Source organism: Vibrio sp. 10N.222.55.C7, from assembly GCF_041473335.1.
Lineage (GTDB): Bacteria > Pseudomonadota > Gammaproteobacteria > Enterobacterales > Vibrionaceae > Vibrio > Vibrio crassostreae_C.
Genome location: NZ_JBFRSC010000044.1, coordinates 1 through 115,343 on the forward strand (window position 1 = coordinate 1; position 115,343 = coordinate 115,343).

The following is a 115,343-nucleotide window of genomic DNA, read 5'->3' on the forward strand; positions in this document are numbered from 1 at the left end:
GCGAAATCTTTAGCAACACCGCCGTATACTTTTGCAAGAGTAGTACAGATAGCAGCAGTTAGAGTTGTTTTACCGTGGTCAACGTGGCCGATAGTACCAACGTTTACGTGCGGTTTCGTACGTTCAAATTTTTCTTTAGACACAATCGTGTTCCTTCCTAGTTATGATTCGCCACGTTCATTATTGAGCGAGACGCGCCAGAAATTGCTATTTTATGCGCCAACTCTCGTTAGCGCAATATTTGGACGCATTGTTCTTTCAAAAAATGAAAAAAAATGCCTTCCTTTTGTTTAACCACGCTCTGCAATGATTGCTTTTGCAACATTGTTAGGCACTTCAGCGTACTCACTAAACTCCATAGAGTAAGAAGCACGACCTTGTGTCGCAGAACGTAAATCAGTTGCGTAACCGAACATGACAGACAACGGAACTTGTGCACGAATTATCTTCAGGCCAGCTGTCCCCTCGTCCATACCTTCGATGATGCCGCGACGACGGTTAATATCGCCAACAACGTCACCCATCCAGTCTTCTGGAGTAGTTACTTCAACTTTCATCATAGGCTCAAGCAGAACCGGTTGCGCTTCAAGTGCACCCGTTCTGAAAGCCATAGAGGCAGCGATTGTAAACGCCATCTCACTTGAATCTGTTTCATGGTAAGAACCATCATATAGTGTAGCTTTGATATCCAAAACTGGATAGCCAGCAAGCACACCATTGTTCATCTGCTCTTCAACGCCTTTAGCAACTGAAGCGATAAACTCTTTCGGTACGATACCATTGGCAATTTCATCCACAAAGACAAAGCCTTCGCCAGCTTCTGATGGTTCTAGTTTCAGCCATACGTGACCGTACTGACCTTTACCACCATGTTCACGGATAAATTTACCTTCCGCTTTCGCTGTACCACGAATAGTCTCACGGTAAGCCACTTGCGGGTTACCAACGTTGCAGTTCACGCTAAATTCGCGCTTCATACGGTCAACGATGATATCTAAGTGTAGTTCACCCATACCAGAAATCAGAGTCTGGCCAGTTTCCGCATCCATATCAACGCGGAACGATGGGTCTTCCGCTGCTAGTTTACCTAGAGCGATAGTCATTTTATCTTGATCAGCTTGAGAGCTTGGCTCTACAACGATCTGAATAACTGGGTCTGGGAACTCCATGCGCTCAAGAACAATCTTATGGTTCTGGTCACAAAGGGTTTCACCAGTAGTCACATCTTTCAGGCCAATGATGGCTGCGATGTCACCTGCTCGTACTTCTTTTACTTCTTCTCGCTTGTTTGAGTGCATTTGAACAATGCGACCTAAGCGTTCACGTTGTTTCTTCACAGAGTTATAAGCTGTTTTACCGCTTTCAACAACACCAGAGTAAACACGGATGAAAGTTAAAGTACCAACGAATGGGTCTGTTGCAATCTTAAATGCTAGCGCTGAGAACGGTTCTTTGTCGTCTGCGTGACGCTCTGCTTCGTTCTCATCTTCATCGATACCTTTAATTGCAGGTACATCGACTGGAGAAGGAAGGAAATCAACAACTGCATCTAGAACAGCTTGTACACCTTTGTTTTTGAATGCACTACCACAAGTAGCAAGTACGATTTCATTATTAAGGGTACGAGTACGAAGACCTTGTTTGATTTCAGCTTCTGTTAGTTCACCTTCTTCAAGGTACTTATCCATCAGCTCTTCATTTGCTTCTGCAGCAGCTTCAACAAGTTCTGTACGATATTCTTCAGCCATTTCTTGCATGTCTGCAGGAATATCTTCGTACGTGAAAGTCATGCCTTGGTCAGCTTCATTCCAGTTAATTGCCTTCATCTTGATAAGATCGACAACGCCTTGGAAGTTTTCTTCAGCACCAATGTTCAGTTGAATTGGAACAGGAGTTGCGCCTAAGCGGTCCTTGATCTGTTCAACTACGCGCAAGAAGTCAGCGCCGGTACGGTCCATTTTATTAACGAAAACCATACGTGGAACTTGGTACTTATCAGCTTGACGCCATACTGTCTCTGACTGAGGTTCAACACCAGATGAGCCACAGAACACAACAACTGCACCATCAAGCACACGCAGAGAACGTTCTACTTCGATTGTGAAGTCAACGTGTCCAGGAGTGTCGATGATGTTAATACGGTGGTCCGAGAACTGAGCTTCCATACCACGCCAAAACGTAGTGGTTGCTGCTGAAGTGATCGTAATACCGCGCTCTTGCTCTTGCTCCATCCAGTCCATGGTTGCTGCACCATCGTGAACTTCGCCGATTTTGTGAGAAAGACCGGTATAGAACAGAATACGTTCACTTGTGGTTGTTTTACCTGCATCTACGTGAGCAACGATACCGATATTACGGTATTGCTCTATAGGAGTTTTACGAGCCACGGTTGAATCCTCTTATTAGAGACTTAGGGACTATTGCTATGTCTAGATTAGGCGTTAAAAGCGATGCTTCGCTAAAAATTGCTTGCCCTAGAAATAGCAATAGTTCCTAGCATAAGCATAGGAACTAAAGAAGTGCTGCAAGGAACCTTGCAGCACTAAAAAGGTATTACCAACGGTAATGTGCGAACGCTTTGTTTGCGTCAGCCATGCGGTGAACGTCTTCACGTTTCTTAACCGCAGTACCTTTGTTCTCAGACGCGTCTAGCATTTCAGCAGCTAGGCGTTGAGCCATAGATTTTTCACCACGCTTACGCGCAGCTTCAACTACCCAACGCATAGCAAGAGCGTTACGGCGAACCGGACGAACTTCTACAGGTACTTGGTAAGTTGAACCACCTACACGGCGAGATTTAACTTCTACCGCTGGGCGAACATTTTCAAGAGCTTCTTCAAATACAGCTAAGTGGTCTTTACCAGACTTCTCAGCCATTGAATCTAGTGCAGTGTAAACGATTTTTTCTGCAGTAGATTTCTTTCCGTCAACCATAAGGATGTTAACGAATTTTGCCAGCAATTCAGATTTGAACTTAGGATCTGGAAGGATCTTACGCTGACCTATTACGCGACGACGTGGCATGGATATTCTCCGTTGTCTTCTTCAGGTTTTTTCCAAAACTTTTCAGAATAATAAATAAAATAGTGTTTGGCCTTACTTAACGATTTCTTTTTAAAAAAGAGAATCAATTAAGACTTAGGACGTTTCACACCGTACTTAGAACGACCTTGTTTACGGTCGTTAACGCCAGCACAGTCAAGTGCGCCGCGAACAGTGTGGTAACGAACACCCGGAAGGTCTTTTACACGACCGCCACGGATTAGTACAACACTGTGCTCTTGTAGGTTGTGGCCTTCACCGCCGATGTACGAAGTTACTTCGAAACCGTTAGTTAGACGTACACGACATACTTTACGTAGTGCCGAGTTAGGTTTTTTAGGTGTAGTAGTGTAAACACGAGTACATACACCACGTTTTTGTGGGCACGCTTCTAGTGCAGGCACGTTGCTTTTAACAACTTGCTTTACACGAGGTTTGCGAACCAACTGGTTAATAGTTGCCATTAACTAGCTCCTGAAATTTACTTGAAAGTAAGCTTTGTGAAAAATCTATCCCTAATCACAAGTCGTAATTAGGGACGCAAAATTCTATTCAGCAGTGGGAGGTGTGTCAAGAAATATACAGATCTTTTTTAGCCGTCTAGAGCTCAGGATGGTCTACTTTTAACCAAACTGATAAAACACAGCTACCAAGTGACTGATTTGTCGTTCAAAACCGTCAGTTTAACGAAGCCATCGAAGTCAACTTGATCAATGGTACTTGAGACAAGTAGTTGTAAACCTCGGCTATCGAGATCTGGTTTTAACACCGACACCTGCTCTACTGCGCAGATTTGAGTGAATAACTCATGATTGGGAAGGCAAACATACACCGCATCTTCCACCAAAAGATACTGATCTTGTGGCTGAGAATAGGTCAATGCGAGTTTAAGTTTGTCGACTGATTTTACAATATGAAGCATAGCGTCCCCTAGAAAGTCAGTATCTGTTGGCACTGAGCTAACTTCTGCGTTAACTCGTCGGCTTCAACGGTGGTCACATCGATCAGCAGGTTGTCTGCTGAAAGACCAAACTGACTCAGACTACGCTGACACACATACACCTGTTCGATGTCGTACAGGTCCATAAGTTTGAATGCAGAGATGTAGTCACGCGATAGTGTTTCGTCGGGCTGCTGCGCTTTGAGAAGCTGTGTCACGCCATCGCCAACAAAGAACACGGCAATGTCTTCACTATATGCGGACGCAGCAAGCAGGGCGTCTAACCCTTCTCTACCCGCAGCGGTCGTATGAGGGAAACTGTTAAATATAAAGGCTAACTTTCTCAAAACTGCACAACCCTATCTTGCGTTAGTAGCGCTTCCGATAAGCTTCCTAATCCGGCTTGAGTAAATCCAGTGGCTAGGTTAGAGGCACTTAGTTGATGTTGCTCTGCTTCTTCAGAGCTAATCACTCCGCGTCTTAGCGCAGCTGCCACACAGGTTTCAAGGCTAACATCGTGTTCATCAGCCAGCTTTTGCCAAGCAGAAGCTAAATCAAATTCATCGTTAGCCGGTACGGTAAGGTCTGAGCCGTTACTGATGCCATCTTGATAGAAGAACACACTGTGAAGTTTGTGGCCCTGTTTAATCAGAGCCACGGCAAACTGGTAGGCACTTCTTGCTGACTGTGAGCCATAAACTGGCCCATTCACTAGGAGTGTATAGCTTAGCAACCCTCTTCATCCTCTGTTTTACGTTGGCGGATGTATAGGTACACGGTGTGCTTAGAGATGTTCAGTCGCTCAGCAACGCGGTTGATCGCGTCTTTAATATCGAAAATACCTTTGTCGTACAGCTCCATCACGATCTGACGGTTCTTAGTATTGTTCGATACCGATTTGTCAGCGTTAATTTCTTCAATGGTGCGTTCAACCGTTTGGTCGACAAGTTCTTCAACGTCACTAGCGAAGTTAACCGATGATGCGGCTTCGTCTGCGTCTTGTGTAGGCATGAACGATTGCAGCACTTGTGAGAATGGCGCGTCTAGATTCACGTTAATACACAGTAGGCCAATCACTCGGTCTTCACCGTTGCGGATAGCAACCGTGATCGACTTCATCAACACTCCGCCTTTAGCGCGAGTGAAGTATGAACGTGAGAAGTTACGCTTAGAACCTTCAATATCTTTTAGCATCTTCAATGCAAGATCGGTGATCGGAGAGCCAACCTGACGACCTGTATTTTCGCCGTTGGCAATTTTAATCGCAGAAGTATTGAGGTCTTCTAAAGAGTGCAAAACGATTTCACAAAACGGACCAATAAGGCTCGCAATACCGTCAACAACGGCCTCATAAGATCTTAGAATGATTTTATCGTGTTCACTGAATGGCATAACGTGGACTGATTCCATTTCAAGTAACACATCTGCATTGACTGTTTCTGTAGTAGTCACTTATTCCTTACCTTCGTGTGAAAAATCAACAAATTTATGTAAGTTTATCAGAAAATTTTAATTGCACACCTAGCTAACATTGCAACTAGTGATTTAGAACAAGTTTAAAAATCAAATACTCATCTTCAAATCATAAAAAAAGCCTAACTCAAAGTTAGGCTTTTTATTCAATCAACGTATTTTAGTACGAGGCTTTTAACCGATATTACTGTGCAGGAGCTGCTTCAGCGTTATCGATGTTTAGTAGTTCTACTTCGAATACTAGCGTTGAGTTAGCTGGGATAGTCGGTGTGTCTTGCTCACCGTATGCTAGCTCTGGCGGGATAACGAACTTGTACTTAGAACCAACTTGCATCAGTTGTACGCCTTCAGTCCAGCCTGGGATTACGCGGTTTAGTGGGAATGTTGCTGGTTCGCCACGATCGTAAGAGCTGTCGAACTGAGTACCGTCTGTTAGCGTACCTTTGTAGTGTACTTGAACGGTATCAGTGTCTTTTGGAGAAGCGCCTTCACCAGCAGTCATTACTTGGTAAAGTAGACCAGATTCAGTTTGCTTAACGCCTTCAGTTTTAGCGAACTCAGCGCGGAAGTCATCACCGGCTTTCTTCACTTCTGCAGATTTTTCTGCCGCTTGTGCTTGCATCGTTTCAGCAACACGCTTGTCTAGAGCTTCAAGAGCTGCGCGAGTTTCTTCTTCGTTAAGTGCTGTTTTCTCTGCGAATACGTCTTCGATACCTTGAAGAACCATATCTTTGTCTAGGTTGATACCTAGCTCGCTTGGCTTATCAATGCTTGTGCTTAGGTAGTTAGCGAAAGATACACCGATTGCGTAAGCCGCTTTGTCATCTTCTGTTTTAAAGTTTACTGCTTCAACTTTAACTTCTTCTACCTGTGGAGCTTCTGCCTTTGGTTCTTCTTTCTGACAACCAACTGCTAGCATAACCGTTGCGGCAAGCAGTGATACTTTTAAAACTGATTTCATTGAATTCTCCAATTAATGGCCAAGCCATTGGTTATTGTGCACAAATCTAATGATTAGATTGGTGTGAATACGTTAGTTATAACAATATACTAGTCATATGTCTTTCGACACAAACCGGATTATTAGATGTGATGCGAATATTTTTCCACTCATTGCTATGTACAATTGTCATCACCTTGTTAAATGGTTGCTTTTTCTTCCAAGATGATGAGCAGCGTTGGGAAATTGAGCCCAATGGTGCCACCAGCTTTGCACTCAGCAGAGATGGACGCTTCGCCCTGCTCTACTCTCAGCAAAAGCAACTGCTCCTTTGGGACCTCGCCGAAGACCAAGAGTTGGCTCAGCTTGGTCCACAAGACCAGTTAGAAAACCAAGTATCGCGTATCCGTATCTCGGACAATGGCCGTTTTGCCATTACCGCTAGCCAGATGAACTTCGCCGTTTGGGACTTATCTTGGACTCAAGCACAAGGGCTCTGGTCTATCTCCGACGGCTTGATTCGCGATGTCGATATCTCTAGCAATGGTGAAAAAGTACTGCTTGGCCTTTCTAATGGAAAAGCCATCTATGTGGACTTAGTCACCGGACGCCGTCTGGAGTTCCTTGCTCACCGAGAAAAAGTGAATTCAGTCTCCCTCTCTTCTAATGGCCGCTACGCATTATCAGGCGGCAACGACTACAAAGCTTACCTTTGGGATACCGAGTCGGGCTTGGTGTTGCGCACCTTTGAGCATGAACAAAGAGTAGTACGAGTCGCGCTACAACGCGATGGTGAACTGGCTTTTACCTCTGATGGCGGCAATCAAGCGATGATTTGGGATCTTGAAACGGGCGAACCTCAAGCGCAATTGCAAAGCTGGTCTCGACAGTTGATTTTTTCGAGTGCTCGTTTTTCTGATGACGGCAGCATGTTGGTGACGGGCACGCCATCCAGCCAAGTGAGTGTGTGGAATACTCAGGATGGCAAACGAATTTCTCGCCACGATGCTGAGCCATTAAAAGATGCTCGCCCTCCTCGTGCGGTAGTGTATGATGCAGCCTTTGATGATAAGAACCGTGTGATATCGGGCACCTCTGCGGGCATTGCCCAAGCTTGGAATGTGGATTAAGAACGATGACAGAAAAGCGAGTTGAACAACTAGAAAGCCGCGTAAATGACCTAGAGTGTCAGCTAGCTTTCCAAGAACAGACCATTGAAGAACTCAATGAAGCGCTTAGCCAACAACAAATGTTAATCACGAGAATGCAAGATCAGATGAAGTTCGTGGTTGGCAAAGTAAAAAATATGGATGGCTCTAATCTAGCTGACGCATCAGAAGAGACGCCACCTCCACACTATTAAGTGCGGTTCAAAATAACCAATTAAATCTAACGACGCATATCGTTAGTTTCTCGTCCTCAATGTGTAAACACATTTCAGGACGGGACATAGAAAACTAAAAGGGCGACAGATACTTATCTGTCGCCCTTTTGTTTATTTCATCTCAGTGAATAAGCTAAAGCCAATTAAGCCGATACCAACTTAGTCGTCGGCATAAATCTTCACTTCAACACGACCTTGAGTATCAACGCTTGCACGATACATTCCTGAGCTGTTCATACCAAAATGTATATCGCCTTGGCCATCGATAGCGATCAAGCCACCTTCTCCACCCATGGTTTTCAATTCACCTTGAATGATCGTTTCACAAGCGGTGTGCACATCTTCTTTCAGATAACGCATTCGTGCTGCGACATCACTGGCGACCATTTTACGTAGGAAGAACTCACCCATCCCGGTTGTTGAGACGGCAACATTGCCATTTTCAGCGATGGTTCCTGCACCAATGATCGGAGAGTCACCCACACGACCGTATTTCTTATTGGTCACGCCACCGGTACTGGTTGCTGCCGCTAAGTTACCCGCTTGGTCTAATGCGACCGCACCAACCGTGCCGTACTTTTTATCGTCAGGGTATTTCTCAGCTTGCTGCTGATCATATTTCGCTTCAGACAGAGCAAAGATGCCTTTCTCTTTCATCGACTGAAGTTGGTCATAGCGGCGCTCAGTAAAGAAGTAGTCTTGCTCGGTAAAGGTGTAGTCATGCTCAAACGCAAACTTCTCGGCACCTTCACCAATCAGCAACACATGGTCGCTTTTCCGCATCACATCACGTGCAAGCTCAATTGGGTTTTTGATATGGCGAACGCCTGCAATAGCACCTGCATCCATTTCGCGGCCATGCATCACAGAAGCGTCCATCTCAACAAATTCATCATGCGTTAAAACAGAGCCCCTACCGGCATTAAAGTGCGGGCTGTCTTCCATCACCTTAACCGATGCCACTACCGCATCCAGAGCATCACCACCCGATTGCAATATTTGATAACCAGCCAAAACCGATTTTTCCAAAGCCTCGGTAATACCCGCTTTTAATTCATAGCTCATTTGCTCGCGCAAGATGGTTCCTGCACCACCATGAATGGCAATTGAAAAAGGCTGTGACATACAAACTCTCCACTGACGTCGTCTTATAATGTTGTGCTATCAATACCACATCCATGGTTCGATGTCTGATAACGAAAACCAAACTTTTACGAATGCTTAGATTTGCGGACACTTAGTTTGGTAGAGAAAAGCGAGGTCAAAAAGCGAGACTCCTAAACGCAAAAAGCCTCCACAAGGGAGGCTTTCAAGATTCTTAAACTAAACCGTTAATTCGGTATTAGTGAGAACCACAGCTACCGCCGCCGCAGCAGCCGTCTTTTTTCTCTTCACCGTGGTCATGGCCTTCGCCACCACAGCAACCGCCTTCGTGGTCATGATCGTGGTCGTGACCGCCACAGCCGCCTTCTTGGTGTACGTGACCGTGTTGAACTTCTTCTTCAGTCGCTTCACGAACCGCTACAACTTCAACGTCAAACGTTAGAGTTTGGCCAGCTAGCATGTGGTTACCATCAACAACAACTTCGTCGCCATCTACTTCAGTAACTTCAACTGGGATTGGACCTTGGTCAGTATCCGCTAGGAAACGCATGCCAACTTCGATTTGCTCAACACCTTGGAATACGTCAGCAGGAACACGTTGAACTAGTGCGTCGTTGTGTTCGCCGTATGCGTCTTCTGGAGTAACAGTTGCAGAGAACTTGTCGCCAGCTACTTTGCCTTCAAGCTCTTTTTCAAGACCTGTAATTAGGTTGTTGTGACCGTGAAGGTAATCTAGTGGAGCTTCTGCAGTTGATTGGTCAACTACTACGCCATCTTCAAGTTTCACTTGATATGCAACACTAACTACTACGTTCTTTTCAATTTTCATGAGAGCTCCAAGGAGGTTTGGACTAAGCTCGAACAGTTGAGCTTAGGAAAAATTCTGTACCGAGATATTATGGGGATCAATTAACGAAACTCAATCATTCTGGCTTAAAAATACCGATCATTTCTTGATTCGCGTGTTCAGATTTCTCTACAGTTTTCGGTTTACGCTGTTCTGTGAAGTCACAATCGACACATTCCACCAGCTCGATATTATTTTCAATCCACCAACGGAGTGTGTCTTGAGTGTTGCAACTTGGGCAGCTTGCCCCTGCGATAAAGCGTTTTTTCTGTTTCACGTTCATATCCTTTACTACTCTGGATTCGCGGTTCTTCCCACTCACTTTATTGATAAGTTAAGCAGAGACCGCGTTTATTATTAGGTTAGTTCTATAGTCTGTTATTTCTATGCCCAAGCTCTATTTCTAAGCTCAAGCATGAGTTATCACTTCAAGCTACTGCCAATAGTTTCGAGATTGGTGATCGTTTTCCATCTCGTGTCCAAAGATCTCTTCAAGTTCTTTACGAGCCTCTTTCGCTCTTTGGGCTAACTCGTCATCTTCGTTATGCTGAGGCAGCAACTCTTTCAGCATACCATTATCCAACTTTCTAAAGTGTGCTTCTGCTCGCTTCGCTTTATATGGATGCATGCCAAGTTCAGTCAATGTTTGACGACCTAAATCCAATGCTCCAAGGAAGGTTTCACGCGAATAGTTACTCACACCGTGGTTAAGTAGTTGATACGCTTCAACACGGCTTCGTGCACGCGCCAAGATCTTTAAGCGTGGGAAGTGCTGCTTACATAAATCGACGGTTTTCATGATTTCATCGGGAGAGTCAGTACACAGCACAATCGCCTCTGCTTTGTCAGCACCAGCTGCGCGTAACAGCTCGAGGTGAGTCGAGTCTCCGTAAAATACTTTGTAACCAAACTTTCTAAGGATATGGATTTGGCTGGCATCACTCTCAAGAACGGTAATACGAATCTTATTGGCATACATCAAACGACCAATGATCTGACCAAAACGACCAAAGCCTGCAATGATCACTCGAGGACTGCGATCGACAACATCCGAAGACATTGCGTTTTCGCTGATTTGGTTAAGTTGACGAGCAAAGAATCGGTCTTGCAGCTTGAGCATCAATGGCGTGGTCACCATCGACAAACTCACAACCACCAGTAAGAACGACACTTGTTCACCACTTAAGATACCTTGAGCACTCGCCGCGGTAAAAATAACGAAAGCGAACTCACCACCTTGGCTGAGAATCATCGCCATGCGACTACGGGCTTTGGCTTGAGTACCGAAAACACGAGCTAGCCCATACAGCACTAAGCCTTTCAAAACCACGAGAGCTAATACAGCAATCAGTATCGCGAATGGGCTTTCAGCAAGTAAGCCTAAATTCACCGCCATACCCACAGAGATGAAGAACAGACCAAGCAACAACCCTTTGAATGGGTCAATCGCAATTTCAAGCTCATGTCGATATTCACTTTCAGCTAGAAGCACGCCCGCTAGGAAAGTACCCAATGCCATCGACAAGCCAATCTGTTGCATGATCACGGCAATACCAATCACAAGTAACAGCGCTGCAACAGTAAATAGCTCACGCACACCACTCATAACGACGTAGCGGAACAAAGGCCTCAATAAGAAGTGGCCACCGACCAGCAGACCAATCACACCACCCAGCATCCAAAGCATGTCCGCCCAGCTGCCGCCTGTATTACCTGCTAGCAAAGGTAGCATTGCTAGCATAGGGATTACTGCAATATCTTGGAAAAGTAACACTGCAAAGCCAGACTGCCCCGCTTCTTTACCACCGAGTTCACGCTCTTCAATAACCCGCAACGCGATTGCGGTCGAAGACAAAGCTAAACCCATACCTATGACCAAGCTAGTTTGCCACGTTAAACCGAACATACAGGCGATGGCGGTAATAATCAGGGTGGTGATAAGCACTTGCGCGCCACCCAGCCCGAGAATGGGGGCTCGCATCTGCCACAACTTTTTCGGGTTAAGCTCTAGGCCAATCAGGAAGAGCAGCAGTACGACCCCGAATTCGGAGAAGTGCAGAATCGCCTCTACGTCACTGATTAAGCCAAGTCCCCAAGGCCCAATCGCGACACCAGCCAATAAATAACCGAGTACTGAACCCAAGCCAGCTCGCTGCGCGATAGGAACCGCAACCACAGCAGCCGCTAAGAATATAACGCTACTTTGTAGAAAATCATTAGTCAGAGCCATCATCTGCTCCTATATCTTGTAGCGGGTCTCGCAACCAATTTCGATACGCTTCTGCGTGTTGGTAACGCGTCATATCGGTAACATTTCGTGCCCAGTGTAAAACCAAAGGGGATATCCAATTCATCTGACACAAAGCAGCGGTTAGCTCGAATGGTTGCAAAATCTCTTGTAATGGATATTTATTATAGCCTGCGGCACCAAACGCCTCTTCTTTACCACCGGTTGTGATAACGCTACGCCAGTGTTTGCCCTTAAGTGCGCTTTGCTCACCAAAGGCAAAACCCTTACCTAACACGCGATCAAACCACTCTTTCAACAACGAAGGACATGAATACATAAACAAAGGGTGTTGGAACACAATCACATCATATTCAAGCAGCAACTCATGCTCGGAAGGCACATCAATAAAGAAGTCCGGATAGATGGCGTAGAGATCGTGGATTTTGACATTCCCAAGTGACTCTATCTTTTTAACCATGATCTGGTTAGCGATAGAGGTTTGCGGCTCAGGGTGCGCATAGATGACCAGCACCTTTGGCACGGGTTTGTCTGTCGAGGGAGTATTACTCATTCCTTTGAAACATTCCTTTGAAGGCTAAACGGTGGCAAGGCCACAAGAATTTAAGCAAAAGTTATTAATATGTTATTGGCATCATAACGCAAATTGCATTGTGATCGACTTTTATCTGGTTTCAGCCTACTATGCAGGCGTCTGTTCACCTCTAATTTCTATGCTATTTCAATTATGATTACTTTCTCTGATATTCAATTGCTACGCGGCGGTAAGCCACTCCTCGACCAAGCATCTGCGACTTTTCACCCTGGCGACAAGATCGGTTTGGTTGGTAAAAACGGCTGTGGTAAATCTACGCTATTCGCCTTAATTAAGGACGAACTGTCTATTGATGCAGGCTCATTCAGCAAACCTGCCCATTGGGAAATGGCTTGGGTTGCTCAAGAAACACCAGCATTAGAAAGAACAGCAATTGAATACGTGATTGATGGTGACCGTGAATACCGCGGCCTTGAAGATCAACTAGAGAAAGCTGAACAAGCCGACAACGGCACCTTGGTCGCAGAGATCCACGGCAAGATTGAAACCATTGGTGGCTACAGCATCAAGGCTCGCGCTGCCGAGCTGTTAGACGGCCTAGGCTTTAGCCAAGAACAAATGGCGTGGAACCTGACTCAATTCTCAGGTGGTTGGCGTATGCGTTTAAACCTAGCGCAAGCCCTACTGTGTCGCAGTGACCTACTGCTACTCGATGAACCTACCAACCACTTGGATTTAGACGCAGTAATGTGGCTAGAGCGTTGGTTACAAAGCTACCCTGGTACGCTAGTGCTTATCTCGCACGATAGAGACTTCTTAGACCCTATCGTCAACCGCATCGTGCATGTTGAAAATCAACAGCTCAATGAGTACACGGGTAACTACTCATCGTTCGAAACCCAACGAGCGCAAAAACTGATTCTGCAACAAGCGATGTACCAAAAGCAGCAGAAACAGATGTCTCACATGCAGAGCTACATTGACCGTTTCCGTTACAAAGCTTCAAAGGCTCGCCAAGCGCAAAGCCGTATTAAAGCGCTAGAGAAAATGGAACAAGTATTACCTGCTCAGTTTGATAACCCATTCAGCTTTGAGTTTAGAGAGCCAGACGCACTACCAAACCCAATCATGATGATGGATGAGGTATCTGCGGGCTACGACGACAACCTAATTCTAGAAAAGATTCGCCTAAACCTGGTTCCGGGCAGTCGTATTGGTCTACTTGGTCGAAATGGTGCTGGTAAATCAACATTGATTAAACTGCTTTCTGGCGAACTGAAACAACAAGGCGGTGAACTGAGCTATTCGCAAGGCGTTAAGATTGGTTACTTTGCACAACACCAATTAGAAACTCTGCACCCTGAAGAAACACCGCTGCAACACATGATGCAGATTGCCCCTAAGCACACCGAGCAACAACTGCGTGATTACCTAGGTAGCTTCGGTTTCCAAGGTGAAAAAGCGCTCGATAAAGTAGCACCTTTCTCCGGTGGTGAAAAAGCGCGTTTAGTTTTAGCGCTATTGGTATGGCAAAAACCAAACCTGTTGCTACTCGATGAACCAACCAACCACTTGGATCTCGACATGCGTCAAGCGCTGACTTTTGCCCTGCAGACGTTTGAAGGCGCAATGGTTATCGTATCGCACGACCGTTACCTATTGCGTGCAACTACCGATGATTTATACCTTGTACACGACCGCCAAGTAGCACCGTTTGATGGTGACTTAAGCGATTACTACAAGTGGCTAACCGAACAGCAGAAAGTTGAGCGCAAAGAAGCACAAGCATTGGCACCAGCAAAAGACGGTGCCAACAGTGCAGCAGCGAAAAAAGAGCAGAAACGTAAAGAAGCCGAGTTCCGTAAACTGACGGCACCACTGCGTAAAAAGCTGACTCAATTTGAAAAACAGATGGATAAATTAACTCAGGCTCTTGAAGAAGCCGAGCAAGAATTATCCGACACTTCACTGTATGAAGCTGAAAATAAGGCTAAACTGAATAAAGTACTCGCTCTCCAAGCGAGCAGTAAGTCACAGCTAGAAGAAGTTGAAATGGATTGGATGTCCACTCAAGAAGAGCTTGAGCAGATGGAACAGGATATGGATAGCTTATGAGCCCAGAGCACGCCCCAATATCACTAACACTGGAACGACTATGGCAATTTAGCCTTCAGTACTACAGTGTGCGCGGTGTAAAGGATGCGTGCCTAGCTTTGCAAAACCAGTTCCACGGCAACGTCAATTTACTGTTGCTTCTCAAATGGCTTGATGAGCAGCAATTATCTTTTGCTGAAGAAGAGTGGCACAAAGTACAACAATGCTTGAGCCGCTCTGAAACCCTGCTTCATAGTTATCGAGAGCTACGTAAACACCTCAAAACACACGTTGTCGACTCACTATACCGTGAAGCCTTACAGTTTGAGTTACAGCTTGAAAAGCAACAACAGTCCGATCTCGTCGACTGTATAAACTCCCTACAGCTTTACGCTAACCAGCAATCACCGCTCGCGTTTCAGTACTGTCGTTTATTAGGAGCAGAAAACCTCTACGACGCTTTTTCTGAACCAGCACCTCAGCCCTAGCTCATTCTCTTTCCTTTTTCTTCAATCAAGATCCAAGCTTAACTGCGCCCTGTCTCTCTTCATTTGCATGCACTGACTAATACGCACAATTAAGTGTTTAACGCACCTAACATTGATATTATTCAACTGGTTACCCATAGCCTGTTTTTGTGTCTCGTATAAGTGAAAGCCTTGCGCTTATGCCGAGAATCAACCAAGCTCAAATAAAAACGTGGGCGTTTCACTGCAAGCTCAACACGTTATCAAAGCCCATCAAAGAAGCATGGATCGTTTTTATAACAATATTTACCGCAGCCGCTGGTCTCTCTAATCCGCACTTACAAACCTTAGTGCCACGGTTTATTAGAAAACAGGCGCTGTTTCATCCTCACTGGCAAACCTTAGAAACTCCCGATGGTGACTTTCTTGATCTTGCTTGGAGCGAATCACCCGACCGTGACAACCCAAGCAATGATGATCGAAGTAACAAGCCGATATTCGTTCTATTCCATGGTTTAGAAGGTAGCTTTGAGAGCCCTTACGCCAACGGATTGATGAATGCATTTGCTAAAGATGGTTGGTTATCGGTAATGATGCACTTCAGAGGCTGCAGCGGAAAACCCAATCGCCTAGCTCGCGCTTACCATTCAGGTGAGGTCGAAGATGCGCGCTTTTTCCTAAGACACCTACACGCCCAGTTTCCGAATAACCCGAAGGTTGCGGTTGGCATATCTTTAGGTGGGAACATGCTGGCGAACTATTTAGCTGAGTACGCAGACGACCCATTGCTGTCGGCGGCGACAATCGTATCTGCTCCATTTGACTTAGCGTGTTGCTCGAGTCGTATTGAGCGCGGTTTCTCCAAGCTTTATAAGAAGTACCTGCTCAACTCTCTAAAATCGAATGCGTTAAAAAAAGTTAACCTGCTACAGGAAAAACTTGGCATCACAGCTGAAGCCATCAAGAACATCACCAAACTGTATGAGTTTGATGAACGAATCACTGCACCGCTGCACGGCTTCAAAAATGCCCAAGATTATTATGCGCAATGTTCTGCGCTGCCTAAGCTCAACAAGATTAAACTGCCGACGCAGATCATTCATGCCAAAGACGACCCTTTCATGACCGATGATGTGATCCCAAAATTCGTTCTGCCCGATAACATCGATTATCGACTGTTCCAAAAAGGCGGCCATGTTGGGTTTATTACTGGCAGCACACTCAAGCCAAGATTTTGGTTAGAAGAAGCCTTGCCTGCCTACTATGAAAGTATCCAAGATTCGGCATAATGACCGAGCCTTAGTAAATAGAAGCAAAACATTACTAAGCACTCGCATTTCTGCATCAATAAACATATCTATGAACATAAAAGAGAGAAGTATTTATGATCATCCCATGGCAAGACATTGCACCAGAGACACTGGAAAACCTCATCAAAGAGTTCGTGCTGCGTGAAGGCACAGACTACGGCGACGTAGAGGTTTCGCTGCAAAACAAGATTGACCAAGTGAAACATCAATTAGCTTCAGGAGAAGTCAGCATCGTGTTTTCTGAACTCCATGAAACCGTTGATATTCAAGTCACAAAACGCTTCTAAGCTGCGCTCACAAAGGAGCCGTGTTATAGTGGTAAACGATTGCTAACAAGTAAGTTACTCAAAAGACAAGGGTTGTCATGTCCGCTAAACATCCAATTATTGCGGTGACGGGTTCATCTGGAGCCGGCACCACCACTACCTCAGAAGCCTTCCGTAAAATGTTCAATATGATGGACGTGAAGGCAGCTTGGGTTGAAGGGGATAGTTTCCATCGCTTCACACGTCCAGAGATGGATGTCGAGATCCGTAAAGCGCGCGAGCAAGGTAAGCACATCAGCTACTTTGGTCCTCAAGCCAACGACTTTGGTGCGCTAGAAGAGTTCTTCCGTAAATACGGTAACGAAGGTACAGGTAAAGTAAGAAGCTACCTGCACACCTTTGATGAAGCCGTGCCTTACAATCAAATGCCGGGCACCTTCACGCCATGGCAAGAGATCCCAGAAAATTCCGATGTGATGTTTTACGAAGGCTTGCACGGCGGTGTGGTTGATGGCGACATTAACGTTTCTCAACACGTCGATTTGCTGATCGGCATGGTGCCCATCGTAAACCTAGAGTGGATTCAAAAATTCGTTCGTGACACTCGCGATCGTGGTCACTCACGCGAAGCGGTAATGGACTCCATTGTTCGTTCAATGGATGATTACCTCAACTACATTACCCCGCAATTTTCGCGCACTCACATAAACTTTCAGCGTGTTCCAACCGTAGATACATCGAACCCACTCAACGCCAAAGGGATTCCAAGTTTAGACGAAAGCTTCGTAGTTATACGTTTGCGTGGCATCAAAAACGTCGATTTCCCCTACCTTCTGGCTATGATTGATGGCTCTTTTATGTCTCGCCATAACACGCTAGTGGTGCCAGGCGGCAAGATGAGTTTTGCTATGGAGCTCATTGTGAGGCCAATCCTGCAACAACTTATCGAAACCGGAAAAATAGGTTAACAAAACGACATTCTGGTTGATTACTTTTCATACCGTGATCATGTGCACAATTTTGCGTAAAAAATCGTAGCTTGGTCACGATTAAAATCAAGAAATAGTACCTGAAAAAGGATACTATTCTTAAACGAAACACAAGATAGCTTGCAGCGCTCAACGAGTGCTCTTATCCTACAAGTCAATCCAGGCTTAGCTAAAATACGGAAAGCGGCAAGCATACCCTGCAGAGGAAGTGAGATATTATGGTTCTAGGTAAACCTCAAACCGATCCAACATTAGAGTGGTTCCTTTCACACTGTCATATTCATAAGTACCCTTCAAAAAGTACTTTGATTCATGCTGGTGAAAAGGCAGAAACCTTGTACTACATCGTTAAAGGTTCTGTGGCAGTTCTTATCAAAGACGAAGAAGGTAAGGAAATGATTCTTTCTTACCTAAACCAAGGCGACTTCATCGGTGAGCTTGGCTTGTTCGAAGAAGACCAAGAACGTACTGCTTGGGTTCGTGCTAAATCTCCTTGTGAAGTAGCTGAGATTTCTTTCAAGAAATTCCGTCAACTTATCCAAGTGAACCCAGATATCCTAATGCGCCTTTCAGCGCAAATGGCAAACCGTCTACAAGTAACTAGCCAAAAGGTTGGTGACTTAGCGTTCCTTGACGTAACAGGTCGTATCGCTCAAACGCTACTAAACCTAGCGAAACAGCCAGATGCAATGACTCACCCTGACGGCATGCAAATCAAGATCACTCGTCAAGAGATTGGCCAGATCGTTGGTTGTTCTCGTGAGACAGTTGGTCGTATCTTGAAGATGCTAGAAGAGCAGAACCTAATTTCTGCACATGGTAAAACTATCGTGGTATACGGCACTCGTTAATCTCGATTAACTGAGCCAAAAATTTGAAAGCCACCAAATGCAAATTTGGTGGCTTTTTTGTTTTCTAAAGATCTATAGAACAGATACGAGAAGAACTCACAGAATCCTATTTGTAAACTTCCTCGAAGCGAAGCGTACTCGCATATCTAGGATAAGTCCGTTCTCGTACCTTTTATTAACCGTTGGTGCTCTCAAAGATCTTATCCGCCGATGCGGCAACAAAACCTGTGTAAAGCTCACCATTGACCATCGCATAACGCTTAGCGAACTCATAGAAGCCGCCAGGAATCATCTCATTGCCTTCAACAAATGAAACTGGGACTTTGTCTGCCATTGTTGATGATTGCTCTAATAAGACCTCTGGAGAGCCTTTAACTTCACCGCCAGATGCATTGATAGTGAAGCCAGACTCGCTCAGGTAGTCATTCACCGCCTGTACTTCATCGAAGTTATTCAACTGGTTCACACTTACCGTAAAGTGGTTTGCACCATATCCATGAGCCGCTAGCCAAGATGCGTATTCGCTCTCTTTTGCTAGTACTTGGAAATCAGCAAAGCTCAAATCCCATTGGCGACCACCAAACAAGAACTCATGACCTTGAAGCTTGCTTGCATCAACCTGCTCAACTAACTTAGCAACGATCTGTTGTAATTCACTAGAACACTCTTCGACCTTCAATTCACTAATGAACACTTTTGGCTGCTTCGGGTCTGGGTGCTCGTAGTGTTTAGCCACTAGCTTCTTGCTCTCAAACAGGTAGTCGCCACACGCCTTGTAACCCAGTTCAAGGAAAGGTTTAGCTAGTGTTTCAATACCGAGAGGGGCAACATTAAAAGTACGCAGTGCAATATGGTCGTTGATCAGCGCTTCATCTTCTTTCAGCAAGTGATGCACTTTCTCAGCCGATGGACACAGCCTGTGAATGTAATCGTCCCATAGTGATTTAAAGAGTAGATCGGGCGTCATGGTGACTCCTTGTCAGAGGTTCTAGCAAGCTAGTAATTTGGATTAGAAAGGGAGAGGCTGAGACACAGAGTCAGCAGCCATCAGCCTGTGACATACTTGTTCTATTATTATCTACCGCCCAATCTAGGTGTCGGACGTGATGGAAAAGGGAAGCGATAACACCACTTCCCTATTTCAAGCTTAACCAATGAGCCTAAGACTCATTAGCCTAAATTAAAGCTCAATACCTGGGCTAAACGATGCTGGTAGTTGAGTTTCGCTACCTTCCATTGAAGCCATAGGGTAAGCACAGTAGTCAGCTGCGTAGTAAGCACTTGGGCGTAGGTTGCCTGAAGCACCCGGACCACCAAACGGTGCATCACCACTTGCGCCTGTTAGCTGACGGTTACGGTTAACAATACCCGCACGGATATGGTCAACGAAGTATTCCCATTCAGAATCGTCTGTTGATACAAGGCCTGCAGACAAACCAAAGCGTGTGTCGTTAGCTAACTCGACCGCTTGCTCTAGCGATTGGTAACGAACCACTTGCAGCAATGGACCGAAGTACTCTTCATCTGGCAGGTCAGCAATATTGGTTGCATCGATAATGCCCGGAGAAACAAACGCCGCTTGACCCGCTTTTGCTTCTACTAGGCTGACACCACCTAACGATTGCAGATTAGCTTGCGCGTCTAGAATAAATTTAGCTGCAGCTTCAGAGATCTGAGGGCCCATGAAAGGTGCAGGTTCAGCGAATGGCTGATCGACACGAATCTTTTGCGTAGCTGCGACCAGTTTATCTAGAAGCAGATCGCCCTTCTCGCCAACAGGTACATACAAACGACGAGCACATGTACAACGTTGGCCAGCACTGATGAACGCCGATTGGATGATAGTGTATACCGTTGCGTCTGCATCACCGTATTGGTCGCTGATCACCATAGGGTTGTTGCCGCCCATTTCTAGTGCCAGCATCTTGCCCGGTTGGCCCGCGAATTGACGATGCAGGATATGACCAGTATTCGCACTACCCGTAAATAGCACGCCATCAAGACCTTTAGCATCAGCCAGTGCGATACCTGTCTCTTTAGCGCCTTGCACTAGGTTGATTACGCCAGCAGGAAGACCCGCTTCTTGCCATAGCTTCATTGCGAATTCACCCGTCCAAGGTGTCTGCTCTGAAGGCTTGAATACTACGGTGTTGCCCGATAGCAGAGCTGGAACAATATGACCGTTAGGTAGGTGACCTGGGAAGTTGTAAGGGCCAAATACAGCCATAACACCTAATGGACGATGACGCAGTACGATTTGGTTACCTGCCGCTTCACGCGAAGCTTCACCAGTACGCTCGTGGTATGCACGAATAGAGATAGCGATCTTGCCCGCCATCGCGCCCGCTTCAGTGCGAGTTTCCCAAATCGGTTTACCCGTCTCTTTTGCAATAATCTGTGCAATCTCTTCGCTGTTCTCTTTTACCTTCTCAGCAAAGTTCAACACGATCGCTTCACGCTCTGCAAAGCTCAATTTTTTCCAAACCAAGAAGGCTTCACGAGCTGCTGCTACTGCAGATTCAACCTGCGCTGGTGTTGCGCTATCACCCTGCCACACTACTTCATTGTTGTATGGGCTTACTGATGTCATGGCGTCACCTTGACCTGCCACCCACTGTCCTGCTATCCACTGAGTCATACTTCTATCCTTAAAATCTTCGACAGATAATCGCCGCTCTTACTGAGCCAACATGCGAACAAATTCGCCTTCTTTTACTTCAAGAGCGCTCGCTACTTCAGATGATAAAATCACTGTGTCGCTTGCTTGGTCATACGCACCTTTCGCGGCTACTGCGCGGAAGTTCTCAAACGAGGTATTACCAATTAGGAAGTCTTTAGAGCTAGAGTGCTCTGCAATTTGAACCTGTGCTCTAATTGAGTGACGCACCGATTCGATGTTTCTTAGATCACACTCAACCGTTGGGCCTGCATCAAAGATATCGACATAGCCACGGTTAGTGAAACCTTCACGTTCCAACAACTTAAGTGCAGGGCGCGTATTGTCATGAACCTCTCCAATCACCGCCTGAGCTTCTTTGCTCAATAGGTTCACGTAGATAGGTAGCTTTGGCATTAGGTCAGCAATGAAACCTTTCTTACCTATACCGGTTAGGTAATCCGCAAGCGTGAAATCAATCGAGAAGAAATGCTCTTGCAGCCATTGCCAGAAAGGAGAATTACCTTCTGCATCCGATACACCACGCATCTCAGCAAAAATCGTTTTCGAAAAACGCTCTGGGTGCTCAGACATGATCAGGAAGCGACACTTCGACATCAAACGACCATTCAATCCACCACGGAAAGCTGGGCGCAAGAACAATGTGCAGATCTCACTGCATCCTGTGTAGTTATTACCGAAAGTCAGTAGCTTCACGACGTTATTCACGCCAAGCTTTTGCGATGAGTGAACCACTTTGCTGATGTGGTACGAATAAAACGGGACATCCCAGCCAATTGAGGCTTCAATGCCAGTCGTACCCGCAACTTCACCGGTTTCTGTGTCGAAGCCAACCATCAGGTAGCCTTCGTCACCGGGCTCAGTCACGTTTTGCTTGGCAAAGCTGTATTCAGAGTGAGTAATACGGTTAGTTAACAGTTCTTCGTTAACCGGAAGAGATGTGAATCCGTGACCAGATTCAACCGCGCAGGTATGCAGCGCATCGTAATCAGATAATTTTATTGGGCGAACAACTAGCATCAATATTCCCTCCAGATGCAAAATAGGCCCAAAACCAGAAGCTTGGGCCTTTAGCAGAACGTCATGGGATCGCTCTATTGGCGATCATTCCTATGACGCCGCTCAGGCTAAACTAGCGTAGCGATTGCTTTGTCTAGTTTTGATAAGCCTTCTTCAATTTCTTGTGTAGTAATAACCAGTGATGGCGTGAAACGAACCACGTTTGCACCCGCAACCAGTACCATCAAGCCTTGTTCGCCTGCTGCTACCAATACGTCACGTGCACGGCCTTGCCACTCTTCGTTAAGTGCAGCACCTAGTAGTAGGCCTTTACCACGAACTTCACTGAAGATTTGGTACTTGTCGTTAATCTTAGCTAGACCATCGCGGAACAGAGCTTCACGCTCTTTCACGCCAGCTAATGTTTCAGGTTGGCTAACCACATCAACAACCGCCTCAGCAACAGCACAGGCCAGTGGGTTACCACCGTAAGTAGAACCGTGCGTACCAACTTTTAGATGTGTCGCGAGTTCAGTGGTCGTAAGCATTGCACCGATAGGGAAACCACCACCTAGAGATTTAGCCGTGCTTAAAATATCTGGTGTCACACCTAGGCCTTGGTAAGCGTAAAAGTTACCGGTACGACCATTACCCGTTTGCACTTCATCAAAGATAAGCAGTGCATTGTGTTTATCACACAGTTCACGAACCGTGTTCACGAATTCAGACGTTGGAGAGATGATACCGCCCTCGCCTTGCAGAGGTTCCATCATGATTGCACAAGTACGATCAGAGATGTGCGCTTCTAGCGCTGCAATATCGTTGTAAGGCAGGTGAGTCACATCGCCCGGTTTAGGACCGAAACCATCAGAGTAAGCTTCTTGACCACCAACCGTTACGGTAAAGAAAGTACGACCGTGGAAACCTTGTTTGAATGCAATGATTTCAGATTTCTCAGGACCGTGAACATCCGCCGCCCAACGACGAGCTAGCTTCAATGCTGCTTCATTCGCTTCTGCGCCAGAGTTGGCAAAGAATACTTTTTCTGCAAAACATACGTCGGTTAGCTTTTTCGCTAGACGCAGCGCAGGTTCGTTGGTCATCACGTTACTTAGGTGCCAAATCTTGTTTGCTTGCTCAGTAACTGCGTTAACCATTGCCGGGTGACAGTGACCCAAACAGCTCACAGCGATACCACCAGCAAAGTCGATATACTCTCGGCCTTGTTGGTCCCAAACGCGTGCGCCTTCCCCTTTTACTGGGATCATTTCCATTGGGTTATAACAAGGCACCATCACCTCATTAAACAGACTACGTTCTACTTTATTTTCCACTGTCATCGTACATTCCTTCTCGATACCGCAAGCTTCGCAAATAAGCGTAATGGTTCATAAGTGAGACAAAGATATTTTGTCTCGCCATAATCCCGCTGCAGCATTATATTTACATTTAATTAACCTTTTCAATAGTAGATTATTCTTTAGCCATCCCTCACAACCAGCTAAACGTCACTACCTATGACTATTTATGCATCAATTAATCTGTTTTATGAAGCTTTTTTTACCTAAACGTATGACTAGTAATAGCAAAGCCTTACTGGCACAGCGGTATATAGGGTTCGAGAGGAAATAACGCGAATAATTTTGCATAGGCTAAAAACTTAGCGAAGCGAGAGAGAAATGTTATAAAAAGTGATCGGCGTCAGAGGGAGAGAGACGCGTAAAGCCCGAATTTAAACGCTTAACGAATGGGCTGACAGGTTTAACTGGCTTATTTAGGCGGAGAAAGGGTCAAATTTAAACACTTAGCGTGCTAGGAAGTTAGCGAGAAGTTGGTGTCCTTGCTCTGTTTTAATCGATTCAGGGTGAAATTGCACCGCATCAATCGGCAAGGTTTTGTGTTGATAACCCATGATCTCATCCATGCTGCCATCTTCAAACTCCGTCCAAGACGTCAGTTCAAAGCAATCTGGTAGCGTGCCATTTTTCACCACTAGTGAGTGGTAACGTGTCACGGTCAATGGGTTGTTCAATCCCTGAAAAACACTCTTGCCATTGTGGCGTATCGGAGAGGTTTTACCGTGCATCACTTGTCTGGCTCTCACCACTTCACCACCAAACACTTGGGCAATGGCTTGATGACCAAGACACACTCCTAAGAGCGGCAGTTTACCAACGAAGTGTTCGATGACTTGTAGAGAAATGCCCGCATCATCCGGTGTACAAGGACCCGGCGAGATAACAAGATGACTAGGATTTAGCGCTTCGATGCCCGCAATATCAATCTCATCGTTGCGAACAACTTTTACAGTTACCCCTAACTCACAGAAATACTGATACAAGTTATAGGTAAAGGAGTCGTAGTTATCGATGATAAGTAACATGGGTCGAAATCGTTTGCTAAATACTAAAGGATTGGGAGATATAGGGGCGGTATTGTGCAATACCCATAGCGAAAGGCAAGTGGAAACTGCATTTCGCCAATAATTAAGGCCAACCTAAGTTGACCTTAATTGTTTACAGATAGCCTTAAGTTACCTGAATTGGCTTGCTTGTATGGCTTGCCAATCTACTTACGATTTAGCTACTTGCGACGACGCCACATTGCTAGACCAAACAATGACATCAATGCACCCAAGCCGAATGAACCGCCGACTCTGAGCTCAAGAACCGCAGGATCATGATCCGATGAACGGAAGTGATCTTGGTACTTAGGCAGATCGCCTTTATACTCTTCGTTGTAGTCAAACAACGTCGATTCGCCACCGTTAATGTGCCAGTCAGTTGCATCCACAACCATGTCTTTCAGGCTGTCGCTGATCAACAGGTGATCCAGTGCGCCCACTTCGTCATTGTATGAGTAGCTCCAGCTGTCTGGGTGCTTTTGAGCCACAGCATTAATGTAACCGTAGTTCTTAGTAATCACCGCGCCGTTATCACCAAACTGTTCAACACCATCAATGTAAGTGTTACGAGCCGCTTTGATTTGCTTACCGTATTTCTCTTCAGAGTAATCCGTTAGCACCAGCATTGGATCTTCCATGCCGTACGAGTTCATATCACCCAGGATCACTTTGTGACCTTTGATACCATCGAGCGCTTCACCCAGTGCCACCGCCGCAGCTACGCGGAAGTTCTCACATGAGCCTTGCTTGTCGGCATCAACACCACCTTGACCACCCTGTTCAACCGGTGCTGCATCTTCCCAACACTTAGAGCCTTTAGATTTAAAGTGGTTAATCGCTACGGTCAGTTTCTCTTTGGTACCTTTGACCTTGAAGGTTGGCGCTAATGAGTCACGCTGGTAGTTCTTACCGTCCTCAATCACCTTACCTGAATCGTCTAACACCTCTGGTGCTTGTTGGCTTGGCATCGCGATAACGCGGCTGTCTTTTAGCTTAACTACCTTCTTACGGTAAATAACACCCGTTGTGATTACGTCAGTACCAATCGAGTCCATCTCGTCGGTTACGCCATCTTCATTTGAATCAACAGCGACAAACGTATAACGGTCTTTCTTACGCTCAATGCGATCATTCAGCTGGTTAACAAGCTGTTGAATCGCTGAACCTTCACCAAAGCCGTTGTTCTCAATTTCCATCAAACCAATGATGTCAGCGTCTAGACGAAGAATCGCGTTCACAATCTTCTCTTGCTGCATTTCAAACTCAGTGATGGTGTTCGCGCCACGGTTGTTGCCGTGCTGGTTCGCGTCACCGCCAAATGGAGAGTTGAAGTAGTTCAATACATTGAAGGTCGCAATACGCAGGTCACCTTCATCCATGTCTGGTTTGTCAGTACGTGGGTCGTTACGAACGAAGTTTTCAGCCGAGATCTGGTTAGTCGCAATTAAACGGTATTCACCGTAGCTGTAAGTCAACACACCTTCTAGGCCGACAATGGTGTCATCGATACGGATGTAGTCTTCGGTCGAACCATCTTGGTCGATGTCGGTACGGCCAAAATCTGGGTAGAAAGGAACTTGTCCGTCACCCGCTTTTTGATCCGTTTCAACGAAAAGGCGACGATCAGCGTTGTCTTCTGTTTGTTGTTTCGCTTCATCAGAACCGGCAGCAAAAAGCTGGTTCGGCTGCATGTTGATACGCTCATGGGCTAATACCATGTTGTTACGACGACCTGCGTAGTCATAACCGAAGGTACGCGTCACTCGCATATCAAGCGCTTCGGTTGTTTTCAGCAACATGCCTTCGTAGCGTTCAAGCGTTGCAGCGAAGTTCTCATCACTGTCTAGCGCTTCAATCGCCGTCGCTTCAGGGGATTGCTGTTCGCCCTGCTTTAGCCATTGGTTGTTTTCAACTTTAAGCTGAGTGTGGCTGTAGTATTCTTGAACCTTACCTTTCGCACACACCACATCACCCGCAACTAAATCTGAGCTTGACTGGTTAGTGTGAATAAATAGACCTTCAGAGGTACTTGAATTGAAGTCATCCTCAATCGCTTGCAGATAGAAGCCTTTGGTTAGGCCAGTAGTCACTGCGCTAACTACACCTTTTACGAAGTATTCATCGTCGGTGATGTACGGGTAGCCATCGATGAACGGTGATGTTGCACCCTCGCCTTGGATCTCTTGAATGGTGGTAAATACCGGGTCTGAGCCATCTTCTGTACAAGTAAAGGCTTCTGGCAGCTCAACACTGTCTAGTGAACCTAGCCCTTCAATACTGTCTTTTGGTAGCGATACCCATTGTGAAGCATCAAACGTCGCAGAAGGTGTTTGTGTCGCACGAACCAAAGTAACATCTTTGCCCCAGTCCACATCGCCCATCAAACCAACAACATCATGCACCGAACCATCTGCATTCAAGATAGCTAGCGGGTCGTCACCATTATGATTAGCCAATGAAGCATTTAGAATGTCAGCGACCGCCTTAATCTCATCACTAGCACTGGTATGAGCAACAACAAGCACCTCACCGGGCGCTAAAACGTGGCCATCTAAAGGTAAAGTGGCGCCCCATGATCCGTTGCCATTGGCAGACTTCGCCAGTGAGTAACCATCTAAGTTAATGCTGCTATCGCCGTTATTGGCGATCTCAACCGCTTTGTTGTAGCTGCCGCCTTCCACATATTGTGAAATAAACAAATCAGCGTGTGCGCTTGTGGTTAACAAGCTACCAATTGCCACTGCTAGCAATGAAGGTTTGTGTAAAAGAGCCATCCGTTTCACCTGAGTTCATTGATTTATAGTCACTGCCATCTATGGGCAGTCATGTATTTTGTGGTAACTATCAGGTTTATTTATGAAAGGAATAAGTCAGTTGGCAAGAAAATGAGGAACTTATCACTTTGGAATCATCAATTGTTTGGCACGTTATATATTTCCAACATATATAGAAATGAGTATGAATTTATAAAGTTCAGAAGTGCTGAATAAGATCATCTGCACAGCATTAATATGATGGATATGCTAGTCAGATACTGCGTAAATTATCAATTCAAACAAGGGGTTTTCGAGGAAGGTAAATGGAATGGGCATTAAAAAGCCCAAAGTAAACAAAAGCTACTTTGGGCTCAAATTTTCAAGCGAGTCGTGTTAGTTCACCCTATGGGCGAGTAACAAAACCTACTGCTTCGTATGCTTTTTTCAGTGTTACTGCAGCACGCTCAGACGCTTTTTCAGCACCCGCTTTCATTACTGCGTCCATGTAAGCACGATCAGCACGGATACGGTGGTATTCAGCTTGAATCGGCTCAAGCATCTCAACTAATGCTGCGCCTACATCTTTCTTGAATGGACCGTACATCTCAACACCTTGGTATTGCGCTTCGATCTCTTCAAACGTTTTACCTGTCGCTGCTGAGTAAAGACCCATTAGGTTAGAGATACCCGCTTTGTTTTCCCAATCGTGAGCAATACGTGGCGGTGTTTCTGCATCAGTTTGCGCTTTGTTGATCTTCTTGATGATCGACTTAGGCTCTTCTAACAGAGTAATCACGTTCTTACGGTTATCATCCGACTTAGACATCTTCTTAGTCGCATCTTGCAGGCTCATTACACGTGCATTCACTGTTGGAATGTAAGGTTCTGGCACTTGGAAGATTGGCGTTTCAGGACCGTAGATGTTGTTGAAACGAGTTGCGATATCACGCGCTAGCTCTAGGTGTTGTTTCTGGTCACTACCTACTGGCACTTGGTGAGCACCGTAAAGCAGGATGTCTGCAGCCATCAACACTGGGTAGTCGTATAGGCCTACGTTTACGTCGTTTGAGTGACGTGCAGACTTATCTTTAAACTGAGTCATACGGCTCAGTTCACCCATTTGCGTGTAACAGTTAAGAAGCCAACCAAGTTGAGCATGCTCTGGTACGTGTGACTGAACAAATAGCGTGCTCTTCTTTGGATCAACACCGACAGCAAGACAGATTGCGAGTGCGTCTAGAGTCGCTTCATGCAGTGCTTTCGGGTCTTGGCGAACCGTAATTGCGTGAAGGTCTACAACACAGTATTGGCAATCGTAATCATCTTGCATCTGTTGCCATTGACGTAGAGCACCCAAGTAGTTACCGATACTTAGTTCACCAGATGGTTGAACACCACTCAATACGATGGGCTTGCTCATGGTTTTAATTCCTTTGCTTATTCGCTAAGTTTATTGAACGCTTAGCTTCTTAACTTAAATATAGAAAAGCCGCACAGCTCTTTCTGCGCGGCTCATCCAGTGTACTCATTGATAAGTATTTTGCTAGTGGGTTAGCTAACTTTTGTCCGCTTTATGCTGAAACTAGAACGACATCTAGTAATTGAGCAACGTTATCCGCCACATAGTCAGGGTTTGATGCTGAAATTGGCTCACCGTGATTGTAGCCATAAGTCAGACCAAACGAGTGGCAACCCGCATTCTTAGCCGCTTTGATGTCGTTGCTTGAATCACCAACCATCAACATCTCTTCCGCTTTAACGTTGTGCTTTTCTAGCAACCAGTTCAGCGCTACTGGATTCGGTTTTTTCTCTGGGAAAGAGTCGCCGCCTAAAACATCAACAAAGTACTTATCGATACCGTGTTGCGCCAGAACGTCGGGTACAAACTTCGATGGTTTGTTGGTCACAAGCGCCATAGTGAAACCCGCATTATGCAGCTCTGCCAGCGTCTCTTTTACTGATGGGTAAAGGTGGCTCAGCTTGTGGCCGCCCTGCTCGTAGAAATCATCAAACAAGATGCGTGCTTTCTTCAGCAGCTCAGGATCTAGGCTTGGATCAACAGTTAGGTTACGGCTGAGTGAACGCCCGATAAGCACGTCAGCACCATTGCCAACATAGTCGCGAACTTGTTCTTCACTCACTGAAGGGAAACCCAGCTCCTGACAAGCTTGGTCAGCGGCGACAGCTAAATCAGGCACGCTGTCTAACAAGGTTCCATCCAAATCAAAGGCGATCAGTTTTATTGAGCTTAATGACATCTTACTTTCCTATTAATTATATTCGTCTTATGTGTTGAGCGATAAGACGTAAAAAAGGGGCCAATGAGCCCCTTAATATTCAATCTATCTGTAGTTTTACGATTATGCGTTTACTTTTGCAAGCTCTGCACGCATCTCATCAATCACTTCTTTGTAATCCGGTTGGTTGAAGATAGCAGAACCCGCAACGAACATATCTGCACCCGCTTCTGCGATTTCACGGATGTTATCCACCTTCACACCGCCATCAATCTCAAGGCGAATGTCGCGGCCTGACTCATCAATCAGCTTACGAACAGCACGTAGTTTATCTAGCGTGTGAGGAATGAAAGATTGACCGCCGAAGCCAGGGTTCACAGACATTAGTAGAATCATGTCTACTTTGTCCATGATGTAATCTAGGCAAGAAAGCGGTGTTGCAGGGTTAAGAACCACACCCGCTTTACAACCGTGCTCTTTGATGAGCTGTAGAGTGCGATCGATGTGCTCTGAAGCTTCAACGTGGAAGGTAATCATTGATGCGCCCGCTTTTGCAAACTCAGGAACAATACTATCCACAGGCTTAACCATAAGGTGAACATCGATAGGAGCAGTAATACCGTAGTCGCGCAGCGCTTTACAAATAGGCGCGCCAAAAGTCAGGTTAGGTACGTAGTGGTTGTCCATCACATCGAAGTGCACAACATCAGCACCAGCTGCGAGTACTTTTTCTACGTCTTCACCAAGACGAGCAAAATCTGCAGACAAAATCGATGGAGCGATTAGAAAATCTTTCATACCAAACCTCTTAAGAGTGAGTAAATTACGAATGTCACCGTCTTAGTGATATCTCATACACAAATACAAGACTCAAGCCCAAGACTATTTGGTGTGCAATTCTACCTAAGCACCTAAGCAGATCCTAGCAGTTCGAAAGATTAGTTTAAGAAAGTATCCGTTGGTCACTCAATTTAATGAGTTTAGCGGCTGTTCTGACCAGAACTATTCCGCTGATGTGTGTTGCTGGTTTTTCTCTTTATGGAAAAGCGCCAGCAGCTCATCAACTTTATTACGCCCAGCGCCATTACGGCTGATGGTGCGTTTCACCTTGACCACGTTTAACTCAGCACCATGATATAAGCGACGCGTTAGTGTCGTATCGTGGTTTGAAATCAAAACAGGAATACCACGCTCCATTGCTGCTTTTTCAGCAACATCCGCCAATGCAGCTTGGTCATCTAAGCTAAAGCCATTACCTGCGTATGAGGTAAAGTTAGCCGTGTTCGACAACGGTGCGTATGGAGGATCGCAGTAAACCACACAGCCTTTGCGCGCGCGGCTAAAGGTTTCATGGTATCCCTCACAGACGAAGGTGGCCTTTTTCGCTTTCTCGGCAAAAAACTCCAGCTCGGCTTCTGGGAAGTAAGGTTTTTTGTAAGAACCAAATGGGACGTTAAAACCGCCCTTCTTGTTGTAACGACATAGGCCATTAAAGCCAAATCGATTCATATACAAGAAAGCCAACGAACGATACATGACGTTATCTGTACCATTGAACTCAGCGCGAATATCTAAGAAGGCTTCTTTGCGGTTGTTCTCAGGACAGAACCAGCGCTTCGCTTCCGTGATATAAGTTTCAGGATCGGTTTTAAGTAGGTTGTACAGGTTGATAAGATCGGGGTTGATATCTGCAAGCAGGTACTGTTCAAAGTCAGTATTCAGAAATACTGAGCCGGCACCGACAAACGGTTCTACCAATTTACGAGCAGGTGGCAGGTGACGTTGGATGTCTTCAACTAGGCCATATTTACCACCAGCCCATTTTAGAAAGGCACGCTGCTTTTTCATTTACTGCTCTATCTATCAACTCAAAAATAAGGCTGCGGAATGTAACATATTTTGAGGCTAAGCTCAGGGTTATTTCGCACGTTCTATCTCTCGATGCACTTGATTCATCGATTTTGCCCAAGGTTCCAACTGTTGAAGGGGTTTTGATAACGCACTTACCGCGTCTCGCGCCACTTGAATCGTTGGGTAATCTTGATAAGTGATGATAAACCACTTGGTGTCGTTACGAAGTGTTGGGTAAATACGAACCTTGTTCTCAAGGTCATATTCTTCAATGAAGGATTGCACATCCTCCAATGAGGTCATCGCACTCAACTGCAAGGTATACGCGCGCGGCGAGATAGCTTGTAACTCTTCACGAGCAAATGAGAAGGTAATCTTTTTAGTCGGCGGTGTTGAATCAGTTAGATCTGATTCTTCATCAACTGTTGGTTGTGGTTCGGCTTGTGCTGCATCAGGTTGCGCGCTAGCCGCTGCCTCTGTATTTTCCTCAACAGCCGCATCAATCGCGCTGGTATCGGCACTTTCAGGCTTATCATCAAGCAGAGCATCAACCACGTCAGAGGTGATCACAACGCGTTGCTGATCTTGTTCCACTTCCCCAACACTCGCGGTATCTTCAACGACAGTTGGCGGCAAAGATGAGCTATCGTCGTCAGCGCCTTGGTAACTCATGTCAGCTTCGGTTTCAGAATCTACCATTCCGTCGATACCAGCTTGCTCGGTACCACTTTCCACTTCAAAAGTTGGGATAGCTGTCTGTTCAATCGGTGCGATAAGCGACTGCGCTTTATCGTCTGGTGTTGGCTGACTGAACATCCACCAATAGCCGCCACCAATTAAAACCAACAACAAGGCCACCACAATCGCGATATTGATCGGTGAGCCAATAATTGAGCGAATAATAATCCTTTTTTCCACTTTCAATTCTCCTAAAGCCATTAACTCACCGGGCAGAGGTTGCGCTTTACTAAACGCACGTCGCACGCGAGTTTCAGACTCATCATCAACATATCGAATCACCAGTGATTCAAAGAAATGTTCAGCTTCTGGTTGCGAAAGGTCATCGATCTCGAGATCGATAGGCTTGTGTTGTTGACCGTAACTCAAACGCGTTAATAACGTATCTAAGTGGCCAGGTTCCGAGAAGAGAACGATATTGATCGTCCATTGAGGGTTTGATTGAGCTTCTAGTACCAACATCCATAATTCGGATACCAATAGCTCAGAAAGTCGTTGGGCATCATCAACGACGATAACCACATTACACGGCTCTCCATCCAGTAACCTAGTCAGGCTATCTGATAAAGAATCATGTTGATTAAACAGGGGATCAGAAACAATTTGGCTAAGAATAAGCGCGCGGCGTTGTTGATCGTCTTGGCTTGGATGACAAAGCAGTAAACACTGATTTTTTTCAGTCGACCACGCTTCCAGATAACGCTGAGCTAACCAAGAACGGCCCGAGCCAGTTTTACCAGCAACCGTGACTAGGTTTGAACCAAAGTTAGTCAAAAGCTGTAAGCGCTCTAGCAGCTCAACTTGAGATTCTAACTCTAATACTCTTAATTCATGAGCCAAACTCATTGGGGATCCCTACTGATAAGATCGATCAGTAAAACGCTTCAGTTGCCTAGAGTTTAGCTAGGCAACCTCACAACCAAATTTAAAGAGTACGGCAGAAATCGATCGCTTGTTTAATGATGTCTTGAGGCACATCAGCAACCACTTCAGCAGTACCAATACTTGTTGGTAATACCAAACGCAACTGACCAGACAGCACTTTTTTATCGCGCATCATGTGCTTCATAAAGTCTTCAAAAGACATGCTTTCTGGCGTATGGATTGGTAATTTCGCATTCTTGAGTATAGAAATAATTCGCTCAAGTTGCTGCTGAGAGATCAGCCCCTGTAATTGAGCAGTTTTCGCTGCCATTACAGTGCCTGACGACACAGCTTCACCATGTAGCCAATTACCATAGCCTAGTTCTGCTTCAATCGCATGACCAAATGTATGACCTAGGTTCAATAACGCTCTGATTCCTGACTCTTTTTCATCTAAAGCCACCACTTCAGCCTTAATTGCACAACAACGAGCAATCGCGGTGATCAGTGCCTCTTCATCAAGTTGATAAAGTTTCTCTAGATTCTGCTCCAACCAATCAAAGAAGGCTTCATCGTAAATGATGCCGTATTTGATCACCTCAGCAATGCCAGCTGCAAACTCACGCTCTGGAAGCGTTGATAAACAGTTAGTATCGATGATCACAGATTTCGGTTGGTAAAAAGCGCCGATCATATTCTTACCAAGAGGATGGTTTACTGCGGTTTTACCACCAACAGAAGAGTCCACTTGAGAAAGAAGGGTCGTCGGGATTTGAATGAAATCTATACCGCGCTGGTAACAAGAGGCAGCAAAACCGACCAAGTCACCGATTACACCACCACCTAAAGCAATCACCACCACATCGCGGCTGTAATTTCCTTCAAGCATGTAGCTCATCACTGAATTGAACGTTTCAAGGGTTTTGTACTGTTCACCGTCTGGCAGCTCGAGAAGAGATGTCTGACAGCCTACTTGATCCAATAGCGATAAAATTTTATCTGCATAAAGAGGCGCTACTGTCACATTACTGATAACAACAACTTTCTGTTTGCCTGATAAAAAAGAAAGGTACGCCGGGTCTTCAAATAACCCGGCGCCAATAGAGATAGGGTAGCTACGCTCAGCTAGATTGACCGTAATCCGTTCCATGGGTTTGCTCTCCGAAAAAATGAACTTAACGTTCTTCTAGCATTTTTACGATCTGGTTGGCTACCACTTTTGCACTTTGGTCGTCAGTACGAACTGTGTAGTCCGCCACTTCTTCGTATAGTGCGTTGCGAGATACAGCTAGATCTTCTAGCACATCACGCGGGTTGTCTGTTTGAAGTAGAGGGCGTTTCTTGTCGCGGTTAGTGCGAGCAAGTTGCTTTTCAATTGTTGTCTCTAGGTATACAACAATGCCTCGTGCAGATAGACGGTTACGGTTTTCTTTGCTCAACACTGAACCACCACCTGTCGCAAGAACAATACCTTGTTCTTCTGTCAGATCATTGATTACAGATTCTTCGCGCTTACGGAAACCTTCTTCGCCCTCAACATCAAAAACCCATGCGATGTCTGCGCCAGTGCGCTCTTCAATCACAGTGTCAGAGTCTAGAAACTCCATATGAAGTTGGGAAGCTAGGTGTCTACCAATTGTACTTTTGCCGGCGCCCATTGGGCCAACAAGAAAAATATTGCGTTTCTCAGCCATGTTTTTAGCAGTAATTTACAACGTTAATTCAATGACATCGCCACAAGGTAGGTCAGTACAAGTACTGAAATTAAAAGGCCCGTGGCACCGATTCCTCACAGATAATTCGTGATAAGACCCGAAATTATCAAGGTTAGGTGCCACTAATGCAACTTTATTTTTAATCTAATTGTTCATTACTGAATCACAACTTTGGGTGTGACAAAAATAAGTAGTTCACTTTTACCCACATTTTCATAGCTGCGACGGAACAATGCACCCAAAACTGGCAGGTCTCCCAACAGAGGAACTTTATCCACCGTGCTGCTTACGCTGTGTTGAAATATCCCGCCAAGAACGACAGTTTCACCATTATTAACAAGCACTTGCGTACCTATTCTTTGCGTGTCAATTGCTACCGCTTCCCCTGTTCCGGTCTTGACCACTTGCCCAGGTCTATCTTGAGTCACGCTCAAATCCAATACCAAACGATTGTCGGGTGTGATCTGCGGCGTCACCTTGAGGCTCAATACCGCTTTCTTAAATGCGACCGACGTTGCACCACTTGAAGAAGACTCTAAGTAAGGGATTTCAGTACCTTGCTCAATATAAGCGGGCTTTTTATTGGTGGTGATTAAGCGTGGGCTAGAAATAATCTCAGCTTTCGACTCTTGTTGAAGTGCCGACAGTTCAAGGTCGAGCAAAGTATCCGACCCAAGCTTGGCGACTTGAAAAGCAATGCTCGATGCATTCGGCGATGTCGCCCCCAAGTTAACGTTGAGGTAGTCATCAATCGCACTGTTGCCACCATCATCGTCATACGGTGTGATTTGTGATGGATGATTACCTTCTATTGAACCACCAACGGTGAAGCTTCCGTTGGTCGAGGAAACACCCCAGCGCACGCCAAGCTCATCAAGATTACCCTCAGTGACGGTCACGATACGCGCCTCTATCTGCACCTGTTTCACAGGAATATCTAAGGATTCAATGATGCCTCGTATCACGGCAATGTTCTCCTCCAACTCACGAATCAATAAAGAGTTAGTGCGCTCATCAATGGTAATCGAACCGCGATCAGACAACATGCTGACCGCACCTTCACCGCCAATCATGTCGGCAATATCGGTGGCCTTAGCAAAGTTAATCTTGATGATTTCCGACTTAAGCTCCCCAAGCTCCTCTTCTAAACGCGATTTTTCTAACGCTTGTTGCTCTCGAAGATCGAGCTCCGCTTTAGGTGCCACCAAGATAACATTACCATCAACTCGCTTATCCAAGCCTTTAACTTGCAAGATAATGTCGAGAACTTGCTGCCAAGGTACGCCATCTAAACGTAAAGTGAGGTTTCCGGCGACCGAATCAGATACGACTAAGTTAAAATCGTTATAGTCGGCAATCAGCTGCAGGACATTTCGTACTGGGATGTCTTGGAAGTTAATCGATATCAGCTTGCCCTCTTTCTCTAGAACGCTTTTTTCTTTGGTCACTTGATCGATAACTGGTTTGCTGATCACCACCTCAATAAAACGTCCCTTTAGATTGTATTCATACTGATAGTCATTGCTAATCGTCGCTAGAAGCCGAGTGCTTGGTGTCTCTTTATAGACTTCAATACCTTCAACCAAGGTAGCGAAGTCTTTTACATCTAGTAGGTAAAGCTTGTCATCATCAACCTGAGTATTGATCAACTCGATACTTAACCCTTCCTGAGCACGTTGAACATCCACCACAGCGGTGCTGGTCGCCAGCTCAATGATAATGACGGCGTCTTTATCCTTATTAACCCTAAAATCAATATTCTCTAATTTATTTGGTAAGCTCTCTGCGTAACTGAATACGCTAAAAACCAACATCACAGACACCATCAAGCCTTTCAGCCCTTTGTTCATTGACTCACTTATTCCTTTAATCATATTTACATCTCATATCCACATCATGTGACATTGGTTTACTTCAGAGCCAGCCTAACGTTGCGCTTATGCCAACAACCTAAGCCATCTGGAAGAGTTTCATTAATCTGAACGTACTGGCTGGTCACCTTAGTAACTCGGCCATTGTTTAGGCCAATAAACTGGCCTCTTTTCACATTGACGACATTTCCCTTGGGGGTTTGTACAAGCCCAAACACACTCGTTCCACTGCCCATCACACCTTTCAAGCGCAATTTACTCAGTGGGTATTTCTCTAACTTGCCACTGCGAGCACGAGCGCTAGGTTGCCAGCAATCTTTCTTCACCAAAGGCTGGTTTTGCACGATCGCTTCTTTGGGTAGTTCAAAGGGAGGGCGAAAAGCACGTCGTTGATAGGTAGCGGCTGAGAACTCAGTCGCAGGAACAAGCTGCTCAACTTCTTTTCTCGCTTTGAGCTCAACCTGCACCACGAAGTCTTCTAGTGAATCTTGATTGGCTTTGCAGCCCGACAACATCAGCAGTAACAACGTTGAATAGAGCGCGCTATTGGGCCTCATCGTTGACCTCCGATTTAAACTGGTAGGTATAAGCTCGAACCCTAAAGTGAAGTGTGCTGCTTTCTTGGCTCACTCTCTGCCAACTCACATCATCAAAGCTGATGATTCGCGGGAGCTTAGCGATAGCTGCAGAGAAATCACCAATCTCGTGGTAATCACCTGTCAGTTCGATGTTAAGAGGTAAGCGGTATAGGAAAGCTTTGTTCTGTTTTTCGCCCCAGTCGATTCGGGTAAAGGTTAGTGAGTTGTCTAAGCCAAGCTCATTGACTGATGCCAACATGCTCGCCAACTCCTTTTGCACAGGCAGCTGTTCTAACAGGTAATCATAGCGACTGGTTAGTTCATCCAGCTGACTCTGCAATTTAGGCAAGGCTGCAACCTTATTGGCCTTAATTCGCAAGGTCGTCTTTAAGGTTTGTTCTTGTTGCTTCATCTGTTGCAGTTCATCGTCGAGTGGCAACACATAAAGCCAAGTGCCTACACCTTGGATTAACACTATCAACACCAGAATCACGAGAAGCTGAGGCAGCAATGGCCACTCGGTGATCTCATCAACATCGAGATCTTGCAAGCTCATTCTATTTTGAAGGTTAGCCATGATGCGTCTCCTTCTCTTTTCTGCTCGCGGTTGTGTTTTCTAAAGAGACAGGGCTAAACACAAAAGAGACCTTGAAGGTCTGAAATTCTTTATTGAAGCGTTTCCGGTTATGAACGATAGAGTGCATCTCGACCCCTTCCAGGGAATCTGAGCGCTCTAAGTTGTCCAACATAGTCGCAAGACGAGCGGTACTGTCACTGATGCCCGACATCTCAATCTCCTGACCATTCATCTTTATCTTGTCGACATACACGCCCTCAGGAATCAGCTCTGGCATCAGGTTCATGAAGTCGGTGGTTTTATTGCGGCCAAGCTGCAAAGACTCCACCACATCAAGTCGAGTGAGAATGGCTTTGTGCTCTTGTTCGGCGACTTTTAATGACTGAATTTGTCGGTCGAGCTCAGCGATGTATTGATTAAGATAATTGAGGCGCGCTTGCTGCCTGGCTTGTTGGTCATAAAAGTAGTTACCGACCGCCCATTGCCCACCAAGCGCAATGATGACGCCAAGAATAACCAAATGAACAAAACGCTTCTTATGCTGAGCACGAATCTCATCACGCCACGGCAGCAGGTTAATTTGATGCAACATGCTTTTCTCCCTGCCACTTGAGTCCGCTCATCGCCATACCCGCGGCAATACCAAAGTGTTGCCAGTCCATTGGCAGTCGACGTCTCTTGGCGACCTTGTTCTCAAACAGAGACAAAGGATTCAATGACTCACAGCTCAGCTGAAAATGGCGCTCTAACTCTTCGGTTACCATAGGAATACTCGCACCCTCACCCATCAGCCAGATCCCAGAGATAGGTTGCTGCGCATTTCCAGATGAATAGAGCTGTAATTGGCGCTTGAGCTTCTCAATCAAATGAACAATGAATTGATGGGTATCTTCAGCCGTGCCGAACACACCTTCTATATCACTTGGGTTATCCGAGCTGCGAAGATCTTGAGTACCAAAAGCGATGTCTTTATAGAAAGGCGCTGAATTCTGCGGGATAACTCCTAACGACGTTTGGTCGATTCCAACATCCACCAGCAACCAGTTATTCTTATCGGGATACAAGCGCGAAGCCAATTGCCAGATGTTTAGCAGCCCATGGGCCTGTGTATCTACCACCACAGGTTTAAAACCAGCCTTAGTTAATGCATCCGCTCGGCTATCGACGACTTCCTTACGAGTGGCGTACACCTGATAACTGCTTGTCGAACCTTTACCAAATCGTTTGTCTTCCAGCTTTACAAAATCTAAACTCAGCTCCTCGATAGGAAAGGGAGATTGATGGGCGAAGGTTTGATAGATAGAAAACTCTTTTTCTCTGTCTTCTAACTCACTCTCTATTTGTAGTACTTTGCTGATCACAGTGTTATCAGGTACCGAAATGGCGACGTTGCGACAACCAAAAGGCAGTCCTTTCCTAAGTTCTTTAAGTTTCTTAACAGTTTTCTGATACTCCAAAGTATGGTTAGCTGTAAAAATGTCGTCCGAAATCGGCAGCTCTTTGTATCCCACTAGGGCATACAACTCCCCCACGGGTTTTAGTACCACGGCTTTGATGCTGTGATGATTTATATCTATACCTGTAATTAATGATGAACCCATGTGACCTAGCTCCTGAAGTGCCAAGCATTTCGTTGATTATCTAGGGGTTGTGATTATTAGTTAAATAAGCGTTAATAAACGAAAGCTAAGTTTTTAGCCTAGAGTACAAGGGTTTGCTGCTTATCAGCCTTAACTAATCAGGGATTATCCGGTGAAGTTCATAAAGCGATTATTCATATTTACATTGATTTGCATGATTCTTGGAGTCAGTACAATTTTCGGGTTTTATTATTACGTAAAACCAGAGTTGCCTGATGTTGCCACTTTGCGCGACGTAGAACTCCAAACGCCGATGCAAGTCTTCAGTCAAGACGGTAAGTTGATCTCTCAATTTGGCGAAAAGCGTCGTAATCCGGTGACTTATGACGAGATTCCTCGCCACTTAGTTGAGGCTCTGATTGCCACCGAAGATAGCCGTTTCTATGAGCACCCTGGTATTGACCCAATCGGTATCACACGTGCAGCACTCGTGGTTGCAATGTCGGGTTCAGCAAAACAAGGGGCGAGTACCATTACTCAGCAGCTTGCGCGTAACTTCTTCTTATCTAATGAGAAAAAGATTATGCGTAAGATCAAAGAGATCTTCATTGCGATCCACATTGAGCAACTGCTTAGTAAAGAAGAGATCATGGAGCTTTACGTAAACAAGATCTTCCTTGGTCACCGTTCGTATGGTTTTGGCGCTGCAGCACGTGTTTACTTCGGTAAGGATCTTCCTGATCTAACACTGAGTGAAATTGCGACACTTGCGGGTATGCCCAAAGCACCTTCGACAATGAATCCTATTTACTCTGTTGAGCGCGCGACTAACCGTCGTAACGTCGTATTGCGTCGTATGTTAGACGAGCAATACATCACTCAAGCAGAGTTCGATGACGCTCGTAGCGAAGAACTTATCTCGAAATACCACGGTGCAGAGATCGAACTGAGCGCGCCGTATGTTGCAGAAGTTGCACGTGCTTGGATGGTGGAACGCTACGGTGAAGAAGCTTATACATCAGGCATGAAGGTCTACACGACTGTTGATTCGAAACTGCAAAAAGCAGCGAACCAAGCCGCAATTAAGAACCTACTTGGCTACGATGAGCGTCATGGCTACCGTGGCGCTGAAAAAGTATTGTGGCAGACTGCGCAATCAGCGTGGGATCAAGAACAAATCGTTAAACACCTTAAGTCTCAACCAACCTATGGTGACCTAGTCCCTGCTGTTGTTACCGCAGTTAATTCGAAAAGTGCGCAAATTTGGGTTAAGAACCAAGGTAAAGGCACTATCGAATGGCAAGGTATGAACTGGGCACGCAAATTCCTAACGGATAACCGCCAAGGACCAGCGCCTTCTCAAGCAAAAGAGATTCTAGCTGTTGGTGAACAAATCTGGGTTCGCCATGAAGCCGTTACAGGCGATGAAGTCTCTGAAGAGCCGACAGAAGAGTCAGCGACTGCAGAATCAGAAACACCAGTTGTATGGCGACTTAGCCAAGTACCTAATGCGAACACCGCATTTGTTGCAATGAATCCGAACAACGGCGCTGTGTTGTCGATGGTGGGTGGCTTTAACTTCGTACACAACAAGTTCAACCGTGCAACGCAATCTATTCGTCAGGTGGGTTCTGGTATCAAACCATTTATCTACTCAGCAGCGATTGAGAAAGGCTTAACGCTAGCCTCACTGATCAATGATGCCCCGATTAACCAATGGGATAAGAGCCAAGGCACAGCATGGCGACCAAAGAACTCGCCACCGACTTATGTGGGTCCAACTCGTCTACGTATTGGCTTAGCTCAGTCTAAAAACGTAATGGCGGTACGTGTACTACGCGAAGTAGGCCTGGATGATACTCGTAACTACCTTACTCGATTTGGTTTTGATATTGACGAAGTACCGCGCTCTGAAACTATTGCGCTAGGTGCTGGTAGCTTAACGCCAATGAAAGTAGCGCAAGGTTACTCGGTATTCGCTAACGGTGGTTACTACGTTGAACCTTTCTACATCAGCCGCGTTGAGACTCCATTTGGCGAGACTGAGTTTGAAGCGACACCAAAAGTCGTCTGTAAAGAAGATTGCAAACAGACCATCACAGCCGATCCAATGGCGGATGAGTTTGCAGAGCAAGACGTGGATGCGAAAGTTCAATACGCACCTCAAGTTATCTCTGAGCAGAACGCATTCCTAGTTCGTGAAATGATGTACAGCAACATCTGGGGCGGCGGTGATTGGAGTGCGGGTACAGGTTGGAACGGTACAGGTTGGCGTGCACAACCACTGAAACGTCGTGATATTGGCGGCAAAACCGGTACGACTAACGACTCGAAAGATACTTGGTACAGCGGCTACGGCCCTGGCATGGTTGCAACGGTATGGGTTGGTTTTGATAACCACAACCGCAACCTAGGCAGAACCAAAGCGAACTCAAACCTTGGTAAGAACCAAATTACGGGTGCAGAAGCTGGCGCGAAAACAGCAGAACCTGCATGGGTTGATTTCATGGGTACTGCGTTAGCGGGTGTTCCTGCTGAACGTAAAGAGATTCCGGAGAACATCGTTCGTGTTCGTATCGACCGTGAAACTGGCTTATTGACTAATAGGTTCGATAGCTCATCAATGTTCGAGTACTTCGAAAAAGGCACTGAGCCAACCGAGTACATCACAGAACGTTTCAATGACGACATCTACTCAACCTCATCAGGTGAAGCAGTAGAAGAACTGTTCTAGCTAGGGTTTGTTGAACCTAGTAAGTTGAACCAACAAAAAGGGTTGATATGAATTCATATCAACCCTTTTTTTATATCTATACCTTACCAGCTTGGGCTCTGAGATCGAGTGTTAAGCTGTTTTCTCCAGTTGAGTTCGGATAGTCTCAGCCAATTGCTCGAAACGTCCCTTCAATGGAGAACCCGGACGGTAAGCCACGACAATTCTACGTGAAGGCGTTGGATTCACCGCAGGTACGTAACACACACCGTCTTTCTGCTTCTCTTTCGGCACAGATAGCTGAGGAAGCAAGGTAATACCCGCCCCCGCCGCAACCATGTTACGCAGCGTTTCTAAGCTAGTCGCCTTAAAGCGCTCATCATCTTTGGCGCCCGCCGCAAAACAGAAGCCCAAGGCTTGGTCTCTTAAACAGTGACCGTCACCTAGCGCCAGTACGGTCTGTCCATTTAGCTGCAGCATATCGATAGTGTCTTGCTGAGCCCACTCGTGGTCACATGGAACGGCAACACTTAAGGGCTCGTCATACACATCAATCTCTTTGAACACCGCGGTTTCATCAACTGCAGCCAGTACCAAGCAATCAAGCTTGCCATCTTCAAGTTGACTCACTAGCTGATGGGTCTGAGCTTCATGCAAGTAAAGCTCAAGATCTGGGAAGCTCTCTTTAAGATGAGGAACAATCTTAGGCAAGATGTAAGGACCCACGGTTGGAATAAAACCAATGTGCATTGGCCCCGTCATCGCTTCACCGTGGCCACTCGCCATATCTTTAAAAGTTTTCACTTCATTGAGAATACGCTTGGCTTGTTCAACAAGTTGTAACCCTGATTCTGTAAATATCACCTTCCTTGGACTACGCTCGGTTAACTGAAGTCCGATTTCATCTTCTAGTTTGCGTATTTGACCGCTTAGTGTTGGCTGACTGACAAAGCACGCTTCTGCCGCTTTTCGGAAGTGTTTATGCTCTGCGAGCGCTACCAAGTATTCAAAGTCACGAATGTTCATGATCAGTCTCTTACCTCAGGTTTTAATAAGAACAAGGGTTCTAACAAAAACATTTAAAAGAAAAATGCCATTGATAGAATTTACCTATCAAAACCATAACATCAAACGATTAGAGCTATCAAAGGATTTATCTAATAATGGGCTCAACGAAACGAAACAGAGCGAAGAAAAACGTTAAGCTCTGATAGAACAAAATTAAAAATACTATTTAAGGAAATCAATATGTTTGCATCTAAAGAAGGTCAATCAATCCCTCAAGTAACATTCCCAACTCGCCAAGGTGATGCATGGGTTAACGTAACTACTGAAGAGCTATTCAAAGACAAGACAGTTATCGTATTCAGCCTACCAGGTGCGTTTACGCCAACATGTTCGTCAAGCCACCTACCTCGTTACAACGAGCTACACTCTGTATTCAAAGAAAACGGTGTTGATGACATTCTGTGTGTTTCAGTAAACGACACATTCGTAATGAACGCTTGGAAAGCAGACCAAGAAGCGGAAAACATCACATTCATCCCAGATGGTAACGGTGATTTCACAGACGGCATGGGTATGCTAGTTGAGAAAAACGACATCGGCTTCGGCAAACGTTCATGGCGTTACAGCATGCTGGTTAAAAACGGCGTGGTAGAAAAAATGTTCATCGAAGAAGACGTACCAGGCGACCCGTTCAAGGTTTCTGATGCAGATACTATGCTTAACTACCTTGCTCCTGAGCACAAAGAGCAAGAGTCAATCACAGTATTCACTAAGCCAGGCTGTCCTTTCTGTATGAAAGCAAAACAGAACCTAATCGACAAAGGTCTGAACTACGAAGAAGTGGTTCTAGGTAAAGATGCAACAACAGTAAGCCTACGTGCAATCTCTGGTCGCACTACCGTTCCTCAAGTATTCATCGGTGGCAAACACATCGGTGGTAGTGAAGAACTAGAAACTTTCCTAGGCTAATCGCTTCATCGCCGATATAGGCTTAGAAGTATCAGCTAACCCACCCTCTTGTGGGTTAGCTATTCCAAACACTCTTATCTGAGTTTTGGGAAAAAGAATATAGCTGGTGACTCGCCTGTCTTTTACTAACCTATAGTTAGCAATAAAAGCAGAGTCACAAGCTAAACCTAATAAAACAGAATCACAAAACTGACCCGCAATCCTGACTCTCAAAAAATCATCAGAGTTGGAGGGGTTCGTTCAAACCAAATTTAGCCATTGCGAGAAAATTATTATGAAACAAGTCAATGTAGATGTAGCAGTTATCGGGGGCGGTACGGCAGGTTTAGGTTCTTACCGCGCTGCAAAAGCACACACTGACAGTGTCGTGATGATTGAAGGTGGCCCTTACGGTACAACCTGTGCTCGTGTTGGTTGTATGCCATCTAAACTGCTTATTGCAGCTGCGGAAAGCGTACACCAAATCGAGAAAGCTCCGGCTTTTGGCGTTCACCCACAAGGTGATATCGTGATTAACGGCCGTGAAGTGATGGACCGAGTGAAGTTTGAGCGTGACCGTTTTGTTGGTTTTGTTTTAGAAGGCGTTGATGAAATCCCAGAGCAAGACAAGATCTCTGGCTACGCAAAGTTCTTAGATGACAACACACTACAAATTGATGACCACACGGTTGTCACCGCTAAGCGTATTGTTATCGCGACCGGTTCTCGCCCTGCATACCCTGCCGTTTGGAATGAGCTTGGCGATCGCCTGATCATTAACGACGACGTGTTCAGCTGGGATGATTTACCAGAATCGGTTGCGGTATTTGGCCCTGGTGTTATTGGTCTTGAGCTTGGTCAGTCACTGCACCGCTTAGGTGTGAAGACCAAACTGTTCGGTTTGGGTGGTCAAGTTGGCCCAGTAACTGATCCAGAGATCATGGCTTATGCAGATAAAGCTTTCAATGAAGAGTTCTATCTCGATGCCGACGTGAAAATCGAAAGCATGAAGCGCATTACCACTGAATCGGGTGAGCCACGTGTCGAAATCCAGTTCATCAATAAACAAGGTGAATTAGAAACTAACGTCGTTGAATACGTACTAGCAGCAACAGGTCGTCGCCCTAACACTGACAAGCTTGGCTTAGAGAATACCTCTCTAGAGCTTGATGAACGTGGTGTGCCAATCGCAGACCACTACACGCTACAAACATCACTACCATCAATATTTATCGCTGGTGATGCGAGTAACCAACTGCCTCTACTGCATGAAGCAGCAGGCCAAGCTCGTATTGCGGGTGACAATGCAGGTCGCTTCCCAGAGATTCGTGCAGGCCTACGCCGCTCTAAAATCTCGGCAGTATTCTCTGACCCGCAAATCGCGATGGTTGGTGAAACCTACAAAGAGATCACCACACGCTTGGGCACATGTGGCTGTTTCGCAACGGGTGAAGTGTCTTTCGAAAACCAAGGTCGTTCTCGAGTGATGCTGCGCAACAAAGGTATTCTGCACGTATACGGCGAGCAAGGTACAGGCCGCTTCCTTGGTGCTGAGATGATGGGACCAAACGCAGAACACTTGGCTCACTTGTTAGCATGGGCACACCAGAACAAGATGACGGTTTCTGAGATGCTAGACATGCCGTTCTACCACCCAGTAATCGAAGAGGGTGTACGAACTGCCCTACGTGACCTGAATGCGAAACTGCACCTAGGCCCAGAGATGGTGAAACACTGCCTAGATTGTGGCCCGGGCTGTTAATCTCAGACTAGCGCCAGTCAATTAGCAGTTAACAAACGTTAGATACTAAAAAGGAAAGCCATTGGCTTTCCTTTTTGTTTTTGGCAACGAGTAAACTATAGATTCCCGATTACGCTCCTTCGTCGCTCTCGGGAATGACAGCAATTTTCATACACGTCTAGGCGAAGCTAACCAGAATAACGGTGCTTTTCAAAACGCGTCTAAACTGAAGCAAATCAAAGTGACGCATCAGCTAAACCAAAACTAAACTCGTCATTCCAGAACCGAGGGACGAGGTATCTGGAATCTCTTGAAGCCATTGCGTCACTAAAAGCTTTAAGCAATTACTTCTCAGCAGCAATCACAGAGATCTCAACAAGTAGCGCTTCGCGAGCCATGTCGCCAGTCACACATGCGCGAGCTGGAGCGTGACCTTCTGGTACCCATGCATCCCACACTGCATTCATTTCTTGGAAGTCTTTCATGTCTTTCAAGTAAATCGTTGCTGACAGCATGTGCTCTTTGTCGCTGCCTGCTTGCTCAAGTAGCGCTTCTACTTTATCTAACATGGTTTGAGTTTGTTCAGTGATGTCTTTAGTTGCATCAGCACAAACTTGGCCACATAGGTAGATAGTACCGTTGTGTTTAACAATACGGCTCATACGTTGCTTGGTTTCTTGGCGCTCAATCATCGACTTTCTCTCTCTGTGTCACCGTGATCCAATATCTTGTGACGTGTTATTATCAGGGCAACAAGCATAACGCGAATCAAACCCAAGATGACATGCATTCATTGCAATAAAAGTGAAAAAATCCGTAACAAACTCGGTCGCTGCCAGCGTTGCATGAATCAGCTGATGGTGTTGTCGATTTTGAGTTGGGGAGTATGGTGGCTGTTTTTCAGAGAAGACCCAAAAACCATCAATGCCATCGCGTTGATGATGGCCGCTTTCGCGTTCAGTGGCTTGCTGTCGTTGCATTGGATAATGAAGTTTGTGGTGCTGCCTTTAAGGAACAAAAAGCGTTAACAGAGAGACGTTGCTCGATAAGCGATAAAGGCTAGGTGCCCAATTAAATGACCCGACCTAGCAAGCCATCATCATTTCCCGAACAGCAGATAGAAAAAAGCCCCAGAACCAATCGATTCTAGGGCTTTCTTAGAAAATTCTAAGAAAAAGCAGTGGTACTTTAATAGACCGGGCTTTTCTTAGTTTGTTCCCAAAAAAGATCAGATTTTTGATCTTTTTTTTAGGAGCTATAAAATCAATGCCTTATGCAACATTAACCTTAGCAATTATCTGCTCTACCAAGTTCACTTCCAATGCCACTTCATCACACGCATGTTGACGAGGACACTGGTCACAATCTTTCAGTACCTTCTCAGGCAGCAGAGATTTCGATGTTGGTAAGAAATCATGCTTCATAAAGAACTCTGGAGTACGAGTCAGCACAAACACCTTCTTGATGGCCATTTGTCGCGCTTTCTCAACCAAGTGCTGCACAATTGCGGTACCCTGCCCTTGACCTTGCCAGCCAGCTTCGACACCCAGTGAACGGATTTCCGCTAGGCCAGAGTCATACACATAGAGTGATGCACAACCTGTCACCTCACCATGATGCTCTGCGACCGCAAACGAGCCAATATCACGCACCAGTTCATTACGAGAACGAGGTAGGTTTTCACCCATGTTCGCCCAGTAAGCGACCATACCTTCCAACGCTTCAATATCGGTCAGACGAGCAGGACGAACCTTGACGATGGACGTATCACGCTGTGATAAACGTTTCTCAGCTTGGTCAACCGCGTAAGCCACTTGCTGTGGAGATACACCGCCTAGCGCGCTACGTTTTTCAAGACACGATTCAATGGTCAGGATGTCATACACATCTTCCTCAATCACCTCAGAGAACTCTTTCATCTCTGCGATGGTTAATTCTTCTAATGCACAGCCTTTAGCAATCGCCGCCACTACCGTCACACCAACAATATGGTGAGCTTCACGGAAAGGAATCCCTTTCGCTACTAGGTAATCAGCCAATTCAGTTGAGTTCGCGTAGCCTTGTTTCGCGGCTTCAAGTGTACGTTCGCCGTTCACTTTAATGCCGTCAAAACAGAGTGCTGCCATTTCCATACAATCATTCCAAGTATCTAAAGCGTCGAACAGACCTTCTTTATCTTCTTGCATGTCTTTGTTGTACGCCAAAGGCAGAGCTTTTACTGTCATCATCATTGCCGCTAATGAACCGTAAACACGGCCAGTTTTGCCACGGATAAGCTCTAGCGCATCTGGGTTTTTCTTTTGTGGCATCAGAGATGAACCTGACGTCACGGTATCCGCTAACTCGATGAAGTTTGATTCACCTGAGTTGTAGAAAATCATATCTTCTGCAAGACGCGAAAGGTGAAGCATAGAGATAGAAGCAATCGACATTAGCTCCATCACATGGTCGCGGTCAGAAACTGAATCTAGAGAGTTGCGCGTTGCACGACGGAAACCTAAGTTGTGAGCTAACTCTTCACGGTCCATCGGGTAAGCTGTTCCAGCAAGGGCACCAGAACCCAGCGGACATGTGTCTAGACGCTTAATCGCATCATTCAAACGTGAATAATCACGCTCAAGCATTTCAACGTAAGCCAAGCACCAGTGAGCAAAAGTTACCGGCTGAGCACGTTGTAAGTGAGTGTAGCCAGGAAGCACGGTTTCTTGATGCTGAGAAGCAACGTTCACCATTTGGCTTTGTAGGCGATCCAATGCCAGTAGCAGTTGGTTACCTTGCTGACGACACCATAGTTTCAGGTCTGTCGCCACTTGGTCGTTACGAGAACGGCCAGTGTGAAGTTTTTTGCCCAAGTCACCGACTTTGCCGATAAGTTGCTGCTCAACCCAGCTGTGAATATCTTCTGCATCAGAACGTAGAATCTGTTCAGGATCTTCCATCACCTCAAGTTTTAGCTCATTTAGCGCTAACTCAAGCTTCTGTTGCTCTTCTTCTGTTAATACGTTGACCGACAGTAGAGCTTTAGACCAGGCAATTGAGCCCACAATGTCTTGCTCAGCCAATCGGTAATCAAAACGAAGAGAATCGTTAAAATCTTTGAACCGGGTGTCTGCTGCTTGGGTAAATCTACCGCCCCATAATGCCATTGTGTATCTCCTAATTGCACAGTGCTCACTGTTTTTGCAAATGATAATTCTGATTAAGATTCAGTATTTTTCTGATGGTTTAAACTTACGGCAATTCAAAATGAAAATAAAGTATTAATTCATTATTTTCACATATTTATTCACCAACAGTTCAATCCATTGATTATTTTTAGCGTGGAGCGCGAATTATATGCCATCCGATAGGAAAAACCGAAGCTGATTTATTAGGCAAATAGAAAGTAAAAAGCCCACTCACTAATCAATAGTGAATGGGCTTTGCATAATAATGTCTGTTTACTAACCTTCAATCTTTCATCAAAGGCTAGCTCACTAACTCATTGTTAGGATTACTTTTGGCTATTCAAAGCACGGATACGGCTTGATAGCGAGTAAAGGCGGATGAAGCCTTCAGCATGGCTTTGGTCGTAAACTTCATCTTCACCAAAGGTTGCAAACTCTTCTGAGTACAGGCTGTTGTCAGAACGCTTCTGAGTCACCGTTGCATGGCCTTTGTAAAGCTTGATAACCACTTCACCATTCACGTCTTGTGCTAGCTCTTCTGTCGCGGCAAGGATTGACTTACATAGTGGAGTGAACCAACGACCATCGTATACAAGGTGAGAAGCCTTAACACCGAGCTCTTCACGGAATTCGAATGCCGCTTTATCAAGAACCAGTTGCTCTACTGCACGCAGTGCTTCCATCATGATTGTGCCACCCGGAGTTTCGTAACAACCACGAGACTTCATGCCAACAAGACGGTTCTCTACGATATCGATACGACCAACACCGTGCTTAGCACCTTTCTCGTTTAGGTAAACCAGTGCGTTGTATGGCGTCATTGTTTCGCCATCAACCGCAACCACTTCGCCTTTTTCAACTTTAAGCGTCACTGTTTCAGATTCGTTTGGCGCTTGCTCAGGGTCTACAGTCCAAGCCCAGCAATCTTCGTTAGGTGCATTCCATGTGTTTTCTAGAACGCCGCCTTCTGTTGAGATGTGCCATGCGTTTGCATCACGCGAGTAAATCTTAGTAAGAGAAGCCGTACAAGGGATGTTACGCTCAGCCAGGTAATCTAGACACTCTTCACGACTCACTAGATCCCATTCACGCCATGGTGCAATTACGTGTAGATCAGGTGCTAGTGCAGCAAATGCGCCTTCAAAACGAACTTGGTCATTACCTTTACCAGTACAGCCGTGACACAGTGCGTCTGCACCTACTTTACGTGCGACTTCAACCTGTGCTTTCGCGATGATTGGACGCGCCATCGACGTACCTAGTAGGTATTTACCTTCGTAGTAAGCGCCCGTTTTCAGCGTTGGGTAGATGTAGTCAGCAACCATCTCTTCTTTAAGGTCTGCGATGTAACACTCAGATGCACCAGAAGCTTTTGCTTTCTCTTCGATACCAATCAACTCTTCGTCGCCTTGACCAACATCCGCAACAAACGCAACCACTTCACAGTCATAGTTCTCTTTCAACCATGGAATGATTACTGATGTGTCTAGACCGCCAGAGTAGGCTACTACAACTTTCTTTACGTTAACTTTGCTCATTTTCTTTCTCCTAGTTTCCATACTGCACATGGCGGTCAGCGTTGGAAATGACTTCATAATTATATGTTTATTTAATTTGTCTAAATTCTTTAAGTAGTGACTCGTTGTGAGACCTACTGAGGTAAAAACTGTGTTCCTATGCTTTTACCTGAAAACAGTTGTGTTAGCTTTTCTGGGTATCGCCAAGTGGCAACTTCGATTGGTCGTCCAAGGTCGTTAGCGGCTTCTAGTGCAGCTTGAACCTTAACGATCATGCCGTCGGTAATCACTTTGCCGGCAATAAGGTCATCGGCTTGCTGTTGATTAAGACTTGGAATGAGGTGGCCTTTGCCATCCAACACACCACTTACATCAGAAAGCAGTACCAGTTCAGCATCAAGTGCGCCCGCAACGGCAACCGCAGCTTGGTCGGCATTGACGTTCATCAGTTGACCTTGCTCAGTAAGACCAATTGAGCTAATGATTGGCAGTGCGCCCGCATTAAGAATCGCTTGCAGAACGGTTGAGTCGCCCGGCTCCGCTTTTCCTACCGCGCCCAGTTCAGGGTTCAGTTCGCTCACTTTGCATAAACCACCGTCTGCTAGGCTTAAACCAACGGCATTGATACCGTCTTTAATTGCCTGACCTTGAAGTAGTTTGTTGGCCGTGCCCGCTAGTGCACCAGCGATCACAGGGATCTGATCATAAGGAGTAACACGTAGCCCTTCTTTCTTAACGGTTTCTAGATTCAACTTATTCATCAAATCATCAACAAGGTAACCGCCACCGTGAACAATCACGATTGGTCGTTGTGCCTGTTGTTGGTAAGCAGAGATAGCACCAAATAACTTGCTAAGTGTTTCACCACAAGATAGCGCAGCGCCACCTAACTTTATGATTAATGGTTGATTATTAAGGCTCATATCTAGATTTCCTTACACTAACGCAGTTAATGGCGCAAAACCATAACGTAAATTTAAACACTGCATCGCTTGGCTAGATGCACCCTTTAATAAGTTATCAATCGCTGAAACAACGATGATGTGTTGACCTTGAACCTTCCAACCTAAGTCGCAGAAAGGTGTCTGTTCTACATCTTGAATTCTTGGCAGTGTCTCTTCGAGTAGTCTCACTGCTGGTTTACCTTGGTAAGCTTGTTCAAAGGCATCTTGTATCTGTTGTTCTGTCACGCCTTCAGCCAGTTTCATGGTGATGGTCGCTAAAATACCGCGCTTAAAGTTGCCGAGTTGTGGAGTGAAAATCACATCACATCCTAAATGTGCAGCCATTTCAGGTTGATGACGGTGATTGAAGACGCCATAAGCTTGCAGGCTTACTTCGCAGAAGCTGTTAACCATCGTCGCCTTGCGGCCTGCACCAGTCACACCGCTAGTCGCGTTAATCACTGGCCATTGGTTTTCATCCAGTAACTTGGCCTCAACCAAAGGTTTAATCGCCAGTTGTGATGCCGTTGGGTAACAACCCGCGACAGCGACAAGCTGAGCTTCTTTAATTTCTTGTTCGTTCCATTCCGCTAAACCGTAAGCCGCTTTGTCTAGCCATTGTTCGTGTTGATGTTCAAAACCGTAAAACTCTTGATAGAAGTTTTCGCCTTTAACTCTGAATGCTCCCGATAGGTCGAAGACTTGGCAATCGTTCTCTAGAAAGATTGGCGCTAGGTCGTGACTAACCTCGTGTGCCGTTGCTAAGAAAATCACATCAGATTGTTTAGCTACTTCTTCCGGATTTGTTAAAGGTTGTACTGGCATATCAATCAAACCAGCTAACTTACCGTGCAGTGCCGCAATAGGTTTACCTGCGTCTACACTATTGGCTGAGACATATAAACCTGATAGCGTGAGCTCAGGGTGTCTGTTTATCATTAGAGCCAGTTCTGCTCCTGTGTAGCCGCTTGCGCCAATGATCGTGGTTTTCAACATCTCAACACATCCATTTTTGAGGTAAGTTACATTTCAAATTTGACTATTCATACTTAATTTTTAGCTTTATTTGATTTCTTATGCATTAAATATGATTTAATATGTGTTTTACCGACTTATGGTTTTCCTGTCAATAGTAGAAGTGAAGTTATTATGCAATTACCGAGTTTTCTTGAGGTCTACAAAGGCCTAATTTCCACAGACTCTATTAGCTCGACCGATCCAAGCTGGGATCATGGCAACGAGAAAGTGATCGAAAAAATGGCTCAATGGTTTAAAGACGTAGGCTTTAGCGTTGAAGTCGTGGAAGTCGAACCCGGCAAGCATAATATGGTCGCTAAGATGGGATCGGGCGAAGGTGGCTTGCTACTCGCAGGACACAGCGACACAGTGCCATTTGATGAAGGACGTTGGAACTTCGACCCTCACGCACTAACAGAACACAACAATCGCTTCTATGGATTAGGCACAGCCGATATGAAAGGCTTTTTCGCTTTCGTTTATGAAGCGGCAAAGAAGATGGATTGGAGCAAACAGACCAAGCCGCTATATGTATTGGCAACCTGTGACGAAGAGACCACCATGCTGGGTGCGCGTCATTTCACTGAAAATGCACCGTTTAAACCGGATTACTGCATTATTGGTGAGCCAACCAGCCTTGTGCCGATTCGTGGCCATAAAGGCCATGTTGCTAACGCTGTGCGAGTAACGGGTAAATCAGGTCACTCTTCTGATCCTGCATTAGGTGTCAACGCCATCGAGATCATGCATGAAGTGTTGTTCGCTTTAATGCAACTGCGTGACAAGCTAGTCAAAGAGTATCACCACCCGGGTTTCGCAATTCCAAGCCCCACTCTAAACCTTGGCCATATTCACGGTGGCGACAGCGCGAACCGTATCTGTGGTTGCTGTGAGCTGCACTACGATGTACGTCCTTTACCGGGTATCAGCTTAGATGGTTTGGATAACATGCTGCGCAGCGCACTCAAAGAAGTAGAAGCAAAATGGCCGGGCAGAATTGAGATTACGCCACTGCACGAACCTATCCCAGGTTACGAGTGCCAACATGACCATCCATTTATCGGTGGCATGGAATCAGTTTGCGAAACTGAATCACAAACCGTGAACTACTGTACAGAAGCACCTTTCCTTCAAGAACTTTGCCCAACCTTAGTGCTGGGTCCAGGCTCAATCGACCAAGCTCACCAACCAGATGAGTTCCTAAGCTTCGATTTTATCGATCCAACGATTGATGTTCTGAGTAAGTCGATCCGCAAATATTGTTTCTAGTTATTACTTTTCTTCCAATATTTTCGTATAAAAGCTACCCGAAAAGGTGGCTTTTATTCTGTTATCCCAGACACAGCCTGATCTTGTAATTAAATTTCACTTTAATTCCGAACTATTGGGAAATTTACTTCTCTCGCATTTCGAAAACTAATAATTGCAAACTTAGAATGCTTTATTTGACTAGATACAGCACTTTTCGCTAGATTGTGTACTTAACAAGGAACAATGGATGTAATTTTTTTACGAGGCAGGATGACAATGAACGAGAAATACGCCGCTCTCAAGAGTAACGTAAGCATGCTGGGACGCTTGCTAGGTAACACAATCCAAGATGCACATGGTGACGTTATCTTAGAGAAAGTGGAGACTATCCGTAAACTTTCCAAATCCGCCCGCGCAGGCAACAAAGCTGACCGTGACAGCCTAGTTGAAGAAATCAAAAACCTGCCGAACGAACAACTCACTCCTGTTGCTCGTGCATTTAACCAATTTCTCAACCTCACCAACATGGCAGAGCAGTACCACACCATCTCTCGCCACTGTGAGGAGCATGTTTGTGAACCAGACGTGCTGCAATCTCTATTTTCCAAATTAAACCAGAATGACATCAGCAAGCTAGACGCGGCTCAAGCCGTTCGCGACCTGAACATTGAACTCGTTCTGACTGCACACCCAACAGAAATCACTCGTCGCACCATGATCAACAAGCTAGTTAAGATCAACGAGTGTCTGTCTAAATTAGAATTAAGCGACCTATCACACAAAGAGCGCGTGAAAACCGAACGCCGCCTAGAGCAACTGATCGCTCAAGGTTGGCACTCAGATGTGATTCGTCAGCAACGCCCTACGCCACTTGATGAAGCGAAATGGGGCTTTGCGGTTGTTGAAAACTCACTTTGGGAAGCGGTACCAGATTTCCTACGTGAAATGGACGGCCGACTAAAAGGCTACCTTGGTGAAGGTCTACCAATTGATGCGCGCCCGGTACACTTCTCATCTTGGATGGGCGGTGATCGCGATGGTAACCCATTCGTAACGCACACCATCACCAAAGAAGTACTGCGCCTATCTCGCTGGAAAGCCGCTGACCTTTACCTAGGTGACGTAAACGAGCTGATTACCGAACTATCGATGACTAAGTGTAATGATGCCGTTCGTGAACTAGCGGGTGATGAGCATGAAGCTTACCGAGCAATCCTAAAGAGCCTACGTACTCTGCTGAACAACACGTTAGAAGTGCTCGATGCAAAACTGCATGATGCTGAAGTACCGAAGAAAGAAACACTACAGAACATCGACCAACTTTGGACACCGCTTTACGCATGTTACCAATCGCTGCACGAATGTGGCATGGGCGTAATCGCAGACGGTTCTCTGCTTGATACTCTGCGCCGCCTAAAAGCGTTCGGTGTACACCTAGTTCGTCTCGATGTTCGTCAAGAAAGTACTCGTCACTCAGATGTACTGTCTGAACTGACTCGCTACCTAGGCATTGGCGACTACGACCAATGGAACGAGCAAGACAAGATTGCTTTCTTAACCAATGAATTAAGCTCTAAGCGTCCGCTTCTTCCTCGCGATTGGGAGCCATCTGAACAGGTTAAAGAGGTTTTAGACACCTGCAAGGTTATTGCTGCTCAACCTCGTGAAGCCTTCGGTGCTTACGTAATTTCTATGGCTCGTACTGCATCAGATGTACTGGCTGTTCACTTACTACTGCAAGAATGTGGCTGCCCATACCGCATGGACGTATGTCCGCTGTTCGAAACGCTAGACGACTTGAACAACTCAGAAGCAGTAATGAAACAGCTAATGAGCATCGACTTGTACCGTGGCTTTATCCAGAACCACCAAATGGTGATGATCGGATACTCTGACTCAGCGAAAGATGCGGGCGTAATGTCTGCAGGTTGGGCTCAATATGATGCAATGGACAAACTGGTTAAGGTTTGTGATGAAGAAGGCATTGAACTGACTCTATTCCACGGTCGTGGCGGTACGGTTGGTCGTGGTGGTGCTCCGGCGCACGCTGCTCTTCTTTCTCAGCCACCTAAGAGCTTGAAAGGCGGTTTACGTGTAACAGAGCAAGGCGAAATGATCCGCTTTAAACTTGGCTTACCAGACGTTGCTGTAAACAGCTTCAACCTTTACGCAAGCGCGATTCTAGAGGCGAACCTTCTGCCGCCACCTGAGCCAAAACAAGAGTGGCGCGACCTAATGGAAGTGCTATCTCAAGTATCTTGTGAGGCTTACCGCAACGTGGTTCGTGGCGAAGAGAAATTCGTACCTTACTTCCGTCAAGCGACACCTGAACTGGAGCTAGGTAAACTGCCTCTTGGTTCTCGCCCTGCGAAGCGTAACCCGAATGGCGGCGTAGAAAGCCTACGTGCAATTCCATGGATCTTCTCTTGGAGCCAAAACCGTTTGGTACTGCCTGCATGGTTAGGCGCTGGTGAAGCGATTCAGTACTCTGTAGATCAAGGCCATCAAGCCCTGCTCGAAGAGATGTGTCGCGAGTGGCCGTTCTTCTCTACCCGTCTCGGTATGTTGGAAATGGTATACTCGAAGTGCAACATGGAAATCGCTAAGTACTACGACCAACGCCTTGTTGACGAAGAGCTATTACCACTAGGTGAGTTACTGCGTGAACAGCTGCAAAAAGACATCAAAGCCGTGCTAAATGTTGAGAACAACGAGAACCTAATGCAGAGCGACCCTTGGGGACTTGAGTCAATCCGCCTACGTAACATCTACGTTGAGCCACTAAACATGCTTCAAGCTGAACTGCTTTACCGTACTCGTAAGTGTGAAACACCACCAGCAGAGCTTGAAGAAGCGCTAATGGTGACGATTGCAGGCATTGCAGCAGGCATGCGAAACACTGGTTAATTAGTGATTCCTACCATTCAACAGACAAAAGGTCGCCTAGTGCGACCTTTTTATTTCACAAAATAAGCAATACTGAGTTTTTTGTCAGTTTTTTGGGTTATTTTGTCCATGTATTCTACTTTATGCTTATTATTTAGATATACTACTGCTCCGCTGCGGAAACACTCCAAAAAATAATCTGCAGCATCTTGACCAATAAACTGGTCAACCTAGGTGATAAACGGCTTTGTAAGGTGACATAACCAACCGATGAGTTGGTGCTACTTAGACATAACCAATATAACGTGCCATTAGAAGCACACTTGTTGTTTAAGTATTTGTTTACTGTTTACCATTTGGATTTCAGACATGTCATTACCACACGTAATTCTAACCGTTTTAAGTACACGCGATGCTACTGGTTACGATATCACAAAAGAATTCTCCGCAAGCATTGGTTACTTCTGGAAAGCTAGCCATCAACAAGTTTACCGCGAGCTAAATAAAATGGCTCAGAACGACCAGGTAACTTGCGTGCTTGAGCCTCAAGAAGGCAAACCTGATCGTAAAGTTTACTCTATCACTGATGCTGGCCGTGGCGCGCTAGGTGAATGGTTTGAACAACCAACTGCACACCCAACCGTTCGTGACGAGTTCTCAGCTAAGCTAATGGCTTGTGCTGTACAACCTTCTGACGCTTACCGTGTACAACTTGCTGAGCTAGTAGAAGAGTCTCGCAAACTGGTTTCTCACTACCGTGAAATCGAAGCAGCTTACTACGCAACGCCATCGACACTAGACAAGCAAGCACGCCTTGAGCGTCTAACACTTCGTCGTAACCTACTTATCCGTGAAGCATGGATTGTATGGGCTGAAGAAGTACTGCTTGAACTTGGCGCTCTAGCTTAAGTTAAGCTAGAAAAGCAAAAGGCTTGAACTCTATGAGTCCAAGCCTTTTTTGTATCTATAGGATTTGAAATGTTACTGCCAGAGGCTTTTTACAAGTGCTTAGGCTTTACTTCTTAGACTTTTCTTACAGCGCAGCGACTTGCGGACGAACACCTAGCGTATGGCAAAGTGCATAAGTCATTTCTGCACGGTTTAGCGTGTAGAAGTGGAAATCTTTCACACCTTCACGGCTCAGTGTACGAACCATATCAATTGCTTGGCTAGCACCAACAAGCTGACGAGTCGTTGGATCATCATCCAAACCTTCAAACTGCTTCGCCATCCAGCCCGGTACTTTTACGTTGTTCATCGCAGCAAAGCGAGATGCTTGCTTGAAGTTAGAAACCGGCAGAATGCCCGGTACAATCTCAACATCAACGCCAGCCGCTACACAGCGGTCACGAAAGCGTAGGTAGCTCTCTACATCAAAGAAGAACTGAGTGATGGCACGGTTGGCACCCGCATCCACTTTACGCTTTAGGTTAATAAGATCAGATTGAGCGCTTTTTGCTTCAGGGTGAACCTCAGGGAATGCCGCTACTGAGATATCAAAATCGTGGCGAGATTTAAGTAGCTCGACTAGGTCAGATGCGTACATCTCTGGCGCGCCGCCGCCTGCTGGAATATCACCACGTAGCGCAACAATACTCTCGATACCATTTGCCCAGTAATCGTCGGCAATTTGAATCAGCTCTTCACGGCTTGCATCAATACACGTTAGGTGCGGTGCAGCCACTAGGCCGGTTTGGTTTTTAATTTCTTTAATGATTGAGTGGGTACGGTCACGTTCACCCGAGTTTGCACCGTAAGTTACCGATACAAATTTTGGTTGAAGTGTTTTAAGGCGGTGAACAGAGTTCCACAGGGTCTCTTCCATCTTCTCACTGCTCGGTGGAAAAAACTCAAATGACACATTGATGTTGTCAGAAAGCTCAGCGATATTCTGATTTAAAGCGTCGATATGACTAGCGTGTGTGTATCCCATCTTACTCTCCCTGTGGCAAAAGCAACCACTAAAAACTCAAATCCTTAAACGACGTTTAGACGTCTATATGTCTGTAGAATGTATTGAATACGATTTAATGTCAACAGATCCATTATGAATTTTTCTCAAGTAGATCGTGAGTAAAACTCAAGTCGTTAGATGGGTCGCAAAGCAGAAATAATGTAGAAAAAAGGCTGAAAAACACATCGTGCTTTCAGCCTTATTTATCTTAGTGAATAGTATGCCATTTACGTACTAAAACAATTGATCTGAGTTTCAAACCAACCGATCTGAGTATCAGAACAGGCTAGACATTCTGTTTAAATCAGATTGAATTGCACCTGCCGTTACTTCACGACCGGCACCTGGGCCACGAATAACCAATGGATTATCTTTGTACCATTTGCTCTCAATCGCAAAGATGTTGTCGCAAGGCAACAAGTTCGCCAGAGCATGTTCTTTAGACAGTGCTTCAACGCCTACGGTTGCCTTACCGTTCTTCTCCAAACGCGCTACGTAACGCAGAACTTTCTGTTGAGAGTGCGCTTTCTCTAAACGCTCAGCCAGCTCTTCGCTCAGTACAGAAGCTTTGTCGAAGAAGTCATCCACAGATAGATCTTGCAGCTCTGCAGGTACGAGCGATTCCACTTTTACGTTTTCAGGTTCGATATCCAAACCAGATTCACGCGCCAGAATCACCAGCTTACGCATCACGTCTGAGCCATCTAGGTCAGCACGAGGGTCAGGTTCCGTAAGGCCTTGTTGCCATGCTAAGTCAACCAACTCGCTGAACGGCACGGTGCCATCAAACTGTTGGAACAACCAAGATAAAGTGCCCGAGAAAATGCCAGACAACGCAATGATGTCATCGCCACTTTCACGTAGGTCACGTACCGTGTGGTTAATCGGCAATCCAGCACCCACTGTCGCGTTGTACAACCAATGACGGCTGATCTTAGCGAAAGCATCTTGTACTTGATGGTAATACTCGCTCGATGCAGAACCTGCCACCTTGTTCGCCGAGATTAGGTGAATACCTTGTTGTGCGATTTGCAGATACTTTGCTGCAAGCACTGGGCTCGCAGTCACATCCAGAACCACTGCTTCGTCATAACCTTGAATAGAGCCCAAACGCTCTAACCAGTCGTTACCATTGTTAGCAATAGCTTCGTCGTCAAAGCGCTTACCTACCGAAGTCGCATCAATGCCTTGATCGTCGAACCAATAGGTTTGGCTATCAACCACGGCAACCAATTCAAAGTTCATTCCACGGCGCTTTTCAAGTTCCGCTTTTTGCTCAGCAAACAGGCTTAACCAGCTTGAACCAATATTGCCCTTACCACACAAGGCAATCGCAACACGCTTCTGCGCTTGGAACAGTTGAGAGTGAATGCCTTTCACTAGACTTGATGTTTCACTCTTACGAATCACAGCCACCAAGCTTAAGCCTGAGTTCGCTTCTGAGATGAACTCAACCGGCGAGCTCTTAAGCTGCTGGTAGAAACCGTAGCAATGGTTAGGGTTCTTAGTCACACCCGCACCCACTGCAGCAATCAGAGAGAAACCTTCTTTTAGCTTAATCTCAGCTTCAATCGCATGGTCTTGGAGATATTCTAATGCACCACCAGCGATCTCTTCTGTGTAGGCAAGACGCAAACAGTGTTGATCCGGTTCAAGCTCATAAGCAAGCGGCTCAAGTTGAGCACGCTTAAGCCCTTCAAGCACTTCACTCTCTAGACGGTCGAAATCATGGCCGTGACCAAAGGTCAGTTGCACGATAAGCACTTCATCCAAAGAGGTAATGATTTTTGCGCCACGACCCGATGCCAGTACACGCTCGATCTGTGTAGAGCCCGCCTCCGGCTGATAGCTGCAGCGTAAGCTGAGATCCATAGCACTTTGAGCCACAGGCTGTAGCGTTCGGCTGTGAAGCACTGGAGCGGCAAGACGAGCCAATTCGCTGGCTTCATCAAGGCGAAGTAGAGGCAATAGACACGCATCTGAAACCAGACGAGGGTCAGCGCTGTAAACGCCTGCCACATCACTCCAAATCGTCACGCGTTCAACTTCAGCCAAAGCACCAATCACGGTTGCTGAGTAATCCGAACCGTTACGGCCAAGCAATACCGTTTCACCCTCGCAGTTCTGAGCCATAAAGCCCGTAATCACCACGCGGCAATGTGCATGCTGCGCCAAGGCTTCTTTGATCAGAGGGTAAGAACGTGCGCGGTCGACTTCAGGCTGAGCGCCCACTTCTGCACGTAAAAAAGCACGCGCATCTTGAGCAACGGCTTGTAAATCATGCTGGCACAACAAAGCCGCGAGTAGACGTGAAGACCAAACCTCACCGTGTCCAAGCACTTTTGCTTTTTGTGCTTCGCTCAAGGGAGCCGTTAGCTCACCCAAAGCGGTAAATTCTTGTTGAATGGTTGAAGTAAGTTGTGCGGCTGATTCACCCTCAAGCAGTGCTTCAATCAGATCGAGTTGGAACTGACGAAGTGCTTGTAGGCATTCATGGGCAATACGACCATCTTTGTCGAGCGCTTCAACAAATTCAATCAAACGGTTGGTTGTTTTGCCTGCTGCCGATACCACCACCAAATCAGATGCTGATGAGTATTCTCTAAGAATGTTGACCACGCGTTGGTAACATTCAGGATTCGCTAAACTGCTGCCACCAAATTTATGTAGCTGGCGAAAGGTTGCCATTATTAACCCTCCCCTTCAGCGATAAAGCGCTGTGTTCTTTCAAACGCTTGCTTGAGGTCATCGATTAGGTCTTCTACATCTTCAAGGCCAACAGATAGACGCAGTAGTTGCTGAGAAACACCCGCTTCTGCTAAGGCTTCTTCACCCATCGCGCGGTGAGTCATCGACGCAGGGTGACAAATCAGGCTTTCAACACCGCCCAATGATTCTGCCAAAGAAAACAGCTCTAACTTATCAACAAAGTATTTAAGCGCCTCGAATGAGCCCGCAAACTCAAAACTGAGCATGGAACCAAAGCCCGATTGCTGTTTCTTCGCGATATCATGACCCGGATGTTCAGGAAGGCTTGGGTGGTAAATAGTGCCAACAAGATCTTGTTGCTGCAGAGACGCTAGAATTTCACGTGAGCTTTCTTCGTGAACTCGCATACGCGCACCTAGCGTACGAATACCACGTAAAGTCATGTAGCTATCAAATGGTGTGCCGGTCGCACCAATACAGTTGCCCCACCATGCTAACTCTTCAGCGTGTTCTTCTGTCTTAGTGACCACAACGCCACCAATAACATCTGAGTGTCCATTGATGTACTTAGTGGTTGAGTGGATAACAAAATCAGCACCCAGCTCTAAAGGCTTTTGGAACACAGGTGTCAAAAACGTGTTGTCGACAGCAACCAGAGCACCAACCTCTTTCGCTTTACGGCAAGTTTCTGCAATATCAACCACGCGAACCAGTGGATTCGATGGGGTTTCAATTAAGATCAACTTTGGCTTAAGCGCGAGCGCCGCATCCAGCGCTGCTTGATCCGATTGATCAACGAACAGAACTTTGAAGTCACCTTTTAGCGAGCGAGTGTTAAACAGACGGTAAGTACCGCCGTAGCAATCGTGCGGTGCAATAATAAGATCATCGCCGCCTAAGAAAGCCGAAACCCATAAGTTAAGCGCCGAAGTACCACAGTTAGTCACAACCGCGCCTTTGCCTGATTCAAGCTCAAACAGTGCCGTCTCTAATAAACCGCGGTTTGGGTTACCAGAACGGGTGTAATCGTACTTTGGCACTTCACCAAAAGCGGGAAACCCATAGTTAGTCGAAAGATAAATGGGTGGGACAACGGCATGGTGTTGCGTGTCTGACTCGATACCAGTACGTACTGCGATTGTTGCTGGCTTCCGGCTGCTCATAGGTGCTTCCTTACAAGTTTTGCGTCTGAGAATCACAGCGGCTTGTCGGCATTTTGCGGCTGTGTTAGATATATGTTATTCACTTTACTTTCATAAACGTGAGACGTCAACACTTCTAGACGTCTATATGTCTTTGCTTATGGCAGTAAATCCCGCTAAAATCACCACTATTAATTTATTCTAACAACTAAAGTGATGAAGGTACGCAATGGCCGACTGGAATGGTGAATACATAAGCCCATATGCTGAGCATGGAAAGAAAAGCGAACAAGTAAAGAAAATTACAGTTTCTATCCCTCTAAAAGTGTTAAAGGTTCTTACTGACGAGCGTACTCGCCGCCAGATTAATAACCTACGCCATGCAACAAACAGTGAGCTACTGTGCGAAGCCTTTCTACATGCGTACACAGGCCAACCACTACCAACGGATGAAGACCTTCGTAAAGACCGCCCAGACGATATTCCTGCTGAAGTGAAAAAGCTGATGACAGAGATGGGTATCGAGTTCGAAGCGTTTGACGAAGAATAAAAACAACTCAGTCACTGCCTTCATTATTGATTCGCTCTAGCTGAACCTTATTTATCACATCGCGCATAGCTTTTTATGATTGCGCTGTGAATGATAGACATAAAAAAACCGACTCCAGATGAGTCGGTTTTTTATTATTCTTTTTGGCTCAATAGAGCAACAGCTATTAAGCCATATAGTTAGCAGGCATCTCGATACGAGCTACGCCAGATTCAACAGCCGCTTCCGCAACTGCTCGTGCTACGCGAGGAAGTAGACGTGGGTCCATTGGCTTAGGAATGATGTAACCCTTACCGAACTCCAGTGCAGTCTCGCCCGCAGCTGCTAGTACTTCAGCTGGAACTTCTTCTTTCGCCAGTTCACGAATCGCTTTAACCGCCGCTAGCTTCATTTCGTCATTAATTTCGCTCGCACGCACGTCTAGTGCACCACGGAAAATGAATGGGAAACAAAGTACGTTGTTTACTTGGTTAGGGTAATCACTGCGGCCTGTACCCATGATTAGGTCAGAACGAACTTCGTGTGCAAGCTCAGGCTTGATCTCTGGATCTGGGTTTGAACATGCAAACACAACAGGCTTATCAGCCATCAGCGTTAGTGCTTCAGCAGGCAGTAGATTCGGCCCCGATACACCCAAGAACAGGTCAGCGCCTTCGATAACATCTTCAAGCGTACGCTTATCAGTGTTATTTGCGAACAGCTCTTTGTATTCGTTTAGGTCATCACGACGAGTATGGATCACACCTTTACGGTCAAGCATGTAGATTTTTTCACGCTGAGCGCCACACTTAATCAGTAGTTCCATACAAGCAACCGCCGCTGCGCCAGCACCTAAACAAACGATCTTACACTCTTCAAGTTTCTTACCTTGAAGCTCGATCGCATTCAGCATACCCGCTGCCGTTACAATCGCTGTACCGTGTTGGTCATCGTGGAATACCGGAACATCACAACGTTCAATCAGGCGACGTTCAATCTCAAAACAGTCTGGTGCTTTGATGTCTTCCAGGTTAATACCGCCGAATGTATCTGCGATATTCGCAACTGTATCAACGAACTCATCGATTGTGCGGTGTTTTACTTCAATATCGATAGAATCTAAACCAGCAAAACGCTTAAACAGTAGCGCTTTACCTTCCATAACAGGTTTAGAAGCAATAGGGCCAAGGTTACCTAGGCCAAGAATCGCTGTACCGTTAGAGATAACTGCAACCATGTTGCCTTTACCTGTGTACTTATAAACGTTATCAACGTTCTGTGCGATCTCGCGAACAGGCTCAGCCACGCCTGGGCTGTATGCAAGTGCTAGGTCTTCTGCAGAGTTTGCAGGCTTCGTCAGTTCTACGGCAATTTTGCCTGGAATTGGGAACTCATGGTAATCAAGAGCTTGCTGACGGAATTGTTCTTGAGGCGATAACGCTTGAGAGGATTGATCTTGGCGGCTGTCTTCAGACATAGGTGTAGGTTCCTAGGATATTATTATTTGGGGGATCTTGTTCATGTTAATAGATGTACTTCAAAGTTCCTAGGTGGTTAAAGCCTCTGTCTCATTAAAAAACGAGATTTCACTACTAATAAGACCAGTGAGCAGTTGAAATTACTGTCGCTTGCTGAACTTTCGAGCGGATTTCAAGAATGGAGTGTGGGGTGTAAGTTATGAAACAAAATTCAAGCGGGTTGTCTGTCGTTTTCGAGAAGTTGATGGCTGAATAAGATTCAGCGTTTTCTTAAATTTCAGGCAACAAAAAAGGACACCGAAGTGTCCTTTTTATGTCTAAATAGCGAGAATTACTTCTTGCTAGAAAGAGCACCGAAACGCTTGTTGAAGCGATCAACACGGCCGCCAGTATCTACGATACGTTGCTTACCAGTGTAGAATGGGTGACATTTGTCACATACGTCTAGGTGGATAGATTCTTTTGCAAGCGTTGAGTTGAACTCAAATGTGTTGCCGCAAGAACAAGTTGCAGAAACTGCTTTGTATTCTGGGTGGATACCAGTTTTCATGGGATAACCTCAAGTAGGCCGTGTCGCTATACGATTCTAAGCCGTACACCACACGTAGTTAAAAAATAAAATAAAGACACCGCTGCATCACTAAACTGCGATAAAGCCATACCTTTAAGGCGCAGTATAGTAATGAATCTATAAGGCAGGATCAACTGATTTGATACATTTTTCACCAATAGCCTCTTTTATTTCCTTTGTCGGCCTGAGATTTCGGGCTATCGTTATCTTCCCGCGTTAACTCGATACTCTCATCCAAACTGCTCCTCGAATTTAACGCCCTTATCCATTAGACTGTTCGCTCTCGTCAACTCAGATAAAGCTGTCCCTTTATGCGTCCAATGATTGCCCGCGTGGCACTGCCTGTTCCACTAGACAAGCAGTTCGATTACAAGATTCCTAACCACCTATTCCCGATTATTGGTGGACGAGTCTCTGTGCCTTTTGGACGACAAACCTTAACAGGTATTGTTACAGCTCTGGTTAACGAATCTGAATTCGAGCTAGACAAGCTCAAGCCCATTAAAGCCTTATTAGACAACCAACCCGTTTGGCCGGAATCGGTCTACTCACTCTTGGTATGGTGTAGCCAGTTCTATCAGTATCCACTGGGTGAAACCTTGGCTAATGCTCTACCAAGCGCTTTACGAAAAGGCAAAGCCGCCGACTTCGCGACGCTGGTTGAGTGGCAGTTAACACCATCAGGCAAAGACCAACTGATGCAAGGTTTTGGTCGCGCGGTCAAACAAGCCAAAGTGATGCACATGCTTGAGCACGGTCCGGTTCCTCATCAAGAGTTCATTGATGAAGAAGTTGGCAGTGCCGTACTCAAAACGCTAGAAGAGAAAGGCTGGATTGAATCAATAGAGAAAAAGCCAAAACGTCAGCCATGGCCAGTTGAACTTGAGAATGACCAAGACAAACCTAAGCTCAATGCCGAACAAGCCATCGCGATTGCGACCGTAAATAGCCAAACCGACTTTGGTTGTTTCCTGTTAGAGGGCGTTACTGGCTCAGGTAAGACCGAGGTTTACCTGAATATGATTAAGCCGATTCTCGATCAAGGTAAACAAGCGTTAGTGCTCGTGCCCGAGATTGGTCTCACTCCTCAAACGATTAACCGCTTTAAGCGACGCTTTAATGTGCCTGTTGAGGTTATCCACTCAGGTTTAAACGATTCAGAACGCCTGAATGCGTGGTTATCGGCGCGCGATAAAATAGCAGGCATCGTGATTGGTACCCGTTCAGCTCTGTTCACGCCATTTGCTGACCTAGGTATTATCATTGTCGATGAAGAACACGACGCGTCTTATAAACAGCAAGATAGCCTGCGCTACCACGCTCGAGATGTGGCGATCATGCGTGCTCATAAAGCGCAGATCCCGGTTGTGTTAGGCTCGGCGACTCCAGCCTTTGAGACGCTGCACAACGCTCAGATCGGCAAATACAGTTATCTCACCCTGACTTCACGTGCGGGTGTCGCACTGCCGACCACCAATAAGGTGTTGGATGTTAAAGGTGAATATCTAGAAAGTGGTTTGTCTGCGTCGTTAATTGCAGAGATGCAAAGACACCTCAAAGCTGGCAACCAAGTGATGCTGTTCCTCAATCGTCGAGGGTTTTCTCCGGCATTAATGTGTCACGATTGTGGTTGGACGGCCGAGTGTAAACGTTGCGATGCTTACTACACCTATCACCAATACAGCAATGAGATGCGCTGCCACCACTGTGGTTCTCAGCAGCATATCGTGCACAATTGCCAAGGCTGTGGATCTGCAAACTTAGTGACAGTGGGTGTCGGGACCGAGCAGTTAGAAGCTCAACTTGGTCAACTATTCCCGGAATACAAAACCATTCGTATTGACCGCGACAGCACCCGCCGTAAAGGCAGCTTAGAAAGCGCGCTCGAGTCGATTCGTAAGGGTGAATTCCAAATTCTTATCGGCACGCAGATGCTTGCTAAGGGTCACCATTTCCCTGACGTGACACTTGTGGCGTTATTGGATGTGGATGGCTCTTTATATAGTAGTGACTTCCGTGCCTCTGAACGTCTTGCGCAGCTATTCATCCAAGTAGCGGGACGCGCAGGACGAGCAAGCAAACCCGGTGAAGTGATCTTACAGACTCACCACCCAGAACATGGGTTGTTGCAAGCCTTGCTACACAAAGACTATAACCACTTTGCTCAGACGGCGCTAGCAGAACGTAAGCAGGCAATGTTACCGCCCTATACCTTTATGACGCTGTTTAGAGCAGAAGCCAATGACACTCGCTTGGTGGAAGAGTTCTTGCGTCAGGTTCGTCACACATTGGAATCGCACCCGCTGTTTGACCAATATTGCATGGTGTTAGGGCCAACCCCGGCTCCGTTAGCAAAACGAGCGGGCAAATCGCGCTGGCAGTTAATCTTACAAACTCAGACGCGCTCGTTAATGCAGAAGCTATTGATGAGTGCCAAGCCGGCCATCAATATGTTACCTGCTGCGAAAAAAGTTCGCTGGTCACTCGATATTGAGCCGCAAGATTTGAGTTAAACCCACTTGGGTTAAAACTAATGATAAGTTTGTTCACAAATATTTCATATTTCTCGTGAGCAACTTCACACTAGTCATGTGATTTTTGTTAATCTAGCCGTAACTTTACACGGATTAAACGAATAAAATATTGCAATAAAAAAAGTGTTAGCAACACTTTCATAATATCTATTCGATTACATTTATTATTCACGCCTTAGATGCTTAGGCGACAAAGGAACTTAAAAGAGGGTTTAATTTATGGCGACAATGAAGGATGTTGCCCAGCTAGCAGGCGTCTCAACAGCCACGGTATCACGTGCATTGATGAACCCTGAGAAAGTCTCAGTTTCGACTCGCAAACGAGTGGAAACAGCAGTACTTGAAGCTGGATACTCACCCAATACATTAGCTAGAAACTTACGTCGCAACGAATCAAAAACCATCATCACTATTGTTCCTGATATCTGTGACCCTTATTTCGCCGAGATCATTCGTGGTATCGAAGATGCCGCAGTAGAAAATGATTACCTTGTTCTACTGGGTGATAGCGGCCAGCAAAAGAAGCGCGAGTCTTCGTTTGTTAACTTAGTTTTCACCAAACAAGCCGACGGCATGTTGCTGCTGGGTACTGACCATCCGTTTGATGTCAGCAAACCTGAACAAAAGAATTTACCGCCGATGGTAATGGCGTGTGAGTTTGCCCCTGAGCTTGAACTGCCTACGGTACACATCGATAACCTGACCTCTGCCTTTGAAGCGGTGAACTACCTAGCTCAGTTAGGTCATAAGCGTATTGCTCAAATTTCAGGACCAGTATCGGCAACACTGTGTAAGTTCCGCCAACAAGGCTACCAGCAAGCGCTGCGTCGCGCCGGAGTCTCAATGAATCCAGCCTATAGCACGGTCGGTGACTTCACCTTTGAAGCGGGCGCTCAAGCGGTTCGTCAATTACTGGCACTTCCTGAACAACCTACAGCTATCTTCTGTCACAACGATGCGATGGCGATTGGTGCGATTCAAGAAACGAAGAAGCTGGGCTTGCGCGTTCCTCAAGACCTATCGATTGTCGGCTTCGATGACATCCAATTCGCTCAATACTGCGATCCACCGCTAACCACCATTTCTCAGCCTCGTTATGAGATTGGACGCCAAGCGATGTTGATGATGCTTGATCTATTAAAAGGCAACGATGTGCAAGCAGGTTCGCGTCTGCTTGAAGCTAAATTAGTGGTTCGAGGCAGTACAGCGCCACCTCGAATATAACCCTTAGAAATACCCTTATAAATCTGCGGCACATTTTGATGTGCCGCTTCCATTTCTGCACTATTATCCTCGCGCAATCTGGATTACCATGAGGGCAGAATCAGCAACTATTGAATTGTCTTGTGGCTAATAGAGATTATGTAAAGCGCGGTCGTGGCACGAAAAAACCGACCAAAAAACAAGCCCCTCGCCGTAAACCTTGGCGCAGTGGTCTTTTGGCGATCCTCCTTGCCGGTGGTTTTGGTTACGGACTTTACCTATTGAGTAATGATCCTGAGCCGCCTGCACCAACGCCTGTGGCAACCAAACCAAAACCTAAGCCAAAACCAGCGAAAGTGATTCCGCCGCCTCCTGAAGAGAAGTGGGACTACGTTGAAACGCTGCCAAGCCGCGAGATTGAAGTAAAAGCCAAAGAGCAACAGATCTCTAAGATCCCTTACATCATGCAGTGTGGCGCTTACAAAACCTCGTCGCAGGCAGAAGCACGTAAGTTGGATATTGCCTTCCAAGGTATCTCAAGTGAGATCCGCAAGAAAGATGGCAGTAGCTGGTACCGTGTGGTTTTAGGGCCATACAAGTTGAAGCGTGACGCAGAACGCGATCGCCATAAGCTGCAACGAGCGAAAATTGAACCTTGCGCTATTTGGAAAGACGGGTCTTAATCAACTCAATATATAATAGGGGGAAGAGGATTCCCCCTATTGCTGTTTGAAAGCGTTCAATAGTTCATCGCACAAGCAATACCAGTATGTTAATCAAAAGAGTGCGTTTTAACGAAACTGAGGTACTTGTTCGTAGTACTCAAGCCCAAAGTCAGTCAGGTAGACCTGCTCCTTATTTATCTCGATGTAACCAAAAAAATCCAAGTGCGCTAAAACGTTAGGAAATGGACGTTTAAGAAAAACGTTGACCGAGTTTTTTAGATGTTCTGTTGAACACTCGCCCGCCTCCTGATACATCAGATGATGCAGTATAGACAGCTCATCCAGATCCATATCTCTATTAAAAAAACTGATATTGTCACTATTCATCACACTACTCCTTATGTAGTGAATACCACTGATTAGTGAACATCATTCCTTATAAATCAAACAAAAAGTGTTAACCATTTCACGTTAGAAATTTGTTTTATCTTTTTTTATATTTATCACAAACTATTAACCCACCAACCCTTGCCACACATAGGCTCAACAGGTAATGGATGTTTGAAACAACTGGTAACATTTAGTTTTTTTGATATGACATACCATTAAAAGTAGCACTTGAATTCATGATAGTGGAGCCACATATAAGTAGTAACCATAAATAATAATCAAAAGAGGTCGACTCGTGACTACCATTGTATCTGTACGTCGTAATAATAAAGTCGTCATCGCGGGTGATGGACAAGTATCTCTGGGCAATACAGTAATGAAGGGCAACGCCCGTAAAGTACGTCGCCTATACAACAACAAAGTACTGGCCGGTTTTGCTGGCGGTACGGCTGATGCTTTCACGCTATTCGAAAAATTTGAAAGCAAGCTGCAAATGCACCAAGGCCATCTCACCAAAGCGGCAGTTGAGCTAGCGAAGGATTGGCGTAGCGACCGTGCTCTACGTAAGTTAGAAGCACTGTTAGCAGTAGCGGATGAGACCGCTTCACTGATCATCACAGGTAACGGTGACGTAGTTCAACCTGAGAACGACCTGATTGCGATCGGTTCGGGCGGAAACTTCGCTCAAGCAGCCGCTACTGCACTATTAGAAAATACTGATTTAGATGCGCGTGAAATCGCAGAAAAGTCGCTGAACATTGCAGGCGACATCTGTGTCTTCACCAACCATCACCACACTATTGAAGAACTAGAAAGCACCGTTGAGCTGCCAAAGCCAGAGTAACGACCGCTTCCATCAATAACGTTGTATTCAACAGTGATTAAAGAATTAAGGAAAAACCATGTCTGAGATGACTCCTCGCGAAATTGTTCACGAACTCAATCGCCACATTATCGGCCAAGACAACGCTAAGCGCTCAGTGGCTATCGCTCTTCGTAACCGCTGGCGCCGTATGCAGCTTGAAGAAAGCCTACGTGTTGAAGTATCGCCAAAAAACATCCTGATGATTGGCCCAACGGGTGTAGGTAAAACTGAAATCGCTCGCCGCCTAGCGAAATTAGCAAACGCGCCTTTCATCAAGGTAGAAGCGACTAAGTTCACCGAAGTGGGTTACGTTGGTAAAGAAGTTGAAACCATCATCCGTGATCTAACGGACGTTGCGATCAAGATGACGCACCAACAAGCGATGGAAAAAGTACAATACCGCGCTGAAGAACAAGCTGAAGAACGCATTCTTGATGCCCTTCTACCACCAGCGCGTGATGCTTGGGGTCAGAACGAGCAATCAACTGAAGAGACAACCTCTTCAAACACTCGTCAGATTTTCCGCAAGAAACTGCGTGAAGGTAAGCTAGATGACAAAGAGATTGAAGTTGATGTAGCCGCACCGCAAATGGGCGTTGAAATCATGTCACCTCCAGGCATGGAAGAGATGACAAACCAGCTGCAAGGCATGTTCCAAAACCTAGCGGGCGACACCAAGAAAAAGCGTAAGATGAAAATCAAAGACGCATTCAAAGCACTGACGGAAGAAGAAGCTGCGAAGCTTGTGAACCAAGAAGAGCTGAAAGAGAACGCGATCTTCAACGCTGAAAACAACGGCATCGTATTCATCGATGAGATCGACAAAATCTGTAAGCGTGGCGACAGTTCAGGCCCAGATGTATCTCGCGAAGGTGTTCAGCGTGACCTACTGCCTCTTATCGAAGGCAGCACAGTATCAACCAAGCACGGTATGGTTAAAACTGACCACATCTTGTTTATCACATCAGGCGCATTCCAAGTGGCTAAGCCATCTGACCTGATCCCTGAGCTACAAGGTCGTCTACCAATCCGCGTAGAACTTGAAGCACTATCAGCACATGACTTCAAACGCATCCTAACTGAGCCAAAAGCATCTCTAACAGAGCAATACATTGCCCTAATGAAAACAGAAGATGTCAACATTGAGTTCACTGAAGATGGCATCAACCAGATTGCGGACGCAGCATGGCGCGTAAACGAAACCACTGAGAACATCGGTGCGCGTCGTCTACACACAGTGATGGAGCGTCTAATGGATGAGATTTCATTCGAAGCAACAGACAAAGCTGGCAGCAAGCTAGTGATTGATGAAGCTTACGTAACATCGAAACTTGGCGAATTCGTTGAAGACGAAGACCTAAGCCGCTTCATCCTGTAGCACACCAAACTCTAACTTATTGCTCTATCTCAAAGAAATAGCAGCTAATAAGCGAATTCAAGGCCCACTTTCGAGTGGGCTTTTTATTACCCGAAAAATGGGCGTATACTCAAATCACAGTATGAAACGAAGACTTACAAAGAATTAGACCTACGATGAAACAATCTCTACTGATCTGGCTTGATGCCGCACGACCAAAAACTCTGCCTCTCGCACTTGTCTCTATTCTTACAGGAAGTAGTTTAGCGTTCGCCGGTGGTCAGTTTTCTTTATCGATAGCCCTACTGGCATTTTTAACCGCCACCCTATTACAGATTTTATCGAACCTAGCCAATGACTATGGCGACGCCGTAAAAGGCACAGACAACGAAAATCGTCTGGGGCCAACACGTGCCATGCAATCTGGCGCGGTAACAGCGAAAACCATGAAGCAAGCGATCATCCTCAACATCGTGTTTACTATGGTCGCTGGGCTGATTCTTATTTTTCATGCCTTAACCTCGATTGAAAGTATCTTATCTTTCATTGCGTTAGGCATATTAGCCATTGTTGCTGCCATCGCTTATACCGTCGGTAATAAGCCTTATGGCTATATTGGCCTTGGCGACTTATCGGTATTTATCTTCTTCGGTTTATTAGGTGTTTCAGGGACTTACTTCTTGCACACTGGCCATGTTGAACCAAGCCTATTCCTTCCGGCATTGGGCTGTGGCTTGATGGCGGTTGCGGTACTCAATATCAACAACATGCGTGATATCGAAAACGACAGCGAATGTGGTAAGCGCACCATGGCGGTTCGCCTAGGACAACGCAAAGCCAAACACTATCATTTTGCTCTGCTTGGCCTCGCCCTTGCGTCTTTCGCTATCTACCTGCTTATTCAAGAAAAGCCGGTCTGGATCAGCCTGCCGTTTTTGCTGAGCATTATTATTGTTTACAAGCATGGCAAAGCCGTTTGGGAAACCGAAAAGCCAGCGCAAATTGCACCAATGATGCCCGTGATTGTGAAATGCTCACTGGTCACTAACCTATTGTTTGCAGGGGTTGTCGTAGCTCAAACTCTATTGAGTTAAATGAGACTAATCATTGCAAAGGGATCAAGCGCCGATATACTCAAAGTAAGCTCATTGTTCAAAAGGTATACTAATGGAATACAACACTTCAGCACTGTGCGACATATATTTGGATCAAGTTGATGTCGTGGAGCCAATGTTCAGCAACTTCGGTGGACGTGCATCCTTCGCAGGACAGATCACGACATTAAAGTGTTTTGAAGACAACGCTTTGATTCGCTCTGTACTAGAGCAAGACGGTCTGGGGCGTGTGTTGTTAATCGATGGGGGCGGCTCACTACGTAAAGCGCTGATCGATGCTGAGATAGCCCTACTTGCCGAAGACAATGAGTGGGAAGGGATTGTGGTTTACGGGTGCGTTCGTGAAGTCGATGAGCTTGAAGACATGAACCTAGGTATCCAAGCCTTGGCTTCTATCCCTGTTGGTGCGAGCCAAGAAGGTGTCGGTGAATTAGACGTTCCAGTGAACTTTGGCAGCGTGACCTTCTTACCTGAAGATTACCTCTACGCAGACAACACTGGCATCATTCTTTCTGCCGAACCTCTAGATGTAGAACTCGATTTGGATGTCGAGGAAGAAGAGGTCGAGTAACTCTCACTCAGCTTCAAATAATAAAACAAATCATAAGAACACAAACAAAAACGCCCGCTACTGAGTAGCGGGCGTTTTTTTAAATCTGAAGAGTCGATTACTCTACTTCATCCATTTTACCAAGAAGGTTACGGATGCGATCTTGCCATGCTGAATGCTCTTCCTGCATTTGCTGAGTTTTTTGCTCTAGCTCGTGACGGCTTGCTTTAAGCTCACCAGCTTCTGTTGCTAGTGCTTGTTTCTCTTCTTTAAGCTCTTCCACTTCCATTTGAAGAAGTGCAATTGTATCTACTGCTGTTTGAATTTTTGCTTCTAGCTGCTCTAGTACTTCAAAAGACATTCTGGCCTACCTTTAAGTTATCCGTTTGATGGTGAAGGTTCACTCCACTTATTTCCCCATTCTACTCAGCAGAGCAAGGATAAACACTCAATATATTCGATATTTTGCGCCATTCGATGAAAAAAACAGCGCTTTTTACCGAATATTGACGTGAACGATTACCGCCACAACGGCAAACCGATTATTTTGATGAATAATAACTGTTTTCCACTGCGAATTGATCGAGAGCAATCTCCAAAAAACAAAAAGGCAAACGTTTCCTTTTGGATATGGTAAAATTCGCCGCGAAATTTCTATTCCCCCTTTGAAAATTTTGGAGTCCGCATGAAACGCGATTTAGCAATGTCATTCTCTCGTGTCACAGAAGGTGCAGCACTAGCTGGTTACAAGTGGCTTGGCCGTGGCGATAAAAACGCTGCAGATGGCGCTGCTGTAGAAGTAATGCGTAGCCTATTAAACAAAACCGAAATTAGCGGTGAGATTGTTATCGGCGAAGGTGAAATCGATGATGCACCTATGCTATACATCGGCGAAAACGTAGGTGTGGGCGGCGACGCTGTCGACATCGCAGTTGACCCAATTGAAGGGACACGCATGACAGCAATGGGCCAATCAAATGCATTGGCTGTATTGGCTGCGGGCGAAAAAGGCAGCTTCCTTAAAGCGCCTGATATGTACATGGAAAAGTTGGTTGTTGGCCCTGGCGCTAAAGGCGTGATTGACCTAGAACTGCCACTAACAGAAAACCTAGAAAACATCGCTAAAGCACTAGGTAAAACACTTGATACTCTAGTCGTAACCACGCTTGCTAAGCCTCGTCATGATCAAGTCATCGCCGACATGCAAGCAATGGGCGTTCGTGTATTTGCTGTGCCAGACGGTGATGTTGCGGCTTCTATCTTAACCTGTATGCCAGACAGTGAAGTAGACGTCATGTACTGCATCGGCGGCGCACCTGAAGGTGTGGTCTCGGCGGCGGTAATTCGCGCACTCGACGGCGACATGCACGGTCGTCTTCTACCTCGCCACGAAGTGAAAGGCGACACAGAAGAGAACCGCAAGCACGGTGAACTTGAACTTGAGCGCTGCGCAGAAATGGGCGTAACGGCGGGTATCGTATTGAAGATGGAAGACATGGCACGCAGCGACAACGTTGTATTCTCAGCAACAGGCATCACTAAGGGTGACTTGCTAGAAGGTATTTCTCGTCAAGGTAATATCGCAACCACAGAAACCCTGCTTATCCGTGGCCGCTGCCGTACAATTCGCCGCATCAAATCTATCCACTACCTAGAGCGTAAAGATCCAGAAGTAGTAGGTCATATCCTGTAAGCCTAAATTCGGTGAAACAGAACATTCCAAGGCTGATACCTAGTATCAGCCTTTTGTTTTATTAGCGCACCAGAATCTGACCATGGCAGCCAATAGAGTAAAACGCTATCTATAGAGTAAATTATCATCAATATAGTAAATGGTTTGCTTTATAAACACCTTGCCTCATAATAGTAAGGTTCATTAGGTAGGGATAGTATGAAAACAAGCGACAGAATCTTACAGACCATTAAGCGTCAAGGCGCGGTAACCGCGAAACAACTGTCAGAAGAATTTGGCATGACGACAATGGGGGCAAGGCAACATCTGCAAAGCCTGGAAGATGACGGTATTCTTGCGTTTCATGATGTGAAAGTGAAAGTGGGTCGCCCGACTCGCCACTGGTCCCTGACTCAACAAGGTCATAACCAATTTTCAGACCGACATGGTGAACTCACCATTCAAGTGATTGATGCTGTCGAGAATCTATTTGGTAAAGAAGGGCTGGCTAAGGTTGCTGCCGAGCGTGAACAACACACTCTTAAGCAGTATCAAACTGCGCTGTCTGGCTGTGATTCACTCATCAGCAAGCTTAAAAAACTCACCCAGCTTCGTGAAGACGAAGGCTACATGGCTGAGCTTCAAGAACATGATGATCACTACATCTTGATTGAGAACCACTGCCCTATCTGTAAGGCTGCAACTCGCTGCCCTAGCCTGTGCCAATCTGAGCTCAACGTGTTTACTGAGTTACTAAAAGATGAGTGTCACGTGAGCCGTACAGAGCACATCATTGCTGGCGAACGACGCTGCACTTACACCTTAACACCCGCCCTTTGATTGCAAAGGTAATCGGCTAATACCGTCTCAATATTGAGAAAATACAAATAGATTAAAATTTGTACAGATTTCTTTCTTAAGCTTAGAGCATATGAAACACGCTTAATGCTAAGGAAGGAATGATGGCGCATCCACAACCCGCTCAAAAACTGCCACCCTTTGATGAACTTGTCCAACTCGCGAAAAGCGACCCGAAAGCATTCAATCAATTCAAACACGAGATGTGCGAACAGATGATTTGTTCGGCTTCAGACGTGATGCAAGACCGACTTCGTGCGCAGCAAAGTCACATCGACTTAGTGGTTAGCCGTTGTAAAAACCCACACCACGCCAATGTCGTACTCATGCAAGAGCTGCGCTGTCAGGTCTGTAAGTTCCAAGATGCACTCGAAGGGCGCTGCGGCTTTGAAGAATCTCTGCCTGAAAATGTCGTGCCTTTTAAGCCGAATACCGAACCTAAAATGTACTGAAATTAGCAAAGCACTAAAAAGAAAAAGGGAGCGTAATGCCCCCTTCTTATTGGTTCGCTGTTCAATATTCACATGGGTCTTCGCCGTAGTCATTACGGCCTTCTGTACCTTTCAACAAACCACACTCAATCAGAATCCAGAAACCACACACTAATGCCGCGACGGTTGCCGCCATATGAATTGGCGATACCGACTCTGTCGTCGTTGCAACCATTGGCGAAGCTAAACGACCCAATACTAATGGCACATTCAATAGTAGCCAGTAATTAGACTTATTGCGGTCGTGCCAGCGCTTAGCGGTTACCGCAAGGTCTGGGATCACAAGCATCAATAGGATGATTGGTAGCAGGATATAAGAGTAAGCAGGGAACAACACAGAGATACCTGAAGCAAAACCGGTAATCGCTATGTAGTAGAAAACATTCCAAATCCAGTAAGTCTTACGACCAATTCTCCCCTTGAAAGAGAGCAGTAATTCTTTCATCGACATCTTAAATACTCAAATTTATACGCCGCTAAAAGTCAGCAGCAATGGTTAGTTTATTACTTTTTGAAAGCAACTTTTATCCATATCACGAATATTCACCGTTAAGCTTCTTACATGACTCGCTTGTTCTTGCAGGATCTGCATTAACGATCGTGACAATTCTCGCTTTTGCTCTTCCGTTCGTCCCGAAAGTAACTCAAAGCTGATATGAATAAAGTCTACACTATCTTCCTCATCACCGACCAACCAATTATGGCAACGCAGTGAACGAGATTTCACTGATGGCACATCAAACAAGCCACATGTGAGAGCGACTTGGTGGAGATCTTCCAGTAAGCCTTGGATATTTACTCGCTCATCCACTGAATTGGAGTACTCTAGAACTAGATTCGGCATTGTTACTTCCTGTTGTTAACGCAATCGTTTGTCCCTTAATAACAACTAACGATGAAAAATCCGAGAAGTTAGCTATTATTCTGTCTGCCGGATCACTGATATATGCTCAAAATCTACTCTGACCATTGAGTAAGATCCAAGAAAGTCATGACCACAGTCATGATCTGTTGATATTAATCTGTTATATTATTTCGTAATAAAGTTTACTTTTTTACATTCGATTTATTTAAATACTTTGGAGATATTCCTATGCGTCATCCTGTAGTTATGGGTAACTGGAAACTAAACGGCAGCAAAGAAATGGTTGTTGATCTACTAAACGGTCTTAACGCTGAACTTGAAGGCGTAACAGGCGTAGACGTAGCAGTTGCTCCACCAGCACTTTTCGTTGATCTAGCAGAGCGTACGCTTACTGAAGCGGGCAGCGCGATCATCCTAGGTGCTCAAAACTCTGACCTAAACAACAGCGGTGCATTCACTGGCGACATGTCTCCAGCAATGCTTAAAGAGTTCGGCGCATCTCACATCATCATCGGTCACTCTGAGCGTCGTGAATACCACAACGAATCAGATGAGTTCGTAGCTAAGAAATTCGCATTCCTAAAAGAGAACGGCCTAACTCCAGTTCTTTGTATCGGTGAATCTGAAGCACAAAACGAAGCAGGCGAAACTGTTGCAGTATGTGCTCGTCAACTTGACGCTGTTATCAACACTCAAGGTGTTGAAGCTCTTGAAGGCGCTATCATCGCTTACGAACCAATCTGGGCTATCGGTACTGGTAAAGCAGCTACAGCTGAAGATGCACAACGCATCCACGCTCAAATCCGTGCACACATCGCAGAGAAATCTGAAGAAGTTGCTAAGAAAGTTGTTATCCAATACGGCGGTTCTGTTAAGCCAGAAAACGCAGCAGCTTACTTCGCACAACCAGACATCGACGGTGCTCTAGTTGGCGGCGCAGCTCTAGACGCGAAAAGCTTCGCAGCTATCGCTAAAGCAGCAGCTGAAGCAAAAGCTTAATTTAAACCTCACCGTTTAGATTAGATGAAAGGTCAACTTAGGTTGGCCTTTTTTTATTACCTGTCGTTTCTGAAACCCAAACGGCAGGCACAAAAAAACCGCTGAATAATCAGCGGTTTTTAAATTCTTTAAGAGAACGCTAAGCGTGGCTTAGAACAACTCTTCTGCAACGCGGAACAGCTCAGAACGGTCTGGGTTCTGCATGTTCTCGATACAATCGATGATGTCGTGGTGAACAAGTTCTTCTTTCTCGATACCCACACAACGACCACCGTGACCTTCTTGAAGAAGGTGAACAGCGTAGTTACCCATACGAGAAGCCAATACACGGTCAAATGCAGTAGGACGACCACCACGTTGGATGTGACCAAGAACCGTTGCACGAGTTTCACGACCTGTGGAAGATTCGATCTCTTTAGCCAGTTCGTTAGCATCCATCATTAGCTCAGTTAGAGCGATGATTGCGTGCTTCTTACCTTTCGCAATACCATCTTGGATGTTGCTGATAAGCTGTTCTTTATCTAGGCCAGTCTCTGGAGTAATGATGTACTCACAACCACCCGCGATTGCTGACATAAGCGTAAGGTCACCACAGTGACGGCCCATGATTTCAACAATAGAAATACGTTGGTGAGAAGAAGACGTGTCACGTAGACGGTCAATTGAATCAATAACAGTGTTAAGCGCTGTTAGGTAACCGATTGTGTAGTCAGTACCCGCGATATCGTTATCGATTGTGCCTGGAAGACCAATACATGGGTAACCCATTTCAGTCAGCTTCTTAGCCCCCATGTAAGAACCGTCACCACCGATAACAACAAGTGCTTCGATACCGTGTTTCTTAAGGTTCTCAATGCCTTTCTCACGAACAGCAACGTCTTTAAATTCAGGGAAACGTGCAGAACCTAAGAAAGTACCACCACGGTTGATCACGTCAGATACGCTTGAACGGTCAAGCTTTTCGATACGGTCTTCAACAAGGCCTTGGTAGCCATCGTAAATACCGTAAACTTCAATGCCAACTGATAACGCAGTACGAACAACGCCGCGAACTGCTGCGTTCATACCTGGAGCGTCACCACCACTGGTCAAAACACCGATCTTCTTAATCATGCTCACCCTCGATTTTTGGGAATCTATTATTCAATTCTTGTTCTTGCTGATTGTATATCAACAAGATTTTAAATCTATATTTGTGCGTTATGTTACATTTCCTCAACAGGAATAGCACTCAAATCGCGTAAAATTATGTAACATTTCTACTTCTGTAAGAGTATTACAGTTTTACTCAATAACTTTGTTGATTCACATCAGAATCAACATTAATTGTTACTAAGGTGGTTTTTGAATCACCTAACAGTTAGTAATTTTTACTCACTTTAGTTCAAAAGCCACTCACTTACCATTTGCCCGCTGATTTTTAGCACGCATTACCACGAGTGGAATTTCTGCTGCTTCTCTGGTCCAAATACGACCGAATACGGGTCTTGGTGAATTAATACATCAGCATCAGGGAACACGGAGATAAGCTTAGCCTCTACTTCGTCAGAAATGCGATGCGCTTCAATTAGTGGGATATTATCTTCCAATTCTAGATGCAGTTGGATGAAGCGTATTGGCCCCGAGCGACGCGTTCGTAATTGATGCACACCCAGCACGCCTTCCACGCTCAATGATGTCTCTTTAATCTGTTTTAGCTCATCATCTGGCAGCTTATGATCAAGCAGAGACTGAACCGCTTCCATCGCCATTTGATAAGCGCTGTACAGAATGTAGATACCGATACCCACCGCGAATACTGAGTCCGCCTGACCAATCCCAAACCAGCTCAATGCCAGTGCCAGCATGATCGCAGCGTTCATATAAAGGTCTGATTGATAGTGCAATGAATCGGCTGCAATTGCTTGGCTGCCCGTTTTGTTGACCACATGTTTTTGGAAACGAACCAGACCAAACGTCATCACTATCGCGAACAGGCTGACGTAGATACCAATTTCTGGAGAGTTCAGTTCATGAGGTCGGAAGAAGCGTTCAATACCATTGAGAATAAGGAAACATGCAGAGCCTGAAATAAACATTGCCTGCGCTAATGCAGCGAGAGATTCAGCCTTACCATGACCAAAGGTGTGCTCTTTGTCGGCAGGCTGCAGAGAGTAACGAACCACGATAAGGTTAACGACAGAGGCCGCGATATCCAGCATTGAATCCACGACGGAAGCCAACAGACTCACGGAACCTGTCACCCACCAAGCTGCGACTTTCACTATCAATAAAATAGTGGCGATGGTGGTGGCTGCCCAAGCGGCGAGCGTAACTAAACGTGCGTATTCTTGTTTCATAACTTGGCTATAAAGTGACTGATAGCACAAAGTATAACCTGCAAACCACCAATTGAATATGACAGCCATGATGTAAAACATTCATTTTTAAGGATCAAAAAAAGCGACACTCGGCCGCTTCTTTCTAAACACTTTCATTCAACGCTGATTTTTCAAGCAATGAATTACTTGTCTTTGTTCATGCGTTTTCCCATTTTGTCAGCACACTTAGTCATGCGCTCTTGTTGGATTTCTTTCAGTTGAGTCTTTTGCTCAGCCGTTAGTACGCTCATCATTTGGTGTTGCTTCTTAAGCATTGCTACGCGACGCTCAGTTTGCTTCTCAACCATTTGGCTTGCTAGGTCGTTTGCTGCTGCTTCGTCAAAGTTGTCAGCAAGTACCAATGCTTGAACCTTTTCGTGATGCGCTTTCATTTGCGCCATTTTTGCCGTTTTGTTTGCACCGCGCTTTGCTTTCATCTCAGCACGGTCTGCTTCACGCATCTCTTTTAACTGTTCTTTTTGAGCGTCGGTTAGGTCTAGTTGGCGCATTACTTTTTTATCGAAACCGCCACACTTGTCGTGCATACCTTTGTGGTCACCTTTATCACCACCACCGTAAGCATACGCGCTTGCTGTACCTAACATTAGTGGAAGTGCCGCAGCTGCTAGTACAAGTTTCTTAGTCATTTTCATAATTGTTGCCTCAATTCGGTATAATAAGTCATGTGTTGCGTCTGTTTCTCAGCGCTTAGATATAGATTAGTCTTTCCCTCGTAAAGTGACGTTTAGAAAGCGTAAAGAATCGTAAAGAGTGAAAGTTGACGAATAATTAGCAGTATTATTAACCTGTAAATAGTAGATAACCGATTAAGGCTTCCCAATGGCGAACATTCTTCTTATTGATGACGACACCGAGTTAACCAGCTTACTCAAAGACATTCTGAGCTTTGAGGGCTTCACTGTTTCCGAAGCCAATGATGGCTATGCAGGGCTGGAAGCTATCAATGATGAGATTGACCTGATTCTTTTGGATGTGATGATGCCGCGTCTTAATGGCATGGAAACACTAAAGAAACTGAGAGAAAATTGGGAAACACCAGTGCTGATGCTGACCGCAAAAGGCGAAGAGATCGACCGTGTGATTGGTCTTGAACTTGGCGCGGATGATTACCTGCCTAAACCTTTCAGTGACCGAGAGTTGTTAGCTCGTATTCGAGCTATCTTGCGTCGTACTCAAACCAACACCGCACCTAAGGCGGCCAGTGATAGAGTTCAATATCAAGACATCGAAGTCTTCCCTGGCAAACAAGAAGCCTACTGCAATGGGGAGCTCATCGACCTCACCACAACCGAGTTCGCCCTACTGAGTCACCTTATCCAAAACCCAGGGCAAGTGATCACCAAAGAAGCATTGAGTTTGGATGTGCTGGGTAAAAGGCTCGCAGCGTTTGACCGCGCGATAGACATGCACATCTCTAATCTACGTAAGAAGATTCCTGAGCGCACTGACGGCAAATCACGCATCAAAACCTTACGAGGCCGTGGCTACTTATTGGTAGAGGAAGATTAATGCGTATACCTAAAATCACCAGCTTATATGGACGTATCTTTGCTATCTTTTGGTTCACCATGTTACTGGTGCTTTTGTCGGTGCTGTCACTTCCCCATTTAGACCCTCGAGTCGCGCGAGATGTGCCCGCAGATCACCTCGATAAACTCGAGCGTATCGCTAAAATCACAGAGAAACGCTACGCCAAAGAACCTAATCTGGGCAAGATTGTCTTCCAACTGGAGGCGCCACGCAGCCGCAAGGATTCTAGAGCTCGCATCTACCTGACCGATCTTGAGGGCGCAGTCCTTACCTCGAAAAGGCATTCAGACTATAAGCTAAAGGCGATTCGTAACTTTGTTACCTCGATTGATAACCCTGAGATACCGAAGCAAAAACTCTACGGACACTACATGGTCGCAGGGCCAGTGCCAATTACTCTCGCTGGTGAAGAGTTGCTGATGTATGCCGGAGTGAAGTGGAACCAACCACCGCCATTCTTACTGCGCCTGTTTGATAGACCTCTGCAGCTATTGCTTGCCGTGATGTTGGCGAGTACCCCGCTATTACTTTGGTTAGCTTGGGCACTGAGTCAACCCGCTCGCAGGCTAGAACGCGCGGCACAACGCGTGGCGAAAGGTCAATTCGAGGTCGATCCAACACTCGAAAAAGGTACTTCAGAGTTCAGACAAGCTGGTGAAAGCTTTAACCAGATGGTAGAAGCGGTAAACCAGATGATTTCGGGGCAACAACGCCTGCTCTCTGATATCTCACACGAGCTCCGCTCGCCACTGACACGTCTTCGCATGGCCAATGCACTGGCGATTCGTAAACAAGGCGAGAGCCAAGAGTTAGAACGCATTGATACCGAAGCACAGCGTTTGGAACAGATGATCAGTGAGCTGCTAACGCTATCTCGTATGCAGGTCGACAGCCATATTACTCGTGAGGTTCAGCCTATCTCGAGCCTATGGGAAGAGATCTTAAAAGACGCAGAGTTTGAAGCCGAACAGATGGGCAAACAACTGACGTTCTCGGAGATCCCAGAACGCTCTATTTCGGGGAACCCTAAACTGCTGATGAGTGCGCTAGACAACATTACACGCAATGCCATCTACTACGGTAAAGACCAAGTGGATGTACAGTTCCATGTGGTTCAAGATCAGCTAACAATTTGCGTCAATGATAATGGTGATGGTGTTCCAGAGGATGAACTCGATTCTATCTTCAGACCTTTCTACCGTGTCTCAACAGCGCGTGACAGAAACTCTGGCGGCACAGGGCTTGGATTAACCATTACTGAAAGTGCGATTCGCCAACACAGCGGAACCATCACCGCAACCCGCAGCCAGCTCGGTGGATTACAACTCGAAATCACGCTGCCTATCTTACCGGTGTAATACCCCCACAAAGATCACAGTTGATAATGATTGTTATTATCATTATGGTAAATCCTCTAATTAAGGAGGATTTACCATGTCGCACACTTTCCCTGCTTTACCCTACGCTTACGATGCCCTAGAGCCTTACATTGACGCTAAGACAATGGAAGTGCATTACAGCAAGCACCATAGAACCTACTACGATAAGTTTGTTGCGGCAGTGTCTGGCAGCGAGCTAGAACAGCAATCTCTGACCGAGATCTTTGCCAACATATCTCAGCACAGCCCTGCCGTGCGTAACAATGGCGGCGGCTACTACAATCACATCTTGTATTGGAATTGCATGTCGCAAGACGGTGGTGGTGAACCTACGGGCGAGCTTGGTGAGGCTATCAAGAGTACCTTCGGTGATTTCGAGACATTCCAAGATCAGTTCGCCCAAGCGGCGATCAATACCTTTGGCTCCGGCTTTGCTTGGCTAGTGGTAGAGCAAGGGCAACTGAAGATCATCTCAACCTCGAACCAAGATAATCCGTGGATGGATACCGTGGCGAGTGATGGCGAACCGATTCTCGCGCTCGATGTTTGGGAACACGCCTACTACATCAGCTACCAAAACCGTCGTCCTGATTACATCAACGCATGGTGGAATGTGGTGAATTGGAAGGCGGTTGCTGAAAACTACGCACAAGCACTCGCGAATAAAGCGTAAGCGAATGGTGGTGAACTGTACTCACTCAGCTTGCCACCGTATACTCGGGCTATCTTTGATTACTCTTGTGAACCAACATGTTTGATATCGCTCTATACGAACCAGAAATTGCACCCAATACGGGTAACATCATCCGCCTATGTGCTAACTGCGGCGCAAACCTGCACCTGATTGAACCGCTTGGCTTTGATTTTGAAGAGAAGAAGGTTCGTCGTGCTGGCTTGGATTACCACGACCTTGCGCGAGTTAAGCGTCACAAGAACCTAGAAGCTTTCCTTGAGTATCTTGAGAATGAACGCGAGGGTGACTTCCGCATCTTTGCCTGCACCACTAAAACGACAGGTCACCACGTTGATGCAAAATTCCAACAAGGTGATGTGTTGATGTTTGGCCCAGAGACTCGCGGGCTGCCTGCTGAATTCATCGAAAGTATGCCAATGGAACAACGCATTCGTATTCCAATGATGCCAGACGCGCGCAGCCTGAACCTGTCTAACGCAGTGGCAATCATTGCTTTTGAAGCATGGCGACAAATGGGTTTTGAAGGCGCGGTATAACCGAACACTCAAACTAATCTGTTATCAATAGACAATAAGCAACAACAGACGACAGACAATAAAAAAGGCTCTTACCATTATCACTTTCTTGCGAAGGATAAAGGTAAGAGCCTTTTCTGTTTTCCCTCTATCTAAAGAGAAAAAAGATTAATTAGTTTAAGCGATTACGATCGTTGTCGTCGTCTTTCTTCTCAAACTCACCCTCAAAGGTGTTGCCGTCTTTTGATTGATCAGATGGATCGCGATTGAATGGGTCTTGTCCAAATGGGCTCTGGCCAAAACCAGCTTGCCCACCCGCATGGAAACCGCCAGACATATTAGTCACCACCATTTTTTCCATCATTTTCTTGGCAATCATCGCTCTTGGTGCTGGCAATAATACCAACATACCGAGTGCGTCCGTCATAAAACCCGGAGTCAGCAGCAATACACCGGCAACTGCAAGCATCACGCCTTCAAGAATCTGTTGTGCTGGCATTTCGCCTTGTTGCAAACGACCTTGCACAGACATAAGTGTCTGAATGCCTTGGCTACGAACCAGCGATGCACCCACAAATGCAGTGATCAAAACCAACGCAATAGTTGGCCACAATCCTAAGAAGCCACCAACTTGAATAAATAGCCCAATCTCAATGATGGGTACGAAGATAAATAGTAATAATAAGATAGGAAACACACGCCCTCCTTTGTTACTTGCAGTTTACGCTGAAAGCCCTAACAATCTCAAATTTATCCTGTAAATAAGCGTGTTTATTGACCAAGAATAACTTTGCAAAATATTGACGAAACAAAACCGAAAAAGGTGATCCACTTAATATTTTTATGCGCTAAGTACAGTATCATGTGCCACATAAGTCAGGACGGATTTATCAGCCCAATATTCTAGCGAACGGAGTATTTGCACACAGAATAGGCTAATAACTAACTATATAATCAGAATAATTCTCTAAGGATCCTGTTATGGCTACTCAATCAGAAGCTCAAGTTGAAGCTCCTCAAGCTACTCGTCTCGAAGAAGATCTATTAGGTCAACGTCATGTTCCGGCTGATGCTTACTACGGCATCCACACTCTACGCGCAGTTGAAAACTTCAACATCTCAAATGTAACGATCTCAGATGTACCTGAATTCGTTCGCGGTATGGTGATGACTAAGAAAGCGGCGGCTTTAGCAAACAAAGAGTTAGGTGTAATTCCAAGCGAAGTGGCTAAATACATCATCCAAGCTTGTGACCTAATTCTAGACACGGGTAAGTGCATGGATCAGTTCCCATCGGACGTTTTCCAAGGTGGTGCTGGTACTTCTGTAAACATGAACGCAAACGAAGTTGTTGCGAACGTGGCTCTTGAACTTATGGGCAAAGAAAAAGGCCAATACGAGTTCATCAACCCGAACGACCATGTAAACCGCAGCCAATCTACAAACTGTGCTTACCCAACTGGCTTCCGTATCTCTGTTTACAACAGCGTTCGTAAACTGATTGATGCGATCGAATACCTAAAAGGTGCATTCGAGCTTAAGAGCCAAGAATTCAACACGATTTTGAAGATGGGTCGTACTCAGCTTCAAGACGCAGTTCCAATGACGGTTGGCCAAGAGTTCCACGCTTGGGCTGTAACCATCAATGAAGAAATCAAAAACCTAGAATACACTTCAAAACTACTGCTTGAAGTAAACCTAGGCGCAACGGCTATCGGTACAGGTCTGAACGCAGCACCGGGTTACCAAGGCCTAGCAGTGAAACACCTCGCAGAAGTAACAGGCCTAGAGTGTGTAGCGGCTGAAGATTTAATCGAAGCAACGTCTGACTGTGGCGCATACGTAATGACGCACGGCGCACTTAAGCGTCTAGCAGTTAAGCTATCTAAGATCTGTAACGACTTGCGTCTACTTTCTTCAGGTCCACGTACTGGTTTGAACGAGCTAAACCTACCTGAACTGCAAGCAGGTTCTTCAATCATGCCTGCTAAAGTAAACCCAGTTGTACCTGAAGTAGTAAACCAAGTTTGCTTCAAAGTTCTAGGTAACGACAACACGGTTTCTTTCGCTGCGGAAGGTGGTCAACTTCAACTGAACGTAATGGAACCTGTTATTGCACAAAGCATGTTTGAGTCTCTAGACATTCTGACAAACGCTTGTGTGAACCTGCGCGACAAGTGTGTAGACGGCATTACGGTAAACAAAGAAGTATGTGAAGCGCACGTATTTAACTCTATCGGTATCGTCACTTACCTAAACCCATACATTGGCCACCACGAGGGTGACATTGTTGGTAAGATCTGTGCTGAGACAGGTAAGAGCGTTCGTGATGTGGTTCTAGAGCGCGGTTTATTAACCGAAGAAGAACTTGATGACATTTTCTCTGTTGAAAATTTGATGCATCCTCAGTATAAAGCGAAGCGCTACGAATAAAGTTAGCGAGAAAGGGTTCCAAACGGAGCCCTTTTTTAGGCTCCAATACGGTTAACCATGATTATTTTGTGGATTTCCGTTGGTTGCGCTTTTGCCAAATTGAATCTAAACCATAGAACTATTATGTGAACATTCCAGCGGCGAATGTTCACATAATAAAATCTAAATGAGGTGTTACTTATGATTGCAGTAGAACTGTTTGTCGTCCTGCTCTTTATCTTTTTGGGGGCCAGAATTGGCGGTATCGGTATTGGTTTTGCCGGTGGTGCTGGTGTTATTGCCCTTTCACTTATTCTTGGCGTTCCAACAAGCCAATCTTTCATCCCGATCGACGTAATCTTGATCATCATGTCAGTTATCACCGCAATTGCTGCAATGCAAGTTGCTGGCGGTATGGACTGGTTGGTACAAATTGCCGAAAACTTTTTGCGTAAACACCCTGAACGCATCACCTTTTACGCGCCGATTGTGACCTTTGTAATGACATTAATGGCGGGTACTGGTCACACAGCATTCTCTACGCTTCCTGTTATTGCAGAAGTAGCGAAAGGCCAAGGTGTTCGTCCTTCTCGTCCACTGTCTATCGCAGTTGTCGCTTCTCAAATTGCTATCACAGCTTCGCCAATCTCGGCTGCAGTTGTGGCTTTCGCAGCAATGTTGGCACCATTTGGTGTTGATTACCTAACGCTATTGATGGTTTGTATCCCAACAACCTTCATCGCTTGTATGGTTGGTGCGGTTGTTGCTAACTACATGGGTAGCGAATTGAAAGACGATCCTGTTTATCAAGAACGTCTAGAGAAAGGTCTAATCAAGCTAGCAACAGAAGAGAAACGCGAAATTCTACCTACAGCGAAGAAAGCAACGTACATCTTCCTAGCTGCAATTGGTTTCGTGGTTTGTTACGCAGCGGCTATCTCTAGCTCTGTTGGCCTAATTGAAAACCCGGCGCTAGGTCGTAACGAAGCGATCATGTCTGTAATGCTGGCAGCAGCAGCGGCTATCGTGATGTTCACTAAGATTGATGCAGCGAAGATTTCTTCAGCACCAACGTTCCGTTCTGGTATGACGGCATGTGTATGTGTACTTGGTGTGGCTTGGTTAGGTTCAACGTTTGTAAACGCACACGTTGCTGAAATCAAAGACGTAGCAGGCGCTCTACTGGCTGACTACCCATGGATGCTGGCTCTTGTTCTGTTCTTCGCTTCTATGCTGCTTTACTCTCAAGGTGCAACAACAGTTGCACTGATGCCTGCAGCACTAGCGATTGGCGTAGCACCACTAACAGCCGTTGCTTCTTTTGCTGCGGTAAGTGCGCTGTTCGTACTTCCAACTTACCCTACGCTACTAGCAGCGGTTGAGATGGATGACACAGGCTCAACGCGTATCGGTAACTACGTATTCAACCACCCATTCTTCATTCCAGGTGTGGTAACAATCAGTACTGCGGTAGCACTCGGCTTCGCATTCGGCGGTCTGTTTATCTAACATTCGCTGGTGATTGAACATTTAAAAGGAAGCTTCGGCTTCCTTTTTTTTGTTTTCTGCTCAATGTGTTATTTGATACGCATCAAATAACCATTATAAACTTTAAAAACCGCCTAAAAATAAAGTTTGAATAAAATTCCAAGATTATTCTGTCTAATCATAAACAACACCTACCAAATCAATCTCCTTCCACTTCCAGTTAATCCACAACGAATATTAATCCAAGCTAACTAACCAAAAAACCTTGACGATTTTCTGCCATTTTTTAGCCCTTTTATTAGCCATTATTTTTGTGAACAGCACCAAACTTAAATACCGGAGTAAGGAATAAAATAACCGCAGCTAAATTAAATCTAACTTCATTTGGATTAGTAAATATAAAAACAACCTTAATTTAAAGTCAGCAACTTTATATCGTTGAGTGCTTTATAAGTGTCCGTGTATTTACAATCTATAAATCATTAGTCGCTAATTCACATCACTTCTATTTAAGATGATGTAAGGAGATAGCCATGACAACTCAAACGATACCAAGCGAGAAAAAAAAGGGCGGCTTCTTTGCCAACTTTAAATTCCCTTCTGCCTACACCATTCTATTTATTCTGATTGCGTTCGTCGCACTGCTTACCTGGATTGTTCCAGCAGGCCAATACGACCGTGCAATGAATGAAGAGCTAGGCCGAGAAGTACCCGTAACCGGAACCTATCAAGCGGTAGAAGGTAACCCTCAAGGCGTGATTGATGTACTGCTCGCGCCTATTGACGGCTTCTATGACCACAATAGCTATGAAGCGGCGGCTATCGACGTTTCGCTGTTCATCTTAATCATTGGTGGCTTCTTAGGGCTAGTAACCAAAACGGGTGCCATTGATGCCGGTATCGAGCGCGTCACCGCCCGCTTAGAAGGGCGAGAAGAGTTGATGATACCAATACTGATGGCGCTATTTGCCGCAGGTGGTACCGTCTACGGCATGGCGGAAGAATCACTGCCCTTCTATACATTGCTAGTGCCGGTAATGATGGCAGCTCGCTTTGACCCTCTTGTTGCCGCTGCGACCGTACTGCTTGGTGCAGGTATTGGGGTGCTGGGTTCAACGATTAACCCATTCGCAACCGTGATCGCTGCCAACGCCTCTGGTATTCCATTTACAGACGGTATCGTGTTGCGCATTGCGATGTTGATTATTGGTTGGGGTATTTGTGTTGTCTACGTAATGCGTTACGCAAGAATGGTTCAAGCCGATCCAACAACATCAATTGTCTACGACAAATACGAAGAGAACAAAGCGCACTTCTTAGGTAATGCGAGCGGCGAAAAACTTGAATTCACCGCGACTCGCAAACTGATTCTGACCATTTTTGGTGGCTCGTTCGCTGTAATGATTTATGGTGTATCCGTTGCTGGATGGTGGATGGCTGAGATCTCAGCGATGTTCTTAGCAGCAACCATCATCGTTGGTATTGTGGCTCGCATGAGCGAAGAAGAGTTTACCACCAGCTTCATTGATGGTGCCCGCGACCTACTTGGCGTTGCGCTCATCATAGGTATTGCACGTGGTATCGTAGTGGTGATGGACCGCGGTATGATCACCGATACCATTCTCTTCTCAGCAGAACAGATGGTAACGGGGCTTTCTTCGGTTATCTTCATTAACGTGATGTTCTTCTTAGAGATTCTACTGTCGTTCTTAGTGCCATCGACCTCTGGCTTAGCGGTACTGACCATGCCAATCATGGCACCACTGGCCGACTTTGCTGGCGTAGGTCGTGACTTGGTTATCACTGCGTACCAATCTGCATCTGGCTTGGTGAACCTAATCACCCCAACCTCCGCGGTGGTGATGGGTGGTTTGGCGATTGCTCGTGTCCCTTACGTGCGCTGGGTTAAATGGGTGATGCCACTAGTCGGTATATTGATGGTGTTCTGCATTGTTGTACTGAGTATTGGTGCGCTGATCTAACTAACAGCACTTCACTCCTTTCTCATCCAAAGCCGCTTCTCACAGCGGCTTTTTATTGTTCCCTCTCAATGTAACCCTCTGCCACTGAAACAGCTCCTCAAAGCCATACACGCGATATTCAAGGTTCTTCTGTTCGTAGCCAAGCTCAACTAAACTCAAAGCACTCGCAATAGAAGAATCAATCCTACTTTTAAACATCTAATTTTATTGATGAAATAACACTCTATTTTCAACCATGATGTTTAAACAAATAGTTAGTCACTTATTAGCGTTAATTATATTTAAAGTAATTAATAGCCTAATAAACAGACGAGGATTAATGCCCTTTTCTATCAAAAAACACACTTAAACAGCCGATTTTAAAATGTGACCGCAACAGCTTTATTCGCATTTACTTTGTTAATAAACAATTAATTCCACATCCAAAATTAAATATCTAAATAAAAACACTGCATACTTCCAAGCTAAGTACACTCTTATCAATAAAACTATTCTGCATATAATCCCTCGTAAATTAGATTCTAGTAAGTTTCGTCAAAAAAGCGTGCATAAAGTTCCCTAACTGCTAACTATTTAGAATGTATTATTCATAACTGAAAGTGCATAAAGTTTGTTAAAACCCTTAATTTTAAAGGGCTGCGGGATAAAAAACGATTTGTGATAGATCTCTAAGAATACCTGACTAGCAGGCGTAATATTAATTCCAGACAAGAGATATGAATAAATAATTCATTCTTCTCAACTGAAAATAAATAATTACTCTTAGCGATAAAAGTAATTCAAATATATAAGAGAGAGACGATCATGAGTAAGTTCTATGTAGGTTCTGAAATAGGTCAATTACGTCGCGTTCTAGTTCACCGTCCAAGACGCGCACTGACTCACCTAACACCCTCTAACTGTCACGATTTACTATTTGATGACGTACTGGCTGTTGAACGTGCTGGTAAAGAGCATGACGCATTTACTCAAACGCTGCGTGATCAAGGTGTTGAAGTTCTTCTTCTTACTGACCTACTAGCAGACACGCTAGCAGTGCCAGAAGCGAAAGATTGGCTTTTGAATCATCAAGTTTCTGATTACCGCTTAGGCAAAACCTTTGCTAACGATGTGCGCTGCTACTTGGGCGACTTACCAAACCTAGAACTAGCAAAAATCCTAACGGGCGGTCTGTCTTACGCTGAGATGCCAATGAAATCATCTTCAATGATGCAAGGCATGCACGCACCAACCGACTTCATTATCGAACCTCTACCAAACCACCTATTTACTCGTGACACATCTTGCTGGGTATACGGTGGTGTATCCATCAACCCGATGGCAAAACCTGCTCGTCAACGTGAAACCAACCACGTTCGCGCTATTTACCGCTGGCACCCGACATTCGCTGGCCAAGACTTCATTAAATACTTTGGCGATGAAGAAAACATCAGCTACGACAACTCAACGATTGAAGGCGGTGACGTACTTGTAATCGGTCGCGGCACGGTGCTTATCGGTATGTCTGAGCGCACAACAGCACAAGGTGTTGAGCACTTAGCATCTAGCCTATTCAAACACGGTCAAGCGAAACAAGTTATCGCAATGCAACTACCAAAACACCGCTCTTGCATGCACTTAGACACCGTGATGACGCACATGAACGAAGATACGTTCTCTGTTTACCCTGAAGTGGTGAGTAAAGACGTGCAGTGCTGGAACTTAACTGGCGATGAGTCTGGCGCAGTGAAAGTGAAAGAAGAGGGCTACTTCGTAACGGCTATCGAAAAGGCACTTGGTGTAGACAAGCTAAACCTAATCACGACCGGTGGTGACAACTTCCATGCAGAACGTGAGCAGTGGAACGATGCAAACAACGTTCTAACGGTTAAACCTGGCGTCGTGATTGGCTACGAAGGCAACACCTACACCAATGAAAAATACGACAAAGCAGGCATCACCGTTCTTCCTATCCCTGGAGATGAACTTGGCCGCGGTCGCGGTGGCGCACGCTGCATGAGCTGCCCAATTGAGCGTGATGGTATCTAATCACTAAGACGAAACGGCCAAGTTGAATGATCTTAAATAATCTCAGCTTGGCCAAAATGAGAGAACACAATTATGACTAAGCAAACTGTTGTTGTTGCACTCGGCGGTAACGCCCTACTTCGTCGCGGTGAGCCGTTAGAAGCCGATGTTCAACGCCGTAATATTGAAACAGCGGTTAAAACCATCTCTGAAATCGCGAAAGTGTACAACGTGGTTCTAGTGCACGGTAATGGCCCACAAGTTGGTCTACTGGCTCTGCAAGGTTTGGAATACAAAAAAGTAAATCCATATCCGCTAGATGTATTGGGCAGTGAGACTCAAGGCATGATCGGCTACATGCTGATGCAAGAGTTCAAGAACTATCTGCCTAACCGCAACATCTCATGCATGTTGACGCAAATGACCGTTGATCCTAACGATCCTGCATTCGCAGATCCAACCAAGCCGATTGGCCCGATCTACGAAGAAGCAGAAGCGCGTGAGTTGGCGGAGAAATTCCACTGGATCGTCAAACCAGACGGCCAACACTTCCGTCGCGTTGTGCCAAGCCCACGCCCTACTGGCATTGTTGAGCACGAAGCGATCACCCAACTTATCGATGCAGGCCACCTCGTAATTTGTACTGGCGGCGGCGGCATCCCAGTGAAAAAAGAGAACGGCAAATTAGTCGGTGTTGAAGCGGTTATCGACAAAGACATGTCAGCGGCTTTCTTAGCGAAACAACTGGATGCTGATGCACTGCTTATTTTAACCGACGCGGACGCTGTTTACCTTGATTGGGGCAAACCGACTCAACACGCACTGCGCAGCACCACACCAAGTGAACTGGCGCAATTCGAATTTGATGCAGGCTCTATGGGACCAAAAATTGAAGCATCGTGCGAGTTCATTCAGCAAGGCGGCAAAGTCGTCGGTATTGGCGCACTCGAAGATGGTTTGCAAATCCTGCAAGGCTTGGCGGGCACCAACATCACCAAAGATTAATCTACTCGCGAGCTTTTCAAACCTTGCGAGAAAACTGAATCACCGTTTGAACTGAAATTAATACACAAAAATTGAATCGCGCTTTCTTGAATTTTCTTTCCCTGTAACAGGAAAGCGCCTAAATCTAAGAAGGAATACATCATGGCTTTTAACCTACGCAATCGTAACTTCCTAAAACTACTAGATTTCACTCCACGCGAAATTCAACACTTGTTAGATCTTTCTATGGAGCTAAAAAAAGCGAAGTACAACGGTTACGAACAGCCAACACTGACTGGCAAAAACATTGCGCTTATCTTTGAGAAAACCTCAACTCGTACTCGCTGCGCATTTGAAGTTGCCGCATTCGACCAAGGCGCTCGCGTGTCTTACTTAGGCCCATCTGGCTCTCAAATTGGCCACAAAGAATCAATGAAAGATACCGCTCGCGTTCTAGGCCGTATGTACGATGGCATTGAATACCGCGGCTTCGGTCAAGAAATCGTTGAAGAGCTAGGCGCTTACGCTGGAGTTCCAGTATGGAATGGTCTGACTGACGAATTCCACCCAACACAAATCCTAGCTGACTTCCTAACCATGACGGAATACGGCCGTGGTAAACAACTGCATGAAATCAGCTTTGCTTACCTAGGTGATGCTCGCAACAACATGGGTAACTCTCTAATGGTTGGCGCTGCGAAAATGGGTATGGACATTCGCCTTGTTGCTCCAAAACAATTCTGGCCACAAGAAGAGCTACTGGCTCAATGTCGTGAAATCGCAGAACACACTGGCGGCAAAATCACGCTAACAGAAGATGTTCAAGAAGGTGTGCAAGGTTGTGACTTCCTATACACCGACGTTTGGGTATCTATGGGCGAAGCAAAAGAAGCATGGGCTGAGCGTATCAACCTAATGATGCCTTACCAAGTGAACATGGAAATGATCAAAGCAACAGGCAACCCACATGTGAAATTCATGCACTGCCTACCGGCTTTCCACGGCGAAGATACAACAGTCGGCAAACAACTTGCTGCTGAATATCCGCAGCTTAAAGATGGCGTAGAAGTGACGGATGAAGTGGTCGAGTCTGAATACTCAATCGTGTTCGATGAAGCAGAAAACCGCATGCACACCATCAAAGCAGTAATGGTTGCGACACTAGGCAGCTAAGAAATTAAAAAGTTAAGCACTCACTTGTTCGCAAGATATTGACAAGCTAAGTGCAATAACAGGGAAATGCGGGTGGCGTTCTTGGGATTTTGACCTTGGATAAAACCCGCATTTTTTTTCATGTACTAGATAAGATTATTACCTGAAAAAGCCTGAGATTCTCAGTTCCAACAAAGGCTTAAATAGAAGCTAGAAATCGATACTATTTCGCATAAAAATCCATTAAATGAATACTTTACAGAAAGTATTGCATGGCCTTTTTATCTGAGTATAATCCTCCGCAATTTGTCTAAAGAGAGCAAAAAATGAACCGCAATTCTGTCGCACATAATTGTCAAACTACACGCCAAAGAGTGGCGGTGGTGTCATTTTTATTTTGCTCTATTGATCGTTTCGAAGCCTCCTATTTTTAGGGGGCTTTTTTTTGTCCGCAATTTGACTGCATGCATAGAAAAAGGAAGACCCGTTATGGCGCATTCGTTATTTAACAAGCACATCATCTCTATTCCAGAGCTCTCTCGTGATGAACTGGAGCTTATCGTCGATACTGCCGCAAGACTTAAAGCAGAGCCAAATCCAGAACTGCTGAAAAATAAGGTAGTGGCGAGCTGCTTCTTTGAGCCGTCAACTCGAACTCGCCTTTCATTTGAAACCGCAGTTCAACGCCTAGGTGGCACGGTCATCGGTTTTGATAATGGCGGTAACACATCGCTGGCGAAAAAAGGCGAAACACTTGCCGATTCAGTGCAGGTTATTTCTTCTTACGTTGACGCCTTTGTGATGCGCCACCCACAAGAAGGCGCAGCACGTTTAGCCTCTGAGTTCTCTAACGGTGTGCCAATTGTGAATGGTGGCGACGGTGCCAATCAGCACCCAACGCAAACCTTGTTGGATCTGTTCTCGATTTACGAGACGCAAGGCACGCTCGACAACCTCAATGTGGCATTTGTTGGCGACCTAAAATATGGCCGTACCGTACACTCATTGACGCAAGCACTATCAAAATTCAATAACGTGCGTTTCTTCTTTATCGCACCAGAAGTGCTAGCCATGCCGGATTACATTTGTGAAGAACTGGAAGAGATGGGCATCCAATACAGCACACATAGCAGCATTGAAGAAGTGGTGCCTGAGCTTGATGTTCTGTACATGACTCGCGTACAGAAAGAGCGCTTTGATGCGTCAGAATACGCGCACATGAAATCGGCTTACATTCTAACGGCCGATACGCTGAAAGACGCTCGCCAAAACATGAAGGTGCTCCACCCACTACCACGTGTCGATGAAATCACAACCGACGTAGATAAAACGCCACACGCTTACTACTTCGAGCAAGCTGAAAACGGTGTGTATGCTCGCGAAGCCCTATTAGCCCTAGTTCTAAACGACACTTTATAAGCAGGAGAAACAGTCATGGTTAAACAAACTCAGCTACAAGTAGAAGCCATTCGTAACGGCAGCGTCATTGACCACATCCCTGCTCACCTTGGGATCAAAATCCTCAAGTTGTTTAAATTGCACAAGACCGAGCAGCGCATCACCATGGGATTAAATTTGCCATCATCAGCGCTTGGCCATAAAGATCTTATCAAGATTGAGAACATTTTTCTGACCAAAGAACAAGCTAACCAATTGGCCCTGTACGCCCCGCAAGCGACGGTCAATCAGATTGAAGAGTACAAGGTGGTGAACAAGCTAACATTAGTGCTGCCAGACCAAATCAACAGTGTCTACTCTTGCCCGAATAGCAACTGTATTTCACACGGAGAGCCAGTAGAAAGCAGCTTTAAAGTGCAGCTAAAACAGGAAAACGTGCAGCTAAAATGTCACTACTGTGAAAAAGTATTCTCTCGCGAGATCATGAGTGAAATTCGCTAACCCTTAGCGCCATTATCACGGTCTCCAAAGCACCCTAATACCGATGGATATTTATGCCAAACTTGGAATAAATATCCATTTGATAAAAGAATAAAACTCCAAAATAAAAGCAATTAACTAGAATTTTATTTGGTGATCGCCTTCAAAAAGATAACTATCCTTTAGTGATAGACTCAATGGATAGACGATCATGCATCACGCATACCTTCCCTCTTTATTTCGGGATTCATCGGTAAGCCCTATTTAACAATCGTACTCTACGGCTTTGGGAGTACGCTCGGCGCTATGGACAAGCGATAACCACATGTTGACCTTAAGGAGTTGTTCATGAACCCAATCACTGAGCACGGTTGCTTGTATTCAGCTGAAGATAAAACACTGACTGCAGCGTGCAAACGCTTACTACAACAACAAAGCTTCTCGACCCAAAATCAACTGCGAGAGAAACTTGTCGATATTGGCTATACAGGTATCAGCCAATCGACCGTATCTCGTATTTTGTCACAGCTTGGCGTTGTCAAAATTCAGAATGCTTGCGGTAAAAAGGTTTACTGCATCACGGTTGAAAGTGCACCGGTTCGTGTCGATGCATCCATCTCATCGCAAATCGAATTCATCACTCATAACCAAGCGATGGTCATCGTAAAAACTCATCCAGGTTGTGCGCAATTAGTCGCAAGATTAGTTGATATCGACCCACATACTGAGATTATCGGCACCGTTGGCGGCAATGATACTGTGCTTATTATTCCAAAAGATACGATGAATATTGATGCTTGCGAACAAGTCGTAAAAGCACGCTTGGGTGTTGCCTAAATGTCTATTTTACAAGGGCAAGTGACTCAAGTTGAACTACAGATCCCCTCTCGATTACCCAGTAAAGTCGCTATCCCGCCTTAGGGGATATTTGTTTGCCGATGAAACTAATAGCAAACTATTACGGTCTGATTGAGTTAAGATACCTTCAACTCCATTTTGATGACTAAATAGTATGCGACGACTTGCCACATTACTTTTTGTTTGTGTTTCCCTATTCACCCAGCCTGCGTGGGCGCTATTTGGAAACGACAACGCCGAGCCAAGCTTCGGAGGCAATAACAATGGTTTTGTCCCTGTAGACCAAGCTTTCCCTTTCAATTACTACCAGCAAGACGACAAAGTCCTTCTCGACTGGCAAGTAAAAGAGGGCTACTACCTCTATCAACATAGCCTCTCGTTCACCGGGCAAAATCTCGCTATCGGTAATGTTGAATTAGAAGATGGTAAGCCGCACCAAGATGAATTCTTCGGTGAGGTGAGCATTTATACTCAACCGTTATTCGTGCAAGTTCCTCTGCAGAGTTACCAAGATGGCTCACAGCTGATCGTTAAGTATCAAGGCTGTGCGGACGCAGGTTTCTGCTACCCACCAGAGATTCGTGTCATCGACATTGAACCTTTCACAGCAACAGGTTCTGCTAATTCGCAAGGTAGTGACTCACAAGCTTCCTCTTCTGCTAGCAACGAAACCGATGTTTCTACGCAACCAACATCTCCGAAAGCAGACGTTGTAAGCAACACGACTCAACAGCCAAATGCCCCAGTTTCAAAAGAAGCAGGCTTAGCCGATAAGCTCGGTGACAGTTGGTGGACCCCTCTATTATTCTTAGCACTCGGTGTTGGTTTAGCCTTTACGCCGTGTGTACTGCCTATGTATCCGATTCTAACGGGTATCGTTTTAGGTGGTGGCAAGCTCAGCCAAGGTCGCGCGCTGATGCTGTCCTTTATTTACGTGCAAGGCATGGCGTTAACCTACACCTTATTAGGTTTAGTGGTTGCTTCAGCAGGCATGCAGTTCCAAGCCGCGATGCAGCACCCTTACGTGCTGATCGCGCTGAGTGTTCTGTTCGTGGCGTTAGCAATGTCGATGTTTGGCGTTTATAACCTGCAACTGCCAAGCAGCATTCAAACTTGGCTCAACAATCAAAGCAATAAGCAGCAAGGTGGCAATACCTTGGGCGTATTCGCAATGGGCGCTATCTCTGGCTTGGTGTGTTCACCTTGTACCACGGCGCCATTGTCAGGCGCGCTGCTGTATGTGGCTCAGAGTGGCGACCTATTTACCGGTGCGATTGCTCTGTATGCATTAGCCATGGGTATGGGTATTCCGCTGATTTTAGTTGCGGTATTTGGTAATAAGCTATTGCCTAAAGCGGGCAGCTGGATGGACAAGGTGAAGATCGTATTCGGCTTTATCTTGCTGGCAGCACCTATCTTCCTGCTAGAGCGCATCATTCCTGAATTGTGGGCAACCGTGCTTTGGTCTGGCCTTGGCTTCATCGCCTTTGGTTGGCTGTACCATAGCAAGAATGCACTGCCATTCGGCGGCTGGAAGCAGAGTGCGGTAGGCATCATCGCGATGCTTGGCTTGTTTGCTTCGGCACAGCCTGCATTGAACTATTGGTTTGCGGAGAAGAGCGTAACGGTAGAACAACAGCACATCCAATTTGCACGCATCAACACGGTTGAAGAGCTAGAAATCCAGCTCATCGAAGCGAAGAAACTCGGTAAGCCTGTGATGCTCGACTTCTACGCCGATTGGTGTGTGGCGTGTAAAGAGTTCGAGAAGTACACCTTCCATCAAGCTGATGTGGAAAACAAGCTTTCTGACTTTGTACTGCTACAAGCCGATGTAACGAGAAACATGCCTCAAGACATTGAACTGCTTAAACAATTACAGGTACTTGGCTTACCGACGATTGAGTTCTGGGATGGCGAGGGTAACCATGTTCCAAATGCTCGTGTAACCGGTTTTATGCCTGCCGATGTATTCTTAAAACACATGCAAAACCACCAGCTATAACGGCAATATTCACTAAAATATAAGCCGAATCGAAAGCCGCACCGCCCCTCCGTAACGAGATGGCAGTGCGGCTTTTTTGCTATTCAGAGTAACGCTTTCTTATTCCGGGGATAAAAGTCGATATGGTTCAGACTTTTAATGCATAGATATTGTCCACATACTCAATCAGGATGATAATAAATATTAACTAAATTGTTAAAAGTATGAACGTCATGGACTCGACCTATACCATCATCATTGCTGATGACCACCCTCTCTTTCGCAACGCCCTGTTTCAGTCAGTTCATATGGCGATCAGTGGTGCGAACCTGCTTGAGGCCGATTCTCTCGATGCCTTACTGACTCTGCTAAAGAAAGAAGGCGAGCCGGATCTATTACTGCTCGATCTGAAAATGCCGGGCGCCAATGGCATGTCAGGCTTAATTCAACTGCGCGCTGAATACCCAGATCTACCGATTGTGGTGGTTTCTGCCAGTGAAGATGCCAGCGTGGTCACTCAGGTGAAGAGCCACGGTGCGTTTGGCTTTATTCCTAAGTCGAGTGATATGCGTGAGTTGGTGAGTGCACTGAATCAAGTGCTGAATGGCGACCCGTTCTTCCCTGAAGGGCTTATCACCAATAATGCAGCGTGTAGCGACCTTGCAGAAAAGATTTCCACACTGACGCCTCAGCAATACAAGGTATTAGGGATGCTTTCTGACGGCTTGCTTAACAAGCAAATCGCGTATGAATTGAATGTTTCGGAAGCGACCATCAAAGCACATATGACGGCCATCTTCCGTAAACTGGATGTGAAAAATCGTACTCAAGCGGTTATCTTGCTACAAGAAGTCCACAATTAAGCTTCACTGATATCCTCTTCTAAAGTCGTCTTAGGTAAACATAAACCCAACCTGACGACTTTATGATCATCTATCTCTGCAACCACCCAAGTGATGTCATGCCACTCAAAGCTATCACCCAATACAGAGTGTGCGCCAAGCTCTTGAGCAACCAATTGTTTTAGCGTCATTTCTCGCTCTTCTTCCGAGCCAAGTTCAATACCATAACAATCACTCACTGCCGCAACTGATAGCTCAACATCCAAGAAGAAGTCACCAAAGAATCGTGCCGCCTCTTCTGCTAGAGGCGCCTCACTGAACAACGAACTTAAGCTGTCCAAATCTTTGTCTTGACCAAGCACACATAAGATATCGTTCGCCTCTAACACGGTGCTGCCTGATGGGTGAAGCAAGGCATCCTTTCTAAACAGTGCAGTAATTCGCGTCCCTTCTGGCATAGATAAGCGTTTAAGCGGCTCGCCGACACACCACTTCTCGTCTTTCAATTTGTAAACAAACATCTCCCACTCACTGGTCGGATAAATCTCCATACCGGTACGAGAAATCGGTGTTGGCGTCGGTGGTAGCGTCACTTGAGCGAGTCTTGCAACTTTCATCAAGCTACCGCCTTGAACAATCAGCGAAACCATAACCACGAAGAAGGCGATATTGAAATACAGCTGAGCATTGGGCAGGCCTGCCATCATCGGGAATACCGCTAAGATGATTGGTACTGCACCACGCAAACCTACCCAAGAAACAAACCAGCGTTCTTTGGTGGAAAAGCTTCTGAACGGCAGTAAACCCAACCAAACCGACAGCGGACGAGCAAACAAAATCATACCGAAGGCCAGTGCCAGCGCAGGCAGAGCAATGTCCATCAACGTTGATGGCGTCACCAATAAACCCAATACCAAGAACATCACGATCTGGCTTAGCCACGTCATGCCATCAAGAACATTAAGAATCGAGTGTCGAGAGCGCGTCGGACGATTACCAATGAACAAGCCCACTAGGTAAATCGATAAGATGCCGCTGCCGCCAAGCATGTTAGAGAACGCAAACAGCGCCACGCCCCCACTGAGTACCAGAATGGAATAAAGGCCATCAGCCAATTGTACTCGATTGATTAAGCTCCATAGAACCCAGCCGCCGCCAATACCAACAAGAGTACCGATACCAAACTGCATCGCAAAACTTTGCAATAGGAAGTTCATTCCCATCTCAGCGTCAGGGTTACCTAACAGCGCAATTAAGGTCACCGTCAGGAAGACCGCCATTGGGTCGTTAGTGCCCGATTCGATCTCTAGGGTTGAGCCAACACGCTCATTGAGACTCTGTCCTTTCAGCAAAGAGAATACCGCTGCCGCATCGGTTGAACCAACAATCGCCCCGACCAAGATGCCCTGCATTAATGACAAGTCAAACAGCCAAGCCGCCATTAATCCGGTTAAGGTTGCTGTACATGCGACACCTATCGTCGCCAGCGAGAGCGAAGGCCAGAAAGCGACCTTGAAGCTCGCCACCTTGGTTCGCATACCGCCATCCAACAGAATCACGGCAAGCGCAAGGTTACTCACCAAGTAGGTCAGTGAGTAATCATCGAAATGAATATTACCGGGTCCATCTTCACCCGCTAACATACCAACGAACAAAAAGATCAAAAGAATAGGAACGCCCAATCGAGAGGACACTTGTGAGAAAAGCACGCTGATGGCGATGAGTACGGCACCAGTCAAGAATAAGTGGTTAATGGTTATTGCGTCCAATTCGTTCCCCCAAAGAATAAAATCCGAGCTTTAAGCCTGTTGATCTTTTGCCACTAGCTTGTTGATCTTCTGCCGTTTAGCAAGGCACGGTCGGTGAAAGTGCCGTTGTTACTATAACAAACTTATGTTTCGCTTCGTGTCATAAGCAGGGCTAAATACCGTTTCTCGGTCATTTAGTTGTTAAATTTTATGACTCGCAGTCTAATTCATCACTTTTTGTTAGACCTTTGGCTAATTTAACAACATTGTAACATCACATTTTTCTATGGTTATGTCTCCTAGCTCCCATATTTCAGTACATTAGCGCTAATACCATCCCGACTAAAGTTGCACAGATCCCTTGACTTATCCTTGCTACATTCTAAATCGTAACATTACGTTAACACGCTATTTTACAAAACGGTTTCACAAAAACAGTTTCTACGAAAACGGAATAAAGGAGAAGGCAATGGCGTTCGAATCTACGGAACATGCTCAAGCCTACTGGAAGGAAAACTTGGGAATTATGGGAACACTGCTCGCGGTCTGGTTTGCGGTGTCTTACGGCGCTGGCATCTTATTTGTGGATGCCCTCAATACCGTTCAGTTTGGCGGGTTCAAGCTAGGATTTTGGTTCGCTCAGCAAGGTTCGATATACACCTTCGTGGCGCTGATATTTATTTACGTTGTCCGCATGAATGCGCTCGACAAAAAATACAACGTACAGGAAGACTAGAGGCTAGAACATGGATATTCAAACTTGGACGTTTATTCTCGTCGGTATTACTTTCGCGGTATATATCGGCATCGCAATCTGGGCTCGTGCAGGGTCTACTAGTGAGTTCTACGTTGCTGGCGGTGGTGTACACCCAGTAGCAAACGGCATGGCGACCGCCGCTGACTGGATGTCGGCAGCATCATTCATCTCAATGGCAGGTATCATCTCATTCGTTGGTTACGACGGTGCGGTTTACCTAATGGGTTGGACAGGTGGTTATGTACTACTTGCGCTATGTTTAGCACCTTACCTACGTAAGTTCGGTCAGTTTACGGTTCCTGATTTCATCGGTGAGCGTTACTACTCGAAAACGGCACGTATGGTAGCGGTATTCTGTGCAATCTTCGTATCGTTTACGTACGTTGCAGGCCAGATGCGTGGTGTGGGCGTTGTATTCTCTCGTTTCCTAGAAGTTGATATTAACCTAGGCATCATCATTGGTATGGGTATTGTGTTCTTCTACGCAGTACTAGGTGGCATGAAAGGCATCACTTATACGCAGGTAGCTCAATTCTGTGTCCTCATTTTCGCCTTCCTTGTTCCAGCAATCTTTACCTCAATCATGATGACAGGTAACCCACTTCCACAAGTTGGTATGGGCTCTACGCTATCAGGCACAGATGTTTACCTTCTTGATAAACTGGATGGACTGACCGAAGAACTCGGATTTACCGCCTATACCGAAGGTAACAAGAGCATGGTAGATGTATTCTTCATCTGTGCGGCTCTAATGGTCGGTACTGCGGGTCTTCCACACGTAATCATTCGTTTCTTCACGGTACCAAAAGTACGTGATGCTCGTATCTCAGCGGGTTGGGCACTACTGTTCATCTCATTGCTATACACAACAGCACCAGGCGTTGCAGCATTCGCTCGTGTAAACATGATCGAAACAATCAACGGCCCTGACATGCAAGGTGTCGCTGCAGCGGACGCACCAAGCTGGTACAAAAACTGGGAAAGCACTGGCCTAGTAGGTTGGGAAGATAAGAACGGCGATGGCAAAATGTTCTACTCGGGCGATGAGCGCAACGAGATGAAGATTAACCGTGACATCATCGTACTGGCTTCTCCAGAGCTAGCGAAACTACCAAACTGGGTTGTAGCACTGCTTGCAGCCGGTGGCCTAGCAGCCGCACTATCAACAGCCGCGGGTCTACTATTGGTCATCTCAACGTCGATTTCACATGACTTGTTGAAGAAAGGCTTCAGACCAAACATGACCGACAAGCAGGAGCTGTTAGCCGCTCGTCTGGCAGCCATGGTCGCGATTGTCGGTGCCGGTTACTTAGGTATTAACCCACCAGGCTTTGTAGCACAGGTAGTAGCGTTTGCCTTCGGCTTAGCCGCAGCATCCTTCTTCCCAGCGATTATCCTAGGTATCTTCTACAAGAAGATGAACAAGGAAGGCGCAATTGCAGGTATGTTGTCAGGTATTGCCTTCACAGCAAGCTACATCATCTACTTCAAGTTCATTAACCCAGCAGCAAGCACACCTGAAAACTGGTGGTTTGGTATCAGCCCAGAAGGCATCGGTACGCTAGGTATGTGTCTAAACTTCGTAGTATCGATTGCTGTAAACAAAGTAACTGCTGAAGTACCACAAGATGTACAAGATATGGTTGAGAACATCCGTTACCCGAAAGGTGCAGGTGAAGCTCACGACCACTAAGCACGACCACTAAACAAAGATGTTTAGCAAAAAATGAATCAGTACTTACATTGTAGGGATTAGGTACTGACTCCAGAAAGCCGATACTTCGTGTATCGGCTTTTTCTTTTTCTGCTCACTTTATAAAAAGATAAACAAAGGGTTGTTTTTAAAACTTTATTTGATAATAATTATCATTAACATCCAATAAAGAGATGCAGATGATGATGAAAGAGCAGCAGGTTCTCTATTCGAGATTTTACAAAGCACAGGATCGCTTTGCTTCATTAGAACAAGTTCAAGGCCATGAGCCGTTTGTAATTCGAGAGTATATCGAGTGTGCACTGACGCTTTCGGCTTACTATGAAAAGCATGCCGCTCAAGAAAACATCTTGTTGTGCGAGCTGTATCTACGCCAAGTTTTCTTTCATTTGATTGAAGCGATTGAGTCTCCTCAGCGCAGTTTCGCCTTTCGTCATATCTGCCTAGACTCTATTCACTCACCACTATTTTATTTGAAGCGCCACTACTGCCAGCAACCTCAAGGCCAAGCGCGTTTTTTGAATCTCAGCCAAACACTACAACAAGTCCAAGCCCCACTTGGCTAACAAGGATAGAACATGACCCTACAATTTCGGATTGAAAAAGACAGCATGGGCGAAGTGAAAGTCCCTGCCGATGCGCTATACCAAGCACAAACTCAGCGTGCAGCGGATAACTTCGCGTTTAGCTCTCACAAGATGCCGACCAGTTTTATTCAAGCACTGGCGTTAATTAAACAGGCAGCGGCAGATACCAATGCTCAGTTAGGTCTACTGGAAGGTGATATTGCCAACGCGATAGCCGAAGCCAGCCAAGAGATCATTGAGGGTAAACACCTCGATCAATTCCCTATCGATGTCTACCAAACCGGTTCAGGTACCAGTTCCAACATGAATGCCAATGAAGTGATTGCTACGCTTGCCTCAAGAAGCTTGCAAGGCGACGTGAACCCCAATGATCACGTCAACATGGGCCAAAGCAGTAACGATGTGGTGCCAACCGCAATTCAAGTGAGCGTTGCTTTGATGGCTGAAAATAAGCTATTACCTGCATTAACTCACCTTTCTGAAGCACTCACTATCAAGCAACAGGAACTTGCAGAGGTCGTGAAGACCGGCCGCACTCATCTAATGGATGCGATGCCAATGACCTTTGCTCAAGAGCTAGGTGGTTGGAAATTTCAGATAGAACACGCTAAGCAAGCAATAGAGAACACCCTGCCCGCTATCAAGGCTTTAGCACAAGGTGGTACTGCGGTTGGAACAGGGATCAATGCTGACCCACGCTTTGCCGATAAGTTTGCGAGTAACCTGTCTCAATCGACAAAGATCAGTTTTAGCTCGAGTGAAAACTTCTTTTTTAGCCTCAGCAGTCAAGACGCGATCGTTGCGCTGTCAGGTCAGCTCAAAACGGCAGTAGTTGCGATCATGAAGATCTCAAACGATCTTCGCTGGATGAACTCTGGGCCGTTGGCTGGCTTAGGGGAAATTGAATTACAGGCTCTACAACCAGGCTCATCGATCATGCCTGGCAAGGTAAACCCTGTGATTCCAGAAGCAGCGGCTATGGCGGCGGCGCAAGTCATTGGCAACGACACCACCATTACCGTAGCTGGACAATCAGGTAACTTCCAACTGAATGTGATGCTGCCAGTGATTGCTCATAACGTTTTAGAAAGCATTGAGTTGTTGGCAAACAGCTCAGTCGCTTTAGCGGACAAAGCCATCGCGACCTTCACTGTGCGCCAAGATAACCTCGATTTAGCCTTGTCAAAGAACCCAATCCTAGTGACCGCACTTAACCCTGTGATTGGCTACTTGAAGGCGGCTGATATTGCCAAGAAAGCCTATAAAGAAGGCTTACCAATTCTGGATGTAGCAGAAAGAGAAACCGATCTTAGCCGAGAAGAGCTCAGCAAGCTGCTTGATCCAACCACACTGACACAAGGTGGTATTGCTGGTTAGTTATTGAATTAAAAAACGAATAGTACTTCGTAAAATAACAGAGACAAAAAAGGCCTCATCTGAGGCCTTTTCACTATCTGCTCACAAATCCGAACGTGTTAATCCGAACCTATTAATCCAAACTAGCTAACTCGATTCAAGACCGCTCTTAACTTGAGTGGCTTCACTGGCTTGGCAATAAAGCTAAAGCTGTTGGCCTTTATCGCTGCCAACATGTCATCGGTTCTATCGGCACTGATGATGACCCCTTCAAAAGAATCCCCAAGGCGCAAGCGACACTGTTGTAGGACTTCGAGACCCGTTCTGCCATTATCTAAACGGTAATCAGAGAAAATTACATCAGGCAGCCAACCCTCATCTAGGCACTGCAAGCTTTCGACCAAATCAACCGCCGTCTTAACCTCACAGCCCCAACGTCCGATCAGGTTTTCCATACCGACTAAGATTTCTCGTTCATTATCGACACACAATATCTTGAGATGTTCGATGTCGCTGGTCGCCATTGGCGTCGAAGCTTGCACAACCGGAGCCACTTTTTCCGCTCGAGCCAAGGTGATGGAAAAGACACTGCCTTGGCCCGGCCATGAGCGCATCGAAATTTGATGGCCAAGCACATGAGCAATACCTTTCGAAATAGCCAGCCCTAACCCCAATCCTTGATCGGCTCGTACTTGGCTACCACGAGTAAACTCCTCAAAGATCTCTTGTTGCTTGTCTTCATCGATACCGGTTCCGTTATCCCACACATCAATTCGAACCTGTCCATTGACTCTTCTCGCACCCAGTACCACTTTCCCTTCCGGGTTGTAGCGGAACGCATTGGTCAAAAAGTTCTGAATCACACGCCTCAACAGCTTAGGGTCTGAATGAATGAACAATGACGACGGAATCATCTTAAACTCAATTTTCTGTTGTCTCGCTAGAGCGCTAAATTCCGCGTTCAAATTGGTTAATACGTCATGCACGGCAATCGCGTGAATGTTGGTTTCTAACTTTCCGGACTCCAATCGAGAGATATCCAGCAAGTCACCAATCAAATCTTCTGCGGCGCCAAGTGCACTCTCGATGTGAGATGACAATTGCTTCACCTCTTGCTCTTTTGCCACCTCAGACAGTGACGAAGCAAATAGACGTGCGGCATTGAGCGGCTGCATCAAATCGTGGCTTACCGCGGCTAGAAAACGACTCTTAGATTGTGATTCTTGATCCGAAATCTGCGTGGCTTTTACCAAGCGATGGTTAAGCTTTTCGAGCTCTTGAGTTCGCTCATGCACTCTCGATTCCAAGCTTTCATTGGCATCTTTTAGCGCTTGCTCTGCTTGTCGGAATACCGTGATGTCGGTAAAGCTCATCACAAAACCACCACTTGGCATTGGGTTACCTTGCACCTCAATCACTCGACCATCAGGACGAATACGAGAAGAGGTGTGTCGTGTTCCTTGCTCAAGGTGATAAACACGGCGGCGAACGTGATCTTCCGGGTCACCCGGGCCACACAAACCTTGTTCAGCATTATGACGAATCACATCTGAAATGGGTCGACCAACCTGAATCAAGCCAGCAGGGAACTCAAACAGTTCTAAGTAACGTTGATTCCACGCCACCAGCCTCATTTGTTTGTCGATTACTGCAATACCTTGGCCAATATGTTCAATCGCGCCTTGCAGTAAACCACGGCTGAAGTCGTACAGTTCCGAAGCTTCATCCACGATGGTCGCGACTTCTTCAAGCTGCATGTTTCTTCCCTGTAAAGCGGAAGTAAGTACTAACTTAGCAGACGAAGCACCGAATACTCCGGCGAGCACGCGCTCTGCGTGTCGAATCAGACTTGCAGGCGCTTGTTGATTAGGAAGCAGCGGCTGACCGTGTTGTTGCCAATAGCTGTGTAAGGCACTTTTCGCACGTTTGCGACCCACAAAACGCGACGCCAGCATCTCTAATTCAGCGACCGTCACTCGGTTCTGGTAAAGGCTGATATTCTCGTTTTCAGGCAGCGGCGTGCCAACAAATGCTGCTGATTGTAAGCGCTCACTTAGGCTTGGGCGAGTCGTCATCGAAACCACGGCATAGCACAAGGTATTAAGTACAATACTCAGCACAATGCCCCAGTTTGAACTGCTGATATTCCAGCTACTGAGCAGTTCTGGCGGCGTGATAATCCACAGTAAAAGGTTACTGTCACTGTCGCCAGCCAACATGCTGGTTTGGCTCATCAAGGTAATCAGCCAAATCAACGAGCCCACCATTAAGCCGACATACACGCCCTTGCGGTTACCCGGGCGCCAGTACAAACCACCAATAAGTGCTGGCGCGAATTGAGCAATCGCAGCAAAGGAAAGAAAGCCAATCGCTGACAGTGAATGGATGGTATCGAGCGCCTGATAAAACAGCCAAGCACCCAGTAACAGCAGTAAAATTAGCCCGCGGCGAATCACCAATAGCAGGCCAGAAAAGTGTCGATGGGTTCTTTGAGTTAGGCGCATACGGCGCAGTAACAATGGCATCACTAAATCATTCGACACCATGATCGCCAAGGCGATGGTCGACACTATCACCATGCCACTTGCCGCAGACGTACCACCAAGGAAAGCCAGCAAGGCAATGTGATTAGCGCCTTCTGACATTGGCACACTGATCACATAGGTATCCGCTGGCATACCAGTAAGTAGTCCTTGTCCTGCCCAAGCAATTGGCAGCACGAACAGTCCCATCAAAATCAGGTAAAGCGGAAACAACCAACGAGCGGTATGCAGGTCTTGAGGACGTTCGTTCTCTACCACCATGGTATGGAACTGGCGTGGCAGACAGACAATCGCCAACATGGTTAAAACGGTATGAATAATTAAGGTCGGAATATTGGGTGATTCGTAGGTGGAAGCCGCCACATCAAGCAAGTCGATCTTGTCGCTGCTCATCGCCAGATACATGATGAATAGGCCAACGATCAGGAATGCCGCGAGCTTAACGATGGATTCAAACGCCACCGCCATCATCATGCCACGGTGATGCTCTGTGTTATCAATGTGTCTTGTACCAAACAGCATGGTGAAAATAGCCAAAGCACCGACCACAAACCAAGACACATGATAGTCCTGATAACCGAAGTCAGCCGCTAGGTTGGGTGCAACAATATCCAACCCCATGGTAATACCACGCAGTTGCAGAGCAATATAAGGAAGGATACCAACCACGGCGATAACCGTCACCGCCACCGCTAAGCCCTGAGATTTTCCATAACGAGCCGCGATAAAGTCGGCAATGGAGGTGATATGTTCCCGCTTCGCAATCAGGATCAGCCGCGCCAAGATCCGCCAGCCTAGTGTAAAGACTAGAATCGGGGCGAGGTAAATGGGTAAAAAAGACCAAGGGTTGTTACTCGCCTGCCCGACCGTTCCATAGAAGGTCCAAGAGGTACAATACACGGCAATCGAAAGGCTATAGATCCACGGGCGCCAACGCGATAGCCAACGAACCTGCCTGTCTCCATACCAAGCGATCAGAAATAACACGCCCAAGTAGGCTAAAGAGACTGGAATTACTATCCATCCTTGCATTGAAAACCCTTTTTTCATCCATAAAAAAACCTCTCCATAAGGGAGAGGTTTCATTTAACTAAGGATGGGTGATTAACTCAATCGCATCGCTTAAATTCTGTGCTTTAGACTCTAATTATCAGCATTTGCTGTGAGATTCTGACTGTTCCGAATCTGATTGATTAATCTCAACCACTGAACTTCTTTCATCCAACTTAATGAACAGAGCAAGTGCACCCATTGCAGCCATGCCCCAGAAGATATTTGCGCCCCAAAGCTCATAACCCCAACCACTTAAGGTGGTCATCAGTGCAATAAAGGCACCTAATGGAATCGCGTTATACAGGGCTTGTAGCGCAACCATCTTGTTTTGTTCTTCAGATTGGATGTATTGAATCGCGGCGATGTGTGCCATGGCAAATGTCACACCGTGCAGCAACTGCACCATCACCAGTGCAAAAATCGCCGTGGTTGATGCGGTTATACCCCAACGCGCCATCACCCCAATAGCCGCGACGACAAACAAAGTACGCAGTGACCAGCCTGAGAATAATCGCTTACTCAGAGCAAATACGGCCACTTCAGCAACAACACCTAAACTCCACAAATAACCGATGATAGCTTCTGAGTGACCCGCTTCTTTCCAATAAATCGCACTAAAACTGTAGTAAGCCGCATGACTACCTTGCAGCAGCGCCATCAAGGCTAAAAACTTTACCACTGACGACTCACGCAGCAGTTCACCTAGTTTTGGTCGCGCCGCTTGTTGCTCAGATTGTGTTACTGGCATCACATTGGGGTTTCTCATCGCAAGAATCAATGACAGCAACACACCGGCAAGCGCAGTATACAAAATCATGTCAGTGCCGAATTGTGCCACCAAATAGCCAACAACCGTTGAACCTGCGATAAAGGCAATTGATCCCCAAAGACGAGTTCGGCCGTAGTCGAGCATTTTCAAACGACTGTAATGGTTAGCCATCGCATCAGAAAGAGGAATGATCGGCCCACAACAGAGGTTAAACAGTACCGTTGCCAACAACATCAGTATAAAGCTGCCACCGGTGAAGAAGTGGAAACCGACAAACAGCAGCGCAGCGAAACTCAAACAGCGTAGCGCTGGCATCAAGTGTTCCACTTTATGGATACGCGGCGTAATCACTAAGTTGGCCACACAACGAGTCGCAAAGCCGATACCAATCAATACGCCAATATCACCAGCAGACACGCCTTGGTCTTCAAACCACAACGCCCAAAATGGCAAATACACGCCATACGCAAAAAAGAAACCAAGAAAATACTGAGAGATCCAGCCATAGGGTGAAGGGCTAAACATAAATGACCTATAAAGTGTGCGGAAAAAGGCAGCACCAATTATGCCTATCTCGCATACGATGAAAAAGGGAATTATTACTGGGATAGTATTCCCATATTCAATGGGTCTGGATATCGCATTTCAACAAGAGATTTCACGCTCATCAATACTCATACTCGCATTTAGACTAAAGTCGTCTGGAGCTTCGCTGGTATTTTGTCAGACTGATTAAAGACTCCCATTTCTTCTTGTGATGCTTATGCCTGACAAATTTAATATGCAGCACCCGCCCTTCGATAGCCTGTCCGACGCCGAACAGTTGAAGCTTCGCTCTTCATTAGACGTGGTGTATTACCGCTCTCAAGAAGTGATACTGGAAGCTGAAAGGCCGAGCCGACACCTGCATATTTTGATCAAAGGAGCTGTTGAAGAGCGCGCGAGCAGTGATGGTGAGATTTACGCACACTATGCCAATGACGATATTTTTGATGTCCGCAGCCAGTTTGAACCCCACACCAAACACCAATATATCGCACTCGAAGATACATTAAGTTATCTGCTGCCCACCGATATTTTTCTTGAGCTTTACCACGCCAATGGCCAATTCGCTGCCTACTTTGATAGCAACCTATCAACACGAAAAGCTTTGATAGAAGCCGCCCAGCAGCAACAGAATCTTGCCGAGTTTATATTAACCAAAGTGGATGACTCTATCTATCACCCACCACTGATACTTGAACCAAACCAACCGATCAACCAAGTCACTCAAACCCTTAAAGAACAAGGGTTAGACTCGGCCCTAGTCCATTTGGAACATAATGATCCAAAAGCTTTTGGATCATCATGTTCCTTACCGTATGGAATCGTCACTCGAACCAATTTATTGCATGCTGTGATGCTCGATAATTTCACACTGGATGCGCCTGTCGGTGAGATCGCAACGTTTCCGGTGATGCACGTGAACCAAGGCGATTTCTTATTTAACGCCATGATTACCATGACCAGAAATCGAGTAAAAAGGTTGATGGTTTGTGATGGTAAAAATGCGGTCGGCATGGTGGATATGACACAGATTCTCAGTGCATTCTCCACACACTCCCACGTTCTTACTTTGCGTATTGCGCGCGCCACCAGCGTTGAAGAATTGGCAATGGCATCCAACAAACAACGTCAACTGGTCGAGAGCTTGCTCAGTAATGGGATTCGCACACGCTTTATCATGGAGCTGATTTCTGCGGTCAACGAACAGATCATAGAGAAGGCTTTTGAGTTGGTGATCCCACCTGCACTGCATAATCATTGCTGCCTAATCGTGTTGGGTTCCGAAGGCCGTGGGGAACAAATTCTCAAAACCGATCAAGACAACGCGCTCATAATTCAAGATGGCTTGGAGTGGCATCAATGCCAAAGTGCCATGAACGACCTCACTCATACCCTTCAACAATTGGGTTACCCACTGTGCCCGGGCAACGTGATGGTCAACAATCCGAAATGGGTGCATTCAGAGCAAGAGTGGAAACAAACCCTTACCCATTGGGTAAAAAAAGCCACGCCAGACACCGTGATGGATATCGCGATCATGGCAGATGCACACGCAGTAGCGGGGAATAGAGAGTTATTAAAACCTGTAAAGCAGCACCTCAGTGATTTAATGCTCGGACAAGAATTGATTCTGACGGAGTTCTGCCGCCCGGCGCTGAACTTCTCAGTTCCCCTGACCCTGTTTGGTAATGTGAAGCAATCCAAGTCCGGACTCGATATCAAACAAGGCGGTATTTTCCCTATCGTGCATGGTGTGAGAGCGCTTTGCCTAGAACATGGTGTCACGGTCAACAACACTTTCGAACGCATTGAGCAGCTGGTCAGCAAGAAAGTATTAGAGCAAAGTACTGCCGATAATCTCAGTGAAGCACTCAAGCAATTCTTTAAGTGGCGCTTAGCCCAAAGGCTTTCTCAGCAGCACAGCAGCAACAAGATTAACGTCAAACTGATGGAACGAGCAGACAGGGATCTGCTTCGTCATAGCCTGCACGTGGTGAAGAAATTCAAGCAATGGCTCGGCTACCACTATCAGATACGGGATTAGGCATTGAACGATGAATAGGTTGGTTCGCTATTACTGGCATCACAAGCTCAAAGGCTCCCTCTATCAGCCTCTGTTTACTGCGCCTATTGATCATGAATATGTATCGCTCGATTGTGAGACCACCAGCCTAGATCCCAATCAGGCAGAATTAGTTACCATTGCCGCGACCAAGATCATCGGTAACCGAATCATTACCAGCCAACCTTTTGAAGTCCGGTTGCGCGCCCCCCAATCGCTCGATTGCAATTCAATAAAAATCCACCGTATCCGTCATCAAGATCTAAAGCACGGCATCGAAGAAAAACAGGCTTTAATCGAGCTACTGAACTTCATTGGAAATCGTCCTTTAGTCGGCTATCACATCCGCTATGATAAAAAAATTCTCGACCGCGCCTGTTTAAAACAGCTTGGATTTCCACTGCCTAACCGATTAGTCGAAGTGAGCCAACTCTATCAAGACAAACTCGAAAGACAGCTGCCCAATGCCTATTTTGATCTCAGTATGGACGCCATCTGTCGCCAACTCGATTTACCTATCCCGGTCAATAAACATGATGCATTACAAGACGCTATCTCCGCTGCGCTGATCTTTGTGCGCCTGAAACATGGTGACCTTCCCCGTTTCAACTCTTCTTATTCTTAATTCAACCACTGGCGCTTCACATAGAGAGCAACATCTCAAAATTGAACTTAACTCGCTATTTTGTAAGTGAAAAGCAGCGTCTCATCCTAAAGTCTAATTGTGGAAATCGCCGTCCTAGCCGAGAGTGATAACACAAAGACGGTTCTGTAATAGACCTAGAAACTGAACACAAAGGAAGTTGCCAGTTCATTAGGAATGTAGGCACAAGGAGAGATGCAATGAGTGAAGCCCACGTTTATCCGGTAAAAGAAAATATTAAATCAACCACACACGCGGATAATGACACTTACCTAGCCATGTACCAGCAATCTGTTTCTGACCCTGAAGGCTTTTGGGGTGAACACGGAAAAATCGTTGATTGGATCAAACCTTTCACACAAGTAAAAAACACTTCTTTCGACCCTGGCCACATTGATATTCGCTGGTTTGAAGATGGCACGCTTAACGTTTCGGCTAACTGTATCGACCGCCACCTTGCTGAGCGCGGTGATGAAGTCGCTATCATCTGGGAAGGCGATGACCCGGCAGATGATAAAACTCTAACTTTTAATGAACTGCATAAAGAAGTGTGCCTGTTTTCGAATGCTCTAAAAGAGCAAGGCGTGCGCAAAGGTGATGTGGTTTGTTTATACATGCCAATGGTGCCAGAAGCGGCAGTAGCCATGCTGGCGTGTACCCGTATCGGTGCGGTTCACACAGTCGTATTTGGTGGTTTCTCACCAGAAGCACTGTCTGGTCGTATTATCGATTCAAATTCTAAAGTCGTTATCACTGCCGATGAAGGCGTGCGTGGCGGCCGTGCTGTTCCACTGAAAAAGAATGTCGATGAAGCACTGACGAACCCTGAAGTGAAAAACATCGAGAAGGTTGTTGTATTCAAACGCACTGGCGGTGATGTGGCATGGCACGAACATCGCGATGTGTGGTGGCACGATGCTATTGCTAATGTATCTGCAGATTGCCCACCAGAAGAGATGAACGCAGAAGATCCACTATTCATCCTTTATACGTCAGGCTCAAC

Annotated in this window: 104 protein-coding genes (1 of these 104 running past the window's edge); 50 read left to right on the forward strand and 54 right to left on the reverse strand. The window is 45.9% G+C overall.

The genetic code is table 11. The features are described 5' to 3' along the window. The 9 genes from AB4482_RS15290 to fkpA form a co-directional block, all read right to left on the reverse strand. Nucleotides 1-143 (reverse strand): GTP-binding protein (locus AB4482_RS15290; RefSeq protein ID WP_240798929.1); only part of this gene is annotated, 143 nt, incomplete at its 3' end. A 147-nt stretch (nt 144-290) separates the two neighbouring features. Next, a complete protein-coding gene (gene fusA / locus AB4482_RS15295; protein ID WP_017061101.1) occupies nt 291-2,387 on the reverse strand; it encodes an elongation factor G in 2,097 nt (698 codons plus the stop codon). A 166-nt stretch (nt 2,388-2,553) separates the two neighbouring features. Then, complete coding sequence (rpsG, locus tag AB4482_RS15300; protein WP_010435163.1) at nt 2,554-3,024, reverse strand: 30S ribosomal protein S7; 471 nt, start codon at nt 3,022-3,024, stop codon at nt 2,554-2,556. Between the two features lie 107 nt (nt 3,025-3,131). After that, nucleotides 3,132-3,506, reverse strand: a complete 375-nt coding sequence (gene rpsL / locus AB4482_RS15305) for a 30S ribosomal protein S12 (protein ID WP_004737194.1) — start codon at nt 3,504-3,506, stop codon at nt 3,132-3,134. A 182-nt stretch (nt 3,507-3,688) separates the two neighbouring features. Further along, nucleotides 3,689-3,964, reverse strand: a complete 276-nt coding sequence (tusB, locus tag AB4482_RS15310; protein ID WP_017063711.1) for a sulfurtransferase complex subunit TusB — start codon at nt 3,962-3,964, stop codon at nt 3,689-3,691. 8 nt (nt 3,965-3,972) lie between these two features. After that, nucleotides 3,973-4,329 carry a sulfurtransferase complex subunit TusC gene (gene tusC, locus AB4482_RS15315; protein ID WP_017063710.1) on the reverse strand — a complete coding sequence of 119 codons (357 nt, stop codon included), beginning with the start codon at nt 4,327-4,329 and terminating at the stop codon, nt 3,973-3,975. Then, nucleotides 4,326-4,715: a sulfurtransferase complex subunit TusD gene (gene tusD / locus AB4482_RS15320; RefSeq protein ID WP_372128632.1), complete on the reverse strand. Its 390-nt coding sequence runs from the start codon at nt 4,713-4,715 to the stop codon at nt 4,326-4,328. The genes tusC and tusD overlap by 4 nt, the downstream gene beginning before the upstream one ends. After that, entirely contained in the window at nt 4,709-5,434 is a 726-nt protein-coding gene (locus AB4482_RS15325; protein ID WP_004729851.1) for a transcriptional regulator, read from the reverse strand. The genes tusD and AB4482_RS15325 overlap by 7 nt, the downstream gene beginning before the upstream one ends. A gap of 205 nt (nt 5,435-5,639) precedes the next feature. After that, nucleotides 5,640-6,416 carry an FKBP-type peptidyl-prolyl cis-trans isomerase gene (gene fkpA / locus AB4482_RS15330; protein WP_017061105.1) on the reverse strand — a complete coding sequence of 259 codons (777 nt, stop codon included), beginning with the start codon at nt 6,414-6,416 and terminating at the stop codon, nt 5,640-5,642. Nucleotides 6,417-6,547: 131 nt separating this feature from the next. Between fkpA and AB4482_RS15335 the strand changes: the two genes are divergently transcribed. Together AB4482_RS15335 and AB4482_RS15340 are read left to right on the forward strand one after the other, a co-directional pair. Next, nucleotides 6,548-7,525 carry a WD40 repeat domain-containing protein gene (locus AB4482_RS15335; protein WP_017063707.1) on the forward strand — a complete coding sequence of 326 codons (978 nt, stop codon included), beginning with the start codon at nt 6,548-6,550 and terminating at the stop codon, nt 7,523-7,525. Nucleotides 7,526-7,530: 5 nt separating this feature from the next. Further along, nucleotides 7,531-7,758 (forward strand): SlyX family protein, encoded by a 228-nt coding sequence (locus AB4482_RS15340; protein WP_009848930.1) that lies wholly within the window; start codon nt 7,531-7,533, stop codon nt 7,756-7,758. A gap of 180 nt (nt 7,759-7,938) precedes the next feature. Here AB4482_RS15340 and AB4482_RS15345 read toward each other — a convergent pair whose 3' ends face one another. The 5 genes from AB4482_RS15345 to kefG form a co-directional block, all read right to left on the reverse strand. Beyond that, nucleotides 7,939-8,904, reverse strand: coding sequence for an isoaspartyl peptidase/L-asparaginase family protein (locus AB4482_RS15345; RefSeq protein ID WP_017066209.1), 966 nt, complete (start codon nt 8,902-8,904; stop codon nt 7,939-7,941). 217 nt (nt 8,905-9,121) lie between these two features. Next, nucleotides 9,122-9,712 (reverse strand): peptidylprolyl isomerase, encoded by a 591-nt coding sequence (slyD, locus tag AB4482_RS15350; protein WP_017061108.1) that lies wholly within the window; start codon nt 9,710-9,712, stop codon nt 9,122-9,124. Between the two features lie 94 nt (nt 9,713-9,806). Next, entirely contained in the window at nt 9,807-10,007 is a 201-nt protein-coding gene (locus tag AB4482_RS15355; protein ID WP_029235422.1) for a YheV family putative zinc ribbon protein, read from the reverse strand. A gap of 156 nt (nt 10,008-10,163) precedes the next feature. Continuing rightward, entirely contained in the window at nt 10,164-11,960 is a 1,797-nt protein-coding gene (gene kefB / locus AB4482_RS15360; protein WP_372128631.1) for a glutathione-regulated potassium-efflux system protein KefB, read from the reverse strand. Further along, a complete protein-coding gene (gene kefG / locus AB4482_RS15365; RefSeq protein WP_048659151.1) occupies nt 11,947-12,531 on the reverse strand; it encodes a glutathione-regulated potassium-efflux system ancillary protein KefG in 585 nt (194 codons plus the stop codon). The genes kefB and kefG overlap by 14 nt, the downstream gene beginning before the upstream one ends. Before the next feature lie 174 nt (nt 12,532-12,705). Between kefG and AB4482_RS15370 the strand changes: the two genes are divergently transcribed. The 6 genes from AB4482_RS15370 (at nt 12,706) to crp (ending at nt 18,490) form a co-directional block, all read left to right on the forward strand. Then, nucleotides 12,706-14,628, forward strand: coding sequence for an ABC transporter ATP-binding protein (locus tag AB4482_RS15370; protein WP_048659152.1), 1,923 nt, complete (start codon nt 12,706-12,708; stop codon nt 14,626-14,628). After that, nucleotides 14,625-15,095, forward strand: coding sequence for a TIGR02444 family protein (locus AB4482_RS15375; RefSeq protein WP_102478450.1), 471 nt, complete (start codon nt 14,625-14,627; stop codon nt 15,093-15,095). The genes AB4482_RS15370 and AB4482_RS15375 overlap by 4 nt, the downstream gene beginning before the upstream one ends. Nucleotides 15,096-15,370: 275 nt before the next feature. Then, nucleotides 15,371-16,363, forward strand: coding sequence for a hydrolase (locus AB4482_RS15380; RefSeq protein ID WP_102478453.1), 993 nt, complete (start codon nt 15,371-15,373; stop codon nt 16,361-16,363). A 95-nt stretch (nt 16,364-16,458) separates the two neighbouring features. Beyond that, nucleotides 16,459-16,671, forward strand: a complete 213-nt coding sequence (locus AB4482_RS15385; RefSeq protein ID WP_010435208.1) for a YheU family protein — start codon at nt 16,459-16,461, stop codon at nt 16,669-16,671. A 77-nt stretch (nt 16,672-16,748) separates the two neighbouring features. Next, nucleotides 16,749-17,618, forward strand: coding sequence for a phosphoribulokinase (locus AB4482_RS15390; protein WP_010435210.1), 870 nt, complete (start codon nt 16,749-16,751; stop codon nt 17,616-17,618). Between the two features lie 239 nt (nt 17,619-17,857). After that, nucleotides 17,858-18,490: a cAMP-activated global transcriptional regulator CRP gene (crp, locus tag AB4482_RS15395; protein WP_004729651.1), complete on the forward strand. Its 633-nt coding sequence runs from the start codon at nt 17,858-17,860 to the stop codon at nt 18,488-18,490. A 175-nt stretch (nt 18,491-18,665) separates the two neighbouring features. Here the strand turns inward: crp and AB4482_RS15400 are convergent, their stop codons facing one another. The 18 genes from AB4482_RS15400 to pilM all read right to left on the reverse strand — a co-directional run bounded on the left by AB4482_RS15400 (nt 18,666) and on the right by pilM (nt 39,358). Beyond that, on the reverse strand, nt 18,666-19,457 hold the full coding sequence (locus tag AB4482_RS15400) for a DUF1338 domain-containing protein (RefSeq protein ID WP_048659154.1): 792 nt from the start codon (nt 19,455-19,457) through the stop codon (nt 18,666-18,668). 213 nt (nt 19,458-19,670) lie between these two features. Beyond that, nucleotides 19,671-21,128, reverse strand: a complete 1,458-nt coding sequence (astD, locus tag AB4482_RS15405; RefSeq protein WP_102530060.1) for a succinylglutamate-semialdehyde dehydrogenase — start codon at nt 21,126-21,128, stop codon at nt 19,671-19,673. Between the two features lie 39 nt (nt 21,129-21,167). After that, entirely contained in the window at nt 21,168-22,187 is a 1,020-nt protein-coding gene (gene astA / locus AB4482_RS15410) for an arginine N-succinyltransferase (protein ID WP_102433297.1), read from the reverse strand. A 107-nt stretch (nt 22,188-22,294) separates the two neighbouring features. Beyond that, nucleotides 22,295-23,506, reverse strand: coding sequence for an aspartate aminotransferase family protein (locus tag AB4482_RS15415; protein ID WP_048662993.1), 1,212 nt, complete (start codon nt 23,504-23,506; stop codon nt 22,295-22,297). Nucleotides 23,507-23,970: 464 nt separating this feature from the next. Further along, nucleotides 23,971-24,549, reverse strand: coding sequence for an aminodeoxychorismate/anthranilate synthase component II (locus tag AB4482_RS15420; protein ID WP_048605375.1), 579 nt, complete (start codon nt 24,547-24,549; stop codon nt 23,971-23,973). A gap of 200 nt (nt 24,550-24,749) precedes the next feature. Next, nucleotides 24,750-27,344, reverse strand: coding sequence for an ExeM/NucH family extracellular endonuclease (locus tag AB4482_RS15425; protein ID WP_372128628.1), 2,595 nt, complete (start codon nt 27,342-27,344; stop codon nt 24,750-24,752). A gap of 385 nt (nt 27,345-27,729) precedes the next feature. Beyond that, nucleotides 27,730-28,746, reverse strand: coding sequence for a tryptophan--tRNA ligase (gene trpS / locus AB4482_RS15430; protein ID WP_016796005.1), 1,017 nt, complete (start codon nt 28,744-28,746; stop codon nt 27,730-27,732). A 151-nt stretch (nt 28,747-28,897) separates the two neighbouring features. Continuing rightward, nucleotides 28,898-29,584, reverse strand: coding sequence for a phosphoglycolate phosphatase (locus AB4482_RS15435; RefSeq protein WP_048659158.1), 687 nt, complete (start codon nt 29,582-29,584; stop codon nt 28,898-28,900). A 102-nt stretch (nt 29,585-29,686) separates the two neighbouring features. After that, nucleotides 29,687-30,361: a ribulose-phosphate 3-epimerase gene (gene rpe, locus AB4482_RS15440; protein ID WP_017068835.1), complete on the reverse strand. Its 675-nt coding sequence runs from the start codon at nt 30,359-30,361 to the stop codon at nt 29,687-29,689. A gap of 204 nt (nt 30,362-30,565) precedes the next feature. Beyond that, nucleotides 30,566-31,411: a Dam family site-specific DNA-(adenine-N6)-methyltransferase gene (locus tag AB4482_RS15445; RefSeq protein ID WP_048659159.1), complete on the reverse strand. Its 846-nt coding sequence runs from the start codon at nt 31,409-31,411 to the stop codon at nt 30,566-30,568. A gap of 69 nt (nt 31,412-31,480) precedes the next feature. Next, nucleotides 31,481-32,998 carry an SPOR domain-containing protein gene (locus tag AB4482_RS15450; protein WP_055319910.1) on the reverse strand — a complete coding sequence of 506 codons (1,518 nt, stop codon included), beginning with the start codon at nt 32,996-32,998 and terminating at the stop codon, nt 31,481-31,483. A 79-nt stretch (nt 32,999-33,077) separates the two neighbouring features. Then, nucleotides 33,078-34,166 (reverse strand): 3-dehydroquinate synthase, encoded by a 1,089-nt coding sequence (gene aroB, locus AB4482_RS15455; protein ID WP_017061124.1) that lies wholly within the window; start codon nt 34,164-34,166, stop codon nt 33,078-33,080. 25 nt (nt 34,167-34,191) lie between these two features. Beyond that, nucleotides 34,192-34,710, reverse strand: coding sequence for a shikimate kinase AroK (gene aroK, locus AB4482_RS15460; protein ID WP_017061125.1), 519 nt, complete (start codon nt 34,708-34,710; stop codon nt 34,192-34,194). Nucleotides 34,711-34,886: 176 nt separating this feature from the next. Next, nucleotides 34,887-36,581 carry a type IV pilus secretin PilQ gene (locus AB4482_RS15465; RefSeq protein ID WP_102479222.1) on the reverse strand — a complete coding sequence of 565 codons (1,695 nt, stop codon included), beginning with the start codon at nt 36,579-36,581 and terminating at the stop codon, nt 34,887-34,889. Between the two features lie 59 nt (nt 36,582-36,640). Then, the gene (locus AB4482_RS15470) at nt 36,641-37,159 is read right to left on the reverse strand and encodes a pilus assembly protein PilP (RefSeq protein WP_102479221.1); all 519 of its coding nucleotides are present in this window, start codon (nt 37,157-37,159) and stop codon (nt 36,641-36,643) included. Next, on the reverse strand, nt 37,146-37,757 hold the full coding sequence (locus AB4482_RS15475) for a type 4a pilus biogenesis protein PilO (protein WP_102479220.1): 612 nt from the start codon (nt 37,755-37,757) through the stop codon (nt 37,146-37,148). Before AB4482_RS15475 ends, AB4482_RS15470 begins: the two co-directional genes overlap by 14 nt. Continuing rightward, complete coding sequence (locus tag AB4482_RS15480) at nt 37,750-38,349, reverse strand: PilN domain-containing protein (protein WP_102433302.1); 600 nt, start codon at nt 38,347-38,349, stop codon at nt 37,750-37,752. Before AB4482_RS15480 ends, AB4482_RS15475 begins: the two co-directional genes overlap by 8 nt. After that, a complete protein-coding gene (gene pilM, locus AB4482_RS15485; protein WP_102479219.1) occupies nt 38,333-39,358 on the reverse strand; it encodes a type IV pilus assembly protein PilM in 1,026 nt (341 codons plus the stop codon). The genes AB4482_RS15480 and pilM overlap by 17 nt, the downstream gene beginning before the upstream one ends. 151 nt (nt 39,359-39,509) lie before the next feature. On the opposite strand from pilM, the gene AB4482_RS15490 reads away from it, so the two are divergent. Then, a complete protein-coding gene (locus AB4482_RS15490) occupies nt 39,510-42,071 on the forward strand; it encodes a penicillin-binding protein 1A (protein WP_170960850.1) in 2,562 nt (853 codons plus the stop codon). A gap of 111 nt (nt 42,072-42,182) precedes the next feature. On the opposite strand, the gene oxyR is transcribed toward AB4482_RS15490, so the two are convergent. Next, the gene (gene oxyR / locus AB4482_RS15495; protein WP_102433305.1) at nt 42,183-43,076 is read right to left on the reverse strand and encodes a DNA-binding transcriptional regulator OxyR; all 894 of its coding nucleotides are present in this window, start codon (nt 43,074-43,076) and stop codon (nt 42,183-42,185) included. Here oxyR and AB4482_RS15500 point away from each other — a divergent pair. The 3 genes from AB4482_RS15500 to AB4482_RS15510 all read left to right on the forward strand — a co-directional run bounded on the left by AB4482_RS15500 (nt 43,075) and on the right by AB4482_RS15510 (nt 45,768). Next, complete coding sequence (locus AB4482_RS15500) at nt 43,075-43,254, forward strand: hypothetical protein (RefSeq protein ID WP_102433306.1); 180 nt, start codon at nt 43,075-43,077, stop codon at nt 43,252-43,254. The genes oxyR and AB4482_RS15500 overlap by 2 nt on opposite strands. A 44-nt stretch (nt 43,255-43,298) precedes the next feature. After that, a complete protein-coding gene (locus AB4482_RS15505; RefSeq protein WP_017061133.1) occupies nt 43,299-44,027 on the forward strand; it encodes a glutathione peroxidase in 729 nt (242 codons plus the stop codon). A gap of 274 nt (nt 44,028-44,301) precedes the next feature. Next, nucleotides 44,302-45,768, forward strand: coding sequence for a dihydrolipoyl dehydrogenase (locus tag AB4482_RS15510; protein ID WP_372128627.1), 1,467 nt, complete (start codon nt 44,302-44,304; stop codon nt 45,766-45,768). Between the two features lie 323 nt (nt 45,769-46,091). On the opposite strand, the gene AB4482_RS15515 is transcribed toward AB4482_RS15510, so the two are convergent. Further along, nucleotides 46,092-46,439 (reverse strand): RidA family protein, encoded by a 348-nt coding sequence (locus tag AB4482_RS15515; protein ID WP_004729674.1) that lies wholly within the window; start codon nt 46,437-46,439, stop codon nt 46,092-46,094. A gap of 87 nt (nt 46,440-46,526) precedes the next feature. Here AB4482_RS15515 and AB4482_RS15520 point away from each other — a divergent pair, with 87 nt between their 5' ends. Next, complete coding sequence (locus tag AB4482_RS15520; protein WP_050642919.1) at nt 46,527-46,775, forward strand: DUF3624 domain-containing protein; 249 nt, start codon at nt 46,527-46,529, stop codon at nt 46,773-46,775. A 243-nt stretch (nt 46,776-47,018) separates the two neighbouring features. Here AB4482_RS15520 and argH read toward each other — a convergent pair whose 3' ends face one another. The 4 genes from argH to argC all read right to left on the reverse strand — a co-directional run bounded on the left by argH (nt 47,019) and on the right by argC (nt 52,371). Beyond that, nucleotides 47,019-48,893, reverse strand: a complete 1,875-nt coding sequence (gene argH / locus AB4482_RS15525) for an argininosuccinate lyase (protein WP_017061136.1) — start codon at nt 48,891-48,893, stop codon at nt 47,019-47,021. A gap of 347 nt (nt 48,894-49,240) precedes the next feature. Next, nucleotides 49,241-50,452 carry an argininosuccinate synthase gene (locus AB4482_RS15530; protein ID WP_017061137.1) on the reverse strand — a complete coding sequence of 404 codons (1,212 nt, stop codon included), beginning with the start codon at nt 50,450-50,452 and terminating at the stop codon, nt 49,241-49,243. 113 nt (nt 50,453-50,565) lie between these two features. After that, nucleotides 50,566-51,354, reverse strand: a complete 789-nt coding sequence (argB, locus tag AB4482_RS15535; RefSeq protein ID WP_017063686.1) for an acetylglutamate kinase — start codon at nt 51,352-51,354, stop codon at nt 50,566-50,568. A 12-nt stretch (nt 51,355-51,366) separates the two neighbouring features. Continuing rightward, a complete protein-coding gene (argC, locus tag AB4482_RS15540; protein WP_137001066.1) occupies nt 51,367-52,371 on the reverse strand; it encodes an N-acetyl-gamma-glutamyl-phosphate reductase in 1,005 nt (334 codons plus the stop codon). A gap of 153 nt (nt 52,372-52,524) precedes the next feature. Between argC and argE the strand changes: the two genes are divergently transcribed. The 3 genes from argE to AB4482_RS15555 all read left to right on the forward strand — a co-directional run bounded on the left by argE (nt 52,525) and on the right by AB4482_RS15555 (nt 57,438). Then, the gene (argE, locus tag AB4482_RS15545; RefSeq protein WP_009848891.1) at nt 52,525-53,661 is read left to right on the forward strand and encodes an acetylornithine deacetylase; all 1,137 of its coding nucleotides are present in this window, start codon (nt 52,525-52,527) and stop codon (nt 53,659-53,661) included. A 252-nt stretch (nt 53,662-53,913) separates the two neighbouring features. Beyond that, on the forward strand, nt 53,914-56,550 hold the full coding sequence (gene ppc / locus AB4482_RS15550; protein WP_017071318.1) for a phosphoenolpyruvate carboxylase: 2,637 nt from the start codon (nt 53,914-53,916) through the stop codon (nt 56,548-56,550). A gap of 348 nt (nt 56,551-56,898) precedes the next feature. Continuing rightward, nucleotides 56,899-57,438 carry a PadR family transcriptional regulator gene (locus AB4482_RS15555; protein ID WP_017061141.1) on the forward strand — a complete coding sequence of 180 codons (540 nt, stop codon included), beginning with the start codon at nt 56,899-56,901 and terminating at the stop codon, nt 57,436-57,438. Nucleotides 57,439-57,562: 124 nt separating this feature from the next. On the opposite strand, the gene metF is transcribed toward AB4482_RS15555, so the two are convergent. The 3 genes from metF to AB4482_RS15570 form a co-directional block, all read right to left on the reverse strand. Continuing rightward, nucleotides 57,563-58,462 carry a methylenetetrahydrofolate reductase gene (gene metF, locus AB4482_RS15560; RefSeq protein ID WP_004729683.1) on the reverse strand — a complete coding sequence of 300 codons (900 nt, stop codon included), beginning with the start codon at nt 58,460-58,462 and terminating at the stop codon, nt 57,563-57,565. Between the two features lie 297 nt (nt 58,463-58,759). Beyond that, entirely contained in the window at nt 58,760-61,171 is a 2,412-nt protein-coding gene (locus AB4482_RS15565; protein WP_017063682.1) for a bifunctional aspartate kinase/homoserine dehydrogenase II, read from the reverse strand. 2 nt (nt 61,172-61,173) lie between these two features. Further along, complete coding sequence (locus AB4482_RS15570; RefSeq protein ID WP_372128626.1) at nt 61,174-62,355, reverse strand: O-succinylhomoserine (thiol)-lyase; 1,182 nt, start codon at nt 62,353-62,355, stop codon at nt 61,174-61,176. 208 nt (nt 62,356-62,563) lie between these two features. Here AB4482_RS15570 and metJ point away from each other — a divergent pair, with 208 nt between their 5' ends. After that, nucleotides 62,564-62,884, forward strand: a complete 321-nt coding sequence (metJ, locus tag AB4482_RS15575; RefSeq protein WP_004415993.1) for a met regulon transcriptional regulator MetJ — start codon at nt 62,564-62,566, stop codon at nt 62,882-62,884. Between the two features lie 166 nt (nt 62,885-63,050). Here metJ and AB4482_RS15580 read toward each other — a convergent pair whose 3' ends face one another. Together AB4482_RS15580 and rpmE are read right to left on the reverse strand one after the other, a co-directional pair. After that, on the reverse strand, nt 63,051-64,340 hold the full coding sequence (locus tag AB4482_RS15580) for a malic enzyme-like NAD(P)-binding protein (protein WP_372128624.1): 1,290 nt from the start codon (nt 64,338-64,340) through the stop codon (nt 63,051-63,053). Nucleotides 64,341-64,672: 332 nt separating this feature from the next. After that, nucleotides 64,673-64,891 (reverse strand): 50S ribosomal protein L31, encoded by a 219-nt coding sequence (gene rpmE / locus AB4482_RS15585; protein WP_004729688.1) that lies wholly within the window; start codon nt 64,889-64,891, stop codon nt 64,673-64,675. Between the two features lie 332 nt (nt 64,892-65,223). Between rpmE and priA the strand changes: the two genes are divergently transcribed. From priA to AB4482_RS15600, 3 genes are all read left to right on the forward strand, one after another. Further along, nucleotides 65,224-67,425 carry a primosomal protein N' gene (priA, locus tag AB4482_RS15590; protein ID WP_372128623.1) on the forward strand — a complete coding sequence of 734 codons (2,202 nt, stop codon included), beginning with the start codon at nt 65,224-65,226 and terminating at the stop codon, nt 67,423-67,425. 240 nt (nt 67,426-67,665) lie between these two features. Beyond that, nucleotides 67,666-68,670 carry a DNA-binding transcriptional regulator CytR gene (gene cytR, locus AB4482_RS15595; protein WP_017061147.1) on the forward strand — a complete coding sequence of 335 codons (1,005 nt, stop codon included), beginning with the start codon at nt 67,666-67,668 and terminating at the stop codon, nt 68,668-68,670. A 122-nt stretch (nt 68,671-68,792) separates the two neighbouring features. Beyond that, nucleotides 68,793-69,332, forward strand: coding sequence for an SPOR domain-containing protein (locus AB4482_RS15600; protein WP_017061148.1), 540 nt, complete (start codon nt 68,793-68,795; stop codon nt 69,330-69,332). Between the two features lie 108 nt (nt 69,333-69,440). Here the strand turns inward: AB4482_RS15600 and AB4482_RS15605 are convergent, their stop codons facing one another. Then, nucleotides 69,441-69,701, reverse strand: coding sequence for a hypothetical protein (locus AB4482_RS15605; RefSeq protein ID WP_017061149.1), 261 nt, complete (start codon nt 69,699-69,701; stop codon nt 69,441-69,443). 298 nt (nt 69,702-69,999) lie between these two features. Between AB4482_RS15605 and hslV the strand changes: the two genes are divergently transcribed. The 4 genes from hslV to rraA all read left to right on the forward strand — a co-directional run bounded on the left by hslV (nt 70,000) and on the right by rraA (nt 73,612). Then, the gene (gene hslV / locus AB4482_RS15610; protein WP_004729692.1) at nt 70,000-70,548 is read left to right on the forward strand and encodes an ATP-dependent protease subunit HslV; all 549 of its coding nucleotides are present in this window, start codon (nt 70,000-70,002) and stop codon (nt 70,546-70,548) included. 58 nt (nt 70,549-70,606) lie between these two features. Beyond that, nucleotides 70,607-71,947: an HslU--HslV peptidase ATPase subunit gene (gene hslU / locus AB4482_RS15615; RefSeq protein WP_137001064.1), complete on the forward strand. Its 1,341-nt coding sequence runs from the start codon at nt 70,607-70,609 to the stop codon at nt 71,945-71,947. Nucleotides 71,948-72,102: 155 nt separating this feature from the next. Next, on the forward strand, nt 72,103-73,020 hold the full coding sequence (locus AB4482_RS15620; protein WP_017061151.1) for a 1,4-dihydroxy-2-naphthoate polyprenyltransferase: 918 nt from the start codon (nt 72,103-72,105) through the stop codon (nt 73,018-73,020). Nucleotides 73,021-73,093: 73 nt separating this feature from the next. After that, nucleotides 73,094-73,612: a ribonuclease E activity regulator RraA gene (gene rraA, locus AB4482_RS15625; protein WP_017071322.1), complete on the forward strand. Its 519-nt coding sequence runs from the start codon at nt 73,094-73,096 to the stop codon at nt 73,610-73,612. Between the two features lie 97 nt (nt 73,613-73,709). Here rraA and zapB read toward each other — a convergent pair whose 3' ends face one another. Further along, nucleotides 73,710-73,952, reverse strand: a complete 243-nt coding sequence (zapB, locus tag AB4482_RS15630) for a cell division protein ZapB (protein ID WP_008219652.1) — start codon at nt 73,950-73,952, stop codon at nt 73,710-73,712. A gap of 324 nt (nt 73,953-74,276) precedes the next feature. Here zapB and glpX point away from each other — a divergent pair, with 324 nt between their 5' ends. From glpX to AB4482_RS15645, 3 genes are all read left to right on the forward strand, one after another. Continuing rightward, nucleotides 74,277-75,284 carry a class II fructose-bisphosphatase gene (gene glpX, locus AB4482_RS15635; RefSeq protein WP_017061153.1) on the forward strand — a complete coding sequence of 336 codons (1,008 nt, stop codon included), beginning with the start codon at nt 74,277-74,279 and terminating at the stop codon, nt 75,282-75,284. Nucleotides 75,285-75,482: 198 nt separating this feature from the next. Continuing rightward, on the forward strand, nt 75,483-76,103 hold the full coding sequence (locus AB4482_RS15640; RefSeq protein ID WP_017063674.1) for a metalloregulator ArsR/SmtB family transcription factor: 621 nt from the start codon (nt 75,483-75,485) through the stop codon (nt 76,101-76,103). 122 nt (nt 76,104-76,225) lie between these two features. Further along, nucleotides 76,226-76,573, forward strand: a complete 348-nt coding sequence (locus AB4482_RS15645; RefSeq protein WP_017061155.1) for a DUF3135 domain-containing protein — start codon at nt 76,226-76,228, stop codon at nt 76,571-76,573. A gap of 61 nt (nt 76,574-76,634) precedes the next feature. Here AB4482_RS15645 and AB4482_RS15650 read toward each other — a convergent pair whose 3' ends face one another. Both AB4482_RS15650 and AB4482_RS15655 read right to left on the reverse strand, forming a co-directional pair. Next, nucleotides 76,635-77,063 (reverse strand): DUF805 domain-containing protein, encoded by a 429-nt coding sequence (locus AB4482_RS15650; protein ID WP_372128622.1) that lies wholly within the window; start codon nt 77,061-77,063, stop codon nt 76,635-76,637. 45 nt (nt 77,064-77,108) lie between these two features. After that, a complete protein-coding gene (locus AB4482_RS15655) occupies nt 77,109-77,456 on the reverse strand; it encodes a 5-carboxymethyl-2-hydroxymuconate Delta-isomerase (RefSeq protein ID WP_017061157.1) in 348 nt (115 codons plus the stop codon). A gap of 249 nt (nt 77,457-77,705) precedes the next feature. Here AB4482_RS15655 and tpiA point away from each other — a divergent pair, with 249 nt between their 5' ends. Continuing rightward, on the forward strand, nt 77,706-78,476 hold the full coding sequence (gene tpiA / locus AB4482_RS15660) for a triose-phosphate isomerase (protein ID WP_017061158.1): 771 nt from the start codon (nt 77,706-77,708) through the stop codon (nt 78,474-78,476). Between the two features lie 150 nt (nt 78,477-78,626). On the opposite strand, the gene pfkA is transcribed toward tpiA, so the two are convergent. The 3 genes from pfkA to AB4482_RS15675 form a co-directional block, all read right to left on the reverse strand. Then, nucleotides 78,627-79,589, reverse strand: coding sequence for a 6-phosphofructokinase (gene pfkA / locus AB4482_RS15665; protein WP_017061160.1), 963 nt, complete (start codon nt 79,587-79,589; stop codon nt 78,627-78,629). Nucleotides 79,590-79,906: 317 nt separating this feature from the next. After that, entirely contained in the window at nt 79,907-80,815 is a 909-nt protein-coding gene (gene fieF / locus AB4482_RS15670; RefSeq protein WP_050649603.1) for a CDF family cation-efflux transporter FieF, read from the reverse strand. Nucleotides 80,816-80,979: 164 nt separating this feature from the next. Further along, nucleotides 80,980-81,489: a CpxP family protein gene (locus AB4482_RS15675; RefSeq protein WP_229647415.1), complete on the reverse strand. Its 510-nt coding sequence runs from the start codon at nt 81,487-81,489 to the stop codon at nt 80,980-80,982. 187 nt (nt 81,490-81,676) lie between these two features. Between AB4482_RS15675 and AB4482_RS15680 the strand changes: the two genes are divergently transcribed. The 4 genes from AB4482_RS15680 (at nt 81,677) to trmL (ending at nt 84,996) form a co-directional block, all read left to right on the forward strand. Beyond that, nucleotides 81,677-82,366, forward strand: coding sequence for a response regulator (locus AB4482_RS15680; RefSeq protein WP_017061163.1), 690 nt, complete (start codon nt 81,677-81,679; stop codon nt 82,364-82,366). Continuing rightward, nucleotides 82,366-83,745 (forward strand): envelope stress sensor histidine kinase CpxA, encoded by a 1,380-nt coding sequence (gene cpxA, locus AB4482_RS15685; RefSeq protein WP_017068848.1) that lies wholly within the window; start codon nt 82,366-82,368, stop codon nt 83,743-83,745. The genes AB4482_RS15680 and cpxA overlap by 1 nt, the downstream gene beginning before the upstream one ends. A 76-nt stretch (nt 83,746-83,821) precedes the next feature. Beyond that, nucleotides 83,822-84,439, forward strand: a complete 618-nt coding sequence (locus AB4482_RS15690) for a superoxide dismutase (protein ID WP_372125067.1) — start codon at nt 83,822-83,824, stop codon at nt 84,437-84,439. A 77-nt stretch (nt 84,440-84,516) separates the two neighbouring features. Continuing rightward, nucleotides 84,517-84,996, forward strand: a complete 480-nt coding sequence (trmL, locus tag AB4482_RS15695) for a tRNA (uridine(34)/cytosine(34)/5-carboxymethylaminomethyluridine(34)-2'-O)-methyltransferase TrmL (protein ID WP_009844716.1) — start codon at nt 84,517-84,519, stop codon at nt 84,994-84,996. Between the two features lie 151 nt (nt 84,997-85,147). Here the strand turns inward: trmL and AB4482_RS15700 are convergent, their stop codons facing one another. Then, a complete protein-coding gene (locus AB4482_RS15700) occupies nt 85,148-85,672 on the reverse strand; it encodes an FxsA family protein (protein ID WP_012604974.1) in 525 nt (174 codons plus the stop codon). Between the two features lie 284 nt (nt 85,673-85,956). On the opposite strand from AB4482_RS15700, the gene aspA reads away from it, so the two are divergent. The 11 genes from aspA to AB4482_RS15755 all read left to right on the forward strand — a co-directional run bounded on the left by aspA (nt 85,957) and on the right by AB4482_RS15755 (nt 100,583). Further along, nucleotides 85,957-87,408 (forward strand): aspartate ammonia-lyase, encoded by a 1,452-nt coding sequence (gene aspA / locus AB4482_RS15705; RefSeq protein WP_017063668.1) that lies wholly within the window; start codon nt 85,957-85,959, stop codon nt 87,406-87,408. 180 nt (nt 87,409-87,588) lie between these two features. Then, nucleotides 87,589-88,896, forward strand: coding sequence for an anaerobic C4-dicarboxylate transporter (locus AB4482_RS15710; protein WP_017061168.1), 1,308 nt, complete (start codon nt 87,589-87,591; stop codon nt 88,894-88,896). A 512-nt stretch (nt 88,897-89,408) separates the two neighbouring features. Further along, the gene (locus AB4482_RS15715) at nt 89,409-90,857 is read left to right on the forward strand and encodes a YfcC family protein (RefSeq protein WP_017068849.1); all 1,449 of its coding nucleotides are present in this window, start codon (nt 89,409-89,411) and stop codon (nt 90,855-90,857) included. An 804-nt stretch (nt 90,858-91,661) separates the two neighbouring features. Continuing rightward, the gene (arcA, locus tag AB4482_RS15720) at nt 91,662-92,885 is read left to right on the forward strand and encodes an arginine deiminase (RefSeq protein WP_017062724.1); all 1,224 of its coding nucleotides are present in this window, start codon (nt 91,662-91,664) and stop codon (nt 92,883-92,885) included. A 72-nt stretch (nt 92,886-92,957) separates the two neighbouring features. Continuing rightward, a complete protein-coding gene (arcC, locus tag AB4482_RS15725; protein WP_019821541.1) occupies nt 92,958-93,869 on the forward strand; it encodes a carbamate kinase in 912 nt (303 codons plus the stop codon). Between the two features lie 141 nt (nt 93,870-94,010). Further along, nucleotides 94,011-95,021, forward strand: a complete 1,011-nt coding sequence (locus AB4482_RS15730; protein ID WP_017063666.1) for an ornithine carbamoyltransferase — start codon at nt 94,011-94,013, stop codon at nt 95,019-95,021. Nucleotides 95,022-95,489: 468 nt separating this feature from the next. Further along, nucleotides 95,490-96,419 carry an aspartate carbamoyltransferase gene (pyrB, locus tag AB4482_RS15735; protein ID WP_004729720.1) on the forward strand — a complete coding sequence of 310 codons (930 nt, stop codon included), beginning with the start codon at nt 95,490-95,492 and terminating at the stop codon, nt 96,417-96,419. Between the two features lie 15 nt (nt 96,420-96,434). Then, nucleotides 96,435-96,899 (forward strand): aspartate carbamoyltransferase regulatory subunit, encoded by a 465-nt coding sequence (gene pyrI, locus AB4482_RS15740; RefSeq protein WP_048605441.1) that lies wholly within the window; start codon nt 96,435-96,437, stop codon nt 96,897-96,899. A gap of 327 nt (nt 96,900-97,226) precedes the next feature. Beyond that, complete coding sequence (locus AB4482_RS15745) at nt 97,227-97,715, forward strand: arginine repressor (RefSeq protein WP_017063664.1); 489 nt, start codon at nt 97,227-97,229, stop codon at nt 97,713-97,715. A 175-nt stretch (nt 97,716-97,890) separates the two neighbouring features. Continuing rightward, on the forward strand, nt 97,891-99,741 hold the full coding sequence (locus tag AB4482_RS15750) for a protein-disulfide reductase DsbD (protein WP_372181169.1): 1,851 nt from the start codon (nt 97,891-97,893) through the stop codon (nt 99,739-99,741). Nucleotides 99,742-99,953: 212 nt separating this feature from the next. Next, entirely contained in the window at nt 99,954-100,583 is a 630-nt protein-coding gene (locus AB4482_RS15755; RefSeq protein WP_017062717.1) for a response regulator transcription factor, read from the forward strand. On the opposite strand, the gene AB4482_RS15760 is transcribed toward AB4482_RS15755, so the two are convergent. Then, entirely contained in the window at nt 100,580-102,331 is a 1,752-nt protein-coding gene (locus tag AB4482_RS15760; RefSeq protein WP_372111383.1) for a potassium/proton antiporter, read from the reverse strand. The two genes, AB4482_RS15755 and AB4482_RS15760, sit on opposite strands and share 4 nt — an antisense overlap. A 448-nt stretch (nt 102,332-102,779) precedes the next feature. Between AB4482_RS15760 and AB4482_RS15765 the strand changes: the two genes are divergently transcribed. The 4 genes from AB4482_RS15765 to AB4482_RS15780 all read left to right on the forward strand — a co-directional run bounded on the left by AB4482_RS15765 (nt 102,780) and on the right by AB4482_RS15780 (nt 106,745). Beyond that, nucleotides 102,780-103,046: a DUF4212 domain-containing protein gene (locus AB4482_RS15765; protein ID WP_010435433.1), complete on the forward strand. Its 267-nt coding sequence runs from the start codon at nt 102,780-102,782 to the stop codon at nt 103,044-103,046. 10 nt (nt 103,047-103,056) lie between these two features. Beyond that, complete coding sequence (locus tag AB4482_RS15770) at nt 103,057-104,760, forward strand: sodium:solute symporter family protein (RefSeq protein WP_017062715.1); 1,704 nt, start codon at nt 103,057-103,059, stop codon at nt 104,758-104,760. Nucleotides 104,761-104,960: 200 nt separating this feature from the next. Next, a complete protein-coding gene (locus tag AB4482_RS15775) occupies nt 104,961-105,347 on the forward strand; it encodes a hypothetical protein (protein WP_017062714.1) in 387 nt (128 codons plus the stop codon). A gap of 12 nt (nt 105,348-105,359) precedes the next feature. Further along, nucleotides 105,360-106,745 carry a class II fumarate hydratase gene (locus AB4482_RS15780; protein WP_372111385.1) on the forward strand — a complete coding sequence of 462 codons (1,386 nt, stop codon included), beginning with the start codon at nt 105,360-105,362 and terminating at the stop codon, nt 106,743-106,745. Nucleotides 106,746-106,867: 122 nt separating this feature from the next. Here AB4482_RS15780 and AB4482_RS15785 read toward each other — a convergent pair whose 3' ends face one another. Together AB4482_RS15785 and AB4482_RS15790 are read right to left on the reverse strand one after the other, a co-directional pair. Next, a complete protein-coding gene (locus AB4482_RS15785; protein ID WP_372181170.1) occupies nt 106,868-110,299 on the reverse strand; it encodes a PAS-domain containing protein in 3,432 nt (1,143 codons plus the stop codon). Nucleotides 110,300-110,417: 118 nt separating this feature from the next. Then, nucleotides 110,418-111,614, reverse strand: coding sequence for a 3-phenylpropionate MFS transporter (locus AB4482_RS15790; protein ID WP_017062710.1), 1,197 nt, complete (start codon nt 111,612-111,614; stop codon nt 110,418-110,420). Nucleotides 111,615-111,846: 232 nt separating this feature from the next. On the opposite strand from AB4482_RS15790, the gene AB4482_RS15795 reads away from it, so the two are divergent. The 3 genes from AB4482_RS15795 to acs all read left to right on the forward strand — a co-directional run. Next, on the forward strand, nt 111,847-113,679 hold the full coding sequence (locus AB4482_RS15795) for a DUF294 nucleotidyltransferase-like domain-containing protein (RefSeq protein WP_017071170.1): 1,833 nt from the start codon (nt 111,847-111,849) through the stop codon (nt 113,677-113,679). 10 nt (nt 113,680-113,689) lie between these two features. Next, a complete protein-coding gene (locus tag AB4482_RS15800; protein WP_017062708.1) occupies nt 113,690-114,322 on the forward strand; it encodes a 3'-5' exonuclease in 633 nt (210 codons plus the stop codon). Nucleotides 114,323-114,540: 218 nt separating this feature from the next. Next, nucleotides 114,541-115,343 carry the start of an acetate--CoA ligase gene (gene acs / locus AB4482_RS15805; protein ID WP_009844693.1) on the forward strand. Its footprint extends 1,147 nt past the window's final position, so only the first 803 of its 1,950 coding nucleotides appear in the window; its start codon is at nt 114,541-114,543; the stop codon falls past the right edge of the window.

Excerpts from the sequence above, each read along its gene's own strand:
- pilM (WP_102479219.1), bottom strand. The coding sequence starts at position 39,358 with ATGGGTTCATCATTAATTACAGGTATAGATATAAATCATCACAGCATC.
- oxyR (WP_102433305.1), bottom strand. The coding sequence starts at position 43,076 with ATGAACATTCGTGACTTTGAATACTTGGTAGCGCTCGCAGAGCATAAA.
- AB4482_RS15445 (WP_048659159.1), bottom strand. The coding sequence starts at position 31,411 with ATGAAAAAGCAGCGTGCCTTTCTAAAATGGGCTGGTGGTAAATATGGC.
- aroK (WP_017061125.1), bottom strand. The coding sequence starts at position 34,710 with ATGGCTGAGAAACGCAATATTTTTCTTGTTGGCCCAATGGGCGCCGGC.
- AB4482_RS15640 (WP_017063674.1), top strand. The coding sequence starts at position 75,483 with ATGAAAACAAGCGACAGAATCTTACAGACCATTAAGCGTCAAGGCGCG.
- AB4482_RS15620 (WP_017061151.1), top strand. The coding sequence starts at position 72,103 with ATGAAACAATCTCTACTGATCTGGCTTGATGCCGCACGACCAAAAACT.
- AB4482_RS15755 (WP_017062717.1), top strand. The coding sequence starts at position 99,954 with ATGGACTCGACCTATACCATCATCATTGCTGATGACCACCCTCTCTTT.
- AB4482_RS15675 (WP_229647415.1), bottom strand. The coding sequence starts at position 81,489 with ATGAAAATGACTAAGAAACTTGTACTAGCAGCTGCGGCACTTCCACTA.
- AB4482_RS15645 (WP_017061155.1), top strand. The coding sequence starts at position 76,226 with ATGGCGCATCCACAACCCGCTCAAAAACTGCCACCCTTTGATGAACTT.
- AB4482_RS15565 (WP_017063682.1), bottom strand. The coding sequence starts at position 61,171 with ATGGCAACCTTTCGCCAGCTACATAAATTTGGTGGCAGCAGTTTAGCG.
- AB4482_RS15580 (WP_372128624.1), bottom strand. The coding sequence starts at position 64,340 with ATGTCTGAAGACAGCCGCCAAGATCAATCCTCTCAAGCGTTATCGCCT.
- priA (WP_372128623.1), top strand. The coding sequence starts at position 65,224 with ATGCGTCCAATGATTGCCCGCGTGGCACTGCCTGTTCCACTAGACAAG.
- glpX (WP_017061153.1), top strand. The coding sequence starts at position 74,277 with ATGAAACGCGATTTAGCAATGTCATTCTCTCGTGTCACAGAAGGTGCA.
- fkpA (WP_017061105.1), bottom strand. The coding sequence starts at position 6,416 with ATGAAATCAGTTTTAAAAGTATCACTGCTTGCCGCAACGGTTATGCTA.
- AB4482_RS15375 (WP_102478450.1), top strand. The coding sequence starts at position 14,625 with ATGAGCCCAGAGCACGCCCCAATATCACTAACACTGGAACGACTATGG.
- AB4482_RS15800 (WP_017062708.1), top strand. The coding sequence starts at position 113,690 with ATGAATAGGTTGGTTCGCTATTACTGGCATCACAAGCTCAAAGGCTCC.
- AB4482_RS15500 (WP_102433306.1), top strand. The coding sequence starts at position 43,075 with ATGATCAGTCTCTTACCTCAGGTTTTAATAAGAACAAGGGTTCTAACA.
- AB4482_RS15650 (WP_372128622.1), bottom strand. The coding sequence starts at position 77,063 with ATGTCGATGAAAGAATTACTGCTCTCTTTCAAGGGGAGAATTGGTCGT.
- trpS (WP_016796005.1), bottom strand. The coding sequence starts at position 28,746 with ATGAGCAAGCCCATCGTATTGAGTGGTGTTCAACCATCTGGTGAACTA.
- AB4482_RS15750 (WP_372181169.1), top strand. The coding sequence starts at position 97,891 with ATGCGACGACTTGCCACATTACTTTTTGTTTGTGTTTCCCTATTCACC.
- AB4482_RS15775 (WP_017062714.1), top strand. The coding sequence starts at position 104,961 with ATGATGATGAAAGAGCAGCAGGTTCTCTATTCGAGATTTTACAAAGCA.
- AB4482_RS15345 (WP_017066209.1), bottom strand. The coding sequence starts at position 8,904 with ATGTCACAGCCTTTTTCAATTGCCATTCATGGTGGTGCAGGAACCATC.
- AB4482_RS15555 (WP_017061141.1), top strand. The coding sequence starts at position 56,899 with ATGTCATTACCACACGTAATTCTAACCGTTTTAAGTACACGCGATGCT.
- aroB (WP_017061124.1), bottom strand. The coding sequence starts at position 34,166 with ATGGAACGGATTACGGTCAATCTAGCTGAGCGTAGCTACCCTATCTCT.
- rpmE (WP_004729688.1), bottom strand. The coding sequence starts at position 64,891 with ATGAAAACTGGTATCCACCCAGAATACAAAGCAGTTTCTGCAACTTGT.
- AB4482_RS15570 (WP_372128626.1), bottom strand. The coding sequence starts at position 62,355 with ATGAGCAGCCGGAAGCCAGCAACAATCGCAGTACGTACTGGTATCGAG.
- AB4482_RS15795 (WP_017071170.1), top strand. The coding sequence starts at position 111,847 with ATGCTTATGCCTGACAAATTTAATATGCAGCACCCGCCCTTCGATAGC.
- AB4482_RS15425 (WP_372128628.1), bottom strand. The coding sequence starts at position 27,344 with ATGGCTCTTTTACACAAACCTTCATTGCTAGCAGTGGCAATTGGTAGC.
- argE (WP_009848891.1), top strand. The coding sequence starts at position 52,525 with ATGCAATTACCGAGTTTTCTTGAGGTCTACAAAGGCCTAATTTCCACA.
- hslU (WP_137001064.1), top strand. The coding sequence starts at position 70,607 with ATGTCTGAGATGACTCCTCGCGAAATTGTTCACGAACTCAATCGCCAC.
- trmL (WP_009844716.1), top strand. The coding sequence starts at position 84,517 with ATGTTTGATATCGCTCTATACGAACCAGAAATTGCACCCAATACGGGT.
- AB4482_RS15530 (WP_017061137.1), bottom strand. The coding sequence starts at position 50,452 with ATGAGCAAAGTTAACGTAAAGAAAGTTGTAGTAGCCTACTCTGGCGGT.
- metF (WP_004729683.1), bottom strand. The coding sequence starts at position 58,462 with ATGGGATACACACACGCTAGTCATATCGACGCTTTAAATCAGAATATC.
- AB4482_RS15520 (WP_050642919.1), top strand. The coding sequence starts at position 46,527 with ATGACATGCATTCATTGCAATAAAAGTGAAAAAATCCGTAACAAACTC.
- tpiA (WP_017061158.1), top strand. The coding sequence starts at position 77,706 with ATGCGTCATCCTGTAGTTATGGGTAACTGGAAACTAAACGGCAGCAAA.
- AB4482_RS15710 (WP_017061168.1), top strand. The coding sequence starts at position 87,589 with ATGATTGCAGTAGAACTGTTTGTCGTCCTGCTCTTTATCTTTTTGGGG.
- AB4482_RS15415 (WP_048662993.1), bottom strand. The coding sequence starts at position 23,506 with ATGACAGTGGAAAATAAAGTAGAACGTAGTCTGTTTAATGAGGTGATG.
- aspA (WP_017063668.1), top strand. The coding sequence starts at position 85,957 with ATGGCTACTCAATCAGAAGCTCAAGTTGAAGCTCCTCAAGCTACTCGT.
- AB4482_RS15480 (WP_102433302.1), bottom strand. The coding sequence starts at position 38,349 with ATGTTGCATCAAATTAACCTGCTGCCGTGGCGTGATGAGATTCGTGCT.
- AB4482_RS15785 (WP_372181170.1), bottom strand. The coding sequence starts at position 110,299 with ATGCAAGGATGGATAGTAATTCCAGTCTCTTTAGCCTACTTGGGCGTG.
- AB4482_RS15690 (WP_372125067.1), top strand. The coding sequence starts at position 83,822 with ATGTCGCACACTTTCCCTGCTTTACCCTACGCTTACGATGCCCTAGAG.
- AB4482_RS15390 (WP_010435210.1), top strand. The coding sequence starts at position 16,749 with ATGTCCGCTAAACATCCAATTATTGCGGTGACGGGTTCATCTGGAGCC.
- fieF (WP_050649603.1), bottom strand. The coding sequence starts at position 80,815 with ATGAAACAAGAATACGCACGTTTAGTTACGCTCGCCGCTTGGGCAGCC.
- argC (WP_137001066.1), bottom strand. The coding sequence starts at position 52,371 with ATGTTGAAAACCACGATCATTGGCGCAAGCGGCTACACAGGAGCAGAA.
- AB4482_RS15385 (WP_010435208.1), top strand. The coding sequence starts at position 16,459 with ATGATCATCCCATGGCAAGACATTGCACCAGAGACACTGGAAAACCTC.
- arcC (WP_019821541.1), top strand. The coding sequence starts at position 92,958 with ATGACTAAGCAAACTGTTGTTGTTGCACTCGGCGGTAACGCCCTACTT.
- AB4482_RS15765 (WP_010435433.1), top strand. The coding sequence starts at position 102,780 with ATGGCGTTCGAATCTACGGAACATGCTCAAGCCTACTGGAAGGAAAAC.
- pyrI (WP_048605441.1), top strand. The coding sequence starts at position 96,435 with ATGGTTAAACAAACTCAGCTACAAGTAGAAGCCATTCGTAACGGCAGC.
- zapB (WP_008219652.1), bottom strand. The coding sequence starts at position 73,952 with ATGTCTTTTGAAGTACTAGAGCAGCTAGAAGCAAAAATTCAAACAGCA.
- astA (WP_102433297.1), bottom strand. The coding sequence starts at position 22,187 with ATGCTAGTTGTTCGCCCAATAAAATTATCTGATTACGATGCGCTGCAT.
- AB4482_RS15515 (WP_004729674.1), bottom strand. The coding sequence starts at position 46,439 with ATGATTGAGCGCCAAGAAACCAAGCAACGTATGAGCCGTATTGTTAAA.
- rpsG (WP_010435163.1), bottom strand. The coding sequence starts at position 3,024 with ATGCCACGTCGTCGCGTAATAGGTCAGCGTAAGATCCTTCCAGATCCT.
- crp (WP_004729651.1), top strand. The coding sequence starts at position 17,858 with ATGGTTCTAGGTAAACCTCAAACCGATCCAACATTAGAGTGGTTCCTT.
- AB4482_RS15790 (WP_017062710.1), bottom strand. The coding sequence starts at position 111,614 with ATGTTTAGCCCTTCACCCTATGGCTGGATCTCTCAGTATTTTCTTGGT.
- ppc (WP_017071318.1), top strand. The coding sequence starts at position 53,914 with ATGACAATGAACGAGAAATACGCCGCTCTCAAGAGTAACGTAAGCATG.
- AB4482_RS15505 (WP_017061133.1), top strand. The coding sequence starts at position 43,299 with ATGTTTGCATCTAAAGAAGGTCAATCAATCCCTCAAGTAACATTCCCA.
- tusB (WP_017063711.1), bottom strand. The coding sequence starts at position 3,964 with ATGCTTCATATTGTAAAATCAGTCGACAAACTTAAACTCGCATTGACC.
- rraA (WP_017071322.1), top strand. The coding sequence starts at position 73,094 with ATGGAATACAACACTTCAGCACTGTGCGACATATATTTGGATCAAGTT.
- AB4482_RS15335 (WP_017063707.1), top strand. The coding sequence starts at position 6,548 with ATGCGAATATTTTTCCACTCATTGCTATGTACAATTGTCATCACCTTG.
- kefG (WP_048659151.1), bottom strand. The coding sequence starts at position 12,531 with ATGAGTAATACTCCCTCGACAGACAAACCCGTGCCAAAGGTGCTGGTC.
- argB (WP_017063686.1), bottom strand. The coding sequence starts at position 51,354 with ATGAGCCTTAATAATCAACCATTAATCATAAAGTTAGGTGGCGCTGCG.
- rpe (WP_017068835.1), bottom strand. The coding sequence starts at position 30,361 with ATGAAAGATTTTCTAATCGCTCCATCGATTTTGTCTGCAGATTTTGCT.
- kefB (WP_372128631.1), bottom strand. The coding sequence starts at position 11,960 with ATGGCTCTGACTAATGATTTTCTACAAAGTAGCGTTATATTCTTAGCG.
- AB4482_RS15655 (WP_017061157.1), bottom strand. The coding sequence starts at position 77,456 with ATGCCGAATCTAGTTCTAGAGTACTCCAATTCAGTGGATGAGCGAGTA.
- AB4482_RS15475 (WP_102479220.1), bottom strand. The coding sequence starts at position 37,757 with ATGGCTAACCTTCAAAATAGAATGAGCTTGCAAGATCTCGATGTTGAT.
- AB4482_RS15715 (WP_017068849.1), top strand. The coding sequence starts at position 89,409 with ATGACAACTCAAACGATACCAAGCGAGAAAAAAAAGGGCGGCTTCTTT.
- AB4482_RS15470 (WP_102479221.1), bottom strand. The coding sequence starts at position 37,159 with ATGAGGCCCAATAGCGCGCTCTATTCAACGTTGTTACTGCTGATGTTG.
- metJ (WP_004415993.1), top strand. The coding sequence starts at position 62,564 with ATGGCCGACTGGAATGGTGAATACATAAGCCCATATGCTGAGCATGGA.
- AB4482_RS15340 (WP_009848930.1), top strand. The coding sequence starts at position 7,531 with ATGACAGAAAAGCGAGTTGAACAACTAGAAAGCCGCGTAAATGACCTA.
- cytR (WP_017061147.1), top strand. The coding sequence starts at position 67,666 with ATGGCGACAATGAAGGATGTTGCCCAGCTAGCAGGCGTCTCAACAGCC.
- arcA (WP_017062724.1), top strand. The coding sequence starts at position 91,662 with ATGAGTAAGTTCTATGTAGGTTCTGAAATAGGTCAATTACGTCGCGTT.
- AB4482_RS15370 (WP_048659152.1), top strand. The coding sequence starts at position 12,706 with ATGATTACTTTCTCTGATATTCAATTGCTACGCGGCGGTAAGCCACTC.
- rpsL (WP_004737194.1), bottom strand. The coding sequence starts at position 3,506 with ATGGCAACTATTAACCAGTTGGTTCGCAAACCTCGTGTAAAGCAAGTT.
- slyD (WP_017061108.1), bottom strand. The coding sequence starts at position 9,712 with ATGAAAATTGAAAAGAACGTAGTAGTTAGTGTTGCATATCAAGTGAAA.
- AB4482_RS15400 (WP_048659154.1), bottom strand. The coding sequence starts at position 19,457 with ATGACGCCCGATCTACTCTTTAAATCACTATGGGACGATTACATTCAC.
- AB4482_RS15770 (WP_017062715.1), top strand. The coding sequence starts at position 103,057 with ATGGATATTCAAACTTGGACGTTTATTCTCGTCGGTATTACTTTCGCG.
- cpxA (WP_017068848.1), top strand. The coding sequence starts at position 82,366 with ATGCGTATACCTAAAATCACCAGCTTATATGGACGTATCTTTGCTATC.
- AB4482_RS15450 (WP_055319910.1), bottom strand. The coding sequence starts at position 32,998 with ATGAGTTTGGCTCATGAATTAAGAGTATTAGAGTTAGAATCTCAAGTT.
- AB4482_RS15780 (WP_372111385.1), top strand. The coding sequence starts at position 105,360 with ATGACCCTACAATTTCGGATTGAAAAAGACAGCATGGGCGAAGTGAAA.
- AB4482_RS15730 (WP_017063666.1), top strand. The coding sequence starts at position 94,011 with ATGGCTTTTAACCTACGCAATCGTAACTTCCTAAAACTACTAGATTTC.
- astD (WP_102530060.1), bottom strand. The coding sequence starts at position 21,128 with ATGACTCAGTGGATAGCAGGACAGTGGGTGGCAGGTCAAGGTGACGCC.
- AB4482_RS15465 (WP_102479222.1), bottom strand. The coding sequence starts at position 36,581 with ATGAACAAAGGGCTGAAAGGCTTGATGGTGTCTGTGATGTTGGTTTTT.
- argH (WP_017061136.1), bottom strand. The coding sequence starts at position 48,893 with ATGGCATTATGGGGCGGTAGATTTACCCAAGCAGCAGACACCCGGTTC.
- AB4482_RS15420 (WP_048605375.1), bottom strand. The coding sequence starts at position 24,549 with ATGTTACTTATCATCGATAACTACGACTCCTTTACCTATAACTTGTAT.
- pfkA (WP_017061160.1), bottom strand. The coding sequence starts at position 79,589 with ATGATTAAGAAGATCGGTGTTTTGACCAGTGGTGGTGACGCTCCAGGT.
- AB4482_RS15435 (WP_048659158.1), bottom strand. The coding sequence starts at position 29,584 with ATGTCATTAAGCTCAATAAAACTGATCGCCTTTGATTTGGATGGAACC.
- AB4482_RS15605 (WP_017061149.1), bottom strand. The coding sequence starts at position 69,701 with ATGAATAGTGACAATATCAGTTTTTTTAATAGAGATATGGATCTGGAT.
- AB4482_RS15680 (WP_017061163.1), top strand. The coding sequence starts at position 81,677 with ATGGCGAACATTCTTCTTATTGATGACGACACCGAGTTAACCAGCTTA.
- pyrB (WP_004729720.1), top strand. The coding sequence starts at position 95,490 with ATGGCGCATTCGTTATTTAACAAGCACATCATCTCTATTCCAGAGCTC.
- AB4482_RS15510 (WP_372128627.1), top strand. The coding sequence starts at position 44,302 with ATGAAACAAGTCAATGTAGATGTAGCAGTTATCGGGGGCGGTACGGCA.
- AB4482_RS15745 (WP_017063664.1), top strand. The coding sequence starts at position 97,227 with ATGAACCCAATCACTGAGCACGGTTGCTTGTATTCAGCTGAAGATAAA.